Source organism: Cellulomonas cellasea, assembly GCF_006538745.1.
GTDB lineage: Bacteria > Actinomycetota > Actinomycetes > Actinomycetales > Cellulomonadaceae > Cellulomonas_A > Cellulomonas_A cellasea.
In genome coordinates, this window is sequence record NZ_BJLR01000026.1 from 1 (window position 1) to 84,425 (window position 84,425).

At 75.6% G+C, this 84,425-nt stretch carries 77 protein-coding genes and 1 pseudogene; 36 read left to right on the plus strand and 42 right to left on the minus strand.

Annotated features, from left to right (window positions below; all coding sequences use genetic code 11):
• Positions 1-179: 179 nt before the first annotated feature.
• Positions 180-1,460 (minus strand): ABC transporter substrate-binding protein, encoded by a 1,281-nt coding sequence (locus CCE01nite_RS14010; protein WP_034626582.1) that lies wholly within the window; start codon positions 1,458-1,460, stop codon positions 180-182.
• Between the two features lie 279 nt (positions 1,461-1,739).
• Here CCE01nite_RS14010 and CCE01nite_RS14015 point away from each other — a divergent pair, with 279 nt between their 5' ends.
• The 8 genes from CCE01nite_RS14015 (at position 1,740) to CCE01nite_RS14050 (ending at position 10,847) form a co-directional block, all read left to right on the plus strand.
• Positions 1,740-2,072, plus strand: coding sequence for a YnfA family protein (locus CCE01nite_RS14015; RefSeq protein WP_034626584.1), 333 nt, complete (start codon positions 1,740-1,742; stop codon positions 2,070-2,072).
• 61 nt (positions 2,073-2,133) lie between these two features.
• Positions 2,134-2,535, plus strand: a complete 402-nt coding sequence (locus CCE01nite_RS14020) for an ArsR/SmtB family transcription factor (protein ID WP_034626587.1) — start codon at positions 2,134-2,136, stop codon at positions 2,533-2,535.
• A complete protein-coding gene (locus CCE01nite_RS14025; protein ID WP_052103685.1) occupies positions 2,532-3,233 on the plus strand; it encodes a cation efflux transmembrane domain-containing protein in 702 nt (233 codons plus the stop codon). Before CCE01nite_RS14020 ends, CCE01nite_RS14025 begins: the two co-directional genes overlap by 4 nt.
• Positions 3,230-4,147, plus strand: a complete 918-nt coding sequence (locus CCE01nite_RS14030; RefSeq protein WP_034626589.1) for a cation diffusion facilitator family transporter — start codon at positions 3,230-3,232, stop codon at positions 4,145-4,147. The genes CCE01nite_RS14025 and CCE01nite_RS14030 overlap by 4 nt, the downstream gene beginning before the upstream one ends.
• 98 nt (positions 4,148-4,245) lie before the next feature.
• Positions 4,246-4,857 carry a TetR/AcrR family transcriptional regulator gene (locus CCE01nite_RS14035; RefSeq protein WP_034626591.1) on the plus strand — a complete coding sequence of 204 codons (612 nt, stop codon included), beginning with the start codon at positions 4,246-4,248 and terminating at the stop codon, positions 4,855-4,857.
• Between the two features lie 129 nt (positions 4,858-4,986).
• The gene (locus CCE01nite_RS14040; protein WP_034626593.1) at positions 4,987-6,228 is read left to right on the plus strand and encodes an alpha-amylase family protein; all 1,242 of its coding nucleotides are present in this window, start codon (positions 4,987-4,989) and stop codon (positions 6,226-6,228) included.
• Between the two features lie 160 nt (positions 6,229-6,388).
• Entirely contained in the window at positions 6,389-8,689 is a 2,301-nt protein-coding gene (locus CCE01nite_RS14045; RefSeq protein ID WP_034626595.1) for an exo-beta-d-1,3/1,6-glucosidase, read from the plus strand.
• Between the two features lie 79 nt (positions 8,690-8,768).
• A complete protein-coding gene (locus tag CCE01nite_RS14050) occupies positions 8,769-10,847 on the plus strand; it encodes an HD domain-containing phosphohydrolase (protein WP_141372604.1) in 2,079 nt (692 codons plus the stop codon).
• An 86-nt stretch (positions 10,848-10,933) separates the two neighbouring features.
• Here CCE01nite_RS14050 and CCE01nite_RS14055 read toward each other — a convergent pair whose 3' ends face one another.
• The 8 genes from CCE01nite_RS14055 to CCE01nite_RS14090 form a co-directional block, all read right to left on the minus strand.
• Positions 10,934-11,614 (minus strand): LutC/YkgG family protein, encoded by a 681-nt coding sequence (locus CCE01nite_RS14055; RefSeq protein ID WP_141372605.1) that lies wholly within the window; start codon positions 11,612-11,614, stop codon positions 10,934-10,936.
• Positions 11,611-13,095 (minus strand): lactate utilization protein B, encoded by a 1,485-nt coding sequence (locus CCE01nite_RS14060; RefSeq protein WP_141372614.1) that lies wholly within the window; start codon positions 13,093-13,095, stop codon positions 11,611-11,613. Before CCE01nite_RS14060 ends, CCE01nite_RS14055 begins: the two co-directional genes overlap by 4 nt.
• 14 nt (positions 13,096-13,109) lie before the next feature.
• Positions 13,110-13,907 (minus strand): (Fe-S)-binding protein, encoded by a 798-nt coding sequence (locus CCE01nite_RS14065; RefSeq protein WP_141372606.1) that lies wholly within the window; start codon positions 13,905-13,907, stop codon positions 13,110-13,112.
• Between the two features lie 27 nt (positions 13,908-13,934).
• Positions 13,935-14,762 (minus strand): class II aldolase/adducin family protein, encoded by an 828-nt coding sequence (locus CCE01nite_RS14070; protein ID WP_141372607.1) that lies wholly within the window; start codon positions 14,760-14,762, stop codon positions 13,935-13,937.
• A gap of 33 nt (positions 14,763-14,795) precedes the next feature.
• Positions 14,796-16,283, minus strand: coding sequence for a rhamnulokinase (locus CCE01nite_RS14075; RefSeq protein WP_141372608.1), 1,488 nt, complete (start codon positions 16,281-16,283; stop codon positions 14,796-14,798).
• Positions 16,284-16,288: 5 nt separating this feature from the next.
• The gene (locus CCE01nite_RS14080; protein ID WP_034628424.1) at positions 16,289-18,343 is read right to left on the minus strand and encodes a bifunctional rhamnulose-1-phosphate aldolase/short-chain dehydrogenase; all 2,055 of its coding nucleotides are present in this window, start codon (positions 18,341-18,343) and stop codon (positions 16,289-16,291) included.
• A gap of 105 nt (positions 18,344-18,448) precedes the next feature.
• The gene (gene rhaI, locus CCE01nite_RS14085) at positions 18,449-19,609 is read right to left on the minus strand and encodes an L-rhamnose isomerase (RefSeq protein ID WP_034628438.1); all 1,161 of its coding nucleotides are present in this window, start codon (positions 19,607-19,609) and stop codon (positions 18,449-18,451) included.
• Positions 19,610-19,734: 125 nt separating this feature from the next.
• Positions 19,735-20,766, minus strand: coding sequence for a LacI family DNA-binding transcriptional regulator (locus CCE01nite_RS14090; protein WP_034628422.1), 1,032 nt, complete (start codon positions 20,764-20,766; stop codon positions 19,735-19,737).
• Positions 20,767-21,108: 342 nt separating this feature from the next.
• On the opposite strand from CCE01nite_RS14090, the gene CCE01nite_RS14095 reads away from it, so the two are divergent.
• The 3 genes from CCE01nite_RS14095 (at position 21,109) to CCE01nite_RS14105 (ending at position 22,942) form a co-directional block, all read left to right on the plus strand.
• Positions 21,109-21,519: a TIGR03618 family F420-dependent PPOX class oxidoreductase gene (locus CCE01nite_RS14095; protein ID WP_034628420.1), complete on the plus strand. Its 411-nt coding sequence runs from the start codon at positions 21,109-21,111 to the stop codon at positions 21,517-21,519.
• Between the two features lie 122 nt (positions 21,520-21,641).
• Positions 21,642-22,136 carry a pyridoxamine 5'-phosphate oxidase family protein gene (locus CCE01nite_RS14100; protein WP_052103961.1) on the plus strand — a complete coding sequence of 165 codons (495 nt, stop codon included), beginning with the start codon at positions 21,642-21,644 and terminating at the stop codon, positions 22,134-22,136.
• Complete coding sequence (locus CCE01nite_RS14105) at positions 22,133-22,942, plus strand: LLM class flavin-dependent oxidoreductase (RefSeq protein WP_034628418.1); 810 nt, start codon at positions 22,133-22,135, stop codon at positions 22,940-22,942. The genes CCE01nite_RS14100 and CCE01nite_RS14105 overlap by 4 nt, the downstream gene beginning before the upstream one ends.
• 83 nt (positions 22,943-23,025) lie before the next feature.
• Here CCE01nite_RS14105 and CCE01nite_RS14110 read toward each other — a convergent pair whose 3' ends face one another.
• Genes CCE01nite_RS14110 through CCE01nite_RS14120 form a run of 3 tightly spaced genes read right to left on the minus strand, consistent with a single transcriptional unit; the run spans position 23,026 to position 25,660 of the window.
• Positions 23,026-24,210, minus strand: a complete 1,185-nt coding sequence (locus CCE01nite_RS14110; protein ID WP_034628414.1) for an acetyl-CoA C-acetyltransferase — start codon at positions 24,208-24,210, stop codon at positions 23,026-23,028.
• Positions 24,207-24,875 carry a 3-oxoacid CoA-transferase subunit B gene (locus CCE01nite_RS14115; RefSeq protein WP_034628410.1) on the minus strand — a complete coding sequence of 223 codons (669 nt, stop codon included), beginning with the start codon at positions 24,873-24,875 and terminating at the stop codon, positions 24,207-24,209. The genes CCE01nite_RS14110 and CCE01nite_RS14115 overlap by 4 nt, the downstream gene beginning before the upstream one ends.
• On the minus strand, positions 24,872-25,660 hold the full coding sequence (locus CCE01nite_RS14120) for a CoA transferase subunit A (RefSeq protein WP_034628407.1): 789 nt from the start codon (positions 25,658-25,660) through the stop codon (positions 24,872-24,874). The genes CCE01nite_RS14115 and CCE01nite_RS14120 overlap by 4 nt, the downstream gene beginning before the upstream one ends.
• Before the next feature lie 330 nt (positions 25,661-25,990).
• Here CCE01nite_RS14120 and pdhA point away from each other — a divergent pair, with 330 nt between their 5' ends.
• From pdhA to CCE01nite_RS14135, 3 genes are read left to right on the plus strand one after another with little or no spacing between them, the layout of a single operon-like run.
• Positions 25,991-27,142: a pyruvate dehydrogenase (acetyl-transferring) E1 component subunit alpha gene (pdhA, locus tag CCE01nite_RS14125; RefSeq protein WP_246056574.1), complete on the plus strand. Its 1,152-nt coding sequence runs from the start codon at positions 25,991-25,993 to the stop codon at positions 27,140-27,142.
• Positions 27,139-28,146: an alpha-ketoacid dehydrogenase subunit beta gene (locus CCE01nite_RS14130; RefSeq protein ID WP_034628403.1), complete on the plus strand. Its 1,008-nt coding sequence runs from the start codon at positions 27,139-27,141 to the stop codon at positions 28,144-28,146. The genes pdhA and CCE01nite_RS14130 overlap by 4 nt, the downstream gene beginning before the upstream one ends.
• 1 nt (position 28,147) lies before the next feature.
• Positions 28,148-29,674, plus strand: coding sequence for a dihydrolipoamide acetyltransferase family protein (locus CCE01nite_RS14135; RefSeq protein ID WP_034628399.1), 1,527 nt, complete (start codon positions 28,148-28,150; stop codon positions 29,672-29,674).
• Between the two features lie 8 nt (positions 29,675-29,682).
• Here CCE01nite_RS14135 and CCE01nite_RS14140 read toward each other — a convergent pair whose 3' ends face one another.
• Together CCE01nite_RS14140 and CCE01nite_RS14145 are read right to left on the minus strand one after the other, a co-directional pair.
• Positions 29,683-30,183 (minus strand): DUF3592 domain-containing protein, encoded by a 501-nt coding sequence (locus tag CCE01nite_RS14140; RefSeq protein ID WP_141372609.1) that lies wholly within the window; start codon positions 30,181-30,183, stop codon positions 29,683-29,685.
• 54 nt (positions 30,184-30,237) lie between these two features.
• Positions 30,238-30,957: an SACE_7040 family transcriptional regulator gene (locus tag CCE01nite_RS14145; protein ID WP_034628395.1), complete on the minus strand. Its 720-nt coding sequence runs from the start codon at positions 30,955-30,957 to the stop codon at positions 30,238-30,240.
• A 118-nt stretch (positions 30,958-31,075) separates the two neighbouring features.
• Here CCE01nite_RS14145 and CCE01nite_RS21660 point away from each other — a divergent pair, with 118 nt between their 5' ends.
• Genes CCE01nite_RS21660 through CCE01nite_RS14170 form a run of 5 tightly spaced genes read left to right on the plus strand, consistent with a single transcriptional unit; the run spans position 31,076 to position 37,266 of the window.
• Complete coding sequence (locus tag CCE01nite_RS21660; RefSeq protein WP_034628392.1) at positions 31,076-32,683, plus strand: carboxyl transferase domain-containing protein; 1,608 nt, start codon at positions 31,076-31,078, stop codon at positions 32,681-32,683.
• Between the two features lie 5 nt (positions 32,684-32,688).
• Positions 32,689-34,785: an acetyl/propionyl/methylcrotonyl-CoA carboxylase subunit alpha gene (locus tag CCE01nite_RS14155; protein ID WP_052103965.1), complete on the plus strand. Its 2,097-nt coding sequence runs from the start codon at positions 32,689-32,691 to the stop codon at positions 34,783-34,785.
• A complete protein-coding gene (locus tag CCE01nite_RS14160) occupies positions 34,782-35,954 on the plus strand; it encodes an acyl-CoA dehydrogenase family protein (protein ID WP_034628389.1) in 1,173 nt (390 codons plus the stop codon). The genes CCE01nite_RS14155 and CCE01nite_RS14160 overlap by 4 nt, the downstream gene beginning before the upstream one ends.
• Positions 35,954-36,427, plus strand: a complete 474-nt coding sequence (locus CCE01nite_RS14165) for a MaoC family dehydratase (RefSeq protein ID WP_034628383.1) — start codon at positions 35,954-35,956, stop codon at positions 36,425-36,427. The genes CCE01nite_RS14160 and CCE01nite_RS14165 overlap by 1 nt, the downstream gene beginning before the upstream one ends.
• Complete coding sequence (locus tag CCE01nite_RS14170) at positions 36,424-37,266, plus strand: HpcH/HpaI aldolase/citrate lyase family protein (RefSeq protein WP_034628380.1); 843 nt, start codon at positions 36,424-36,426, stop codon at positions 37,264-37,266. The genes CCE01nite_RS14165 and CCE01nite_RS14170 overlap by 4 nt, the downstream gene beginning before the upstream one ends.
• Before the next feature lie 52 nt (positions 37,267-37,318).
• Here CCE01nite_RS14170 and CCE01nite_RS14175 read toward each other — a convergent pair whose 3' ends face one another.
• The 3 genes from CCE01nite_RS14175 to CCE01nite_RS14185 form a co-directional block, all read right to left on the minus strand.
• Positions 37,319-39,118, minus strand: coding sequence for an ATP-binding cassette domain-containing protein (locus CCE01nite_RS14175; protein WP_034628375.1), 1,800 nt, complete (start codon positions 39,116-39,118; stop codon positions 37,319-37,321).
• Positions 39,115-41,016: an ABC transporter ATP-binding protein gene (locus CCE01nite_RS14180; RefSeq protein WP_141372610.1), complete on the minus strand. Its 1,902-nt coding sequence runs from the start codon at positions 41,014-41,016 to the stop codon at positions 39,115-39,117. Before CCE01nite_RS14180 ends, CCE01nite_RS14175 begins: the two co-directional genes overlap by 4 nt.
• Before the next feature lie 557 nt (positions 41,017-41,573).
• Complete coding sequence (locus CCE01nite_RS14185; RefSeq protein ID WP_034628374.1) at positions 41,574-42,962, minus strand: UTP--glucose-1-phosphate uridylyltransferase; 1,389 nt, start codon at positions 42,960-42,962, stop codon at positions 41,574-41,576.
• 197 nt (positions 42,963-43,159) lie between these two features.
• On the opposite strand from CCE01nite_RS14185, the gene CCE01nite_RS14190 reads away from it, so the two are divergent.
• Genes CCE01nite_RS14190 through CCE01nite_RS14210 form a run of 5 tightly spaced genes read left to right on the plus strand, consistent with a single transcriptional unit; the run spans position 43,160 to position 50,841 of the window.
• Positions 43,160-44,491: an SWIM zinc finger family protein gene (locus CCE01nite_RS14190; RefSeq protein WP_034628373.1), complete on the plus strand. Its 1,332-nt coding sequence runs from the start codon at positions 43,160-43,162 to the stop codon at positions 44,489-44,491.
• Positions 44,488-46,044 (plus strand): DUF5691 domain-containing protein, encoded by a 1,557-nt coding sequence (locus CCE01nite_RS14195; RefSeq protein WP_141372611.1) that lies wholly within the window; start codon positions 44,488-44,490, stop codon positions 46,042-46,044. The genes CCE01nite_RS14190 and CCE01nite_RS14195 overlap by 4 nt, the downstream gene beginning before the upstream one ends.
• Positions 46,041-47,168, plus strand: a complete 1,128-nt coding sequence (locus CCE01nite_RS14200; RefSeq protein ID WP_052103514.1) for an ATP-binding protein — start codon at positions 46,041-46,043, stop codon at positions 47,166-47,168. Before CCE01nite_RS14195 ends, CCE01nite_RS14200 begins: the two co-directional genes overlap by 4 nt.
• The gene (locus CCE01nite_RS14205; protein ID WP_211254511.1) at positions 47,165-49,648 is read left to right on the plus strand and encodes a DUF5682 family protein; all 2,484 of its coding nucleotides are present in this window, start codon (positions 47,165-47,167) and stop codon (positions 49,646-49,648) included. Before CCE01nite_RS14200 ends, CCE01nite_RS14205 begins: the two co-directional genes overlap by 4 nt.
• Positions 49,645-50,841 carry a VWA domain-containing protein gene (locus CCE01nite_RS14210; RefSeq protein WP_034625422.1) on the plus strand — a complete coding sequence of 399 codons (1,197 nt, stop codon included), beginning with the start codon at positions 49,645-49,647 and terminating at the stop codon, positions 50,839-50,841. Before CCE01nite_RS14205 ends, CCE01nite_RS14210 begins: the two co-directional genes overlap by 4 nt.
• Before the next feature lie 123 nt (positions 50,842-50,964).
• Here CCE01nite_RS14210 and CCE01nite_RS14215 read toward each other — a convergent pair whose 3' ends face one another.
• Positions 50,965-52,839, minus strand: coding sequence for a S8 family serine peptidase (locus CCE01nite_RS14215; protein ID WP_052103516.1), 1,875 nt, complete (start codon positions 52,837-52,839; stop codon positions 50,965-50,967).
• Positions 52,840-53,236: 397 nt separating this feature from the next.
• On the opposite strand from CCE01nite_RS14215, the gene CCE01nite_RS14220 reads away from it, so the two are divergent.
• Both CCE01nite_RS14220 and CCE01nite_RS14225 read left to right on the plus strand, forming a co-directional pair.
• On the plus strand, positions 53,237-55,039 hold the full coding sequence (locus CCE01nite_RS14220; protein WP_034625426.1) for a thiamine pyrophosphate-requiring protein: 1,803 nt from the start codon (positions 53,237-53,239) through the stop codon (positions 55,037-55,039).
• Between the two features lie 48 nt (positions 55,040-55,087).
• Complete coding sequence (locus CCE01nite_RS14225; protein ID WP_034625430.1) at positions 55,088-55,843, plus strand: ZIP family metal transporter; 756 nt, start codon at positions 55,088-55,090, stop codon at positions 55,841-55,843.
• 93 nt (positions 55,844-55,936) lie between these two features.
• Here the strand turns inward: CCE01nite_RS14225 and CCE01nite_RS14230 are convergent, their stop codons facing one another.
• From CCE01nite_RS14230 to CCE01nite_RS14245, 4 genes are all read right to left on the minus strand, one after another.
• Entirely contained in the window at positions 55,937-56,116 is a 180-nt protein-coding gene (locus tag CCE01nite_RS14230) for an Rv0909 family putative TA system antitoxin (protein ID WP_034625433.1), read from the minus strand.
• Between the two features lie 87 nt (positions 56,117-56,203).
• Positions 56,204-57,079: a DNA/RNA non-specific endonuclease gene (locus CCE01nite_RS14235; protein WP_034625555.1), complete on the minus strand. Its 876-nt coding sequence runs from the start codon at positions 57,077-57,079 to the stop codon at positions 56,204-56,206.
• 53 nt (positions 57,080-57,132) lie between these two features.
• A complete protein-coding gene (locus CCE01nite_RS14240) occupies positions 57,133-57,900 on the minus strand; it encodes a glycosyltransferase family A protein (protein WP_034625435.1) in 768 nt (255 codons plus the stop codon).
• Positions 57,901-57,962: 62 nt separating this feature from the next.
• Positions 57,963-58,820 carry a UbiA family prenyltransferase gene (locus CCE01nite_RS14245; protein ID WP_034625438.1) on the minus strand — a complete coding sequence of 286 codons (858 nt, stop codon included), beginning with the start codon at positions 58,818-58,820 and terminating at the stop codon, positions 57,963-57,965.
• Between the two features lie 76 nt (positions 58,821-58,896).
• Here CCE01nite_RS14245 and CCE01nite_RS14250 point away from each other — a divergent pair, with 76 nt between their 5' ends.
• From CCE01nite_RS14250 to CCE01nite_RS14260, 3 genes and pseudogenes are all read left to right on the plus strand, one after another.
• Positions 58,897-60,003: a type III polyketide synthase gene (locus CCE01nite_RS14250; protein ID WP_034625442.1), complete on the plus strand. Its 1,107-nt coding sequence runs from the start codon at positions 58,897-58,899 to the stop codon at positions 60,001-60,003.
• A pseudogene (locus tag CCE01nite_RS14255) lies at positions 59,994-60,497 on the plus strand (isoprenylcysteine carboxyl methyltransferase family protein); the annotation flags it as partial. The gene CCE01nite_RS14250 and the pseudogene CCE01nite_RS14255, both read left to right, overlap by 10 nt.
• A 113-nt stretch (positions 60,498-60,610) precedes the next feature.
• Entirely contained in the window at positions 60,611-61,654 is a 1,044-nt protein-coding gene (locus CCE01nite_RS14260) for an NAD(P)/FAD-dependent oxidoreductase (RefSeq protein WP_034625449.1), read from the plus strand.
• A gap of 15 nt (positions 61,655-61,669) precedes the next feature.
• Here the strand turns inward: CCE01nite_RS14260 and CCE01nite_RS14265 are convergent, their stop codons facing one another.
• Positions 61,670-62,296 (minus strand): nucleoside/nucleotide kinase family protein, encoded by a 627-nt coding sequence (locus CCE01nite_RS14265; RefSeq protein ID WP_034625453.1) that lies wholly within the window; start codon positions 62,294-62,296, stop codon positions 61,670-61,672.
• A gap of 127 nt (positions 62,297-62,423) precedes the next feature.
• Between CCE01nite_RS14265 and CCE01nite_RS14270 the strand changes: the two genes are divergently transcribed.
• Complete coding sequence (locus CCE01nite_RS14270; protein WP_034625457.1) at positions 62,424-63,014, plus strand: M15 family metallopeptidase; 591 nt, start codon at positions 62,424-62,426, stop codon at positions 63,012-63,014.
• A 68-nt stretch (positions 63,015-63,082) separates the two neighbouring features.
• Here the strand turns inward: CCE01nite_RS14270 and CCE01nite_RS14275 are convergent, their stop codons facing one another.
• Entirely contained in the window at positions 63,083-63,280 is a 198-nt protein-coding gene (locus tag CCE01nite_RS14275) for a hypothetical protein (protein ID WP_034625460.1), read from the minus strand.
• A gap of 53 nt (positions 63,281-63,333) precedes the next feature.
• Complete coding sequence (locus CCE01nite_RS14280) at positions 63,334-64,347, minus strand: DNA-3-methyladenine glycosylase family protein (protein WP_246056565.1); 1,014 nt, start codon at positions 64,345-64,347, stop codon at positions 63,334-63,336.
• A gap of 112 nt (positions 64,348-64,459) precedes the next feature.
• Here CCE01nite_RS14280 and CCE01nite_RS14285 point away from each other — a divergent pair, with 112 nt between their 5' ends.
• Positions 64,460-64,702, plus strand: coding sequence for a hypothetical protein (locus CCE01nite_RS14285; RefSeq protein WP_034625562.1), 243 nt, complete (start codon positions 64,460-64,462; stop codon positions 64,700-64,702).
• A gap of 87 nt (positions 64,703-64,789) precedes the next feature.
• On the plus strand, positions 64,790-65,092 hold the full coding sequence (locus tag CCE01nite_RS14290; protein WP_034625462.1) for a hypothetical protein: 303 nt from the start codon (positions 64,790-64,792) through the stop codon (positions 65,090-65,092).
• A gap of 94 nt (positions 65,093-65,186) precedes the next feature.
• On the opposite strand, the gene CCE01nite_RS14295 is transcribed toward CCE01nite_RS14290, so the two are convergent.
• From CCE01nite_RS14295 to CCE01nite_RS14330, 9 genes are all read right to left on the minus strand, one after another.
• Positions 65,187-65,993 (minus strand): RNA polymerase subunit sigma-70, encoded by an 807-nt coding sequence (locus CCE01nite_RS14295; RefSeq protein ID WP_281282398.1) that lies wholly within the window; start codon positions 65,991-65,993, stop codon positions 65,187-65,189.
• A gap of 9 nt (positions 65,994-66,002) precedes the next feature.
• Positions 66,003-66,215, minus strand: a complete 213-nt coding sequence (locus CCE01nite_RS22180; RefSeq protein ID WP_246056569.1) for a sigma factor — start codon at positions 66,213-66,215, stop codon at positions 66,003-66,005.
• A 139-nt stretch (positions 66,216-66,354) separates the two neighbouring features.
• Positions 66,355-66,750 carry a VOC family protein gene (locus CCE01nite_RS14300; protein ID WP_246056576.1) on the minus strand — a complete coding sequence of 132 codons (396 nt, stop codon included), beginning with the start codon at positions 66,748-66,750 and terminating at the stop codon, positions 66,355-66,357.
• A gap of 92 nt (positions 66,751-66,842) precedes the next feature.
• Positions 66,843-67,247 carry a nitroreductase/quinone reductase family protein gene (locus CCE01nite_RS14305; RefSeq protein WP_034625469.1) on the minus strand — a complete coding sequence of 135 codons (405 nt, stop codon included), beginning with the start codon at positions 67,245-67,247 and terminating at the stop codon, positions 66,843-66,845.
• Positions 67,248-67,461: 214 nt separating this feature from the next.
• The gene (locus tag CCE01nite_RS14310) at positions 67,462-68,022 is read right to left on the minus strand and encodes a DUF2231 domain-containing protein (RefSeq protein ID WP_141372613.1); all 561 of its coding nucleotides are present in this window, start codon (positions 68,020-68,022) and stop codon (positions 67,462-67,464) included.
• Between the two features lie 40 nt (positions 68,023-68,062).
• Positions 68,063-68,491: a DUF4383 domain-containing protein gene (locus tag CCE01nite_RS14315; RefSeq protein ID WP_034625471.1), complete on the minus strand. Its 429-nt coding sequence runs from the start codon at positions 68,489-68,491 to the stop codon at positions 68,063-68,065.
• Between the two features lie 211 nt (positions 68,492-68,702).
• A complete protein-coding gene (locus CCE01nite_RS14320; protein WP_034625473.1) occupies positions 68,703-69,356 on the minus strand; it encodes a DUF3618 domain-containing protein in 654 nt (217 codons plus the stop codon).
• The gene (locus CCE01nite_RS14325; RefSeq protein ID WP_084142467.1) at positions 69,353-69,790 is read right to left on the minus strand and encodes a phage holin family protein; all 438 of its coding nucleotides are present in this window, start codon (positions 69,788-69,790) and stop codon (positions 69,353-69,355) included. The genes CCE01nite_RS14320 and CCE01nite_RS14325 overlap by 4 nt, the downstream gene beginning before the upstream one ends.
• A complete protein-coding gene (locus tag CCE01nite_RS14330; protein WP_052103522.1) occupies positions 69,787-70,608 on the minus strand; it encodes a hypothetical protein in 822 nt (273 codons plus the stop codon). Before CCE01nite_RS14330 ends, CCE01nite_RS14325 begins: the two co-directional genes overlap by 4 nt.
• Positions 70,609-70,930: 322 nt before the next feature.
• On the opposite strand from CCE01nite_RS14330, the gene nhaA reads away from it, so the two are divergent.
• On the plus strand, positions 70,931-72,241 hold the full coding sequence (gene nhaA, locus CCE01nite_RS14335; RefSeq protein WP_034625475.1) for a Na+/H+ antiporter NhaA: 1,311 nt from the start codon (positions 70,931-70,933) through the stop codon (positions 72,239-72,241).
• 40 nt (positions 72,242-72,281) lie between these two features.
• On the opposite strand, the gene CCE01nite_RS14340 is transcribed toward nhaA, so the two are convergent.
• Positions 72,282-73,925, minus strand: coding sequence for an ABC transporter permease (locus CCE01nite_RS14340; protein ID WP_034625479.1), 1,644 nt, complete (start codon positions 73,923-73,925; stop codon positions 72,282-72,284).
• The gene (locus CCE01nite_RS14345; protein ID WP_034625482.1) at positions 73,922-74,881 is read right to left on the minus strand and encodes an ABC transporter ATP-binding protein; all 960 of its coding nucleotides are present in this window, start codon (positions 74,879-74,881) and stop codon (positions 73,922-73,924) included. The genes CCE01nite_RS14340 and CCE01nite_RS14345 overlap by 4 nt, the downstream gene beginning before the upstream one ends.
• 441 nt (positions 74,882-75,322) lie before the next feature.
• Between CCE01nite_RS14345 and CCE01nite_RS22185 the strand changes: the two genes are divergently transcribed.
• Positions 75,323-76,459: a YihY/virulence factor BrkB family protein gene (locus tag CCE01nite_RS22185; RefSeq protein WP_246056570.1), complete on the plus strand. Its 1,137-nt coding sequence runs from the start codon at positions 75,323-75,325 to the stop codon at positions 76,457-76,459.
• 14 nt (positions 76,460-76,473) lie between these two features.
• A complete protein-coding gene (locus CCE01nite_RS22190) occupies positions 76,474-76,983 on the plus strand; it encodes a metallophosphoesterase family protein (RefSeq protein WP_034625485.1) in 510 nt (169 codons plus the stop codon).
• Positions 76,984-77,044: 61 nt separating this feature from the next.
• On the opposite strand, the gene CCE01nite_RS14360 is transcribed toward CCE01nite_RS22190, so the two are convergent.
• Positions 77,045-77,686 (minus strand): TetR/AcrR family transcriptional regulator, encoded by a 642-nt coding sequence (locus tag CCE01nite_RS14360; RefSeq protein ID WP_034625585.1) that lies wholly within the window; start codon positions 77,684-77,686, stop codon positions 77,045-77,047.
• A gap of 97 nt (positions 77,687-77,783) precedes the next feature.
• On the opposite strand from CCE01nite_RS14360, the gene CCE01nite_RS14365 reads away from it, so the two are divergent.
• On the plus strand, positions 77,784-78,239 hold the full coding sequence (locus CCE01nite_RS14365) for a fibronectin type III-like domain-contianing protein (protein ID WP_034625488.1): 456 nt from the start codon (positions 77,784-77,786) through the stop codon (positions 78,237-78,239).
• Between the two features lie 125 nt (positions 78,240-78,364).
• Here the strand turns inward: CCE01nite_RS14365 and CCE01nite_RS14370 are convergent, their stop codons facing one another.
• Genes CCE01nite_RS14370 through CCE01nite_RS14390 form a run of 5 tightly spaced genes read right to left on the minus strand, consistent with a single transcriptional unit; the run spans position 78,365 to position 84,376 of the window.
• Positions 78,365-80,659 carry an exo-beta-d-1,3/1,6-glucosidase gene (locus CCE01nite_RS14370; RefSeq protein ID WP_034625492.1) on the minus strand — a complete coding sequence of 765 codons (2,295 nt, stop codon included), beginning with the start codon at positions 80,657-80,659 and terminating at the stop codon, positions 78,365-78,367.
• Positions 80,656-81,672: an ABC transporter permease gene (locus tag CCE01nite_RS14375; RefSeq protein ID WP_052103524.1), complete on the minus strand. Its 1,017-nt coding sequence runs from the start codon at positions 81,670-81,672 to the stop codon at positions 80,656-80,658. Before CCE01nite_RS14375 ends, CCE01nite_RS14370 begins: the two co-directional genes overlap by 4 nt.
• 3 nt (positions 81,673-81,675) lie before the next feature.
• Positions 81,676-82,749: an ABC transporter permease gene (locus CCE01nite_RS14380; protein ID WP_034625496.1), complete on the minus strand. Its 1,074-nt coding sequence runs from the start codon at positions 82,747-82,749 to the stop codon at positions 81,676-81,678.
• The gene (locus CCE01nite_RS14385; protein WP_034625500.1) at positions 82,746-83,555 is read right to left on the minus strand and encodes an ABC transporter ATP-binding protein; all 810 of its coding nucleotides are present in this window, start codon (positions 83,553-83,555) and stop codon (positions 82,746-82,748) included. The genes CCE01nite_RS14380 and CCE01nite_RS14385 overlap by 4 nt, the downstream gene beginning before the upstream one ends.
• Positions 83,552-84,376: an ABC transporter ATP-binding protein gene (locus CCE01nite_RS14390; protein ID WP_034625591.1), complete on the minus strand. Its 825-nt coding sequence runs from the start codon at positions 84,374-84,376 to the stop codon at positions 83,552-83,554. Before CCE01nite_RS14390 ends, CCE01nite_RS14385 begins: the two co-directional genes overlap by 4 nt.
• Positions 84,377-84,425 lie beyond the last annotated feature (49 nt).

An 84,425-nucleotide genomic window follows, 5' to 3' on the forward strand; every position in this document is an offset into this window, starting at 1 on the left:
GGAGCCGCTCCAGCAGCGAGGTCCTGAGCCGGACGGGCTCGTCGCCTCGCTGACGGCGCGGCTCGGTCCGGTGGGCCGGGGTGAGGGTCGTGGACACGCGCTTCCTCCGTCCGTGGGTGGCCCGGCGCGGGCCGGGCCACCCACCTGGTCGGTGCAGCCGGAGTGGTCGAGCGGTCGGGTCAGCCCCCGATCGCTTCCTCGACGTTCTTCAGGCCGGTCTCCCACGCGTCCTCGGGAGCGGTGTTGCCGGTCTGCATGTCCGCGAGGGCGTTGAGCAGGCCGCCGCCGATCGCGCCCGTGTCGGGCCCGTTGTGAGAAGACCTGGCCTGGAGCACCGACTCGCTCATGACCTTCCCGATGGGCGAGTCGCCAAAGAACTCGTCGGTGTGGCTGAGGACCGCCTCGGTCGTCAGCGCCTCCTTGGCGGCGGGGAACGTGCCGGTCTTCTCGAAGTGCTCGGCCTGGGCCTCGGGCGACATCATCGTCTCGATGTACTGCCAGGCCCCGGCCTTGTTCTCGGCGCGGGCGGGGATCGCGATGACGCTGCCGCCCCAGTTGCCCCCGACGCCGGGCACGGACGTCACGCGCCACTTGCCGGCGGTGTCCGGGGCGGCGTTCTTGATCTGCGAGAGCATCCACGAGGGCGCGATCGAGACCGCGAACGACCCGTTCGCGCGGCCGGGGTCCCAGCCGGAGGACCAGGCGGCGATGTCCGCGCTCAGGCCGGCCTCGTAGGCGTCCACGGCGACCTGGAACGCGTCCTCGACCTCCGGGTTGGTGTCGTAGATCAGCTCGCCGTCGTCGGAGTAGTACTTCTCCTCGACCTGGTTGACGGTGGCGAAGAAGACGGTCGTCTCGACGTTGTCGACGAACGGCTGCCCGGTCTTCTCGGTGTACGCGGTCCCCATCGCGATGAAGTCGTCCCACGTGGACCACGCGGCCGCGACCTCGGCGGGGTCGGTCGGCAGCCCGGCCGCCTCGAACAGGTCCGCCCGGTACGCCAGGCCGAGTCCGCCGACGTCGGTCGGGACCCCGATGAGCGCGCCGTTCTCGGCGGTCGCGAAGCTCGTCGCCCAGTCCAGGTAGTCGTCCCCCAGGTCGTCCCCGCCGAGCGTGCGCAGGTCGACGAAGTTGTCCGGGTTCTCCACGAACTTCGGCAGGTCGTCGTTCTGGATCATCACGAGGTCGGGCACCTCGCCGCCCGCGAGCGCCGCGGTGAGGGCCGTGGCGGTCTCGGTGGTGCTGCCGACCTCGGAGAGCTTGACCTTCGCGTCGGGCTTCTTGGCGAGGTACTCCTCGAGCCCGTCCTGGGCGCCGATCCCCGTGAACGACCAGAACGTCACCTCGGCGTCCGGGTCCTGCGACCCCGCGTCGGCGCCGCCCCCACCGCCCGAGCACGCCGTCAGGACGAGAGCCAGGGTTCCTGCTGCGGCGGCGAGCGCCGACCTACGAGGCTTCACGACAGTTCCCCTTCGTTGGAGTCCCACCCGGTCCCGCATCGTCGCGGGCACGGCCACCGCTCTTGCCCTTCGCCGTCGAAGGGTGGAAACAGTTTCGCAATATGTCCCTGCTCCCGGACAGTAGCCAGCGGCCGACTCGGGCGTCAAGGGTCCGCATGCGCGCGACGGCCCGCGCGCGAGCGCGGACGAACGAGCCACCCGGCGGAACGGCTGGCGTCGAAATTGTTTCGGCGCCCCGCGCGACGGCACGGCGTCACAGCATCCGGCCAGACTGCTCCCATGACCGTCCTGCGCTCCCTGGTCCTGTTCGCCGTCGCGGCCCTCGCCGAGATCGGCGGTGCGTGGCTCGTCTGGCAGGGCGTGCGCGAGCACCGCGGCGCCCTCTGGGTCGGCGCCGGCGTGCTCGCGCTCGGCGCGTACGGGTTCGTCGCGACCCTGCAGCCCGACGCGAGCTTCGGGCGGCTCCTCGCGGCGTACGGCGGCATCTTCGTCGCCGGGTCCCTGGCCTGGGGCATGGTCGTCGACGGGTTCGAGCCGGACCGCTGGGACGCGCTCGGCGCCGGGACCTGCCTGCTCGGCGTCGCGGTGATCATGTACGCGCCGCGCGGCTGACCGTCCCCCACCAGCCGCGCGACGGGCCCCGGACAAAGCGCTGACCGGCTAGCATCGTCACATGGCGATGACACAGGCTCTCAGCGATCCGGTCGACACCGACGAGGGGCCCGCGCTCGAGGCGGCCGCCTGCCTGTTCCGCGGGTTCGGCGACCCGTCGCGGCTGCGGATCCTGCGCCACCTCGCGCTCGGGGAGCACCGCGTCGTCGACCTGACCGAGCACCTCGGGCTCGCGCAGTCCACCGTGTCGCAGCACCTCGCGTGCCTGCGGGACTGCGGCCTCGTGACCTCGCGTCCGCACGGGCGGGCGTCGGTGCACCGGCTGACGCACCCCGAGGCGCTCCTCGACGTCCTGTCGGCGGCCGAGCGGCTGCTCGGGCTCACGGGCGACGCCGTCACGCTGTGCCCCACGTCCGGCACTGGTGCGGCCGCCGGCACGGGACCGGACCGGCTGACCGCATGAGCGCCACGAGGCAGCTCGACGCCGCCGAGGTCGAGCGGCTCACGCGCCGTGGGCTCCGGCTCGCGCAGCTCACCGTCGCCTACAACGTCGTGGAGGGCGCGGCCGCGATCGCCCTCGGACTGCTGGCCGGGCTCGTGTCGGTCGTCGGGTTCGGGATCGACTCCGGGATCGAGTCGATCGCCGCGGTGCTCGTCGGGCTGCGCCTGGCGGCCCGGCTCCGGCACGGCGAGCCGGACGAGCGCAAGGAACGGACCACGCTGAGGCTCGTCGCCGCGACGTTCTTCCTCCTGGCCGGCTACGTCACGTTCGAGGGCGTGCGGAGCCTCGTCACCGCCGAGACGCCCGAGACGTCGGCACCGGTCGTGGTGCTCCTCGTCGCCTCGATCGTCGTCATGCCGGTCCTGGCAGCGGCCAAACGCAGGGTCGGCCTCGCGCTCGGCGACAACCTCGTCCTCGCCGACGCCGCCGAGACCCGCATCTGCGTCCTGCTGAGCATCTCGACGCTCGCCGGGGTCGTGCTCTTCCAGCTCACCGGCGCGGCGTGGCTCGACCCGGTGGCGGCGTTCGTGATCGCGGCGTTCGCCGTGCACGAGGGCCGGGAGGCCTGGGAGGGCGAGCTCGTCCACGACCATCACGACGACCACGACCACCACCACGACGCAGAGGCCCCGGTCGGGGGGTCCGAGGGGCCCGGATGAGCACCGGCCACGACCACGGTCACGGCACCGCGACCGGGCAGCACCGCCGACGGCTCGTCGCGGTGCTGGTCCTCACGCTCGGCGTCGTCGGGATCGAGGTCGTCGGCGGTCTGCTCTCCGGGTCCCTCGCGCTGCTCGCGGACGCCGGGCACATGCTCACCGACGCCACCGGCGTCGCGGTCGCCCTCGTCGCGAGCACCCTGGCCACCCGGCCGGCGACGAACGAGCGCACCTACGGCCTGCAGCGCGCGGAGATCCTCGCGGCCCTGGCCAACGGGCTGCTGCTCGGCGGCCTCGCGGTGTGGGTCGTCGTCGAGGCCGTCGGGCGGTGGGCGGACCCGCCCGAGGTCGCGACCGGCCTCATGATCGCCGTGGCCGCCGTCGGCGCGGTGGCGAACCTGGCGAGCCTGCTCCTGCTGCGCGGCGGTCAGCGCGAGAGCCTGAACGTGCGCGGCGCCTACCTCGAGGTGCTCGGCGACCTCGTCGGGTCCGCCGCGGTGCTCGTCGCCGGCGTCGTCGTCGCGACCACGGGGTACGTCCGGGCCGACGTCATCGCCTCGGTCGCGATCGGGCTGCTGATCGTCCCGCGCGCCTGGTCGCTGCTGCGCGAGGTGGTCGACGTGCTGCTCGAGGCCACCCCGCGGGGGCTCGACCTCGACGAGGTCCGCGACCACATCCGTGCCGTCCCGGGCGTCGTCGACGTGCACGACCTGCATGCCTGGACCATCACGAGCGGCGTCGCGGCGCTGTCCGCGCACGTCGTCGTCGACGAGGCGTGCATCGACCGGCGCCGGCCCGGTGAGGTCCTCGACGCCCTCGACGCGTGCCTGGGCGAGCACTTCGCGATGGAGCACTGCACGTTCCAGCTCGAACCCGTTGGGCACCGTCCGCACGAGGGCGCCCACCACGACTAGGTGCCGGCTCCCGGCGCCCGCTCCTCGCTCCCCTGCTCGCGGACGGGTCGGCCGGGCGTCCGGTGCCGGGTCGTCGGGCCGTGGCTAGGGTGAGCCGCATGCCACGCACGGACCGGGTGCCGCGCCGGCGCCTCGACCCCGACGCCCGCCGCGAGGCGATCCTGACCGCGGCGGCCGAGGCGTTCGCGCGCGAGCCCTACGCCGACGTGACGCTCGCGTCCGTCGCCCGGCTCGCGGGGGCCTCGGAGGCGCTGCTCTACCGGTACTTCGCGGGCAAGGAGCAGCTGTACACCGCCGTCGTCGGCCTCGCGGTCGAGGAGCTGCTCGCGGCGCAGGCCGCCGCGCTGGACGGGCTCCCGGCCGGCACGCCGGTGCGGGAGCGCGTGCTCGCCGCCACGCGCGTGCTGCTGGACCACGTCGCGGACCACCCCCGGGCGTGGGCGCTGCCCCTGAGCGGCGCGGCGAGCGAGCCGGCGGCGACCGCGGAGCTGCGCCTGCGGGCGCGCGCGGACCACGTCGAGCGGCTGCGCGGGCTGCTCGCACCGAGCGGCGCCGCGCGTCACGAGTACGCGCTCTGGGGGTTCTTCGGCTTCCTGGACGCCGCGTGCCTGCGCTGGGTGCGGGACGGCTGCCCCGAGCACGACCGGCAGCCGCTGCTCGACGCCTCCGTCGGGGCGCTCGAGGGGGCGCTGGGCGACTGGGGCGCGTGACGCGGTCCGGACGTGGACCCCGCCGCCTGCCGCCTGCCGACTCGGCAGCGGGCGAGGCGCTTGCGGGTCGATCGCGGCGTCGGGTAGCGTCGCGCTTTAGTGAGTCCGACTCACTAACGGAGGTACGACATGACCTGGTTCGAGCACGCCATCTGGTGGCACGTCTACCCGCTGGGCTTCACGGGGGCGCCGATCCGCACCGCGCACGACGCCCGGCCCCGCCTGGAGCACGTGCGGGCGTGGCTCGACCACGCGGTCGAGCTCGGCGCGTCGGGCCTGCTGCTCGGCCCCGTCTTCACGTCGGAGACGCACGGCTACGACTCCGTCGACCAGTACCGCATCGACCCCCGCCTCGGTGACCTCGCGGACTTCGACCGGCTCGTCGCCGCGTGCCGGGAGCGGGGCCTGCGGGTCGCGCTCGACGGGGTCTTCAACCACGTCGGCGCCGGTCACCCGTGGGTCCGGCGCGCGCTCGCCGAGGGACCCGACGGCGAGTACGCCCGGTTCTTCCGGATCGACTGGTCCGACCCCCGGTCGCCCCGGCCCGCGGACTTCGAGGGGCACTCCTCGCTCGTCGCGCTCGACCACGCGACCCCCGCGGTCGCCGACCACGTCACGGACGTCATGTCGACGTGGCTCGACCGCGGCGTCGACGGGTGGCGGCTCGACGCGGCCTACGCCGTGCCCGCGCCGTTCTGGGCCGAGGTGCTGCCGCGCGTGCGCTCCCGGCACCCCGACGCCTGGTTCCTCGGCGAGGTCATCCACGGCGACCACGCCGCGTACGCCGCCGCGTCCGGGATCGACTCGATCACGCAGTACGAGCTGTGGAAGGCGATCTGGAGCAGCCTCCTGGACCGCAACCTGTTCGAGCTCGACTGGGCCCTCGCGCGCCACGTCGAGCTCGGCCGCGGCCAGCTCCCGGCGACGTTCGTCGGCAACCACGACGTCACCCGCATCGCCACGACCGTCGGCCCCGAGGGGGCGGTCCTCGCCCTCGTCGTGCTCATGACCGTCTCCGGCGTGCCGTCGGTGTACTACGGCGACGAGCAGGCGTTCACCGGCACCAAGGAGGAGCGCGTGGGCGGCGACGACGCGGTCCGGCCCGCGATGCCGGGCACGCCCGCCGACCTCGCGCCGTCGGGCGGGTGGATGTTCCGCGTCCACCAGCAGCTCCTCGGCCTGCGCCGGCGCCACCCGTGGCTCGTGCGCGCGACCACCACCACGACGGAGCTCACGAACACGCGCTACGCGTACACCGCCCGGGGAGCCGGCGCCGCGGACGTGCTGCACGTCGAGCTCGACCTGACGGACGGCCACCGCGCCGTCGTGCGCGACGACGCGGGCGGGGTGCTCTTCTCGTACGACGGCTGAGGCGCCGCGGGCAGGTTTGGACGTGACCCCGACGCAGCGGCACGCCAGACTGGGGGTCGCCGCGGCCGAGCGCGCCGCCCGTAGACTTACGGACGAGTAAGTAACTGCCGCCCGCCCTCTCACCGCGCTGCGGTGTCCCGCCCGACGTGAAGGAGCAGCCGTGACCGGCGCCCCGTACCAGGACCCGCAGCTGCCCGTCGAGCAGCGGGTCAAGGACCTGCTCGAGCGCATGACCCTGCCCGAGAAGGTCGGGCAGATGCTCCAGCTCGACGCCCAGGGGGACGTCCGGCACCTCGTGGAGGACCTGCACGCGGGCTCGATCCTGCACGCCGCGCCCGAGCAGGTCCTGCGCGCCCACGAGCTGACGGCGGGCACGCGCCTGCGCATCCCGCTGCTCGTGGCGGAGGACTGCATCCACGGGCACTCGTTCTGGCGGGGCGCGACGATCTTCCCGACCCAGCTCGCGATGGCGGCGACCTGGGACCCGGCGCTCGTCGAGCGCGTCGCCCGCGTCACGGCCGTCGAGGTCGCCGCGACCGGAATCCACTGGACCTTCTCGCCCGTGCTCTGCATCGCGCGCGACCTGCGCTGGGGCCGCGTCGACGAGACGTTCGGCGAGGACCCCCTGCTCATCGGCGAGCTCGCCTCCGCGATGGTCCGCGGGTACCAGGGCGACGGCCTCGCCGACCCGACCGCCATCCTCGCGACCGCCAAGCACTTCGCCGGGTACTCCGAGACGCAGGGCGGGCGGGACGCGTCCGAGGCCGACATCTCGCGCCGCAAGCTGCGCTCGTGGTTCCTCCCGCCGTTCGAGCGCGTCGCGCGCGAGGGGTGCCGGACGTTCATGCTCGGCTACCAGACGATGGACGGCGTCCCGATCACCGTCAACGACTGGCTCCTGAGCGAGGTCCTGCGGGAGGAGTGGGGCTACACCGGGACGCTCGTGACCGACTGGGACAACGTCGGGCGCATGGTCTGGGAGCAGAAGGTCCAGCCCGACCACGCGCACGCGGCGGCCGCGGCCGTGCGGGCCGGCAACGACATGATCATGACCACGCCGCAGTTCTTCGACGGCGCGCAGGAGGCGATCGGGCGCGGCCTGATCGCCGAGCACGACCTCGACGCGGCCGTCGGGCGGATCCTCACGCTCAAGTTCGAGCTCGGGCTCTTCGAGGACCCGCGCCGCCCCGACCCGGAGCGCATCGCGGCCGTCGTGGGCGCCGACGAGCACACCGAGGTCAACCTCGACGTGACCCGCCGCTCGCTCGTGCTGCTGCGCAACGACGGCGTCCTGCCGCTCGCGGGCGGCCACGCACCGGGGAGCCCGACCGACGCGGCAGGGCGCGCGGCCGTCGCCGGGCCGCGGCGCACGGTGGCGGTCGTCGGCCCGCTCGCCGACGACGCGCAGACCCAGCTCGGCGACTGGGCCGGGTCGTCCGGCCAGGCGGACTGGCTCCGCGACGGGCAGCCGCGCGAGCTCATCACGACCGTCCTCGACGGCCTGCGCGCGCACGTGCCCGAGGGCTGGACGGTCACCCACGCCCCCGGCGCCCAGATCCTCGACATCACCCCGGACCCCGAGGGCCCGTTCTTCCCCGACGGCCAGCCGCGCCCGCCGCTCGTCGCGCCCGCGACCCCCGACGAGCAGCTCCTCGCTGACGCCGTGGCGCGCGCCCACGAGGCCGACTACGTCGTCGCGGTGGTCGGCGACCGCGTCGAGCTCGTCGGCGAGGGCCGCTCGACCGCCACGCTCGAGCTCGTCGGCAGCCAGGTCGCGCTGCTCGACGCGCTCGCCGCGACCGGGACCCCGCTCGTGGTGGTCCTGCTCGCCTCCAAGCCGCTCGTCCTGCCCGAGTCCGCGCTCGCCGCCGCGGCCCTGGTGTGGGTCGCGAACCCGGGGATGCAGGGCGGGCGGGCGATCGCCGAGCTGCTCCTCGGTGTGGTCGAGCCGTCGGGGCGCCTGCCGATCTCGTTCGCGCGGCACGTCGGCCAGCAGCCGACCTACTACAACCAGATCCGCGGGCAGCACGGCACCCGCTACGCCGACCTCACGCAGCGCCCGGCGTTCGTGTTCGGCGAGGGCCTGTCGTACAGCACGGTCGAGTACTCCGGCCTGCGGCTCGACGCCGACGAGGTCGCCGCCGCGGACGTCCTGCGCGGCGGGGTCACCGTCCGCAACACCGGCGCACGTCCGGTGCGCGAGACCGTCCAGGTCTACGTGAGCGACACCGTGACGTCCGCGAGCTGGGCCGACCGCGAGCTCAAGACGTTCACCCAGGTCGACCTCGCACCCGGCGAGACGCGGGTCGTCGCGCTCGAGCTGCCGGTCGCCGCGTGCACGATCGTCGACGCGCACGGCCGCCGGCTCGTCGAGCCCGGCGCGTTCGAGCTGCTCGTCGGACCGTCGTCGCGCTCGGAGGACCTGCTGCGTGCGTCGTTCACCGTCCGCGCAGGCGACTGAGCCGTCGGGAGGCGGGTTCACTCGGACGGGTCGGGCGCCGGGCCTTCACCGGGGCCCGACCCGCACCGATGAACGACCTATGGCCGCGGGACCCACGCAGAACTACGACGACGCGACCCTCGGCAGCTGGAGACCTCACCCTGCGCTCGCGGCGGTCGTGCGCGCGGCTGTCGGGCTCGCGCCCCTGCTGATCGCGCTCGCGACCGGCCTCGCGGCGTACCGGTGGCTCCCACCGGCGCGCGTCGGGCTGCACCCGTGGGTCTGGCTCGCCCTGCAGGTGACCTGCTCGACCGCGGTGCTGCTGCTCGCCGCGTGGGCCGTGCGCCGGTTCCTGCCGCTCGACGTCCTGCTGCGGCTCAGCCTGTTCCTGCCCGACCGTGCCGCGTCGCGGTTCGCCGTCGCGCGCCGCCGGCACTCCCCCGCGGTGCTGCACGCCCGCCTCGAGGAGGGCCGCCCGCTGCTCGGGACGGACGACGAGGCCGCGCACGGCGCCGAGCTCCTCGCCCTCGTCGCGCGGCTGCGGGCGCACGACCGGGGGACGTTCAGCCACAGCGAGCGTGTCCAGGCGCTCGCCGCGCTGATCGGGACCGAGCTCGGGCTCTCCCGCGTCGAGGCGGCGCAGCTCGGGTGGGCGGCGTTCCTGCACGACATCGGCAAGCTCGAGGTCCCGCGCGAGATCCTCACGAAGCCCGGTCGCCCGACGGACGACGAGTGGCGGGTCGTGGCATGCCACCCCGAGCACGGCGAGGCGCTCGCCGCGCCGCTGTCGCCGTGGCTCGGGCCGTGGGTCGACGCGGTCGGGCAGCACCACGAGCGCTGGGACGGCGCCGGGTACCCGCACGGGCTCGCGGGCGAGCAGATCAGCCTCGGCGCCCGGATCATCGCGGTCGCGGACGCGTTCGACGTCATCACCTCGGCGCGGTCCTACAAGAAGCCGCTGTCCGCGAGCGCCGCGCGCACCGAGCTCGCGCGCTGCGCCGGCTCGCAGTTCGACCCCGAGGTCGTCCGCGCGTTCCTCGCGGTCGGGCTGGGCCGGCTGCGCGCCGTCGCTGGCCCGGCGTCGCTCGTCGCGGCGGTCCCCGGCCTGCGCTCGATGCCGTGGCCCGACCTCGCGGGTGCGGCCTCGCGGCTCACCGTGGCGGGACCGGCGGCGGGGGCGGCGTCCCTCGCGACCGGGGTCGCGCTCGTGCTCGCGGTCGTCGCTCCCGGGACGCCGCTGCTCGCGCCGCTCGGCGGCGGCGGGTCGTCGGTCACCGCGTCGGCCCGGGCCGATGCCGAGGCGGCGCAGGCCGGCTCGGGCGGCGGTTCGGGGGGCGCGGGGTCCGGCGGGGCCGGGTCCGACGACGCGGTTCCCGGCGGGCTGGGCACCGACGGTCCCGGCCGGGGCGCCGGCGCGGGGCAGGACGGGACGACCGTCGCCGGCCTCGGGAGCACGGGCCCGGGCTCGGGCGCCGACGACGGCTCGACCACCGGTGTGCCCGGAGCTCGTCCCGGTGCGACCCCGGTACCGTCCGAGTCCGCCGCCGCCGCGTGCCGGCGTGCGCGTGGCGGAGCCACCGACCTCGCGCGTGCGGCGCTCTCCCGCTGCCGGCTCACCGGCGACCTCCGGGGCGCGAACCTCGCCGGCGCCGACCTGAGCGGCGCGACCCTCACGCGCGTCGACCTCACCGGGGCGCGCCTGACCGGGGCGAACCTGCGTGGCGCGGTCGTCTCGGGGAGCACGTTCGACCGCGCCGACCTCACGGGCGCGGACCTCACCGGCGCGCTCGTGACGTCCTCGACCTTCCGGGCGGCGACGCTCGGCCCGACGACGTTCCGGGGCGCGACGCTGCGGGACTGCGTGCTCGACCCCGGTGTCGTGACGAGCCCGGCACCGGCCGGGGGTGTTCCCGCTCCGGCGACCCCCGCGGGACCTGCTGCGCCTGCGCCCGCAGCACCCGCACCGGCACGGCCCGTACCGGCAGCACCGGGGCCGGCCGCTCCGGCGCCCGCTGTCCCGGCCGCACCCGCTCCGGCGGCACCCGCCCCCGCGGGCGGGCAGCCCGCCGGACCCGCGCCCGCCCCGGGCGGCGCCCCGTCCGGCGCGGGAGGACCGGGTGGGGTGGGCGCCACGTCGGGCCCGGCGCCGGCCGCCGAGCGGGCGTCCGGACGGCCCTGACGGCCAGGGACCGACGAGGACGCCGAGGCTCGGGGACCGACGCGGACACGCTGACGGTCACGGACCGACGCGGACGACCCTCACCGTCACGGACCGACGAGGACGACCCGCAGGTCGCGCGGACCGTGCACGCCCTCGACACGCACGAGCTCGATGTCGCTCGTCGCGCTGGGCCCGCTGATCCAGGTGAGCGGCCGATCCGGGTGCGCCTCGAGCAGGCGCACGGCCTCCGGGACCGAGCCGACGACCTGGTCGGCCCGCACGACGCACACGTGCCGGTCCGGGACGAGGGTCAGGACGCGCCGGCCCTGCCCCGGCCCGGCGTCGAGCACGATCGTCCCGGTGTCGGCGACGGCGACCCGGCAGCCCGTGACCACGGCGTCCGTCCGGTCGAGCGCGGCGGCACCGAGCGGCCGCCCGGGCTCGTCGGCCAGCACGCTCGCCCCGCCGACCCTGACCGCGTCGACCCACGCCTCCGGCAGCCCGTGCGGGACGGCCACGGACGCGGCGCCGGCGAGCTCGCGCGCCACGGTCGCCGCGACGTCGTCCGGCCCGCACCGCGTGACCCGCGCCCGGTAGTCGAGGAGCCGGTGCTCGAGCAGGTCGCACGCGGCCACGGAGCCCGGCGCGGTGCCCGTTGCGACCCGGTACGCGCGCGGCACGTGGACGGCGCGGGGCCCGCCGGGCACGGGGGACGCGGGCTCCCCGTCCGGCCCCCGGCCGAGCGCCGCCCGCACCGCGGCGAGCACCTCCTCGCGCGCGGTCACGGCCGTCCCCGCCCGTCGGTGCGCCGGGCCCGCGCCCACGCGTCACGGAACGACCGCACGGGCAGCGCCGGCAGGTCGCGCCCGGCCGTCCACAGCGAGCCCGGCCACGGCAGCCGGCGGACGCGGCGACCGCCGAGCACGCGGCCCGCGAGCGCGGACGCCCGCAGCGCCCAGCGGAACCGCGGTCCGGAGGACAGCACCGCGGCCGCGGCACCCATCGCGGCGCCCGCGGCGGTCGGGCGGCGCGGCGCGCCGTCGTGCAGCGCCCGGTCGCGCAGGTGCACGAGCGCCGTGGGGATGTCGATCTTGACCGGGCAGGCGTCGTAGCACGCGCCGCACAGCGTGCTCGCGAACGGCAGCGACGCGGTGGCCTCGTCGGCGTCGTCGAGCCCGAGGAGCTGTGGGGTCAGGATCGCGCCGATCGGGCCCGGGTACACCGAGCCGTACGCGTGCCCGCCGGTGCGCTCGTAGACCGGGCACACGTTGAGGCACGCCGAGCAGCGGATGCAGTGCAGCGCCTGGCGCCCGATCTCGTCGGCGAGCGCGCGGGTGCGGCCGTTGTCGAGCAGCACGAGGTGGAAGTCCTGCGGGCCGTCGCCGGGGGTCACGCCGGTCCACATCGTCGTGTACGGGTTCATGCGCTCGCCGGTCGAGGAGCGGGGCAGGAGCTGGAGGAAGACCTCGAGGTCACGGAAGTCGGGGAGCACCTTCTCGATGCCCATCACGGTGACGAGGGTCCGGGGCAGCGTGAGGCACATGCGGCCGTTGCCCTCGGACTCCACGACCGCGACGGTGCCGGTCCCGGCGATCGCGAGGTTCGCGCCGCTGATCGCGACGTCGGCCCGCAGGAACAGCGCCCGCAGGTGGGCCCGGGCGGCCATGGCGAGCGCGGCCGGCTCGTTGGTCAGCCCCGCGGGGGCGTCGGGCATCCGGGTGCGGAAGACGTCGCGGATCTCGTCGCGGTTGCGGTGGATCGCGGGCACCAGGATGTGCGACGGCCGGTCCCCCGCGAGCTGCACGATGAGCTCGGCGAGGTCGGTCTCGTGCGCCGCGATGCCCTCCGCCTCGAGGTGCTCGTTGAGGCCGATCTCCTGGGTCGCCATCGACTTGACCTTGACGACCTCGCGCGCGCCGGCCGCCCGCACGAGGTCGGTCACGATGCGGTTCGCCTCCGCGGCGTCGCGGGCCCAGTGCACCGTCCCGCCGCGCGCGGTGACGGTGACCTCGAGCTGCTCGAGCAGCTCGGGGAGCCGCTCCATGGCGTCGGCCTTGATCGCGGCCCCGGCGTCGCGCAGCGCCTCCCAGTCGGGCAGCTCGGCGGTGACCGCGACGCGCTTGTCGCGGATCGTGCGCGTCGCGCGGCGCAGGTTGGTGCGCAGCTGGGCGTCCCCGAGCGTCCCGCGGGCCGCCTCGGGGAACGTCGGGCCCCAGCGGAGCGGGTCGAGCGGCTCGGCCGCGGGCTTCGGCGGCACGCCCGGCATGCCGAGGTAGGTGCTCACGAGGCGCTCCGGGCTGCTGCGGGGCGCGTGCCCGGGGGTCGCCACGGCTCTCCGCGCGTCGCGGCCAGGATCTCCGCGAGGTGGACCGCGCGGACCCCCGCTCCCCGCCGCGAGAGCGCGCCGTCGATGTTCATCAGGCACGACCAGTCCCCCGCCGTCACGACCTCGGCGCCTGAGGCCTGCACGCAGTCGGCCTTGTCGGAGACCATCGCGACCGACGTTGCGGAGTTCTTGAGCGCGAACGTGCCGCCGAACCCGCAGCACTGGTCGGCGTCGGGCAGGTCGACGAGCCGGAGCCCGTCGACCTGCCCCAGGAGCCGCGTGGGCCGGTCGCCGACCCGGAGCATCCGCAGCGAGTGGCACGTGGGGTGGTACGTCACGGTGTGCGGGAACCACGCCCCCACGTCGGTCACGCCGAGCACGTCGACGAGCAGCTCCGACAGCTCGTACGTGCGCGCGGCGACCCGCTCGGCGGCGACGGCCAGCCGCTCGTCGCCCGCCTGCCGCGCGACGCGGGCCTGCTGGTGCCGGGTCGACCCGACGCACGACCCCGAGGGGGCGACGACCGCGTCCCACTCCCCCGCGACGACCGGCCAGAACGCCCGCACGTGGTTGCGCACGACCGGCTCGGCCTGCGCCGGGTAGCCGGAGTTCACGTGCATCTGCCCGCAGCACGCCTGACCGGGCGGCACGACGACCTCGTGGCCCAGGCGCTCGAGCAGGCGCACCGTCGCCGCGGCGGCGTGCGGGAACAGGCCGTCGACGAGGCACGTCGTGAACAGGGCGATGCGCATGCGGTCCCCTTCCGGGCGGACGTCGGCTCAGTGGACCCAGGGCGAGACGATCCCGAACTGGGCGGCGACCTCGGAGATCTCCGCGTCCGTGAGCCCCTCCGCGGCACCGCCCGCGACGATGTTCATGTACTCGTACCGCGCGCCCGTCTCGGCGTACTCGATCCGGTCGACCGCGCGCGTCACAGAGACGTCCGAGCGCGCCATGATGCCGTGCTTGGACCACAGCACGATCTGGTGCTCCCGGAGCCCCTCGACGTTGGCCTTCATCATCCCCTCGGACCCGGGGACCAGGAACGGCAGGACCCCGATCCCCTCGGACAGGGCGACGATACTCTCCGGCTCCCAGCGAAGCACGCGCGCGTTGAACGCCGCGGTGTCGCGGTACGCCGGGATGTGCGAGAGGTACGTCAGGTGCATCGGCTGGGCGTGCACGACGGCGTGGAGGTCGAGCCCGCGGCGGGCGACGTGGTCCTGGTGCACGGCGAGGTGGGAGTTGAGCTCGCTCGTGAGCTGCTCGAAGAGCCGGCGCGGCGAGGTGAACAGCGTCGCCGTCAGGCCGTCCCCGTGCACCCGGAGCGCCCCGACGTTGGCCTCGGGGTCCTGGTGGATCTGGCGCAGCCGCCGGCCCGAGCCGGTGACGAGCAGCGTGCGGCCCGCGAGCGCGGGGACGGGGAGCGGCAGCGCGACGTCCTCCTGCTGCGGGAAGCGGTGGCGCAGCTCGACGTCCCACCCGGCGTACACGGAGATGTTGCCGGCGCCTGCCTCGCTCGCGTCGATGTCGCTGATGCGGCTCCCGGCGGCGCCCATCGAGCGCAGCAGCTCGTCGAGCTCGGGGAACGGTCCTGCGTCGGGCATGTCGGATCCTTCGTCGGTCGGCCGGGGCTGGGCTCAGCCCCGGAGGCTCTTCTCGGCGCGCGCCCAGGCGGCGTGGTCGCCGGACGGCTCGTAGCGGCGGGTGGGCGTCGAGGCGCGCACGACGGCCCGCATCGCCGCGAGGTCGTCCCCGACGTCGCCCGCGGCGGCGGCCTGGACGAGCAGGTTGCCCGTCGCCGTCCCCTCGGCGGGGCCGGCCTCGACGGGCAGCCCGGTCGCGTCCGCGGTGAGCCGGCACAGCAGCGCGTTGCGCGCGCCGCCGCCCACGAGGTGCACGACGGCGACGTCGCGCCCCGCGAGCCCGGCCGCCTGGCGCACCGCGCGGGCGTGGGCCAGCGCGAGCGAGTCGAGGACGACGCGCACGACCTCGGCGGGCCCGCTCGGGGCCGGCTGTCCCGTGGCGCGCGCCACGTCGGCGATCCGCGCGGGGACGTCCCCGGGGGCGGCGAACGCGGGGTCGTCGACGTCGACGACGCACCGCAGCCCCGGCACGTCCGCGGCCTGGCGGAGCAGCGGCTCGAGCTCCTGCGGGCGGCCCTGCGCGGCCCACGTCGCGAGCGCCTGCTCGAGCAGCCAGAGGCCGGTGACGTTGCGCAGGTAGCGCACGGTCCCGTGCACGCCGAGCTCGTTCGTGAAGTTCGCGGCGCGGCTCGCCTCGGTGAGGACGGGCGCGTCGAGCTCGAGGCCGACGAGCGACCACGTGCCCGACGAGATCCAGGCCGCGTCCCGGCCCGCGACGGGGACCGCCGCGACCGCCGACGCGGTGTCGTGCGAGCCGACCGCGACGACGGTGGTGCCGTCGAGGCCGAGCGCACGGCCCACCTCGGGACGCACGGCGCCGACGACGGAGCCGGGCGCGACCAGGCGCGGCAGGAGCGCGGCGACGTCGACGCCCGCGAGCGCCGAGGCGGCGGCCGTGACCTCGGTGCTCCACGTCCGGGTCGTCGCGTCGAGCAGACCGGTCGTCGAGGCGTTGGTCAGCTCCGCGACCTGCTCCCCCGTGAGCCAGGACGCGAGCAGGTCCGGGATCAGCAGCGCTCGCCGTGCGGCGGCGAGCTGCGCCGTGCCGGCGGCGGCGACGAGCTGGAAGACGGTGTTGAACGGCTGGAGCTGGACGCCGGTGAGTGCGTAGTGTCGCTCCGGGGTGATCCGCTCGAACAACCGGCGGGGGGCGTCCGCGGTGCGGGGGTCGCGGTAGTGCACCGGGTTGCCGAGCAGCGCGCCGTCGGCGTCGAGCAGCCCGTGGTCGACCGCCCAGCCGTCGATCCCGACCGACGTCACCGCGCCGAACCGCCGGGCCGCAGCCGCGAGCCCGTCCTGCACGCCCGCCCACAGCCGCAGCACGTCCCAGTGCAGCGTCGCCCGCCCCCCCGGCCCGGGCGCGCTGACCGGGACGTTGGGGAACCGCCCGGTCTCCTCCGTCACGAGCCGGCCCCCCTCGACCCGGCCCGCGATGACCCGCCCGCTCGTGGCGCCGAGGTCGACGGCGACGTAGGTGCGCACGGCGCTCAGCGCAGGAACGCGGCGGCGACGCCGGAGTCGACGGGCACGTGCAGCCCGGTCGTCTGCACGAGGTCGGGCCCGGTCAGCGCGAAGACCGCGGCCGCGACGTGCTCCGGCAGGACCTCCTTCTTGAGGATCGTGCGCTGCGCGTAGTACTGGCCCAGCTCCTCCTCGGGCACCCCGTACGTCGCCGCGCGCTGCGCGCCCCAGCCGCCGGCGAAGATCCCCGAGCCCCGCACGACGCCGTCGGGGTTGACCCCGTTGACCCGGATCCCGTGCGCGCCGAGCTCGGCGGCGAGCAGCCGCACCTGGTGCGCCTGGTCGGCCTTCGTGGCCGAGTACGCGATGTTGTTCGGGCCCGCGAACAGCGAGTTCTTCGACGCGATGTAGACGACGTCGCCGCCCATCCCCTGTGCGACCATCGCCCGGGCGGCCTCGCGCGAGACGAGGAACGAGCCCTTCGCCATGACGTCGTGCTGCAGGTCCCAGTCGCGGGCCGTGGTCTCGAGCAGCGGCTTCGAGATCGACAGCCCGGCGTTGTTCACGACGAGGTCGACCCCGCCGAACGCGAGGACCGCCGCGTCGACCATCGCCCGCACGTCGACCTCGGACGTCACGTCCGCCCGCACGGCGATCGCGACGTCGGTCCCGCCGAGCGAAGCGGCGACCTCCTGCGCGCCGTCGAGGTTCAGGTCCGCGACGACGACGCACGCGCCCTCGGCGGCCAGGCGCTCCGCGATCGCGCGCCCGATGCCGGACCCGGCGCCGGTCACGAGCGCCACGCGCGTCGCGAGCGGCCGGGGCCTCGGCATGCGCCGGAGCTTGGCCTCCTCGAGCGCCCAGTACTCGATCCGGAACTTCTCCGCCTCGTCGATCGGCGCGTACGTGCTGATCGCCTCGGCGCCGCGCATGACGTTGATGGCGTTGACGTAGAACTCCCCCGCGACCCGCGCGGTCTGCTTGTCCTTGCCGAACGAGAACATCCCGACGCCGGGCACGAGCACGATCGCGGGGTCCGCGCCGCGCATCGGCGGGCTGTCGGGCGTCGCGTGGCGCGCGTAGTACGCGGCGTAGCCCTCCCGGTACGCGGCGTGCAGCTCGGCGAGGCGCGCGACGACGCCCTCGAGCGGCGCGTCCGCGGGCAGGTCGACCACGAGCGGCGTGACCTTGGTGCGCAGGAAGTGGTCGGGGCAGGACGTCCCGAGCGCGGCGAGCACCTCGAGCCGCTCGCGCGACAGGAAGTCGAGCACGACGTCCGAGTCGGTGAGGTGGCCGACCTGCGGGCGGTCGGTGCTCGCGAGGCCGCGGACCACCGGGGCCAGCGCCGCCGCACGGGCGCGCCGCTCGGCCCGCGGGAGCGCCTCCCGCCCGGGGACGACGGCGCCGAACGCGTGCCGCCCCTGCGCGGCCAGCCGGCGCTCGCGCTCGACGATGAAGCCCTCCGCCGCCGCGATGATCTCGAGCGAGCGGGCCTCGGCCTCGTCGGACGTGGCGCCCCACGCGGTGATCCCGTGGCCGCCGAGGATGCAGCCGATCGCGCGCGGGTTCGCGTCCGCGATCGCGGCGATGTCGAGCCCGAGCTGGAACCCCGGCCGGCGCCACGGGACCCAGGCGACCCGGTCGCCGAAGATCTCGCGGGTCAGCGCCTCGCCGTCCGCCGCGGTCGCGAGCGCGATCCCGGCGTCCGGGTGCAGGTGGTCCGCGTGCGCGGCGTCGAGCAGCCCGTGCATCGCGGTGTCGATCGACGGCGCCGCACCGCCCTTGCCGTGCAGGCAGTAGTCGAACGCCGCGACCATCTCGTCCTCGCGCTCGACGCCCGGGTAGACGTCCGCGAGCGCGCGCAGCCGGTCGAGGCGCAGCACGGCCAGGTTCTGCTCGGTGAGCGTGCCGAGGTCGCCGCCCGAGCCCTTGACCCAGAGCAGCTCGACGTCCTCGCCGGTCACCGGGTCGGTTGCGGTGCCCTTGGCGGAGGTGTTCCCGCCCGCGTAGTTGGTCGTGCGCGGGTCGGCGCCGAGGCGGTTCGACCGGGCGATGAGGTCGGCCGCAGTGGGGTGCGTCATCCGACGTGTCCTCTCGTCAGGGGTGCGGGCGCGGTGGCCCGACGGTTCGGTGTCCGTGCGGTGCGTGCGGGGAGTTCCGGGCCCGGGGTTCGCGTCGCCGGGGGCTCAGGCGCCCCAGCCGGCCTGCGTGCCGCCGACGCGGTCCTCGGCGATGCGTGCGAGGTAGCCGCTCGCGAGGAACGCGGCCATGGGGTCGGCGGGCAGCCCGCGCTCCTCGCGCCACGCGGCGAGCGCGGGCCGGACATCGGTATAGAACGCGTCCATGAACACCCCGTGGGCGCCCAGCACGTCGTTGGCCGCCTGCGCGGCCGCGAGCGCCTCGCGGTCGAGCAGCAGCGCCCGGGCGGTCATCTCCTGGACGTTGAGCACCGAGCGGATCTGGCCCGGAACCTTGTCCTCGACGTTGTGGCACTGGTCGAGCATCAGCGCGACGTCCGAGCCGGGGCCGAGCCCGCCGCCGCGGACGACCTCGACGAGGATGCGGAAGAGCTGGAACGGGTCCGCGGCGCCGACGATGAGGTCGTCGTCGGCGTAGAAGCGCGAGTTGAAGTCGAACGAGCCGAGCCTCCCGAGCCGCAGCAGCTGGGCCACGATGAACTCGATGTTCGTGCCGGGGGCGTGGTGGCCGGTGTCGAGGCACACGACCGCACGCTCGCCCAGGGCCGTGACCTGCGCATACGCGGTCCCCCAGTCGGGCACGTCGGTGTGGTAGAACGCCGGCTCGAAGAACTTGTACTCGAGCACGAGCCGCTGGTCGTCGCCGACCTGCGCGTAGAGCTCGGCGAGCGACTCCGCGAGGGCGTCCTGACGGGCGCGGATGTCGTCCTGGCCCGGGTAGTTCGTGCCGTCGGCGAGCCAGATCTTGAGGTCGCGCGACCCCGTCTCCGCCATGATCGCGAGGCACTCGAGGTGGTGGTCGACCGCGACCCGGCGCACCGCGGCGTCCCGCGACGCGAGCGAGCCGAACTTGAAGGTCTCGGCCTGGAACGTGTTCGAGTTGACCGTGCCGAGCCCGACCCCGAGGTCGTCCGCGTGGCGGCGAAGCCCGGCGTAGTCCTCCACGGCGTCCCACGGGATGTGCAGCGCGACGGTCGGCGCGAGCCCGGTGTACCGGTGGACCTGCGCGGCGTCGGCGAGCTTCTCCTGCACGGTGCGCGGGGTGCCCGGCGACGGCCAGACCCGGAAGCGCGTGCCGGAGTTGCCGAACGCCCAGGAGGGCAGCTCGATCGCGAGGTCGTCGAGCGTGGCGGGGCGACGGTCGGGCAGCCCGGCGGCGGGCAGGTCGGGGGACGCGGGAGCGGTCACGGTGGTCCTTCGTTCGTCTTTGAATCGATTCATAGCGTAGCGGCCCACGTCCACGCGCAACAAGACCCCGCGAGAAGGAGGCGGGGTCAGCCGGCGTAAGTGCTCGAGTCGCGCACGACGAGCTCGGGCTGGAACACGACGTGCTGCTCGACGGACCGGTCGTCCTCGAGCAGGATCGCCGCCGCGCGGTAGCCCATCTCGAGCGCCGGCTGGCGCACCGACGTGAGCGGCGACGCGAGCTCGCTCGAGATGTCGAGGTCGTCGTAGCCGACCAGCGCCGTCGAGCGCAGCAGCGCCGTGCCGCCCAGGGCCCGCAGCGCGCGCTGCGCGCCGATCGCGACGAGGTCGTTCACGCACACCACGGCCTCGGGCGCCGCCCCGTCCCGGTCCGCGACCAGACGCCGCATCGCGTCGTCGCCGCCGCGTGCGTCCATGCCGGACACCGTGACCTCGCGGACCACCTCGTCGGGGTCGAGGCCCGCCCGCTCGACGGCGTCCCGCACCCCGCGCTGCCGGTCCACGCACTGCCGGATGGTGTGCGGGCCGTTGAGCAGCACGAGCCGGTCGTGGCCCCGCTCGAGCAGGTGCCCGGCGGCGAGCGCACCGCCGGCCCGGTCGTCGACCGCGACCGACGGGATCCCGGGGATCGACGACGGGTGGTCGAGCAGCACGACGCGGGTCCCGCGGGCGTGCACCTCCTCGACGGCGCGCGTGCCGGCCGAGCCGGGGACGACGAGCATCCCCAGCACCCCGTGCTCCTCGAACAGCCGCAGGTAGCGCCGCTCGCGCTCGGGGTCGTCGTCCGAGCTCGCGAGCATGAGCGTGTGGTCGTCGAGGCTCAGCCGGTCCTCGATGCCGCGCGCGACGTCCGTGAAGTACGGGTTGCGGATGTCGAGCACGAGCGCGCCCACCGTCGTCACGGTGCGCGACCGGAGCTGGCGCGCGACGCCGTTCGGCACGAAGCTCAGAGCGGCGATGGCCTGCTCGACGCGCGCCCGGGTCTCGTCCTTGACGACGTCCGGGCGGTTCAGGACGTTCGAGACTGTGCCGACGGACACGCCCGCCTCGCGCGCCACGTCCATCACGGAGGCTCGCCGTCGCGACGTCGGGGCAGCCATGTCCGTCCTCTCCTGCGCGTGCGCGGTCCGGGCACCCCGGCGCGCGACGCGGCGAGGGCGTGCGCCCAGCCTAGGTCCGGCGGTCGGGCGACCCGCGGACCCGCCGATCGCGAGCCCGGCGGCGGGTCGGGGTGACGCGGTCCCGGACGATCCCGGGCGCGCGGACCGCGGTCACGACCGTCCCACAGCGCGAGACGCAACGGGACCGCGTGGGACCGCGGCCGGGCGCCGCGCATGATGGGCGGTGCCCGTGCGGCGCTCACCCGCCGCCCGGTGCCCCTGCGGCGCTCACCCGCCGCCCGGACCGACCCGCCCTGAGACGACCCGACCCGGAGGATCCCCGTGCCCGTCCCCCCGCTGCCCGACGACGTCGCTGCTCTGCTCGCCCGCCCGAACGCGGCGGTCATGGCGACCGTCGCGTCCGACGGCCGCCCCGTGACCGTCGCGACGTGGTACCTCGTCGAGGAGGACGGCACCGTGCTGCTCAACCTCGACGCGTCCCGCGCGCGCCTGACGCACCTGCGCACCGACCCCCGGGTCTCGCTCACCGCGCTCGACGAGAGCAGCTGGTACACGCACGTCAGCGTGCAGGGCACGGTCGTGTCGATCGAGGACGACCCGGAGCTGGTGGACATCGACCGCCTCTCGACGCACTACACGGGACGCCCGTACCCGACGCGCGACCGTCCCCGGGTCAGCGTGCGGGTCCGCATCGACCGCTGGCACGGCTGGGGCGCCGCGAAGCAGGACTGAGCCCGGCGGTCGGCGCCGGCGGCCGTCGCCGCGGAGCGCCCGGCTCCCCGCCCGACCGATAAGTTCCGGCCCGCCGGCGCGTCAGCCCCGCGACGAGATGCTCGAGCCCGGGAGGCGGGACCATGGCGGTCGACGACGGAGCGGACGACGCGACGGTGGCGGACGAGGTGCGGCGCGTGGTGTCGGCGGCCACGTACCTGACCGTCGCCACCGCCGACGCGGAGGGGCGGCCGTGGGCGACCCCCGTGTGGTTCGCCGCCCGCGACTGCGCCGAGCTCGTCTGGGTGTCGCGTCCCGGCGCCCGCCACTCCGTCAACATCGCCGCGCGGCCCGCCGTGGCCGTCGTCGTCTTCGACTCGGCGGCCGCGGTGGGCGAGGCGGCGGCGGTCTACGTGGAGGCCGAGGCCGCCGAGATCGGTCCCGACGGCCGGGCCGCCGCGCTCGCGGTGTACAACCGGCGCACCGCCGAGCAGGGCCTGCGCGCGTGGACCGAGGACGACGTCACCGGCGCGGCGCAGTTCCGGCTCTACCGGGCCCGGACGACGCGCGTCTGGGTCCTCGACGAGCACGACGGGCGGGTCGAGGTCGGCCCTACCGGAGAAGCGGTGCGGGGATGACGGGAGCGCTCAGGCCCTTTCGCTTCGGCGTCGTCGCGCCGGTGACGACCGACATGCGCGCGTGGCGGGAGCAGGTGCGGCGGATCGCGGACCAGGGTTACTGCACGGTCCTCATGCCCGACGTCCCGGGCTGGCAGCCGTCACCGGCGCCGACGCTGGCGGTCGCCGCGAGCATCACTGACCTTCGCGTCGGCACCTGGGTCTACGCGTCTCCGGTGCGTCCCGCATGGGAGATCGCGTGGGAGGCACATTCGCTCACGCAGCTCACGGAGGGCCGCTTCGAGCTCGGGATCGGGACGGGACGGCCCGGCATCGAGGACCTCGTCCGCGACCTCGGCCTGCCGCCGGTCCGTACCCGCGAGCGTCTCGAACGCATCCGTGCGGCGGTCGAGGACCTGCGGAGGCTGGACGGGCCTGACGTGCGTACGCCGGTGGCCATGGCAGTACGCGGACCCCAGGCGCGGGCTCTTGCCGCAGAGGTGGCGGACATCGTCACGATCGCCATGCTGCCCGCCGACCGCCGCGACAAGATCGAGAGGATCGCGCGTGAGTTCCGGGACGTCCGCGACATCGCGCTCGCCTTGCACGTCTCCGTCGTCGGCGAGACCGTCGCTCCGTTCATGACGGGGCCGGACACCGTGCCGGCCGAGCTGCGGGCTGCCGACTCGCTCGCGTACCTCTCCGACGACCCGTCCGCTGCGGTGGACGAGCTTCAGCGCCGGCGTGACGAGACCGGCTTCACCTACGTCGTCATCGGCTCGAACTCCGCCGACACGCTCGCGCCGGTCGTGGCGCAGCTCGTCTAGTGGTGGGGCTGGTGGTCGGGCAGGGTGCGGACACGGGCCCCGCGGCCGACCCCGCGCACGGCCCGGTCCCGTCGTGCGTGCGCCTACCGCCGCAGCAGCAGTGCCTCGCCCTGTCCCCCGCCGCCGCACAGCGCGACGCCCGCGCGTCCCGACCCGCGCCGCGCGAGCTCGAGCGCCGCGTGCCCCGCGAGCCGCGCCCCGGACGCGCCGATGGGGTGGCCGAGGGCGATCGCCCCGCCGTGCACGTTGGTGCGCTCGTGCGGGTAGCCGAGGTCGGCGAGCGACCGGACGAGGACCGACGCGAACGCCTCGTTGATCTCGACGAGGTCGAGGTCGGCGACGTCCCACCCGGCGCGCGCGAGGGCCGCCGTGAGCGCCGCGGACGGCTGGGAGTGCAGCGACGTGTCGGGCCCCGCGACCTGGCCGGACGCGCCGACCTCCGCGAGCCACGGCAGCCCGCGCGCCTCGGCGGCCTCCCTGCTCATGACCACGACGGCCGCCGCGCCGTCCGTGAGCGGCGAGGCGTTCCCGGCGGTGATCGTGCCGTCAGGGGCGAACGCCGGGGCCAGCCGAGCGAGCGTCGCCGCGGTCGTGTCGGGCCGGATGCCCTCGTCCGCCGCCACCCGGACCGGGTCCCCGCGGCGCTGCGGGACGTCGACAGGCACGATCTCCTCGGCGAGCACGCCGTCCTTCGCGGCGAGCGCGGCGCGGCGGTGGCTCTCCGCAGCGACCTCGTCCTGCTCCTCGCGCGTGATCCCGAGCGCCGCGTTGCCCCGCTCGGTCGACGCGCCCATGGACTCGTGGTCGAACGCGTCGGTGAGCCCGTCGTGCGCGAGCGAGTCGACCGCCCGCACGTCGCCGAACGTCCAGCCGCGGCGCGAGCCGGGCAGCAGGTGCGGGGCCTGGCTCATCGACTCCTGACCGCCCGCGACGACGACGTCGGCCTCGCCGAGCCGGATCGTGCGCGCGGCGTCGATGATCGCGCTGAGCCCGCTCAGGCACACCTTGTTGACCGTCGCCGCCGGGACCGACCAGGAGAGGCCGGCGCCGCGGGCCGCCTGGCGTGCGGGATTCTGGCCGGCGCCCGCCTGCACGACCTGGCCCATGAGCACCTGGTCGACCTCCTCGGGCGCGACCCCCGCGCGGTCGAGCGCGCCGCGGATCGCCACGGCCCCGAGCTCGGCCGCGCTGAGCGTCGACAGCCCGCCGCCGAGGCGTCCCATCGGCGTGCGCGCGAACGCCACCAGCACCACGTCCCGCCCGGTCATCGCAGCACCATCTCGGGGACGTCGCCCTCGACCGCGAGCGCCACGTCGGTCGTCGCGTCGAGGACCTCCTGGACGCTGACGCCCGGCGCGCGCTCGCGCAGGACGAGGCCCGCGGGGGTCACGTCGACCACCGCGAGGTCGGTGATGACGCGGTCGACGACCGCGCGCCCGGTGAGCGGCAGCGTGCACGCGCGCACGAGCTTCGCCGAGCCGTCCCGCGCGGTGTGCTCCATGAGCACGACGATGCGCCGGGCTCCGTGCACGAGGTCCATCGCCCCTCCCATGCCCTTGACCATCTTCCCGGGGATCATCCAGTTGGCGATGTCCCCGCCGACCGACACCTGCATCGCGCCGAGGATCGCGACGTCGACCTTCCCGCCGCGGATCATCGCGAAGCTCGTCGCGGAGTCGAAGAAGCTCGCGCCCGGCTCGACCGTGATGGTCTCCTTGCCGGCGTTGATGAGGTCGGGGTCGACGCCGTCCTCCGCGGGGTAGGCGCCGACGCCGAGGACGCCGTTCTCCGACTGCAGCACGAGCTCGACCCCGTCGGGCACGTGGTTCGGCACGAGCGTCGGCAGCCCGATGCCGAGGTTCGCGTACGTGCCGTCGACGAGCTCCTGCGCGGCGCGCGCGGCGAGCTGGTCGCGCGTGAGCCGCCCGGTCACGACGTGCCTCCAGTGGAGCCGGCGCTGACGGTGCGGCGCTCGATGCGCTTGTCGGCGGCCTGCTCGGGCGTGAGCGCGACGACCCGGTCGACGAAGATGCCGGGCAGGTGCACCGCGTCGGGGTCGATCGCCCCCACCGGGACGAGGTGCTCGACCTCGGCGAGCGCGACCCGCCCGGCCGCCGCGGCGAGCGGGTTGAAGTTGCGGGCCGACGCGCGGAACACGAGGTTGCCGGCGCGGTCGCCCTGCCAGGCCCGCACGAGCGAGAAGTCGGCGGTGATCGCCCGCTCCAGGACGTACTCGCGCTCGACGCCGCGGACCGTGAACCGGTCGACCGGCTTGGGCGGCGACGCGACCGCCACGCCCCCGTCGGGGTCGTAGCGCCAGGGCAGCCCGCCCTCGGCGACCTGCGTCCCGACGCCCGTCGCGGTGTAGAACGCCGGGATGCCGCTGCCGCCCGCGCGCAGGCGCTCCGCGAGCGTGCCCTGCGGCGTCAGCTCGACCTCGAGCTCCCCCGCGAGGAACTGGCGGGCGAACTCCTTGTTCTCCCCGACGTAGGACGCGATGACGCGGCGCACCCGGCGGGCCTGGAGCAGCAGCCCGAGGCCCCAGTCGTCGACCCCGCAGTTGTTGCTCACGACCTCGAGGTCGTGCGTGCCGGCGTCGAGCAGCGCCCCGATCAGCACGCTCGGGATGCCGCAGAGCCCGAACCCCCCGACCGCGAGCGTCGCGCCGTCGGGGATGTCGGCGACCGCCTCCTGGGCGGACCGGACGACCTTGTCCATGGGCGTGCCTCCTCGCACCACTGCGTGCCAGCACGTGCACCGCAGCCTCGTGAGCGACGCGCGCACCTCCTCGGAGCACCGTAACCCCGGTCGTCGTACGCTGGCAGCACATCGGGCGATGGAGCCCAGACCTCACGAGGGCGCGGGCTCCGCCGAACAACGGAGCACACCATGTTGCGTTCAGATCTGCGTCCAGACCTCACCCCGCACACCGACCCCCCGACCGCCGAGCAGGCCACCACCACCCCCGGCGACGTCCTCCCCCGGCCGACGGCCGCAGGTCCGGACCACGAGACCGGCCCGCGTCCCGACCCCGGCCCGGCCCCCGCGATGGTCCAGCTGCTCGCCCAGGACGGCACCCGCCGCCCCGACCCCGAGCACGACCCGTGGGTCGCCGACCTCGACGACGAGCGGCTCGTCGCCCTCTACGAGGACATGGTCGTCGTGCGCCGGCTCGACATCGAGGCGACTGCGCTGCAGCGCCAGGGCCAGCTCGGGCTGTGGCCGCCCCTCCTCGGCCAGGAGGCCGCGCAGGTCGGCTCGGCGCGCGCGCTGCGACCTGACGACTTCGTGTTCTCGAGCTACCGCGAGAACGCCGTCGCGTGGTGCCGCGGCGTGTCGACGACCGACCTGGTGCGCGTGTGGAAGGGCACCGCGGCGACGGGCTGGGATCCCCGCGCGGTCGGCATGGCGACCCCGACGATCATCATCGGCGCGCAGACCTTGCACGCGACCGGGTACGCGATCGGCTGCGCCAAGGACGGCGTCGACTCGGTGGCGGTCGCATACTTCGGCGACGGCGCGACGAGCGAGGGCGACGTGCACGAGGCGATGGTCTTCGCGGCGTCGTACCGCGCGCCCGTCGTGTTCTTCTGCCAGAACAACCAGTGGGCGATCTCGGAGCCCGTGGGCCTGCAGTCGCGGCGACCGCTCGCGGACCGCGCGCCGGGGTACGGCATCCCGAGCGTGCGCGTCGACGGCAACGACGTGCTGGCCGTGACCGCGGTGACCCGCGTCGCGCTCGACCGGGCGCGCACCGGCGGCGGGCCGACGTTCGTCGAGGCCGTGACGTACCGGCGCGGTCCGCACACGACGTCGGACGACCCCACGCGCTACGTCGACCCGGCGGTGCACGAGCGGTGGGTCGCGCTCGACCCGATCGCGCGCGTCGAGCGGTACCTCGAGCGCCGCGGCCGGCTGACCGACGAGCTGACGGGCACCGTCACGGCGCGGGCGGACACTGCGGCCGCCGAGATGCGTGCGGGCTGCCACGGGCTCGAGCCCCCGCCGCCGCTCAGCGTGTTCGACCACGTGTACACGACGCCGACGTCGTGGCTCGAGCGCCAGCGCAGCCAGTACGCGGCGTACCTCGCGATGTTCGACGAGCGCACCGGGGACGGCCCGGCGGGCGACGGCTCAGAAGGTGGCGGCACGGCGGGCGACGACGCGGCGGACGAGGGCACGGCGGGGGGCACCCGATGACGGCGCTGACCCTCGGCGGGGCGCTCAACGCGGCGCTGCGGCGCGCGCTCGAGGACGACCCCAAGGTCGTGCTGATGGGCGAGGACATCGGCACGCTCGGCGGGGTCTTCCGTGTCACCGACGGGCTGCAGCGCGACTTCGGCGCCGACCGCGTCATGGACACCCCGCTCGCTGAGGCCGGCATCGTCGGGACGGCCGTCGGGCTCGCGTACCGCGGGTACCGGCCCGTCGTGGAGATCCAGTTCGACGGCTTCGTCTTCCCGGCGTTCGACCAGCTCGTCACGCAGGTCGCACGGCTGTACCACCGCACCGGCGGCGCGATCCGGATGCCGATCACGGTCCGGATCCCGTACGGCGGCGGCATCGGCGCGGTCGAGCACCACTCGGAGTCGCCCGAGGCGTACTTCGCGCACACCCCGGGCCTGCGCGTCGTCACGTGCGCGGACCCGCAGGACGCGCACACGCTGCTGCGCCAGGCGATCGCGTGCGACGACCCGGTGATCTTCTTCGAGCCCAAGCGGCGGTACTGGGTCAAGGGCGAGGTCGACGACGTCATCGACGGCTCGACCGCGCCGATGCACGCCGCCCGCGTCGTCGTGCCCGGGACGGACGTGACGCTCGTCGCCTACGGGCCGCTCGTGATGACCGCGCGCGACGTCGCGCTCGCCGCCGCGGACGACGGCATCTCGGTCGAGGTCATCGACCTGCGCTCGCTGTCGCCGATCGACCTCGCCACGGTCGAGGCGTCCGTGCGGCGGAGCGGCCGGCTCGTGATCACGCACGAGGCGCAGCAGCACGGCGGGCTCGGCGCCGAGATCGCCGCGAGCATCACCGAGCGGTGCTTCTTCCACCTCGAGGCTCCCCCGGTCCGCGTCACCGGGTTCGACGTCCCGTACCCGGCCGCGAAGCTCGAGGAGCACTTCCTGCCCGACCTCGACCGGATCCTCGACGCGGTCGACCGCGTGCTCGGGCGCGAGCACTCGCTGACCGGCTGGAGGGGCTGACATGGCGGTCGAGGAGTTCGCGATGCCGGACCTCGGCGAGGGCCTGACCGAGGCGGAGCTCGTGTCGTGGGAGGTCGCCGAGGGCGACACCGTCGCGCTCAACCAGGTGATCGCGGAGGTCGAGACGGCCAAGGCCGCCGTGCAGCTGCCGTCGCCGTACGCGGGGGTCGTCGCCCGGCTGCTCGTCGAGCCCGGCACGACCGTGCTCGTCGGGTCGCCGATCCTCGCGGTCGACACGGCGCCGGCGGGTGTCGAGGGGACGCTCTCGGCCCACGGGGCCGGGGCGTCGTCCGCGGCGGCGGGTGCCGCGCTTGGCGCCGCAACCGCGTCCGCACCCGCGACCGCCGAGCGTCTGCCCACGACGGCGAACGGCGCGTCGTCGTCCGCGGCAGACGCCGGTGCCCCGTCGCCGGTGGTCGCGCGCACGTCCGTGCTCGTCGGCTACGGGCCGACGGTCGGCACGACGGACCGACCACGACGCCGTCCCCGCACATTGCGACCGGGTGCCCCGGGACCGCACACCGGGCGCGCACCGGCGGACCCGGCGCCGACGGACCACGCGGGCACCGGCGGCCGCACCGCACGGCCCGTGGGCACCCCCGAGCGGCCACGCACGTACCCGCCGGTGCGCAAGCTCGCGCACGAGCTCGGCGTCGACCTCACGGGCGTCGTGGGCACCGGACCCGACGGTGTCATCACGCGCGACGACGTCCTGGCCCGCGCACACCCGGACGGCGGGTCGGCGCAGGCCGGCTCACCGACGGACGCGGCACAGGCACCGGCCGCTTCGGCCACGTTGGTCGCGTCGGTCACGTCGCAGGGATCACCGCGCGAGGAGCGCACGCCGGTGACGGGAGTCCGCCGCCGCACCGCCGCCGCGATGGTCGCGAGCGCGTTCACCGCCCCGCAGGCGACGGTCTTCCTCACGGTCGACGTGACCCCGACGCTCGAGCTGCTCGACGACCTGCGCCGCGACCGCGCGCTGGCAGGCCACCGCCTCACGCTGCTCACGGTGGTCGCCAAGGCCGTGACGATCGCGGTCGCCCGCACGCCCGAGGTCAACTCCCGCTGGGACGAGGCCGCCGGGGAGATCGTGCGGCCGCGCTACGTGAACCTCGGCATCGCCGCGGCGACCCCCCGCGGGCTGCTCGTGCCCAACGTCAAGGACGCCGACGGGCTGCACCTCGACGCGCTCGCGGACGCCCTGGCGCATCTCACCGAGCAGGCGCGTGCGGGCACGACGCCACCGGCCGACCTCGTCGGCGGCACGATCACGATCACCAACGTGGGGGTCTTCGGCATCGATGCGGGAACCCCGATCCTCAACCCGGGCGAGTCCGCGATCCTCGCCGTCGGCGCGGTGCGGCGCCGGCCGTGGGAGCACCGGGACCGGATCGCGCTGCGCAGCGTCGTGACGCTCGCGGTGACGTTCGACCACCGCGTCGTGGACGGCGAGCAGGCGGCCCGGTTCGTCTCGGACGTCGGCGCGGTGCTCGCCAACCCGGGGTCGGTGCTCGCGATGGTGTGACGGGCGGCTCAGCGGTGCCCGCCGCGGCGTCCGGCACGGCGGGCCGGAGTCGGCACACGCCCCGCGCGCGGCTCCAGCATCACGGGCACGCCCCGGCGGCGTGACCGCTGCACGTCACCCCACGCCCGGCGCAGGCATACCAGCCCCGTCACGGCCAGGCCGAGGAGCAGGGCATCGAGCAGACCGAACGGCGTGACGTCGGCGAGCACGGCCGAGCCCGGGTCGGCGGGGTCGACCAGCACGTCGACCCGCTCGTTCGCCCGCAGGTCGGCCCCGCCGCCGTCGAGCGGTATCCGCGCGGTGGTGCCGGTCTCGAGCACCTCCACCACGAGGACGTCGGGGACGCGCCGGCCCTGCTCGATGGTGACGACACGCGCCGCCGCGCGGGTGCCGTGCCGGACGAGATCGGCGTCGTGCACGACCGTGACGACCAGCGCCACGGACGCCGCGACGGACAGCAGCAGCGCGACCACGAGCGACGTCCAGGCGTCGACTGCTCGGCGGCTCACGCGACCGACGCTACGCGTCCGGGCCGCGCCGGCGGCGCCGGGCCGCGTGGGAGCTCAGCGCCCCAGGCCGACCGGGTGCCCGAGGGCCGCGAGCGCCATCTCGGCGAGCAGCGCCTCGACCCGGCCGCGGGGCAGCGCCCGGGCGCTGTGGGGCGTCGAGTTGAGCAGCCCGAAGGTCGCGTGCGCGCGCAGCCGGAGCTCGGACCGCTCGGCGGACGGGTCGAGCCGCGCCAGCACGTCGACCCAGAGCTCGACGTAGCGGCGTTGCAGGGTGCGCACGGACCGGCGGTCGTGCTCGGCGAGCTGCTCGAGGTCACGGTCCTGGACGCGGATGACGTCGGGGTCGGCGAGCGCGAACTCGACGTGGAACGCGACGAGCCCCCGGAGCGCCTCGTCGTCGGCGGCGGCCCGCTCCACGACGGTGCGGCCCCCGTCGAGCAGCTCCGCGCTGACCCCGCCGAGGAGCGAGGCGAGCACGGCGTGCTTGCCCGGGAAGTGCCGGTAGACCGCGGGGCCGCTCACCCCGGCGGCCGCGCCGAGGTCCTCCATCGACACGCCCTCGAAGCCGCGGAGCGCGAACAGGCGGGCCGCCGCCGCGAGCAGAGCAGCACGCCGCTCGGCCTTGGCTCGCCCTCGGGCCGTGCCCGCCGCGCGCGGTCCCTCGCGCCCCGAGGCTCGGTCGCCCGGATCGCCGGTGCGATCGGCGCTGCCCGATCGGCTCGGCGCGACCGGGAGCAGCGTGCTCGCACCGCGCTCGTGACGCTCCCCGCTCATGCCGCTCCTCGCTCGTCCGCCCCCCTGGGGCGCACATCCGGTGAACGAACTCTAGCCGAATCCAGTGAATGGGTGTTCACTCGAACCGGAGACCCGCGGTTCCCGGACAGGAGCGTCGATGACGACGATCACGAGCACGGCCGACCCCGTCGCGCCCCCCGCCGCCGCGCGCGAGACCGCCCAGCGCGCGCTCGTCGACGAGCTGCGCGCGCGCCTGCGGACGGCGGCCCAGGGCGGTCCGGCGGCGTCCCGCGAGCGCCACGTCGCCCGCGGCAAGCTCCTCGCCCGCGAGCGCGTCGACGCGCTGCTCGACGACGGCAGCCCGTTCCTCGAGCTCGCCCCGCTCGCCGCGCACGGGATGTACGGCGACGAGGCGCCCGGCGCAGGCGTCGTCGCCGGCATCGGCCTCGTCGCGGGCCGGCACGTCGTGGTGGTCGCGAACGACGCGACGGTCAAGGGCGGCACCTACTACCCGATGACGGTCAAGAAGCACCTGCGCGCGCAGGAGGTCGCGCTCGAGAACCGGCTGCCGTGCGTCTACCTCGTCGACTCGGGCGGCGCGTACCTGCCCATGCAGGACGAGGTGTTCCCGGACCGTGACCACTTCGGGCGGATCTTCTACCACCAGGCCCGGCTCTCCGCCGCGGGGGTCCCGCAGGTCGCGTGCGTCATGGGCTCGTGCACCGCGGGCGGGGCGTACGTGCCGGCGATGAGCGACGAGACGGTCATCGTCCGCGGCCAGGGCACGATCTTCCTCGGCGGCCCGCCGCTCGTGAAGGCCGCGACCGGCGAGGTCGTCACGGCCGAGGACCTCGGCGGGGGCGAGCTGCACACGCGCGTCTCGGGGGTCGCGGACCACCTCGCCGAGGACGACGCCGACGCGCTGCGGATCGTCCGGCGCATCGTCGCGACGCTCCCCTCCCCGCGCGAGCACGCCTGGGCCGTCACGGAGGTCCGGGAGCCGCTCGCCGACCCGGCGGAGCTGTACGGCGTCGTCCCCGTCGACCTGCAGGAGCCGTACGACGTGCGCGACGTCATCGCGCGCCTGGTCGACGCGAGCGAGCTGCACGAGTTCAAGCGCGAGTACGGCACGACGCTCGTGACGGGCTTCGCGCGCCTGCACGGCCACCCGGTCGGGATCGTGGCGAACAACGGCGTGCTGTTCGGGGAGTCGGCGCTCAAGGGTGCGCACTTCGTCGAGCTGTGCGACCAGCGCGGCATCCCGCTGGTGTTCCTGCAGAACGTCGTCGGCTTCATGGTCGGGCGCGACTACGAGGCGGGCGGCATCGCGAAGCACGGCGCCAAGATGGTCACGGCCGTCGCGACGGCCCGCGTCCCGAAGCTCACGGTCGTGATCGGCGGGTCGTTCGGCGCCGGCAACTACTCGATGTGCGGGCGCGCGTACTCCCCGCGGTTCCTGTGGATGTGGCCCGGTGCGCGGATCTCGGTCATGGGCGGGGCGCAGGCCTCGGCGGTGCTCGCGACGGTGCGCCGCGACCAGCTCGAGGCCCGGGGCGAGACGTGGTCCGCGGAGGACGAGGAGCTGTTCGCGGCCCCGATCCGGGAGCAGTACGAGCGGCAGGGCTCGCCGTACTGGTCGACCGCCCGCCTGTGGGACGACGGCATCCTCGACCCCGCGGACACCCGGCGCGTGCTCGGGCTCGCGCTCGACGTGTGCCGCGGCGTCCCCCTGGAGCCGCGCGCCGCGGCCGTGTACCGGATGTGACCGCCGTGCCCGCCACGACCTCGGCCCCGCCCGCTCCCCCGTTCCGCACCGTGCTCGTCGCGAACCGCGGCGAGATCGCGTGCCGCGTGATCCGCACGCTGCGCCGGCTCGGGATCCGCTCGGTCGCGGTCTTCAGCGACGCCGACTCCGGCGCGCCGCACGTGCGCCTCGCGGACGTCGCGGTCCGGCTGGGACCCGCCGAGCCGCAGGCGAGCTACCTGGATGTCGACGCGGTGCTGCGCGCCGCGAAGGCGACGGGGACCGACGCGGTGCACCCCGGGTACGGGTTCCTGTCGGAGAGCCCCGCACTCGCGCGCGCGTGCGCCGCCGCCGGCATCGCGTTCGTCGGCCCGCCCGTGCACGCGCTCGAGGTCATGGGCGACAAGATCGGCGCGAAGGCGCACGTCGCGCGGTCCGGGGTGCCGGTCGTCCCGGGGACGGCCGAGCCCGGGCTCTCGGACGACGCGCTCGTCGCGCGCGCCGCCGACGTCGGCTACCCGCTGCTGGTCAAGCCGTCCGCGGGCGGCGGCGGCAAGGGCATGACGGTCGTCCGCACGCCCGACGAGCTGCCCGCGGCCCTGGCGGCGGCGCGCCGGGTCGCGGCGTCGGCGTTCGGGGACGACGCGCTGCTGCTCGAGCGCTACCTCGCCGCGCCGCGGCACATCGGGGTGCAGGTGCTCGCGGACGCCCACGGCGCGGTCGTGCACCTCGGCGAGCGGGAGTGCTCGCTCCAGCGGCGCCACCAGAAGGTCGTCGAGGAGTCGCCCTCGCCGGTCGTCGACGCGCGCACGCGCGCCCGGCTGGGTGAGGCCGCGTGCGCGGTCGCACGGTCGGTCGGGTACGTCGGTGCCGGGACCGTCGAGCTGCTCGCCGAGGCCGCCGCACCCGAGGACTTCTTCTTCATCGAGATGAACACGCGCCTGCAGGTCGAGCACCCGGTCACCGAGCTCGTGACCGGCCTCGACCTCGTCGAGCTGCAGCTGCGCGTCGCCGCGGGCGAGCCGCTCGGGCTGACCCAGGACGACGTGCGGCTCACCGGCCACGCGGTCGAGGCCCGCGTCTACGCCGAGGACCCCGCGCGGGCGTTCCTGCCGACCGCGGGCCAGGTCCTCGTGCTCGACGAGCCCGCCGGCGACGGCGTGCGGGTCGACAGCGGGCTCTCCGTCGGGAGCGAGGTGGGGTCCACCTACGACGCGATGCTGTCCAAGGTGGCCGCGTGGGGGCCCGACCGGGCCACGGCGCTCGCGCGGCTCGACGCGGCCCTCGCCTCGACGACCGTGCTCGGCGTGACGACGAACGTCCCGTTCCTGCGCCGCCTCGTCGCGCACCCCGAGGTCCGCGCGGGCCGGCTCGACACCGGCCTGATCGAGCGCCATCTTGACCAGCTGGCCGCACCGGCGCACGTGCCGGACGCGGCGCTCGTCGCGGCGCTCCGGGCCACCGCCGACCGTGCCGCACCGGCCGCGCGCGCCGCGTCCGCCGGCTCGGCGTGGGGCCCCGACGGCTGGCGGCTCGGTGAGCACCTCCCGACGCTGCACGTCGTGACGTCCGCCGACGGCGAGCGGACCGAGGTCGCGGTGCTCGGGCCCGCGCACGACGCGCAGGTCCGCCTCGACGACGCGCCGCCGGTGCGTGCGCGCCTCACGCCGGTCGACGGCACGACCGCGCAGCTCACGGTCGAAAGCGTGGTCCGCACGGTCCGCGTCGCGTCCGACGGCGCGACGACGTGGGTCGGGCACGACGGTTCCGCCGTCGCGCTCCGGGTCATGGGCCGCCTCGACGCCCTGGCCGCGGCGCGCGCGCGCGACGACCGGCCGGCCGGGGCGGCCGACCCCGTGGTGCGCTCCCCGATGCCCGGGACCGTCGTCGCGGTCGACGTCGCGACCGGGGACCACGTGACCGCCGGCCAGCCCCTGCTCACCGTCGAGGCGATGAAGATGGAGCACCGGCTCACGGCGACGACCGACGGCGTCGTCACCCTCCAGGCCCGACCGGCCGACCGGGTGGCGCTCGACCAGGTGCTCGCGACGATCACGCCGCACGGCACCGACCGCACCGGGCAGGACACCACCGCGCCCGCCGAGGAAGGGACCCGACCATGAGCCACGAGCTCACCGACGCCCAGCAGCGCCTCGTCGACGAGGTGCGCGACTTCGCCGACACCGTCGTCGCACCGGCCGCGTACGAGTACGACACGAAGCGCGAGCTGCCCTACGAGATCCTCGCGCAGATGGGCGAGATGGGGCTGTTCGGACTGCCGTTCCCCCGTGAGTACGGCGGGCAGGGCCGGGACTACCTCGACCTGTGCCTCGCCGTCGAGCAGCTCGCGCGCGTCGACCAGTCGATCGCCGTGACCCTCGAGGCGGGCGTCGGGCTCGGCGCCATGCCGGTCTGGCGGAGCGGGACCGACGCGCAGAAGAAGGAGTGGATCCCGATGCTCGCGCGCGGCGAGGCGCTCGCCGCGTTCGGGCTCACCGAGGCCGACGCCGGCTCGGACGCGGCCGGGACCCGCACGACGGCGGTGCTCGACGGCGGCGACTGGGTCATCGACGGCTCGAAGCAGTTCATCACCAACTCCGGGACGCGGATCACACGACTCGTCACCGTCACGGCGGTCACCGGCGAGAGCATGCGACCCGACGGCTCGGTGCGCAAGGAGCTGACCGCGTTCCTCGTGCCGGCCGGGACCCCGGGGCTGCACGTCGGGCCGGCCTACGACAAGGTCGGCTGGCACACCTCCGACACGCACCCGCTCGTGCTCGACCACGTGCGCGTCCCCGAGGAGAACCTGCTCGGCGAGCGCGGCCGCGGGTTCGCGAGCTTCATCCAGACGCTCGACGAGGGCCGCGTCGCGTTCGCCGCGCTCTGCACGGGCGCGGCGCAGGGCTGCCTCGAGGAGGCGATCCGGTACGCGGGGACGCGCCGGGTGTTCGGCCGGACCATCGGGGAGAACCAGCACACCCAGTTCACGATCGCCCGCATGCAGGCCCGCGCGCACGCCGCGCGCCTCGCCTACCTCGACGCCGCGCACCGGATCGTCGCGGGGCGCCCGTTCAAGCTGGAGGCGAGCCTCGCCAAGCTCATCGGCAGCGAGGCGGCGATGGCCAACGCCCGCGACGCCTCCCAGATCTTCGGCGGCTACGGCTTCCTCAACGAGAACCCCGTCGCCCGGCACTACCGCGACTCCAAGGTCCTCGAGGTCGGCGAGGGCACCACGGAGGTCCAGCTCATGGTGATCGCCCGCGAGCTCGGCCTGGCAGGACGCCCCTGATGCGCGACGCCGTGCAGCGCGGTCTCTGGTACGAGGAGCTCGAGACCGACGTGCGCTACCTGCACCGCCCCGGCCGCACGCTCACGGAGGCCGACAACGTCGCGTTCACGACGATGACGATGAACACCCAGCCGCTGCACCTCGACGCGGCGTGGTCGGCCGGGCAGCCGTTCGGTCGCCCGCTCGTGAACTCGATGCTCACGCTCGCGACGCTCGTCGGCAGCTCGGTCGCGCAGCTCACGCAGGGCACGCTCGTGGCGAACCTCGGGCTGACCGACGTGGACTTCCCGCACCCGCTGTTCCCGGGCGACACGCTGTACTCTGAGACGGTCGTGACGGGCAAGCGCCTGTCCGCCTCGCGCGAGGGCCAGGGCGTCGTGACGTTCGCGCACACCGGCCGCAACCAGGACGGCACCGTGGTCGCGACGGCGACGCGGACCGTGCTGGTGTGGCGGGCGGGTGCCCAGCCGTGACGGCCCGCACGCTCGGCCCCGCGCTGCTGTTCTGCCCGGCGGACCGCCCCGACCGCTACGCGAAGGCCGCCGAGCGCTCCGACGCCGTCGTGCTCGACCTCGAGGACGCCGTCGCGCCGTCCGCCAAGGCCGCCGCGCGCGCCGCGCTGGTCGACACCCCGCTCGACCCCGCACGCACGGTCGTGCGGGTCAACGCCGCGGGCACCGCGGACCTCGACGCCGACCTCGACGCGCTGCGCCGGACCGCGTACCGGACCGTCATGCTGCCCAAGACCGCGAGCGCCGCGGACCTCGACGCGCTCGAGGGGTTCGCGACGATCGCGCTCGTCGAGACGGCCGCCGGGGTGCTGCACGCCGCGGAGATCGCCGCAGTGCCGCACGTCGTCGCGCTGCACTGGGGCGCCGACGACCTCGTCGCCTCGCTCGGCGGGACCGCGAGCCGCCACCCCGACGGACGGTGGCGGCACGTCGCGCTGCACGCACGCTCGACCGTCCTCGTCGCCGCCGGCGCGCACGGCAAGCCCGCGTACGACGCGGTGCACATGGACATCGGCGACCTCGACGGCCTGGCCCGCGAGGCCGCGGACGCCGCCGCCTCAGGATTCGTGGGCACCGCGTGCGTCCACCCGAGCCAGGTCGCCGTCGTGCGGGCGGCGTTCCGGCCCGACGACGCGGCCGTGGAGCGGGCCCGGCGGCTGCTCGACGCGGCGTCCCGCGAGCGTGGCGTGTTCCGCTTCGCGGGCCGGATGGTCGACGGGCCGGTTCTCGCGCACGCGCGGGAGGTGCTGCGCCGGGCCGGGTCGACCGAGGACGCCGCACCGCGCCCGGTCCAGCGCTGACTGCGCGGGGCGGCCGGACGTCGCACCGACGTCCGGCCGGCCTATCGTGGGCTCAGCTGTCCGCGTACGCCGTCGCCTGGATGCCGAACAGCTCCGCGTACACACCGCCCCCGGGCCGCGCGAGCAGGTCCGGGTGCGTGCCGTGCTCGACGAGCCGGCCGTGCTCCATGACGAGGATCAGGTCCGCGCCGGCGACCGTGGAGAAGCGGTGCGAGACGATCACCGTGACGGCGCCGCAGTCCCGCGCCAGCCGCCGCGACCGCTCCATGTACCGCGCGAAGATCTCGTGCTCGCTCGGGGCGTCGAGCGACGCGGTGGGCTCGTCGAGCACGAACAGCAGCGGCCGGGTCCGCATGCACGCCCGCGCGAGCGCGACCTTCTGCCACTGCCCCTCGGACAGCTCGGTGCCGTCGAACCGGCTGCCGAGCAGCGACGCCCCAGCGGCTGGCAGCCGCGAGCGCAGCGCACCGGCGTCCGCGGCGGCGACCGCGGCGTCGACGGCCTCCCTCGAGGCCATCCGCGCCGGGTCGCCGAGCCCGACGGCCTCGTCGAACGTCGTCTGGTAGCGGCCGAAGTCCTGGAACGCGGCGCTCGTGACGGCGCGCCACCCCGGCGTCCCGATCTCGGCGAGGTCCGTGCCGTCGACCGTGATCCGGCCCGTGTCCGGCCGGTAGAGCTTCGTGAGGAGCTTGACGAGCGTCGTCTTGCCCGACCCGTACTCCCCGACCACCGCGACGACCGTCCCTGCGGGGATCGTGACGCTGACGTCGTCGACCGCCGGCCGGGCCGCGCCCGGGTAGGTGAACGCGAGGTGCTCGAGCGTGATCGCCTCCGTGAGCGCCGTGGGCGGGGCCGCCGTCGCGACCTGGCCCGCGAGCCGCTCGGCGGCGAACGCCCGCAACCAGAGGTAGGGCTCGACGATCCGCCCGTAGCCGCCGGCGTCCGACGCGCGCCCGACCGCCTGCTGCACCACAGAGCGCAGCTGCGAGCCGACCGCCACGGCGAGCACCACGTCGCCGAGCGAGCCGCCGGGCTGACCCGCGGACCGCACGACGAGCGCGAGCGCGGCCGTGAAGCCTGCCGCGAAGACCGCCCACCCGGCGGTGCTCAGCGCGGCGGCCGTCAGGAGCGCCCGGGCGCGGGCGTGCACCACGCCGAGCGCCGTCGCCTGCTGCCGCGCGACGAGCTCGTCCTCGGCGCCGGCCACGCGGATCTCCTTGCTCGTGGCCGGGCTCGTGCACAGCTCGAACAGGTGGCGCTGGAGCCGCTGGTCCTCCGAGGTCGCGATCTCGGCGGCGGTCGACCGGCGGCGCCCCGCGGCGTCGAGCACGAGCTGCACCCCGGCGCACGGCACGAGCAGCAGGAGCCACGGGCTGACGCTGCCGAGCAGGGCGACCGTGAGCGCGAGCCGCAGCACGAGCGCAGCGGCCTCCACGACCGACCAGGCGGAGTCCACGACGGCCCACGCCCGGCCCCGCACGGCGGTGATGCGGTCGAGGAAGTCGGTGCGCTCGAGGTGGTCGATCTCGTCCACGTCCGTGCACGCGCGCATGACCTCGGGCTCGACGTCCGTCTGGGCGACACGCTCGACGACGTGCATCCGCATCGTGAAGCCGACGTCGTCGACGACCCAGTCGACGACGTACGCGACGGCCGTGACGACGGCGGCGAGCACGAGCAGGCGCAGGTCGCCCTCCACCGCGGCGTCCACCACGGTCTTCGACGCGAGCCCCAGCCCGGCGAACGCGACGGTGCCGACCGCCATGCACGCGAGCACGAGCAGCGTGAGCGCCCGCTCGGCGCGCCAGCACCGCGCCATGAGCTCGCCGGTCAGGCGTGCGCGCACCCTCACGAGAGCACCCCCGTCTCGAGCCGGTCGTCGTAGCCGCGCGCGAACCGCTGCGCCTGCAGCGCGAACATGTGCGCGTACGAGCCGCCGAGCGCCATGAGCTCGTCGTGCGTGCCGCTCTCGGCGATGCGCCCGTCGGCGAGCAGGACGATGCGGTCCGCGAGCCGGACCGTCGACAGCCGGTGCGACACGAGCACGGTCGAGACCCCCTGGGTGATGCCGGCGAGCCGGCGGAACAGCTCGGCCTCGGTGCGGACGTCGAGGTGCGCCGTCGGCTCGTCGAGCACGAGGACGCGCGCCCCCGCACGCGTCGCGTAGAGCGCCCGGGCGAGCGCGACCTGCTGCCACTGCCCGCCGGACAGGTCCACCCCGCCGGTGCGGCTGCGCGCGAGCGGCGTCCGCCAGCCCGCCGGGAGCCCGTCGACGACCGGCCCCAGCCCGGCGTCGGTCGCCGCGCCGCGGACCGCATCCGGGTCGGGCCACGGCCGGTCCCCGCCGACCTGCCCGAGGGCGATGTTGTCCTCGAGCGAGAGCTGGTAGCGCACGAAGTCCTGGTGCACGACCGTGACACGGCGCCGCCACGCGCGCGCCCCGATCGCGCGCACGTCCACGCCGTCGGCGGTGACCCGCCCGGCGCTCGGCTCGTACAGCCCGGCGAGCACCTTCGTGAGCGTCGACTTGCCGGCGCCGTTGAGCCCGACGACCGCGAGCAGCTCCCCCGGCCGGATCTCGAGGTCGAGACCGCGCAGCACCGGCCCGCTCGAGCCCGGGTAGGCGAACGTCACACCCTCGAGGCGGACGTGCGGGGCGGCCGGCTCGGGCGCCGTCGCGGTCCCGGGCACGTGCCGGGTCTCGGTCTCGATCTCCCTCACGGCGCCGGGCACGGTCTCGGTCTCCGGCTCGGTCAGCCGCGCGCGCAGCGCCTCGGCCGCCCGGACGACCGGGCGCGCGCCCTCGACCATGAGCGCGTCGCCCGTCCCGGTGACGGCGCTGAACACGCCCCACCCGGCCGCGAGGAGCCCGGCGAGGGCACCGACGGTGCCGTGCCCGCGCGTCGTCCCGACCGCCGCGACGACGAAGGCGGCGCCGAGGGGCACGACGGCCGCGAGCAGGACCCACCACTTCTCCCGGGCGGCCCGGAGGTCGTCCGCCCAGACGTCGTCGAGCTGCGCGTGCAGGTGCCGCTGGCGCCGGTCGACGACCCAGGCGCCGAGCCCGAACGTGCGCAGCTCCTTGGCCTCCGCGGGCGCGCTCGTGAGCTCCCCCCAGTAGTGCGCACGCCGGTTCTCGGGCAGCCCGTCGACCCAGATGCGGAAGTGCCGCACCCACTGGCCCCGCACGAGGTGGCGGACGACGACCGCCGGGACGACGAGCAGCGGGACGAGCCACCACGACCACGCCGCGACGACGGCCGCGGTCGACACCAGCCCGACCCACCGGACGAGCACGCTGAGCTGCCCGAGCGCACCCTCCGCGGGCGTCTTCTCGACCCACTCGCGGGGGTCAGCGGTTGCGGCCCGCACGAGGGCCTGCACCTCCGCGCTCTCGACGACGTCGAGCGTGGCGGTCCGGGTGAGCAGCCGCATGACGTCGGCCCGGTGGCGCGCGTCGATGCGTCCGCGGACGAGCGTCACGAGCGGGCGCTGGAAGACGCTGCACGTCTGACCGAGCAGCAGCACGGCCCCGACGAGCAGGACCGCGCCGGCGGTCCCCGCGCCGGGCGTCGCGGCGGCGTCGAGCAGCCGGGCGGTCACCAGGGCGGTCGCCGCCGGGAGCAGCGCCTGGAGCACGCGCACCGCGACGAGCACCGCGAGCAGGGGCCGCCCGGCTCCCGGCAGCAGCGCCAGCAGCGCGGTCCGCTCGCGGGTCGCGGCACACAGCCGCCGGACCGTCTTCTGCATGGAGCCTCCTCGTCGAAGCGCTACGACTGTGGGCAGCGAGGAGCGGCGTTCCCGTGCGTCACGCACCCCTGCGGAACCGGCCTGCCACGGCTGCGTCACGGACGCTCGGCACGGGTTCCTCCGCGAGTCTGGTCGCTGACCTGCTGCGATGTCCAGGCATATCGGTCGCGGCGTCGACGTTGCTCGCGCTGCTCGTGGTCACCCACCGAGTGCGACACCAGTCGAACCGCTTCAACGACGTTCGGTGCAGCCGTCGCAGAGACGCTCACGCGCGCACCGCGACCGCTCGTGTGCGTCGCGCTGCGCAGCAGTGATCGCCATCCGCATCTGCGTCAGTATTCCCCGATCAATGACGTTTCTGCGGATCCCGCGGTGAACCGCCCGGCTGTCGGCGCGCCGAAAGCCCGGGGCTCTCGGCGCGCCGACGTGCGCGGAGCCGGCGGAGGCACCGCTCCCCAGGTGTCTGCCGCCCGTAGCCCGGGCACACCACAGGCTGGCGTCGACAGACGCCGGCCTGTGAGCTACCCGGTGTGTGCCCGGTACGCCCGGGCGGACGGTCAGGCGATCCCGTCGGGCCCGATCCGCGCGCCGTCCGGGAGCGTGGACGGCGTACCAGGGTCGGCGAGCGCCGCGTCGCCGGTCACGACGACGTCGCGACCGAACGTCCAGTCGCCCTGCACGCGCAGCGCGGACGCACCGGCGAGCGACGGGGCGACGGGGATGCGGTCGTCGAACTTCCCGATCGTCTTGTAGTGCTTCGGGTCGAGGTCCACGAAGGGCGCGTCGACGACGGCCTCGAGCCGGTGGTCCGCGGTCGAGCGGTACACGTCCGAGCGCAGCACGAGCAGGTCGTTCGTCGTCTTGACCGGCAGGAAGCGCGAGCGGTCCACCTCGAGCACGACGGCGCCGTCGAACACCTCGATCGCCGCGCCCATCGCCGACTCGATCTGCACCACGGGCGTCGACGAGGAGTCGGTCGGGTCGACGGTCTTGTCGTTGCGGATGAGCGGCAGGTCGAGCACGCCCCCCGTGCGCTCGAGCTCGTCGGCCAGGGCGCGCAGGTCGAGCCACAGGTTGTTCGTGTTGAAGAACGGGTGCGTCTCGATGTCCGCGGCCGCCTCGGCGTCCTCGGGCAGCGTCTGCGCCGTCTCGCGCAGCACGATCCGGCCGTCCGCGGCGCGTACCACGAGGTGGCCGCCCTTGCGGTCGGCCGGCGTCCGGCGCGCGACCTCCGCGGCGAACGGCGCACCCGTCGAGGCGAACCAGCCGGCGATGCGCGCGTCGGGCGAGACACCGAGGTTGTCGGAGTTCGACACGGACGCGTACCGGTAGCCGGCGTCGAGCAGGCGCTCGAGCGTGCCCGACGCGTAGAGCGCGGTGTACAGGTCGCCGTGCCCGGGGGGGCACCACTCGAGGCTGGGGTCCGCGGGCCAGTCGACGGGCGTGAGGTCGTCGGCGCGCAGCTTGGGCTCGCGGTTCTGCAGGAAGTCGAGCGGGAGGCCCTCGACGGCGAGCTCCGTGTGCGGCGCGAGAGCCTCGATCGTGTCCTCGCGCGTGCGGAAGCTGTTCATCAGGACGAGCGGGAGCCGCGCACCGGTCGCGGCGCGTGCGGCGAGGACCTGGTGGGCGATCACGTCGAGGAAGGTCTGCTCGCCGCGCACGCGCAGCAGCGACTTGGCGCGGTCCATGCCCATCGAGGTGCCGAGGCCCCCGTTGAGCTTGATGACGGCCGTCACGGCGAGGGCCTCGCGGGCCGCCTCGTCGGGCACGTCGAGGTCGGCCAGGTGGGGCACGTCGGTCAGCGGGCGCACGTCCTTCTCGGCGATCGCGCCGGTCTCCCCCGACTCGAGGAGACCGTAGAAGCGGGCGAAGACGTCGATCGCAGTGGGCGCCACCCCTGCGTCCGTCATCTTCTGGCGGGCCTGGTCCAATCCGTCAGCGCTCATGCTTCGAGACTAGGGGCCGGACATGTCGGTGCACACCCGGCGCCCGACCCGTGGTCCGGGGCACCCGCGCGGTCACGGCGCGGGTCCGCCGGCGCGTCGACGCAGGTTCGCCGGCTCGCCCGCCGGCGTTCGGCTGCACGTCACGCGGCTCGGGCGAGCCGTCGACCCGTGTCGGACGACGTGGCTACCGTGACGCCATGCCCCCGCGCTGGACCGTCGAGCAGGCGCTCGCGCTCGCCCCCGACGCGTCGTCGGCCGCAGCGGGGCGCCGGCTCGCCGCCTCGGGGTCGTGGACCGCGGCCGGTGCGGCGCCGGGCGTCGTGTGGGGGTCGTGCGCGGGCTCCGGGAAGGTGCCGTACCAGACGGTCGTCGACCTCACCGAGCCCGCGTTCAGCTGCTCGTGCCCGAGCCGGAAGTTCCCGTGCAAGCACGCGCTCGCGCTGCTCGTGCGGTGGGCGGGCGGCGAGGTGGCGGAGCACGACGAGCCGGCCGACGCCGCGGCGGCGTGGCTCGAGGCCCGGGCAGCCCGTGCCGCCCGGAGTGCCGAGCGTGCGGAGGCCAGAGCCGAGCGCACGACCACGACGGACCCCCGTCCCGCCGAGCGGCGTGCCGAGCAGCGCGAGCAGCGGGTCTCGGCCGGCGTCGCCGAGCTCGACCGCTGGCTGCGGGACCAGGTCCGCACCGGTGTGGCGTCCGCGGACACCGCGGGGTACGCGCTGACCGACCCGGTCGCCGCCCGGCTCGTCGACGCGCAGGCGCCCGGCCTGGCCGGAGCGGTGCGCCGCCTCGCGTCGGTCGCGGCGTCGGGCGAGGGGTGGCCCGGGCGGCTGCTCGAGGAGCTCGCGCTGGTGCACCTGCTGACGACGGCGCACCGCCGGCTCGCCGAGCTCCCCGCCGACCTCGCGGCCACCGTCCGCACGCGCGTCGGCGCCACCGTGCGCACCGAGGACGTGCTCGCCGGTCCCCCCGTGCGGGACCGCTGGGACGTCCTCGCGCTGCGGGACTCCTCGGACGGGCGGCTCACGACCCGGCGCGTGCACGTGCGCGGCGCCGCGACCGGGCGGGACGCGCTCGTGCTGTCGTTCGCCGGGCCGGGCCACGTGCTCGACGTCTCGCTCGTGCCCGGCACGGCCCTCGACGCCGACCTGCACTTCCACCCCGGTGCGCTCGGGCTGCGCGCGGTGGTCGGCGCCCGGCACGGGGAGCCCTGCCCGCTGTCCGCGGTCACGGGCGTCCCCGTGCGCCACGTGCTCGCGGCGTGGGCGCGCGCCCTCGCGGCCGACCCGTGGACGAGCGACCTGCCCGTGGTGCTCGGGGACGTGCACGTGCTCCCGGCGCCCGACGGCGCACCGGCCGGCTGGCTCGTCGCGGACACCGCCGGTGACGCGCTCCCGCTCGTGGCGGCGCCCGGGCTCTGGACGGTCCTCGCCGTCTCCGGCGGGCGTCCCGTGACCCTCGTCGGGGCGCTGACCCCGGGCGGCGTGCGGGCCGAGGCCGTGCTCCCCGACGGCGCGCTGGTGGTCGTGTGAGCACCGGTGTGCCGGCAGCGCGGCGCGTGCTCGGCTGGGACGACCTCGTCACCGCCGCGCTGCTCGGCGTGGCCCGGCGACCCGTCGACCCCGCGGCGCTCCCCGGGGAGGTGGGGCGCCTCGCGGGGACCCTCCCCGACGCCGACGCCCCCGGCCGGCTGCTCGACGCGGCGGCGCTGCTCACCACGCTCCGCCGGGCCGGCGGCGGCCCGCTCCTCGCACCCCCGCCCGGTCCCGCCGCGCCCCCCGAGGCGGCCTCTCCGGTGTCCGCCGCCGGGGGCGCCCGCCTCGCCGCCCTCCTCGCGCGGACCGACCCGCTCGCCGAGCGCCTGCTCGACGAGTGGCTCGCTCTCGCCGCCGGTCGCGGCCTCCTCGTCCCGCCCGCGCAGCTACCGCGGCTGCTCGACTGGGCGAGCGCGCGCGGCGAGCGGGGCGAGGTCCGCCGGGACCGCGCCGAGCGCGTGGCACCCGTGCTCGGGGAGCGGGGACGTTGGCTCGCGCGCCACCGCACCGACTGGGCGCCGACGGTCGCACCCGCGCCCGAGCCGGGCGACCTCGGGACGTACGGCACGGCCGCCGAGCGGCGCGACCACCTCCTCGCGGTGCGTCGGCGCGACCCTGCCGCGGCGCGCGACCTGCTGCTCGCCGCGGACCCGTCGACGCTGCGGGGCGAGGAGCGCGCGCAGCTCTACGGCGTGCTCGCGGACGGCCTCGGACCCGCCGACGAGGAGCTGCTCGAGCGCGCGCTCGACGACAGCCGCCAGGACGTCCGGACCGCCGCCGCGGCGATGCTCCGGCGGCTGCCCGGGAGCGAGTTCGCGTCCCGCGCTGCGGCACGCGCCGTCCCGCTCGTGCGCGTCGAGCGACGCCGGCTGCGGCGCGTGCTCGTCGTCGACCTCCCCGAGGTGGACCCGGCCCAGCGGGACGACCGGGCGCTGCCGGCCGCACCGTCGGGGACCGGCGCGCGCGTGTGGCTGCTCCTTCACCTCGTCCTGGCCACACCGCTGCGCACGTGGGAGGAGGCGCTCGCCGCGACGCCCGACGAGCTCGTGGCGCTGCCCGTCGCGGACGACCTGCGCGGCCGGCTGCGCGCGCGCTGGCTCGGCGCCGCCCGCGACCAGGCCGACGCGGCGTGGGCCCGGGCGCTCCTGCGTGACGCGGACCCGGGCGAGCGGGTCGCGCTCCTCCCGGTGCTCGACGTCCAGGAGCGGGCCGAGCACGTCGCCGCCGCGGTCGACGCGCTCGCGGAGCAGGGCGGACGCGCGGCGCTCACCCACGTCGACGCGCTGCTCGGCACCTGCCCCCGGCCCTGGCCGCCCGTCCTGGCAGCAGCGGTGCTCCGCTGGCTCGCCCGCGAGCGCTCGACCGACACCTGGCACGCGGACTGGGCGCTGCGGACCGTCGCGATGCGGCTGCCGACCGACGCGGCCACCGAGGAGGCCGTGCGGACCGCCGGGCTCGCCCGCGGCGTCGACGACCCGTGGCGGGCGCGCGTGCTGACCGTCGCCGACACGCTGCACGACCGACGCCACATGACCGAGGAGCTCCGTTGACCACCACCCCTCAGGCCCCGCTCGCCGACGCGTCCGGGAACGCCGACGCGCTCCTGCGCCCGCACGCCGAGCAGGCGTTCGCCCACGAGCTCGCGGCGCTCGCGGCCCTCGACGACCGGCCGCGCCCGCCCGCGTGGCTGCTCTCGCCGGGCGCCGTGGTGACGTACCTGCTCGGCGGCACGCTCGGGGACGGGACCGTCATCACCCCCAAGTACGTGGGGCCGCGCCGGCTCGTCGAGGTCGCGGTCGCGACGCTCGCGACGGACCGGGCGCTGCTGCTCCTGGGCGTGCCCGGAACCGCCAAGACCTGGGTCAGCGAGCACCTCACGGCCGCGGTCAGCGGCCGCTCGACGCTGCTCGTCCAGGGCACGTCCGGCACGGGCGAGGACGCCATCCGGTACGGCTGGAACTACGCGCGGCTGCTCGCCGAGGGCCCCACCCCGGCGGCGCTCGTCCCCTCACCGGTCATGACGGCGATGCGCGAGGCGAAGATCGCGCGCATCGAGGAGCTCACGCGCATCCCGTCCGATGTCCAGGACGCCCTCATCACCGTGCTGTCCGAGAAGTCGCTGCCGGTCCCCGAGCTCGGCACCGAGGTGCAGGCGGCGAAGGGGTTCAACGTCATCGCGACCGCGAACGACCGCGACCGCGGCGTCAACGAGCTGTCCTCGGCTCTGCGGCGGCGCTTCAACACCGTCGTCCTCCCGCTGCCCGCGACCGAGCAGGAGGAGGTCGACATCGTCACCCGACGCGTCGCGCAGCTCGGCGCGGCGCTCGAGCTCCCGCCTGTCCCGGCGGCCGCCGAGGAGATCCGCCGGGTCGTGACGGTGTTCCGCGAGCTGCGCTCGGGCCGGACGCTCGACGGGCGGACCACGCTCAAGCAGCCGTCGGGGACGCTCTCGACGGCCGAGGCGATCTCGGTGGTCACCCAAGGGCTCGCGCTCGCGGCGCACTTCGGCGACGGGACGCTCCAGCCGTCGGACATCGCCGCGGGGATCGTCGGCTCGGTCGTCAAGGACCCCGTCGCCGACCGGGCGGTGTGGTTCGAGTACCTCGAGGCGGTGGCCCGCGAGCGCGAGGGGTGGCACGAGTTCTACGCCGCGTGCCGCGAGGTCAGCGGATGATGGTGGCCACCGCGGCGCACGAGGCGGCGGCGACGCCGTCGGACCCCGCGAACGACGAGGGCGCCCCGGTCGTCGAGGTCATGGGCGTGCGGCACCACGGCCCGGGCTCGGCGCGCGCGGTGCGTGCGGCGCTCGAGCGCCTGCGACCGGACGTCGTGCTCGTCGAGGGCCCCGCCGACGCCGACGCGCTCGCGCCGCTCGCGGGCGACCCGGACCTCGTGCCGCCCGTCGCGATGCTCGCGTACGCGAACGACGACCCGGCGACGGCCGTCTTCTGGCCGTACGCCGTGTTCTCCCCCGAGTGGCAGGCGCTGCGCTGGGCCGCCCAGCACGGCGTGCGGGTCCGGTTCTGCGACCTGCCCTCGGGCGCGGTGCTCGCTCGCGGCGGCGCGGAGGCGGTGTCCGGGCAGCGCCCGGAGACGCTCGAGCCCGCGGGCGTGGCCGGGCAGCAGCCGGCCACGACGGCAGCGCCCCCACCGGCGGCCGGGCCCGGACAGCCGGAGAGCCTGCGACCGGCGCAAGGACACCGGCCCGCCGAGGCACCGGGCGGCGCGCACGCCGCGGAGCGCGAGGACCCGTCCGCGGACGACGACACCGAGCCGGAGGACCCGTCTGCGGACGGCGCCGCGGCGCTGCGGCGCGACCCCGTCGCCGCGCTCGCCGCCGCTGCCGGGTACGACGACCCCGAGCGATGGTGGGACGACGTCGTCGAGCACCGGCTCGACTCCCCCACCCCGTTCCCGGTGCTGACCGAGGCGATGGCCGAGCTGCGCTGGTCGGCGGAGCCGCTGCCGCCCGCGCGCCAGCTGCACGAGGACCGCCGCGAGGCCCACATGCGCCAGGCGCTGCGCGCCGAGCTGCGTGCGGGTGCGCGGCGCGTCGCGGTCGTCTGCGGCGCGTGGCACGCGCCGGCCCTCGACGGCAGGCTCCCCCCGGCCGCGGCCGACGTGCGCGTCCTGCGCGGACTGCCGCGGCGGGCCACGTCGGTCACGTGGGTGCCGTGGACGTCCTCGCGGCTCGCGACGGCGTCGAGCTACGGCGCGGGCATCACGTCTCCCGGCTGGTACCACCACCTGTTCACGGCCCCGGACCACGTCGTCGCGCGGTGGCTCACGCGCGTCGCGGGCGTGCTCCGCGCGCAGGACCTGCCGGTCTCGTCGGCGCACGTCATCGAGGCGGTCCGCCTCGCCGACGCGCTCGCGACCCTGCGCGGGCGCCCCCTCGCGGGGCTCGACGAGGTGACCGAGGCGACGCGCGCGGTGCTGTGCGAGGGCGACGACGCGGTGCTCGCGCTGGTCACGGCCCGCCTCGTCGTCGGCGAGTCGCTCGGCACCGTGCCCGAGTCGGTGCCGACGGTCCCGCTCGCGAGCGACCTGCGCGCGACCGCACGGCGGCTGCGGCTCAAGGTCGAGCCGCTGGCCCGCACGCTCGAGCTCGACGTGCGGAAGGACACCGACCGCGAGCGCTCGCGCCTCCTGCACCGCCTGCGCGTCCTCGACGTCGACTGGGGCGTGCCGGCCGCGGCGACCCGCCGCAGCACCGGGACGTTCCGCGAGCCGTGGACGCTCGTGTGGCGGCCCGAGCTCGCGGTCGCGGTCATCGAGGCGGCGCTGTGGGGCACGACGGTCGAGGCGGCCGCGGCTGCGCGTCTCGGCGCCGCTGCGGGGCCGGCGTCGCTCGCGGGGCTGACCCGGCTCGTCGAGGACGCTCTGCTCGCCGACCTGCCCGCCGCGATGACGCCGCTCCTGGCCGCGCTGGACGCACGCGCCGCGCACGACGTCGACGTGGTGCACCTCATGACGGCGCTGCCCCCGCTGGTCCGCGCGCACCGCTACCCCGGCGTGCGCGGCACCGACGTCGAGCAGGTCGGGCGGGTCGCGGACGCGCTGCTCGTGCGGGTCTGCGCGGCGTTGCCGTCGGCGGTCACGGCGCTCGACGACGAGGCCGCACGCGAGCTGCGCACGGCGCTCGACGCGGTGCACGACGCGGTGCTGCTGCGGGAGGAGCCCGCCGGCGCCGGCCTCTGGTGGGCGGCGCTCGCGTCGCTCGCCGACCGCGGGGACGTCTCGGGGCTGCTCGCGGGGCGCGCGACCCGGCTGCTGCGCGACGGCGGACGCCTCGATGACGCGCCCGTCCGCCTCGCTCGGGCCCTGTCGGTCGGCGCCCCCGCACCGGCGAAGGCGGCCTGGGTCGAGGGGTTCCTCGACGGCGGCGGGCTGCTGCTGGCCCGCGACGACGAGCTCCTCACCGTCCTCGACACGTGGCTCGCGGGCCTGCCGGAGCGGGACTTCACGGACGTGCTCCCGCTGCTGCGCCGCACGTTCGGTGCCCTCTCGGCGCCCGAGCGGCGCGCGGTGAGGCAGGCCGCGGCGCACGGCACCCGGCGTCCCGCCGGCCCCGCGGAACCCACCGGCCTCGACGAGGAACGGGCGCTGCCCGCGCTGCGCACCGTCACGACGATCCTGGGAGGGCACCCGTGAGCGCACCGGGCACACCCGTCGACGAGGCGGGGCGGCTGCGACGGTGGCGCCTCGTGCTCGGCGCCGCGGGCGAGCCCGGGGCGGCGCCGCTGCAGGGCCCCGACGCCGCGATGGACGCCGCCCTCGCGGCGCTCTACGACGCCGACGACCGTGGGGGGCCGCGTCCGGGCGGCCCGCGCGGTGCCGGACTCGGCGCGTCGGCGCCCCGGGTCGCCCGCTGGCTCGGAGACATCCGCACGTACTTCCCGAGCACCGTGGTGCAGGTCATGCAGCGTGACGCCGTGGACCGCCTCCACCTGCGCCAGCTGCTGCTCGAGCCGGAGCTGCTCAGCGCCGTCGAGCCCGACGTGAGCCTCGTGGGGACGCTGCTCTCGCTCAACCGGGTCATGCCCGAGACGACCCGGGCCACGGCACGCCAGGTCGTCGCGACGGTGGTCGCGGAGGTCGAGCGGCGGGTCGCCGACCGGACGCGGTCGGCCGTCGCGGGAGCGCTGGACCGGACGAGCCGCACGCACCGCCCCCACCTGCGGGACGTCGACTGGGACGCGACCATCCGCGCCAACCTGCGGCACTACCTCCCCGAGCACCGCACGGTCGTGCCCGAGCGCCTCGTGGGCCACGGCCGCCGCCGCCAGGTCGTCGCGCGCGACGTCGTGCTCGCGATCGACCAGTCGGGCTCGATGGCGGAGTCGGTCGTGTACGCCTCGGTGTTCGGTGCGGTGCTCGCCTCGATGCGCGCGCTGTCGACGTCGCTCGTGGTCTTCGACACCGAGGTCGTCGACCTCACCCCGCTGCTCGCCGACCCGGTCGACGTGCTGTTCGGGACCCAGCTCGGCGGCGGCACGGACATCAATCGTGCGGTCGCCTACTGCCAGGGGCTCGTCCGCCGGCCGGCCGACACGCTGCTCGTGCTGGTCAGCGACCTGTACGAGGGCGGGGTGCGCGACGAGCTGCTGCGCCGGGTGGCCGACCTCACCGCGGCCGGCGTCCAGGTCGTCGTGCTGCTGGCGCTGTCGGACTCCGGTGCGCCGTCGTTCGACCGGGAGAACGCGGCGGCGCTCGTCGAGCTCGGGGTGCCCGCGTTCGCGTGCACGCCCGACGCGTTCCCCGACCTGCTCGCGGTCGCGCTGGCGAAGGGCGACGTCGGTGCGTGGGCGGACCGGCAGCTCACACCCGGGGTGTCGAGGGGCTGATCCGGGGCCGAGCCGGGGTCCCGCGGCCGGAGCTCGATGACGTGGGCGGTCGGCGCCGCGGTGTGCCCCCGCACGTGACCCCCGGCCGCCCTGGTGCAGGGCGGCCGGGGACCACGGGTCAGGTCACCAGCTCAGCTGGATCGTGTACGCACCGGCGCTCGCGCCGGTCCCACCGCGGTAGTACGTGGTGCGGGCGTAGTACGTCGCCGTCGTCGTGCCGGTGTTGCGCACCGACGCCGTGTCGATCCGGCCCGCACCGAGCGTGCTGCTCGTGAGCGGCTGGCTCGACGAGCCGTACAGGTACAGGTCGTAGTCGGCCGTGCTCGAGCTGGGCGTGAGCCTCGCGGTGAGCGTCGCCCCGGGCGGGACGGCGACGGCGAAGTAGTCCGTGTCGGTGCTCGAGCCGATCGTGGCGGACAGGGTGCGCGCCGACGCGACGGCGTTCGCCGCGCTGCGCGTGTTGTTCGGCTCGACCTCGCTCGTGGCGACCGGCGTCGTCGTCGGGGTCGGCGTAGGCGTCGGGGTCGGCGTCGGGTTCGTCCCGCCGGTGGCGGCCCGGACCGCGGCGTTCGCGTCCACCATGCCCGCGCCGCAGCTCGTGCACGACGCGACGAACGGCCGGGCGGTCGACTTCAGCGTGCTCTCGACCTGGTCGGGCGTCAGCGCCGGGTTGGCGGCGAGCACGAGCGCGGCGGCGGCGGCGACGTGCGGCGTCGCCATCGACGTGCCCTGGTAGTACGCGTAGGTGTCGGCGCCCGGGCCGGTGGCGCCCGAGTTGAGCGTCGAGAGGATGCCGCGCGTCTGGCCCCCGCTCATCTCGCCCCCCGGGGCCGCGATGTCGACGAGCGTCCCGTAGTTCGAGTACGACGCGCGCGCCCCCGTGGGTCCGTACGCGGCGACAGCGATGACGCCCGAGCAGTTGGCGGGGCTCGACGTCGAGACGTTCGTGCGCTCGTTGCCCGCCGCCACGACGACGACCGCGCCGTTCGCGCGGGCGGCCGTGATGGCCCGCTGGCTCGTCGTGTCGCAGGCGCCGCTGCCGCCGAGCGACAGGTTGAGCACGCGTGCGCGGTTCGGGTTCGCCGCGACGCCGCTCACGGTGCCGCCGGACGCCCAGACCATCGCGTCGGCGATGTCGGAGGTGTAGCCGCCGCACGTCCCCAGCACGCGGAGCGGGAGGATCTTCGACTCGGGCGCCCCGCCCGCGACGCCGGCACCGTTGCCCGCGACCGCCGCGATCGTGCCCGCCACGTGCGTGCCGTGCCAGCTCGAGGAGCTCGCCGGCGTCCCCGCGCCGCACTCGCCGGCGGCGGTGTGGTCGCCGGGGTCCCTCGCGTCGGCGTCCCGGCCGTTCCCGTCGTTGGACACCTGGGTGTCGCTGATCATGTCGTACCCGCCGACGACTGCGGACGCGAGGTCGGCGTGCGGGCGGAAGCCGGTGTCGATCACCGCGACGTTGACGCCGGCACCTCGGGTCACGTCCCACGCGCCGAGCACGCCGATGCCGACGTCGCTCGTCTGGAGGCCCCACAGGCTCGACCAGCTGGGGTCGTTCGGGGCGGCGGCGGACGCGGTGAGGATCCGGTCGGGCTCGGCGTACTCGACCCCGGGGTCCTCGGCGGCGACCTGGGCGGCGAGCGCCTCGACGTCGGCGAGCGGGAGCGGCGCGGACAGCGCCCAGACCTGCGCGCCCTGAGCGGTGTCGCGCACGTACTCGACGGCAGCTCCCCGCGCCTGGGCGGCCCGCGCGATGCGGTCCTGCCGGGCGGACTGGACGTCGCTCCCGGCGCTCGCCCCGAGCGGCTGCGTGCGGTAGCGCACGATGATCCGGTCCGTGCCGGTGCTGCCCGCCGGGGCCTGCACGGCGGGTGCCGATGCGTCCGGTGCCGTCCCCTCGGAGGTCGCGGCCACGGCGTGCGGGGCCAGCGCCCAGGACGACGCCAGGAGGACGCCGGCGGCGACGGCGGCCACGGGGCGCCGCGTGAAGGTGTGCTGCATGAAGGATCTGCCTCTCGGCTGCGGGGTGCGGTCGTCGCGTCGGCCGCGCGTCCCGAGGGTCCGGGACGCCGCTCGGGGCGACGTGCGACTCACGGTAAACACGGCTATGACTGCGGTCAAGGGCGTAAGTTACTCTGCGGTACAACGGGCGTTCTCCCGCCTGTCGGCGCACCGACCGAGCCGCTGGCGCGACCCTCGGCGCGCCCGGGGCCGGGTCCGGGCCTCCCGCTCCGACGCGGCCCGGGAGGCGCCTCCGGCGCAGGGCCGCCGTCCTCCCGGAGCCGTGCGCACGCGGCCCGGATGCGCCGCGGCGTGCACCCCCCGACGATGGCCGGGTGCGTCGGGACACGTCGCGCACGCACCGGGGACCCGAGGGTCCCGCGCGGGAGGGGTCGAGATGGCGACGGTGGCGGACGGGATCGTGGCGCGGCTCGCGGAGTGGGGCGTCGGGCGCGTGTTCGGCTTCGCGGGCGACGGGATCGACCCGCTGCTGGCGGCGCTGCACCGCGCGTCGGGGACGGTCGAGCTCGTGACCGCGCGCCACGAGGAGATGGCCGCGTTCATGGCGACGGGTCACGCCAAGTACGGCGGCGGGGTCGGCGTCTGCCTCGCGACGCAGGGCCCGGGGGCGATCCACCTGCTGACCGGGCTCTACGACGCCAAGCTCGACCGCAAGCCGGTCGTCGCGATCGTCGGGCAGGTCGTCTCCACGGCGCTCGGCAGCGGCTACCTGCAGGAGGTCGACCTGCAGACGCTGTTCAAGGACGTGTGCGGCCAGTACGTCCAGACCGTGCACAGCCCCGAGCAGCTCCCGCTGGTGCTCGACAACGCGATCCGCACGGCGCTCGCGACGTCGAGCCCCACGTGCGTGATCGTGCCGCACGACGTGCAGAAGGAGGACCTCCCCGAGGACGCGCAGCACACGCACGGCGTCGTCGCGTCGTCCGCGACGTGGGCGCCCTCGCGCGTGCTGCCCGACGAGGCGTCGCTGGACCGGGCGGTCGAGGTGCTCGACGCCGGCGAGCGGGTCGCGCTCCTCGTCGGGCAGGGGGCCGCCGGTGCGGCGGAGCAGGTCCGGGCCGTCGCGGAGCGGCTCGGCGCGGGGATCACGACGTCGCTGCTGGGCAAGCCGGTCCTCGACGAGGGGCTCCCCTACCACTGCGGGGTCATGGGCCACCTCGGGACGACCGCGTCCGCGGACCTCCTCGCGCGCTGCGACACGCTCCTCATCGTCGGCAGCAGCGACCCGTGGACCGAGTTCTACCCACCGCCGGGAACCGTCCGGACGGTGCAGATCGACGTCGCCGCGCGCAACCTCGGCGCGAAGTACCCCGTGCAGGTCGGGCTCGCCGGCGACGCCGCGGAGACCCTGGACCTGCTGCTCCCGCGCCTGCGTGCGCGCGAGGGTTGGCGCGCCGACGTCGAGCGCAGCGTCGCGGCGTGGCACGAGGTCGCCCGACGGCGCGCGGCCGAGCCCGCCGACCCGCTCAACCCGCAGCTCGTCCTGCGCGCGCTGAGCGACCACCTGCCCGCCGACGCGCAGGTCTCCCTCGACGTCGGCTCGGTCGTCTACTGGTACGCGCGGTTCCTCCGGCTGCCCCGGGGCGTCCCCGCGCACCTGTCGAGCACGCTCGCGTCGATGGGGTCGGCGATGCCGTACGGCATCGCCGCCAAGCTGCTGCACCCGGACCGGCCCGTCGTCGCGCTCGCGGGCGACGGTGCGATGCAGATGAACGGCCTCTCCGAGCTCATCACGGTCGCCGCGCGCTGGCGGGACTGGGCCGACCCGAGGTTCGTGGTGCTCGTGCTGCACAACGGGGACCTCGCCGAGGTGTCCTGGGAGCAGCGCGAGATGGAGGGCGACCCACGCTTCCCGACGTCCCAGACGGTGCCGCCGTTCCCCTACGCGGCCTACGCCGAGATGCTCGGGCTCACCGGGATCCGCGTCGACGACCCGGCGGACGTCCATGCCGCGTGGCGCACCGCGCTCGGCGCCGACCGCCCCTGCCTGATCGAGGCCGTCGTCGACCCGGACACGCCGCTGCTCGCGCCGCGCCAGCCCACCGAGAAGGTCGAGCAGATGCGCCGCGGGCTCGCACAGGAGCCGGGCGCGGGTCGCGCCACGGACCACCTCGACCGGCAGCGCGCGCACGAGGCGGAGCACGACCCGGCGGGCGTGTCGGCGGAGAACGACGCGTGAGCCCGGGGACGGCACCGACGTGCCGCCGCACGCACGGGGCGTAGCGGCGTGCCGGTGTGGCTCGAGGCCGGCCTGTGGGGCCTCGTCGCGGGCGGTGCGCTCGTGCTCGGCGCGCTCGTCGCGTGGCGGGTCCGCGTGCCGCAGCGCGTCGTGGCGGGTGTCATGGCGTTCGGTGCGGGCGTCCTCCTCTCGGCGCTCGCCTTCGAGCTCGTCGCGCCCGCCGAGGAGCAGGGCGGTCTCGGCCCGACCGTCGCCGGGTTCCTCGGCGGGGCGGTCGCGTACGTCGCCGCGAACGAGTGGCTCGCGCGGCGCGGGGCCCGGCACCGCAAGCGCTCGGGCGGTCACCAGCCCTCGGAGCAGGAGGCCGCGGGCAGCGGGGCGGCGATCGCGGTGGGCGCGCTGCTCGACGGCGTCCCCGAGTCGGTCGTCCTCGGGCTGTCGCTGCTCGGCGGCGAGGGCGTCGGGCTCGGCGTGCTCGTCGCGGTGTTCCTCTCGAACGTGCCCGAGGGGCTGTCGAGCGCGGCCGGGATGAAGCGGGCGGGCCGCGGCGCGCGCTACGTGTTCGGCGTGTGGGGTGCGATCGCCGCCGTGAGCGGGCTGGCCGCCGCGCTGGGCGCCGCCGCCCTCGGCGGTGCGTCGCCGACGACCGTCGCGGTCATCACCGCGGTGGCCGCCGGCGCGATCCTCGCGATGGTCGCGGACACGATGATCCCCGAGGCGTTCGAGCGGACCCACGCGCTCACGGGCCTCGTCACCGCGCTGGGCTTCCTCACCGCCTTCGCGGTGCACCACCTCGGGGAGTGAGCGACGCCCCGCGACGCGAGCACGGCGCACCGGGACGCGGCAGGGCCCCGACGCACGCGCCGGGGCCCTGCCTGCGGTCGTGGGTGGGACGTGCTACTGCCCCAGGTGCTGGTCGGCGGCGTCGCCGGCCTTCTCGAGCTGCTCGTCGTGCTTGCCGCCCGTCGCGTTCGAGGCCGCGTCCTGGCCCTTGTCGAGCGCGGCGTCGCTCGCCTTCTCGCCCTTCTCGCTGTCCAGCGCGCCTTCCGCCTTGCCCGCCAGGTCGTCGATGCCCATGTCGGTCTCCTCACTGTCGAGGACGCACGTCGCGCGCGCCCTCGACCATGCTGCGGCCGAGTGCCCGCTCGCGCACGCCGACGCCCGTCAGAGCCGGATGTCCTGCGCGCTCGCGAGCGACACCCACCCGTCCCGCAGTGCCGGGCCGTGGTCCTGCGTCGAGACGGCCGCCAGCCGGTCCGCCGCGACGAGCGGCCCGAGATCGAGCCGGGTCAGGGCCTCGACGTCGCGGACCGGCACCTGGAACGTCCGGAACGGCCCGAGCGGCGGCACGTCCCCCGCGGCGAGCGCCTGCGCCGTCGCGGCCCGCAGGTCGATCTCGTCGAGCTGCGGCGTCTGGTCGAGCACGTAGGCGGTGCTCGCGAGCCGTGCGCCGGGGCCGGGGTCCGCGTCCCCGGGCACGTCGGCCCACGCCGCGACCTTCCAGAACAGCCGCGGGATCCCGACGCCGCGGTACACCGGGTCGCCCGCGTCCAGGACCGTCCCGGTGAGGACCGTGAGCCGCAGCCGGTGGGCGCGCGCGGGCTCGAGCAGGTAGTCCTCGAGCCCGTTCCAGAGCTCTTTCGACTGGTTGAACCGCGCGGCCTGCGGCGCTGCGTTCGGGTACGCGAAGGTGTCGGCGTTGGCCCGGCCTGCGACGGGCGCGGGGCCCCATACCGGGTCGCGGCGCCGCACGAGGTGACCGCGGTCGAGGTCGTTGCGGGCGTACAGCTGGGGGCCGGCCTGCTCGTCGGCACCGACCCGCGGGTCGAGGTGCCAGTCGTCCCCGCGCCCGAGGTCGAGCAGGCCGGCGCCGTCGATGTTCACGCCCGTCGCTGCCGCGAGCCGGCGGCGTGGGTCCAGCAGCACCGTGAAGTGCGTGTACGTCAGCTCCCGGAGCGGGGCGTCCGCCGGGGCGGTGGGCAGCGGGGCGCGCACGCCCAGGAAGTCGGGGTCGAACGCGTGCTCGTACGGCTCGGTCATGCCCCCGACCCCACCACGCGGCACCGACAGGCGCACGCGCTCCTCCGGCGGAGTCAGCCCTCCGCGCCTCGCCCGGGTCCGCCGCCGGCAGAGCCCCGCAACCGCTGCGCCCAGCGCTCCCACGGCGGCTGCACGTCCCACCCGCGCCGCAGCGAGCGCCACGCGCGGTCGAACCGCCGCCGGCCCTGCGCCGCACCGCGCAGCGAGCGGCCCGAGACCCGCACCCGCAGCCCGCGGTCGTACCGCAGCCGGGCCCCCGGGCCGAGCGCGAACGAGAGGTCGACGTCGTCGTGGCTCTCGGCGTCCGTCCGGTTCACCCGGTCGCGCACCGCGAGCCACGCCGTGCGCCGCAGCGCCATGTTCGAGCCCCACAGCGGCGGGTGCGCCATCGCGGCGTGCATCGCGGCGTAGTACGTGCGCAGGTAGAGGCCGCCGACGAGGAGCGCGCGCCAGCGCGGGACGTCGTAGAACACCCCGGTGCCGGTCACGGCGTCGAGCGCGCCGTCGGACTCGAAGTGCCGGGCCACGTCCGCGAGCCAGTCGGGCGGCACGAGCGTGTCGGCGTCGCACCGGACGATGACGTCGCCGCGCGCTGCGTCGTACCCGGCCGCCGCCGCCGCCGGGATCCCGGGGGTCGACTCGGGCACCACCCGAGCGCCGTGGGCGACGGCCACCGCGGCGCTGTCGTCGGTCGAGCCGTTGTCGACGACGACGACCTCCCACGCGGGGCGCGTCTGCCGGTCGAGGTGCGCGAGGCACGCGCGCAGCGCGACCGCGTCGTCCTTGACGGGGATGACGACGGACAGGGTGAGCGCGGGCACGCCCCGACCCTCTCCCGGCGCGCTCGTCCGCGCACGCGGGCCCGTACCCGCCGGTCGGCCCGTCACGTCGCGGGCGCGGCGGCGACGAGGTCGGGGGCCGCCAGGACGAGCAGGGCGACGCACACGCCCGCGACCGCCATGCTCAGCGTGAACGGCAGCCTGCTGCGGCGACGCACGAGCGCGACCCCCCCGGCGACGACCGCGAGCCCGAGCGCCACGGCAGCCCCGACCCACGCCGCCGTCCCCGGTCCGCCGGGCGGCGCGAGGACGACCACCGCGATCGCCGCGAGCAGCGCGCCGAGCGCCACGGCGGTCGCCCGTTTGCGCCCGAGCCGGTGCGGCAGGCCCTGGACGCCCGTCGCGGCGTCGTCCTCGAGGTCCGGCAGCACGTTCGCGACGTGCGCGCCGACGCCGAGCAGCGAGGCGGCGAGCACCCCCCACGCGCTGGGCAGCCCGCGCCCCGGCTGGGCGAGCGCGACGAACATCAGCAGCAGCCCGAACGACACCGCGTAGGGCGCCCACGACCACACGGTCCGCTTGAGCCACGCGTTGTACGACCAGGCGCTCGCGACCGCCACGACGTGCACGGCACCGGGGACGAGCCCGGTCGCGAACGACAGCGGGACGCACGCCGCGAGCGCGCCGAACGCCCAGCGCCGCAGCACGCCCGCGTCGAGGAGACCCGCGACGACGGGCTTGTCGGGCCGGGCGACCGCCAGGTCCCGCCCCGCGTCGATCCAGTCGTTCGACCAGCCCACGGAGAGCTGCCCGGCGAGCACCGCGGCCGTGACCAGCACGGTCGTGCGCACCCCCGAGCCGAGGCCGAGCGCGAGCGACGCGGCGAGCACCGTGACGACCGCCGCGGGGCCCGGATGGCAGGCGAGCGCGAGGCCACGCGCGACCCGTCCCGCTCGCTGCACACCCGCTCCCTCCGCCCGGCGGCCGAGGCTAGCAACCGGACGCGCCGATCCGCCTGCCACGTGCAACGATGCCGCAATGTCCCGACTTGTCGCAGTGGCACCCGTGGTGCCCGACCACGTGTACGCGCAGGCGGACATCACCGCGGAGATCGGCCCGCTGCTCGCCCCGAGCCCGGCGCGGCGCGCGCTCCTCGACCGCTTCCACGGCGCGTCCGGCGTCAGTACCCGGCACTTCGCGCTGCCGCTCGAGAAGTACGCGGCGCTGACCTCGTTCGACCAGGGCAACGACCTGTTCATCAGCATCGGCGCCGAGCTCGCCGAGCGGGCGCTGCGCACGGCCCTCGACTCCGCGGGGCTCGAGCCGTCCGACGTCGACTTCGTGCTCTTCACCTCGGTGACGGGCATCTCGGCCCCGTCGATCGACTCGCTGCTCGTCGAGCGCATAGGCCTGCGCCGGGACGTCAAGCGGCTGCCGTCGTTCGGGCTCGGGTGCGTCGCGGGGGCCGCAGGGCTCGCGCGGGTGCACGACTACCTCGTCGGCCACCCGCACGACGTCGCGGTGCTGCTGTCGGTCGAGCTGTGCTCGCTCACGATCCAGCACGGCGACGACTCGACCGCGAACCTCGTCTCGAGCGGCCTGTTCGGCGACGGCGCCGCCGCGGTGGTCCTCGTCGGCGAGGAGCGCGCCCGGGAGACCGACGCGGCCGCCGGAGGGACGCCGGCCGGCGTCGACGTCGTCGGCAGCCGCAGCGCGGTCTACGCGAACAGCGCCGCGACCCTCGGGTGGGACATCGGGGGCTCCGGATTCCGCATCGTGCTCGGCGCGGGGCTCGCGGACGTCGTCGAGGAGCACCTGGCCGGCGACGTCGCCGCGCTGCTCGACGAGCACGGGCTGACGCACGCCGACGTCGCGTCGTGGGTCGGGCACGCGGGCGGGCCGCGCATCCTCGAGGCGGCCCAGCGCGCGCTCGGGCTCCCGGACGGCGCGCTCGACCGCAGCTGGTCCTCGCTCGCGCGCGTCGGCAACCTGTCGTCCGCGTCGGTGCTGCACGTGCTCGCCGACACCCTCGCCGACGGCGCCCCGAGCCCCGGCGAACCCGCTGTGCTGTTCGCGTTCGGACCCGGGGTGAGCGCCGAGCTCGTCCTGCTCCGCGGCGCGGGGACGGAGAACCGATCGTGCTGACCGTCTACCTGGTCCTGCTGGGGGCGACGGCCCTCGAGCGCCTCGCCGAGCTCGTCGTCTCGACGCGCAACGCGCGCTGGTCGTTCGCGCGCGGCGGCACCGAGCACGGGCGCGGCCACTTCCCGCCGATGGTCGCGCTGCACGCGGGGCTGCTCGTCGCGTGCGCCGTCGAGGTCCTCGTCGCGGACCGGCCGTTCGTGCCGGTGCTCGGCTGGACCGCGCTCGTCCTCACGCTCGCGAGCCAGGCGCTGCGCTGGTGGTGCATCGCGACCCTGGGCCCGCGCTGGAACACGCGGATCATCGTGGTGCCGGGTCTGCCGCTCGTCACGGGAGGTCCGTACCGGTGGCTGCGACACCCCAACTACGTCGTCGTGGCCGTCGAGGGCATCGCGCTCCCGCTGGTGCACACCGCGTGGGTCACCGCACTCGTGTTCACGGTGCTCAACGCCGTGCTGCTGCTGGGCTTCCGCATCCCGAGCGAGGAGCGCGCGCTCGGCCTGCTCGACGCGGACGCCGCCGGCACGGCTGCGCCCGGGGCCGAGGACGGGGCGGGTGCCCCCACCGGACGCGTCGGCACCGACCCGGCCGCGCGCCGGCCCGACCGCGCGTGAGCACGCCGCTCGACGCCGACGTCGTGGTCGTCGGAGGCGGGCCCGTCGGGCTCGCGTGCGCGATCGAGTCGCGGCTCGCCGGCCTGGACGTCGTGGTCGTCGAGCCCCGCACCGGCTCGGTCGACAAGGCCTGTGGTGAGGGCCTCATGCCGGGCGCGCTCGCCGCGCTCGGACGGCTCGGGGTCGACCCGCCCGGGCACGCGCTCGCGGGCATCAGCTACCGGCGCGGCGCCCACCACGCGGACCACCGCTTCCGCGGCACGCCGGGCCGCGGGGTGCGCCGCACGACCCTGCACGACGCGCTGCGCGAGCGGGCCGACGAGCTCGGCGCGCGCCGGGTCACCGCGCGCGTGGACCACGTCGAGCAGGCGGCGGACGGCGTCGAGGTCGCGGGCCTGCGGGCGCGGCGGCTGCTCGCGTGCGACGGCCTGCACTCGACGGTGCGGCGGCTCACCGGGCTCGAGGTCGAGCCGCGCCGGTCGGGCGCCCGCGCCCCGGTCCGCCGGTTCGGCCTGCGCCGGCACTTCCACGTCGCGGCGTGGACCGACCTCGTCGAGGTGCACTGGGGGCGTGCCGTCGAGGCGTACGTGACCCCGGTGAGCGACGACCTGGTGGGCGTCGCGCTGCTCGGGCCCGCCGGGGTGGACTTCGCGACCGCGCTCGCCACGTTCCCCGAGCTCGTCGAGCGGCTCGCGGGTGCCGAGCCCGCCGGGCCGGTGCGCGGCGCGGGCCCGTTGCGCCAGCGCACGCTGCGGCGCACGAGCGGCGCCGTGCGGCTCGTGGGCGACGCGTCCGGCTACGTCGACGCGCTCACGGGCGAGGGGCTGCGCGTCGGCCTCGCCCAGGCCGCCGCGGCGGTGCGCCACCTGGACGACCCTGCGGCCTACGAGCGGTCCTGGGCGCAGGCGACCCGGGGCTACCGCGTGCTCACGACCGGCCTCGTCGCCTGGGCCACCTCCCCGGCGCGCGGAGCGATCGTCCCCGTCGCCCGCTCGTCCCCGCGGCTCTACGGCACCATCGTCGAGGCGCTCGCCCGCTGAGGGCCCGCGCGGTCCTCAGCGGTGCACGAGCGCCGGGTGCCGGGGGTCGTCGACGCGCACGACGACGTCCGCGGTCGCCTCGGGGTCGCACTCGCTCATGTGCCGGGCGTACGCCGGCAGCGTCCACCGCTCCTCGGGCGGCGTCCGGCGCTCGAGCGTCGCGGTGCGCAGCGCGAGGTGCACCGTGACGTCCACGTCGAGCCCGCGCCCCGCGAGCAGGCTCCCGTCGAGCACGAGCACCGTCCCCGCGTCGGCCAGCTCGCGCCGGGCACGCGTGGACCGGTCGCGCACGGGGTCGCGCAGGCTCGGCAGGTACTCCCCCGACCCGTGCGGGCCGAGCGGCCCGAGCACCTCGCGGTCGAGCGCACCGAGGTCGACCCAGTCGTCGTACAGCGCGAGCTCGTCCTCGCGCCCGTGCTCGAGCCGGACCGACGCGGCCCGCAGGAAGTCGCGCGCCCGCACCCGCACGACGGGCCGACCCGCCGCACGCAGCGGGTCGACGAGCGCGTCGGCGAGGACCTCGGCCCGAGCCGGCGGCGGGCCGTCGACCAGGACCCGCACGTGGCGGCTGCGGTCGCGGCCGGCGAGGAGCCCGACGACGTGGGCGACGAGCGCGTCGGGGGTCACCGGCTCGACGCGCACGGACCCAGTCTGCCCGCACGCTGCAGGCCTGCACCCCCGCGCGCCCGCACAGCAGCCGGTCGCCGACCCCTCACATGGGCGCCGGTCCCGCCGATCGGGTCCCCGACCACGCCGGACGAGGAGACGCATGGACGGCATCACCGCGATCACGCAGCGCATGGCGGCCATCCAGGCGACCGTCGCGACGCTCGCCCCGCCCGCGCCGAAACCCGCGGCCAACCCGGCGTCGGCGACCGCGTTCGGCGCGGTGCTCGACCAGGCGGTCGCCCGGAGCGCCCCCGCCCCGGCCCCCGCGGCGCCGATCAAGCCCGCGGCGGTCTTCGTGGACGGCGTCCCGGCCGACCTCGCCCCGTACGGCAACGGCCGCGTCCCCGCCGACGCGCTCGAGCCCGTGGGGTCGACGGGCCACAAGCTGTGGGCCCCCGCCGCCGGGGCGCTCGAGGACGTGCTCGCCGCGGCCGCGCGCGACGGCGTGACGATCGGCATCACCGACTCGTACCGCTCGTTCGACGCGCAGGTCGACGTCGCGCAGCGCAAGGGTCTGTACTCGCAGGGCGGTCTCGCCGCGAAGCCCGGCACCAGCCCGCACGGCTGGGGCCTCGCGGTCGACCTCAAGCTCGACGCCACGGCTCAGGCCTGGATGCGGGCGAACGGCGGGCGCTTCGGGTTCGTCGAGGACACCCCCCGCGAGCCCTGGCACTGGGTCTACCGCGGCTGACCCAGCCAGACGCACGAGAGCCCGGCAGGTCGTCCTGCCGGGCCCTTCGCGTGCGCTCCCGAGGTGCGTCAGACCGTGCCCGGGTCGCGCGGGTTGAGGTTGCTCGGGTCCGCGTCGGGGTCGGCGTACTCCCCGCCCACGTCCGACGTCGTGTCGCGCGGGTTCAGGTTGTCCGGGTCGGTGTCGGTGTCCGTGTCGGGGTCGTACGGCTTCTCCGACTCGTTCACGGGCGTCTGGTCGCGGGTGCTCTCCGTGTTCTCGCTCATGCCCCTCACGGTGCCACCGGCCGGGCGGCCCCGCATCCGATGCGCGGTGGTGGTCAGCCGCGACGGTGGTCCTGCACCGTGAGCCAGGGCCCGCGTCGGGGCGCGAACGCGCGGCCCGTGAGCTCGAGGAGCCGGATTACCCGGTACCGGTGCGGGCGCCACGGCGCGAGGAGCTCGAGCATCGTCGCGTCGTCGACCCGCCGGCCCACGAGCGCCCAGCCCACGCCCTTCGCGAGGTGGTAGTCGCCGACCGACACCGCGTCGGCGTCGCCGAGCGCGCGCTGCGCGACCTCCGCCGCGGTCCACACGCCGACCCCCGGGACGGCCTGGAGGCGCCGCGCCGCGTCGTCGGGCGCCATCGTGGTGGCCTCCTCGAGGCGGCCGGCGACCCGCGCGCACGCCAGGACGGTGCGGGCGCGCCGGGGGTCGACGCCCGCGCGGTGGAAGTCCCACTCGGGCACGCCGAGCCAGCCGTGCGCGTCGGGCACGACCCGCATCCCGACGGGTGCCGGGCCGGGGGCCGGTGACCCGTGCCGGTCAAGCAGCCACCGCCACGCGCTGAACGCGGTGCTCGCGATGACGCGCTGCTCGAGCACCGCCGGGACGAGCGCCTCGAGCACGCGCCCCGTGCGCGGCACGCGCAGGCCCGGGTGCCGGCGGTGGGCGTCGTGCAGGTCGGCGCGCAACGGCGTGAACGACGACGGGTCGTCGCGGTCCCCGAGCAGCTCCGGCACCGACGCCAGGGCCTCCTCCGCGCCCGGGCCCCAGGCGAGCGCGTCGACCTGGTGCGGTCCGCGCTGGGCGAGGCGCAGCGTCGCCGGCCCGGACGGCGGGCGGGTCGTGCGCCACAGCGCGCCGTCCGGCGTGCGCTGCTGCGTCGGGTCGAAGCGCCCGTGCGCGAGCCGCTGGAGCGTCTGGACCAGGTCGACGGGGGCCGCGGGCCGGTAGGTCGCGGCGCGCCCGTCGACCGGGCCGGGGCTCGCGTCGAGGGCCGCACCGACGGCTGCACCGACCCCGGTGCCGGGGACGGCCGCGGTGGTCGGTGCGGGCACCGCGGACGCGCTCATCGGCCCATCGTGCCACCCGCGTCCGCCCGCGAGGCAGAGCGAGGACGGACTCCCGTACGGCAAGCGGGGGGCGGTGGTTCCGCTCAGGGCGGAACAGGAGGATGATCGAGGGGTGGCCCCCCAGCAGACCGGTCCCCGCCGGCACCTCCCCAACAGTCCCTTCAACGCCGCCCGCGAACGCGCGGCAGCGGCAGCGGTCTTCGAGCGCATCCCCGTGGGTGAGCGCGTCTCGCACGAGCGCCACGGCCTCGGCCGCGTGGTTGCGCTCTCAGGCGAGAGCGACGTGATCGTCGACTTCGGCGGTGGTGACCGCCGTCGCGTCTCCCTCGCGAGCTCCAAGCTCGAGCGTCTCTGACCTTCGGCACACGTCGATCGGCGCGCCCCGACCGATGAGTCCGGCGCGGCGGGTCGGTCTCCCCTCCAGACCGACCTGGAGGCGCGCATGCCCGACGAGACCGCACCGACACGACGCGAGCCGGCCGTGTGCTCGCGCGTCCGGTTGATGCTTGCCGTCGCCGCGCGCACCGCCGCGCGCGACGCGAGCGGGCTCCCAGCGAACCTGGCGAGCGTCGACGCCCTCGCGCGCGCGCAGCTCGACGCGCTGCGCGCCGGGCGGTCCACTGTGCTGTGCGGCGCGAGCGACGAGCTGGTCGAGCTCCTGCGCTTCGCGGGGCTCGTCGACGTGCTGCGCGTCGAGACCGTCGTGGCGCCGATCCGCCGGCCGGCCGGTCGCGGGAACGGCTGAACCGGGCGGCTCCCGGGACCGCGGCGTCCGCGCCCAGGCACGCCGGGTCGGCCGGACGCCCCGGCCCCGGGCGGGAACGCGCGCGACGACCGGCTCAGGCCGGAGCGTCCGCCACGTCGAGGTGGTCGGGCAGTCCGAAGGCCGTGAACAGCCGGGGGTCGACGAAGTTCGTGATGCTCGAGATGCGGTCGTCCTGGATCTCGAGGACGTGGATCGCCCAGGGCTCGAGCCGCCCGGCGACGGCGCTCGGCTTGTACTGGGCGAACGCCGGCGACCCGTTCGCGTCGACCCGCACGAGGCGCGACCCACGGCAGCCCCCGCCCGGGCCGAGGTGCCACAGGCCGATGTCGACCGGCCCGCTGAGCCACAGGGCCCACGGCGGCATCGACTGGGTCGCGTCGGCGTGCAGGAGGCGCACGAGCGCCTCGATGTCATAGGCCTCGAACGCCGTGACGTACTGGTCGAGGAGCGCCGCGTGCTCCGGGTCGAGCGGGTCGGGCGCGCTGGCCCCGCGCTCCGCGGCGCCGTTCGCGAGCGTCGCCCGGGCCCGCTGCAGCGCGCTGTTGACCGACGCGACCGTCGAACCGAGCAGCGTCGCGACCTCCTCGGCACGCCAGCGCAGCACCTCGCGCAGGATGAGCACCGCACGCTGGCGCGGCGGGAGCTCCTGCAGCGCGGCCACGAACGCGAGCCGCACGGACTCGCGGGCCACCGCGACGTCGGCGGGGTCGCCCGACTCGGGGAGCACGCGCTCGTCGGGGGCCGGGCCCAGCCACGTGGGGTCGCCGAGCTTCTCGCCGAGGGACGCCTCGACGGGGGGCGAGGCGGCCGGTGACAGGTCCATGGGCAGCGCACGCCGGCGCGTGCCGTCGAGCGAGTCGAAGCACACGTTGGTCGCGATCCGGTAGAGTCACGAGCGCAGGCTCGAGCGGCCGTCGAACCGGTCGAGCGCGCGCCAGGCCCGCACCATGACCTCCTGCACCGCGTCCTCGGCGTCGTAGATCGACCCGAGCATCCGGTAGCAGAACCCGGTGAGCTCGCGGCGGTGCAGCTCGAGCTGGTCGGGCGTCGCGACGGGGGTGCGTGCGGCGGCGGGGGCGTCTGCGGGGACCAGACCGGTCACGACGGGGACCTCTCGACGTCCGGGGTGGGCTCGGCGCCCGCCGTCGGGGCTGCGGCTGCCCACGACCTCTCGATCCTGACAGTGCGTCACGTCCCGGGACAACCCTCCCGGACGCTCGATCAGGTCGGCCTGCACCGGATCAGCCCGCAGCACCGGACGCCCCCATGAACATCGCCTCCCAGACGTGACCGTCCGGGTCCTGGAACGAGCGCGAGTACATCCCGCCCTCCTCGATCGCCGGGGTCGACGGGCTCCCGCCCGCGCTGACCGCCGCCTCGACGACCTCGTCGACGCGCGCGCGGGACTCGACCGAGAACGCGACGATGACCTCGGTCCCCGCGGTGGCGTCCGCGACGGGCTTCGTCGTGAAGGTTGCGAAGAACGGGTCGGCGAGCAGCATCACGAAGCTCTCGGCGCCGAGGACGACGCACGCCGCCTTCTCGTCGCTGTACTGCGGGTCGAGGTCGAGCCCGAGCGCGGTGAAGAACGCGGTCGACCTCGCGAGGTCACGCACGGGAAGGTTGACGAACACCATCGAGCTCACGCGGGGCCTCCGGGACCTGTCGGCTGCTGGTGCAGGGCAGACCGGTCCGGTGCCCGGAACTCATCGGCGGTCGCGCGCCGGCGTCACGCCCGCGTGAGCTCGACGACGGGGATCGTGCGCGCCGTCGCGGCCGCGTGGTCGGCGAAGAAGGGGTACAGCGCGACGAGACGGGACCAGACGCGGTCGCGTTCCTCGCCGGTGAGCGTGGTCGCCACCGCGTCGAACGCCTCGTCCCCGAGCTCGACGCGCACGCGGGGCCGCGCAACGAGGTTGGTGTACCAGTGGGGGTGCGTGGGAGCGCCCATCGCCGAGGCGACGACGAGGAGCCGGTCGCCCTCGCGGTGGAACATCATCGGTGCGGTGTGCGGCCGGCCCGAGCGAGCGCCGGTCGTCGTGAGCAGCAGGAGCCGGTCGCGGTGCATGCCCTCGACCTCGCCACCCGCCCGGAACTGCGCGATCACCCGGCGGTTCGTCTCCCGGACGTCCATCGCCGCCACCTCCCGCCGTGGGGAGGGCCGACCCCGCCACCGGGCACGGTACTCGTGCCACGACGCCCGCAGCGTCCCCGCCGCGCCGGACGGAGCGGCACGCGCGTCGCCGCACCGGCCGTCGCGGCACCTTCCGTCGCCGCACCGGCCGTCGTCGCAACCGCCGCACCGGCCGTCGTCACGCACGGGCTCGAGCGGCCCGCGCGCGGTGGCGTCAGCCGTCCCGGTGCGCCGTGCCGTTGCCCGGCGGGGCGAACGCGCGGTCGCGGGTGCCGGCGTTGCGGGCGATCGCCATGTGGCCCCCGAGGTACCCGCCGACGCCGCTGACGGCGCCCCCGGCGAGCGCGAGCAGCGAGCCCGCGGCGTGGCTCCCGCGGCGGCGCGCGAGCCAGGACGCGCCGTACAGCACGACCGAGACCGTGTTCGCGCCGGCGTGCACGACGCCGACGCGCTGGGTCTCACGGTCGGCGGCCGACCACTCGGCCCACCCGGTGAGGACGGTCGGGACGGCCGCGAGCAGGCCCGTGCCGACGAGGGTCTGCGCCGCGCGCCCGCCGCGGACCCCGGGCGTCAGGTCGAGGATCGACGCCGACATCCACGCGCCGAGCGGGACGTCGGTGAGGAACGGGTGGACGGCGTGCCCGAAACCGCGGCCGTGCAGGACCCAGCGCCGGGCGGGTCCGCCGACGAGCCGCGCGGCGAGCGGCCGCACGGCGTCGACGGCCCCGTCGAGCGCGGTGAGCCGCTCCAGGGCCGCCGTCGCCCGGACGAGCACCGGCCGGCCCTGGAGGGCACCCCTCGTGCCGTGCGGCACGTCAGCGCCGCGCCGTCGCGTCGCGGCGCGGCCACAGGGCGATCGCGAGGCCCGCGAGCGTGCTCGCGATGTGCAGGCCGTTGTCGGCGCCGTTGATGTTGAGGATGTTGGCGTCGGGGTTGTTCGCGACGACCAGGCCGTAGATGCTCGTCGCGCCGTAGCCGATCGCGAGGATCCAGCCGTACGTGCGGGCGCCCGAGTCGGTGCGCCACAGCGCGAGCCCCAGCCCGCCGATCAGCAGGTGCACGATGTTGTGCAGCGGGTTGACCGCGAATCCGAGGAGCGTCTGGCTGTGGTCGTGCTCCGTGAAGCCGTCGAAGCCGGTCACGAAGAAGCCGAGGATGCCGACGAGCAGGTAGACGGCCCCGATGAGGAGCGCGAGGGTCTGGCTGACCGTGCGGGCCCGGCGGGCCGTTGCGGGAGACGACATGGTGGTTCTCCGTCCAGAGCTGTGCCTGAGTGTCGCGCACGTGTCTCGACGCGGTCCGGGCTCGCCGCCCGGGGGGCGCACCTCCGTCGGCCCCGTGCCCACGGGGGCAGGGGGCCGACGGCGGTGCATGTCCTGGTCGCCCGGCGGTCGAGCCGGTCGATCAGTGCTGCTGGTGGATCAGTACCGCTGGTGCATCAGTACCGCTGGTGGATCAGTACTGCTGGCGGGACTCCTGCACGGAGTCCTTGGCGCCCTTGGCCTCGTCCGCGAGGCCCTGGGCCTGCGTGGTGCCCTCGTCCTTGAGCGAGGACGCGGCCTCGGCGGCGCGGTCCTTGACGGCCTGCACCGCCTCCTGCGCCGGCTCGCGCAGGTTCTCCGCGACGTCCTGCGCGGCGAACTTGACCTCGTCGACGAGGCCCGAGGTCGAGTCCTGCACGCGGCGCGCCGCCTGCTGCTCGACGCGCGTCGAGGGCAGCAGCGACGACGCGAGCCAGCCGATGCCGAAGGCGATCAGGCCGGCCGCGAGGGGGTTGCCCTCGGTCTGGCGCCGGACGAGCTGCGGGGTCTCCCCCACGGCGTGCGCGGCGCTCGACGCCGTCGAGGAGACCGACGAGGTCGCGCCGTGCGCGGAACCGCTCACGCGGTCCTTGGCGTCCTGCGCCGAGCCGGCCACCTTGTCCTTGGCGTCCTGCGCCGAGCCCATGATGCGGTCCTTGAGGCCGAGGGCGGAACCCTTGACCTTCTCGACCTGGCGGTGCGCGACGTTGCTGGGACGCACCTGCTCGCCGAACGCGTCGACGTCCTGGCTCAGCTCGGCCCGCGTGCGCTCGATGTCCGCTCGGATCTGGTCCGGGTCGTTGCTCATGCGTTCCTCTCCTCGTGTCCCTGAAGCGCGTTGGGGATCTTCTTGACGGTCTCGGCGGTCTGGGGGGCGCCGTTGATCCTCTGGAACTCCGCCTTGGCACGCGCGGCCAGGACGGCCGCGACGATGCCCCAGATAACCGCCACGATCACGGCGGAGATGCCGTGGCCGATCTGGTCGCCGAGGGCCCACCAGAGGGCGACGGACAGGAAGACGAGAGCCATGTGGCCGGCGACGGCCGCTCCCCCGCCCATCCCGGCGCCCTTGCCGGCCTTCTTGCCCTCCTGCGTCAGCTCCGCCTTGGCGAGGGCGACCTCCTGGCGCATGAGCGTCGAGAGGTCCTTCGTGATCTCACCGAGCATCTCGCCGAGCGACGGTCCGCTGGTCGGGCCGTCGGCGGCCCGCGGGTCGATCCCGGTCCTGGGGTCGACGCTCATCGTCCGTCCTCCACCGTGACCCCGCCGAGCGGGTCACCCGCGGCCGTGCCGCCGAGCCCTGTCGAGGGGGCGCCGGGGGCGCGGTGGGCACCCGTGCTCTCGTCGACCTCCTCGGTCCCGTAGACCGGGCCGGTGCCGTACGTCGAGCCGGTCGTCCCGTAGGTGCCACCGCTCGTCTCGTAGCCCGTCGTCGTCGCCGCCGCGGTGTCGGTCAGGCCGTAGCCCGTGCCCGTCGTGGCGTACTCGGTCGTCGTCGCCGGGTAGGGCGTCGTGGTGTCCGCGTACGAGGCGCTGTCCGTCGTGGTGTCCTTGGCCGCGTCCTTCGCGCCACGCGTCAGGCGCCCGGCGAGGACGCCCGCGCCGACGGCGATCGCGAGGAACGTGCCGGGGCTGCGCCGGGCGAACGTCTTGACCTCGTCGAGCAGGTCCGCCGGCTCACGTGCCTCGAGCCAGGACGCGATCGAGTCGGTCCGGCCCGCGACCTGCCGGGCGATGTCCGAGGCGAGCCCGCCCTGCGAGCTGTCCGCCATCGAGCCGAGGTCGCTCCCGAAGGTGCGGACGCCGCTCGCGACGCGGCTCTGCTGGCTGCGCGCCTGGTCGGCGAGCCCCGCACGCGTCTGGCCGAAGACGTCCTTGACCTGGCTCTTCGCCTCGTGGGCGACCTCGCGGGCCTGACTCTTCGCCTCCTGCGCGAGATGCTGCGTGCTCTCCGCGGCGCTGTGGGCGACGCCCGACGCCTCCTCGCGGACGGCCTGTGCCGTCGATCCCTGCGAGCCGTCTGCCGGCTGAGCAGTTCCGTAGTCGTTCGTCATCGTCATCCCTCCGAGTCGACGGGATCCGTCGTGTGCTGGGGGGTCGGAGACGTCTCCGCGGCATGCGGGACACCCACCCGAACCCTCCCTGGGTGGCGCCGACGACTTGCCTGCGTCGGTGCTTCGTGCTGCCCGTTCGGCGCCGTGGGACGCCGTCCGGGGACGTTGACGACGCTATGCACACCCGCAGGTGTCCGCCACCGGAGAGCCGCCCGGGGACAGCGGCCCGTCACCCGTACGGGGTGCTCGGAGCCCCGTACGATGGGCGTCAGGTGCGCCGGGAAGTCTGGTCGGCAACGTCGTCGTCGACCCTGCCGAGAGGTTTCTCATGACACTGCGCTCCCCCGGTTCACCGCTGCTCACCCGCGGTTCCTGGGCCGAGGCGTCCCGTATCGCCGAGGTCCTGCGCAAGGAGACGGTCGGCGGCGCCCTGCTGCTGGTCGCGACCGTCGCGGCACTCGTCTGGGCGAACTCGCCCGCCGCGGGCTCGTACACCGCGCTGCGCGACCTCGAGGTCGGTCCGGAGGCGCTGCACCTGCACCTCTCGCTCGGCACCTGGGCCGCGGACGGCCTGCTCGCGATCTTCTTCTTCGTCGTCGGGCTCGAGCTCAAGCGCGAGTTCGTGGCGGGCGACCTGCGCGACCCGCGGCGGGCGGCGCTGCCGATCCTCGCGGCCGTCGGCGGGATGGTCGCGCCGGCCCTGGTCTACGTCGCGCTCAACGCCGGCACGGGCGACGGCGCGCTGCGCGGCTGGGCGATCCCGACCGCGACGGACATCGCGTTCGCGCTCGCCGTGCTCGCGGTCGTGAGCACGCACCTGCCCACCGCGCTCCGCACGTTCCTGCTGACGCTCGCCGTCGTCGACGACCTGCTGGCCGTGACGGTCATCGCGATCTTCTACACGAGCGAGCTCGACGTCGTCATGCTCCTCGCGTCGCTCGTGCCGCTCGCGCTGTTCACGGTCGCGGTCCAGCGCCGCATCCGCTCGTGGTGGCTCCTGCTGCCCCTCGCCTTCACGACCTGGGCGCTCATGCACGCCTCGGGCGTGCACGCGACGGTCGCCGGGGTGCTGCTCGGGTTCGCGGTCCCCGTGATCCGCAGCCGCGCGGCGGGTGGGCCGGAGGCGGGCCCGGGCCTCGCCGAGCACTTCGAGCACCGCTTCCGGCCCATCTCCGCGGGAGTCGCGGTCCCCGTGTTCGCCTTCTTCGCGGCGGGCGTGGGCGTCGGCGGGCTCAGCGGGCTCGCCGAGTCGTTGCAGGACCGCGTCGCGCTCGGGATCGTCGCCGGGCTCGTGGTGGGGAAGGCCGTCGGGATCCTCGGCACCACGTGGCTCGTCGCGCGGTTCACGCGCGCACGGCTCGACGAGGGGCTGAGCTGGCTCGACGTGCTCGGCGTCGCGGTGCTCGGCGGCATCGGCTTCACCGTCTCGCTCCTCATCGGCGACCTCGCGTTCGGCGCGGGCAGCGAGCGCGACGAGCACGTGAAGGTCGGGGTGCTCGCCGGCTCGGTGCTCGCGTCGCTGCTCGCCACGGTGCTGCTGCGGGCCCGCAACCGGGCGTACCGACGGATCCACGAGCTCGAGTCCGTGGACGACGACGCCGACGGCATCCCGGACGTCTACCAGCGCCCGGAGCACTGACCGCGGGCGACCCGCGCGCTCGTGGGTCCCCCACCGGCGCCTACGCGACGAGGTCGCGCCGCCGGAAGGCCGCGGCACCCGCCGCCGTCAGCACGAGCGCGACGACCGCCATCGCCACGAGCGGCGCGGCGTCGAGCGGCGCGGCGGGCACGGCGGGGACGAGCCCGAACGGCGCGGCGTCGAGCACGGCCTGCGGGAGGTCCAGCAGGGGCCCGTAGATCCCGACGACGATCGAGGTGACGAGCACGACCCACACGACCCACGTGGGCGCACGCAGCCCGTAGGCGAGCACCGCGAGCCCGGCGAAGCACGCCAGGACCGGCACGTACGCGAGGCTCGCGAGCGTGAGCTCGCCCACGAGGTCCCGGTCGCCGAGCGACGCGGAGGCGCCCGCGCCGAGCGCGAGCCCCGTGAGGAGCAGCAGGAGCACCGAGCCGCCGAGCGAGGCGAGCAGGTGCTGCCCGAGCCAGGCGGTCCGGCTCACGCCGCACGCGAGGACCCCGCCGGCGCGGCCCTCGGCCTCCTCGCGCCGCAGGTGGTGGACGGAGACGACAGCGTGGACCACCACGGCCATCGCGAAGAACGACAGGAACGACGACAGCGCCGCCCGGACGAGGTCGCCGCCGCCGCCCGCGAACATCTCGGCGAGCTCGGGCTGCGCCTCGAAGCTCGCGACCTCGCTCTCCGCGAGCGACCCCGTGAGCAGCGCGAACGCGGCCAGCCCGACCGCCCACCCGAGCACCGCGCCACGCCCCTGGCGCACCGCGAGCCCGAGCGGGGAGACGAGGGCGGCGCGGGCGCGGGTCCGGCCCGGGCGCGTCGCGAGCAGGCCGGCCCCGACGTCGCGGCGGCGCACGAGCGCGTGGGCGAGCGCGGTGAGGGTGAGCGCGAGCACGGCGCAGAGCGCGAGCGGCCACCAGCGCAGGTCGACGAACGCCCGGCTCTGCTGGGCCCAGCCGACCGGCGAGGCCCACGAGAGCGCGCTGCCGCCGACCTCGCGCGCGTCGCCGATCCCCCGCAGCACGTACGCGAGCCCGAGCAGCGCACCGGCCGTGCCGGACGCCGCGCGCGCGTGCTGCGCGAGCTGCGACGTGACCCCGGCGAGCGAGCCGAACACCCACCCGACGAGGGCGACCCCGGCGCCCAGCGCGACCGAGTCGGGCGCGGCGAGCCCGGCCCCGAGCAGCGCGAGCACCACCGCCGTCCCGACGACGAGGTTCGCGACCACGACGTCCGCGAGCGCGGCCGTGAGCGGCGCCCCGCGGCCGACCGCACCCGCTCGCACGAGGTCGGCCCGGCCGGACTCCTCCTCCGCACGCGTGTGCCGGACGACGAGGAAGACCGACATGAGCGCCGCGGCGACCGCGAGCATGCCGAGCATCTCGTTCGCGACCATGGCGCCGAGCGTGTAGTCGTCGAGCCCGTACCCCGGGCCGCCGAGGAAGGCCCCGGCCGGCTCGGCCATGATCGCGGCACGCGTCCGGCGCGACGCGGCGTCGGGGTAGACGCTCGGGAGCGCGACGACGAAGTAGGCGACGAGCCCACCGAGGCTCAGCGCCCAGACCGCGATCCGCACGCGGTCCCGCCGCAGCGCGAACCGCAGCAACCGGGCGGCGCCGGCGTCGGCGCGGGGGGTGGCGGCGTCTCCCGTGCGCGGCGCCGGTCGGGCCAGCGCGGCGGTCACCGAGCACCTGCCGCGGGCGAGCCGGACGCCGCGCGCGCCCCGGAGCGGCTCGGCGCGTCGACGGCGGGCTCGTAGTGGTGCACGAACAGCTCCTCGAGGCTGGGCGGGGCCGCGACGAGGTGGACGATGCCGGACTGCGCGAGCAGCGCCATCACCGCGGACACCGCGCCGTCGTCGACCGCGAGGCGCACCTCGTCCCCCTCGACCCGCACGTCGTGCACGCCCGGCGCACCTGCGAGCCGCGCCACGACCTGCGCCGCGGGTGCCGCACACACGACCCGGACGTCGGTGCGGTGCAGGTGGCGCAGCTGCGCGAGCGTCCCGCTCTCGACGGCACGCCCCGCGCGGACGAGCGTGACCCGGTCGCACAGGCGCTCGGCCTCGGCGAGGATGTGGCTCGAGAGCAGCACCGTCGCGCCGCGCGCGACGACCTCGCCGACGCACTCCTGGAACACGAGCTCCATGAGCGGGTCGAGGCCCGAGGTCGGCTCGTCGAGCACGTAGAGCTCGACGTCGCTCACGAGCGCCGCGACGAGCGCGACCTTCTGGCGGTTCCCCTTGGAGTACGCGCGGGTCTTCTTGCCCGGGTCGAGGTCGAACCGGTCGAGCAGCTCGGCACGCCGGCGTGGGTCGACCGTCCCGCGCAGCCCCGCGAGCACGTCGATCGCCTCGCCGCCCGTGAGCGAGGGCCACAGGCTCACGTCGCCGGGCACGGAGGCGAGGCGCCGGTGGAGCGCGACGGCGTCCGCCCAGGGGTCTGCGCCGAGCACGCGTGCCGACCCGCCGTCGGCCCGCAGCAGGCCGAGCAGCACCCGCAGGGTGGTGGACTTCCCGGCGCCGTTCGGCCCCAGGAACCCGTGCACCTCCCCGCGCTCGACGGTCAGGTCGAGACCGTCGAGCGCGCGCACGCGGCCGAAGGACTTGGTGAGCTCGCGGACGTCGATGACTGCACTCATGTCGGGCCCTCTCCCGGGACGTCGGACGACGGTGCGGAGGCGTCGCGGGGCGTCGTCCCGGGCGGGTCCGCGGTGTACCGCTCGCGGCGTGGCTCAGGAGCACGTGCTGCGGTCGGGGGCGTCCGTGACCGCGGACCTCGGCGCACGCCGCTGCGGTGAGCGCACGTCCTCACCCAAACAGCCGCCCCGATGCGCTGCAAGGTGCTCTCAGGGCCCTCACAGTGCCTCGGGGACGCCCGGGCGCGGCCCGGGAACGGCTGTCACCGGCCGCGTCGTCCACCGCCGCGGTTGCCGACCCCGGGCACCCCCCGCAGGATCGGTGCTACGACACCGCAGGCCCGGGACCGCGGCCGCGCGCCGCGCTCCGCCCGCGGGCGAGAGGAGAGCTCCGATGACCACGCAGCATGAGGGACGAGTCGCACCGGAGCGAGGGGACGCACGATGAGCGAGCGCCGCAGCACCACGAAGGCACAGACGGCCCCCGACCCGGAGGACCCGCGCAAGCCGGACGACCCGACGGACATGAGCAAGCGGGGCTGGAAGTACTCGCTCCGACGCACGGTGCGCGAGTTCGGCCACGACCAGTGCACCGACCTGGCCGCCGCGCTCACCTACTACGCGGTGCTCGCGATCTTCCCCGCGCTCATCGCGCTCATCTCGGTGCTCGGCGTGTTCGGGCAGGGCAAGAGCACGACCGACGCCCTCGTCGAGCTCGCCGGCGGGCTCGGCCCCGCGGAGACGACCGACACGATCAAGGGCGTCATCGACGGGCTGCAGACGAACCAGGGCGCGGGCCTCGGCCTCGTCCTCGGCCTCGCGGGCGCCCTGTGGTCGGCCTCGGGGTACGTCGGGGCGTTCAGCCGCGCGATGAACCGCATGTACGAGATCGACGAGGGCCGCCCGATCTGGAAGCTCCGCCCGGTGATGCTGCTGGTGACTCTGATCAGCGTGATCCTCACGGCGCTCGGCGCGCTCATCCTCGCCGTCAGCGGGCCCGTCGCCCAGGCGATCGGGGACGCCGTCGGCCTCGGGGACCAGGCCGTGACGATCTGGAACATCGCGAAGTGGCCCGTGCTGCTCGCGATCGTCATCGTGGTGGTCGCGATCCTGTACTATGCGACGCCGAACGTGCAGCAGCCGAAGTTCCGCTGGATGAGCACGGGTGCGCTCATCGCGATCGTCGTGTGGGCCCTGGCGTCCGCGGCCTTCGGCTTCTACGTCGCGAACTTCGGCAGCTACGACAAGACCTACGGCTCGCTCGCCACCGTGATCATCTTCCTGCTGTGGCTCTGGATCACGAACCTCGCGCTGCTCTTCGGCGCGGAGTTCGACGCCGAGGTCGAGCGCGGGCGCGAGCTCGAGGCCGGCATCGCGGCCGAGGAGTCGATCCAGCTGCCGCCGCGCGACACGCGCGCGAGCGACAAGAAGGCGAAGAAGGCCGAGAAGGACGTCGAGGACGGCCGCTCGCTGCGCCGCCGCCGGGCCGCCGAGCTCGAGGCCGAGGGCAAGGGGCCGTCGAGCGGGGACGCCGACGGCGAGCAGGGACGCGCGGGCGACACCCGCCGGGAGCGCCGCTGACCCCCGACCCCGGCGTGCGGCTCCTGCTGCTGGCCGACACCCACCTGCCGACGCGGGCGCGGGACCTCCCGGCGGAGGTGTGGGCGGCGGTCGACGCGGCGGACGTCGTGCTGCACGCCGGGGACTGGGTCGACGTCACGCTCCTCGACGCGCTCGAGCAGCGGGCCCGGCGGCTCGTCGGCTGCTGGGGCAACAACGACGGGCCGGCCCTGCGGGCGCGCCTGCCGGAGGTCGCCCGCGTCCAGCTCGGGGGGCTGCACGTCGGGGTCGTGCACGAGACGGGCGCCTCGACCGGGCGCGAGGCCCGCGCCGACGCGGCCTACCCGGACCTCGACGTGCTGGTGTTCGGGCACAGCCACATCCCCTGGGACACCACGACGCCGCGCGGGCTCCGGCTGCTCAACCCCGGCTCGCCGACCGACCGCCGGCGCCAGCCCGCGTGCACCTACCTGACGGCGCGGGCGCAGGACGGCGCGCTGCACGACGTCGAGCTCCACCGGCTGCCGGTGCGCGCCGCGCGCTGACCGGCACCGCGCGGTGCCGCCGGCGCCCCGCTCGCACGAACGGCGCGAGCCGGCCGACCGCTCAGAGCAGCGAGCGCCGGCTCCGGCCCGCGACGGCCGCCGTGAGGATCGCGTCGATCGCGAACGCCGACGCGTGCGCGAGGTCGACCGCCTCGGGGTCGAGCAGCCACTGGACCTGCAGCCCGTCCATCACGGCGAGGACCGCGGCGGCGGCGGCGTCGAGCTCGCGGTCGGCCGGCGGGTCGTCGGGATCGCACACCTCGTGCAGCGCGGCCCCGACGTCGGCGCGCAGCTGGGTGTACCGGTGCCGGAACCAGTCCTTCGCCGGGTGGCCCTCGGTGACCGACTCCGCGGACAGCACCGCGTACGTCTGGACGATCCCGGCACGGTCGGCGTTGAGCCGCGCGGTCGTCACGAGGTGCCGGAAGAGGTCGAGGCCGCCCGGGATGTGCTGGCCCTCGAGGTGCTCGACGTCCGTCTTGTCGCGGAAGTCGAGCATCTCGAGGAGCAGCAGGTCCTTGGACCCGAAGTGGTGGAGGACGCCCGCGTGCGTCATGCCGACCTGGTCGGCGATCTCCGCGAGCGAGCCGTTCTTGTACCCCCGGCTGCCGAACGTGGTGATGGCGGCGCGCAGGATGTCCTCGCGCCGTCGGGCGGTCTCCTCGCGGGGCCGCTGGGCGCGTCGTGGCGCACGTGTCGACATGACCGTCACCATACTGTGACCCAGGTCATTACTGACAGGTTAGTAATGCGTGATTCGATGGCCTCTGTCCGGCGACGACGCCCGCATCGGAGACCCTGTGACGACCACGCACTCCCCCGCCGCGCCCGGTTCGGAGCCGGGCTGGACGACCTGGCGGTACGACGACGCGTACCAGGTGCTCGCCGCCGAGGCCGACGCGGTGCGCCTCGAGGTCGACGTCACCAACACCGGCCCGCGGCGCGGCACGGCGACCGTCGAGGTGTACCTCGAGGCGGAGCCGGTCGACGGGCTGGACCGCCCCGAGCGCTGGCTCGCCGGGCACACGACCGTGACGGCCGAGTCCGGGACCCGCACCGCCGCGACCGTGCGGCTGCCCCGGCGCACGTTCGAGGTCTGGGACGCGTCCCGCCGCCGGTGGACCACGCCGCCCGTGCGGTACCGCGCACGCATCGGTCGCTCCGTGCGCGAGCTGCCGCTGACCGTCGAGGTCGTCCCGCTCGGCGTCCCCACCGCGCGCCTCGGTGGCGCGGGCACCGGACGCGCCCGGCGCTGACCCCCCCGGCACCCCCGCGGGGCCTCGGCGGTCGCACCGCCCCGCGCGGGGCCACCGTCACCGGCGCCCAGCCCTGGCCGCCCGCCTGCACCCGGGCGTCGGCGGCGTCGGGCACCGGAGACCGGTCAGAGCCGCGCCTCGAAGCGCGCGGTCAGCAGCGCCTCCGGCTGCGACGACGGCCCGACGAGCACCTCGAACGCCCCGGCCTCGACGACCCGGTTCCCCGCCGCGTCCACGACGGTGCACGCCGCGACGGGGAGCACGAGCTCGACGGTCTCGGCCGCGCCGGGCGGCACCTCCACCCGCCGGTACGCCTTGAGCTCCCGGTCCGCCCAGCTCACGGACGCCACGGCGTCGCGCACGTAGAGCTGCACCACCTCGTGGGCCGGGCGCTCCCCGACGTTGCGGACGGTGACCCGGGCGCGGACGGTGTCGCGGACCGTGTACTCGTTGGCGTCCAGCCGCAGGTCCTCGTAGACGACCTCGCTGTAGCCGAGGCCGTGACCGAAGGGGAACGCCGGCCGCTGCGTGAGGTCGGCGTACCGGTCGCCGTGCTGGCCGCGGATCTGGTTGTAGTACGTCGGCTGCTGACCGACGTGCCGGACGAACGAGACCGGCAGCCTGCCCGCGGGCTCGACGACGCCGAGCAGCATCTCGGCCAGCGCCTGACCGCCCTGCATACCGGGGTTCGCGGCCCACACGAGGGCGGCGGCGCGGTCGACGGACGGAGGCAGCACCAGCGGCTTCGACGCCAGCAGGACGACCACGGTGGGCGTCCCCGTGGCCACGACGGCGTCGAGCAGCGCGACCTGCGACCCGACGAGCTCCAGGGTGGCGGTCGAGCGCGCCTCACCGACGAGCTCGATCCGGTCACCGACGACGACGACGGCGACGTCCGCCGCGGCCGCGGCCTCGACCGCGGCGGCGAGCTGGTCCTCGTCGACCGGCGCCGGGACGACGACCGGCCAGCGCGGCTGCCCGTCGGGGAACCGGTCCCCCTCGGGGTCGGGCTCGAGCGTGAGGATCTCGGCGCCGCGGGCGTGGTCGACGGACCAGCCCGCCGGGACCGTCGCCCGCAGCCCGTCGAGCACCGTGCGGATCATCGAGCGGGGGTGGCCGTCCGGCATCCAGTCGACCTGGCCCGAGCTGCCTGCCCAGTCGCCGAGCTGCGCCTGCGCGTCGTCGGCGAGCGGCCCGAGGACCGCGACGCGCCGGGCCGGGCCGTGCCCGACCGCGCGGCCCGTGGTGTCCGTGGTGCCCGGGGTGAGCGGCAGCACGCCGTCGTTGCGCAGCAGCACGAGCGACCGGCGGGCGACCTCGAGGTTCAGCGCCGCGTGCTCGGGCGCACCCACGCACGCGCGGATGCGCGCCGCGTCGGGCACGCGCGGGTCCTCGAACAGCCCGAGCTCGAACTTGAGCGTGAGGATGCGGGCGACGGCGCGGTCGAGGTCGGGCTCCGCGAGCAGTCCGCGGTCGACGGCCTCCAGCGCGCCCTCGAAGAACCGGGGCGTGGCCATGATCATGTCGTTGCCGGCCCGCACCGCGGCGGCGGCGGCGTGCGCGAGGTCCGGCTGCACCTTCTGCTCCCACACCATGCGGCCCACGTTGTCCCAGTCGGTGACGAGGATGCCGGTGTAGCCCCACTCGCCGCGCAGCACCTCGGTGAGCAGCCACTCGTTCACCGTGATCGGGACGCCGTCGAGGGTCTGGTAGCCGAGCATGAACGTGCGGCACCCCTCCCGGGCGACCCGCTCGAACGGCGGCAGGAACCACGAGCGCAGCTTGCGGTGGGACAGGTCCGCCTCGCTCGCGTCCCGGCCACCCTGCGTCTCGGAGTAACCGGCGAAGTGCTTCGCCGAGGCGAGCACGGCGGTGGGGTCGTGGAGCCCGCCGCCCTGGTACCCCCGCACCATCGCCGAGGCGAGCTCGCCGATGAGGTGCGGGTCCTCGCCGAACGTCTCGTCGACGCGGCCCCACCGCAGGTCGCGGGCGATGCAGAGCACCGGGGAGAACGTCCAGTGGATGCCGGTCGCGGCCGCCTCGATGGCGGTCGCGCGCGCCACCCGCTCCACGAGCCCGGCGTCCCACGCGGCCGCCATGCCCAGCTGGGTCGGGAAGATCGTCGCGCCCTCGAAGAAGGAGTGGCCGTGGATGCAGTCCTCCGCGACCAGCAGCGGGATGCGCAGCGGCGTGCGGGCGACGAGCTCGTGCTGGCGGGCGAGGTGCTCGGGCGACGCGTGCAGGATCGAGCCGACGTGGCGCTCCAGCACCTGGTCGTCGATGCCCTCGCGCGCGTCGAGCTGCATCATCTGCCCGACCTTCTGCTCCACGCTCATGCGGGAGACCAGGTCGGCGACGCGCTCGTCGACCGGCAGCGCCGGGTCGAGGTACGGGGCGGTGCCGACGTCGGTGGCGGTCACGCGTCCTCCCGGGCGGACGGCGTGGTCCGCACGGCCGTCACGGCGTCGTTGACGTCGAGGCCCCGCTTCTTCATCGCGCGGGCGCGTTCCCCGGCCGACCGCAGGCGCGGGTTGACGTACTCGTCGATGCCGAAGTTGATGAGCGAGAGCGCCACGCCGATCGCGGCGATGCACAGCCCCGGCGGCAGGAACCACCACCACTGGTTCTGCCGGAACGCCCCCTGGGCGCTGGCCCAGTTGAGGATCGTCCCCCAGTTGTAGGTGTTCACCGGGATCACCCCGATGTAGGAGAGCGTCGTCAGCCCGAGGATGGCGGCGGTCACGGTGCCGACGAAGCTCGCGGCGATGAGCGCCATGAGGTTGGGCAGCATCTCGTGGCCGATGATGCGGCGCAGCGGCTCGCCGTTCGCGCGGGCGGCCTGGACGAAGTCCCGGTTGCGCAGCGACATCGTCTGCGCGCGCAGCACCCGGGCCCCCCACGCCCAGCCGGTGAGGCCCAGCACGGCGGCGATCACGACGAGCGGCGGGTCGTCGAACATCGAGGCCACGATGATGATCAGCGGCAGGCCCGGGATGACGAGGAAGACGTTCGTCAGCGCCGAGAGGCTCTCGCTGCGCCAGCCGCGCAGGTAGCCCGCGACGACCCCGACGACGACCGCGATGATCGTCGCCATGATCGCGGCGAGGAAGCCGACGACGATCACCCCGCGGGTGCCGTGCACGACCTGGCTGAGCACGTCCTCGCCGAGGTGGGTGGTGCCGAGCCAGTGCTCCGCCGACGGCGGCTGCAGGCGCGCGGTGTTGTCGACCTTGGTCGGCGAGTACGGCGCGAGGACGTCGGCGAGGACCGCGACGAGCACGAAGAACCCGAGGATCGCCAGGCCGGTGATCGACTTGCGGTTGCGGAACATCGCGAAGGCGGAGCCCAGGCGGGCGCGGGCCGACGCCCTCGGACGCGGTGCGCGCTCGGTCGGGAGGCCGGGCGCCGGTTCCGTGCGGAGGTCGGTGGTCATGGTTCAGGCCTCCGTCTGGCGGGTGCGCGGATCGAGGAACGCGTACGCGACGTCGGCGAGGATGTTGGCGACGAGCACGGACAGCGTGATGACGAGGAACACGCCCTGCATCAGGGCGTAGTCCTTCGCGTTGGTGGCGTCCAGGAGCAGCTTCCCGACGCCGGGGTAGCTGAAGACCATCTCCATGACGATCGTGCCGCCGACGATGAACCCGATCGACAGCGCGAAGCTCTGGATCTGCGGGAGCACGGCGTTGCGTGCGGCGTAGCGCCAGAGCACGCGGCTGTTCGGCAGACCCTTGGCCTGCGCCACCGTGACGTAGTCCTCGTCGAGCACCGTGAGCATCATGTTGCGCATGCCCAGCATCCAGCCGCCGAGCGAGGCGATGACGATGGTCACCGCGGGCAGCGTGCCGTGGTGGATGACCTGGCCGACGAACTCCGCCGACCACTCGGGCCGCATCCCCACGCCGTAGGCCTTGCCGATGGGGAACCAGCGGAGGTTCACCGAGAACAGCGCGATCCCCAGGAGCCCGAGCCAGAAGTACGGGATCGTGGCGAGGAACGTGGTCACGGGGATGAGCGCGTCGAGCCGGCTGCCCCGGCGCCAGCCGACGACCGCCCCGCCGACCGTCCCGACCGCGAACGAGACGACGGTCGCGAAGCCCACGAGGCCGACGGTCCACGGCAGCGCCTGGCTGATCACCTCGGTGACCGGCCGCAGCCCGTGCAGCAGCGAGACGCCGAGGTCGCCCCGCAGCAGCAGGACCCAGTAGTCGACGTACTGCTGCACCAGGGTCTTGTCGGTGTCGAGGCCGAGCAGCGAGCGCAGCGCGTCGGCCGCCTCCGGGCTGACGTTGCGGTTGCGGGACAGGTACTGGCTGACCGCGTCGCCCTTCATCATGCGCGGCAGGACGAAGTTGATCGTGACCGCGGCCCAGAGGGTGAACAGGTAGAACGCGGCGCGTCCCGCGAGGAACCGCCACGGGACGCGCGAGCGGCCCCGGACGGCGGTGGTCGCCGTCGTGCCGGCCTCGACGGCGTCCTCGGTCGGGAGCTGGGGCTGGACGGCGGTCACCGGACGCCCCCGTCCACGCCGGACACCGAGGCGAAGTGCGTCTCGGGGTCGGGCGACGCCGCGCGCAGGGCGCGGGTGTAGGGGTCCTGCGGACGGAGGATGACGTCGTCGGCCGGGCCGCTCTCGACGACCCGTCCTTGGTTGAGCACCATGATCTCGTCGCTGAAGTGCCGCGCGGTCGCCAGGTCGTGCGTGATGTAGAGCACGCCGAGCCCTTCCTCGCGTCGCAGGTCGGCGAGCAGGTTGAGCACCCCGAGGCGGATGGAGACGTCGAGCATCGAGACCGGCTCGTCGGCCACGAGCAGGCGCGGCCGGGAGGCCAGCGCCCGGGCGATCGCGACGCGCTGCCGCTGGCCGCCCGACAGCTCGTGCGGACGGCGGTCGATCACCACGTCGGGGTCGAGGCGCACCCGCTCGAGCAGCCGCCGCACCTCGTCGTCCAGCCCGGCCCGGGGCACCACGTCGTCGAGGCGCAGCGGGCGCTCGAGGTGGTAGCGCACGGAGTGGTACGGGTTGAGCGACGCGAACGGGTCCTGGAAGACCATGCGCAGCTTCTGGCGGTAGGCCCGCAGCCCGGCCCCGCGGCGCGGGATCGGCTCCCCGTCGAGGCGGACCTGCCCGCTCGTCGGCGTCTCGAGCTGCGTGAGGATCTTCGCGATCGTCGACTTGCCGCTGCCGGACTGGCCGACGAGCCCGATCGTCTGGCCGGACGTCAGGGTGAAGCTGACGTCGTCGAGCGCCTTGATGTGGCCTGCGCCGCGGACCGCGTAGGTCTTGGTGACGCGGTCGAACTCCAGGACGGTCATCGCGCGACCACTCCTCTCTCTCCGGTCAGGCGGGGGAAGGACGACAGCAGCGTCTTCGTGTACGCGTCCCGCGGGCTCGTCCAGATGTTCTCCGCGGTGTCGAGCTCGACGATCTCCCCCGCGCGCATGATCGCGATGCGGTCGCTGATCTCCAGCAGCAGCGGCAGGTCGTGCGTGATGAAGACGACGGTGAAGCCGAACCGGTGCCGCAGCTGGGAGATCTGCTGGAGGATCTCGCGCTGCACCAGGACGTCGAGGGCGGTCGTCGGCTCGTCCATCACCATGAGCTGCGGGCGCAGGGCGAGCGCCATCGCGATCATCACGCGCTGGCGCATGCCGCCCGACAGCTCGTGCGGGAACGAGCGCCGGCGCTGCCGGCCGACCTTGACGATCTCGAGCACCTCGTCGACGGCCTCGCGGCGCTCCGCCCGGGACATCGCGGGACGGTGCACCTCGAAGACGTCCTCGAGCTGCGACCCGACGGTGGCCACGGGGTTCAGCGCGTTCATCGCCCCCTGGAAGACCATCGAGATCTTGTCCCAGCGGAACCGGCGCATCTGCTCGGCGTCGAGTCGGTCGATGACGACGTCCTCGCCCGAGCTGTCGTGGAACACCACCGAGCCGCTCGTGATGACCGCGGGCGCCTTGAGCAGGCGCTGCAGGCCGTACGCGAGCGTGGTCTTGCCGCAGCCGCTCTCCCCGGCGAGCCCGAGGATCTCGCCGCGGCGGAGCTCGAGGGTGACGTTCTTGACCGCCTCGACGGGAGGGTCGACGTCGTACACGACGGAGAAGTCGCGGACGCTCAGCAACGAATCGCGCATGGGTGCGTGCTCGCTCTCGTGGTTGTCGAGGACGGGGCGGGTGCGCACG

Excerpts from the sequence above, each read along its gene's own strand:
- CCE01nite_RS22185 (WP_246056570.1), top strand. The coding sequence starts at position 75,323 with ATGAGCGAGCGCCGCAGCACCACGAAGGCACAGACGGCCCCCGACCCG.
- CCE01nite_RS14215 (WP_052103516.1), bottom strand. The coding sequence starts at position 52,839 with ATGCAGCACACCTTCACGCGGCGCCCCGTGGCCGCCGTCGCCGCCGGC.
- CCE01nite_RS14315 (WP_034625471.1), bottom strand. The coding sequence starts at position 68,491 with ATGTCGTCTCCCGCAACGGCCCGCCGGGCCCGCACGGTCAGCCAGACC.
- CCE01nite_RS14305 (WP_034625469.1), bottom strand. The coding sequence starts at position 67,247 with ATGGACGTCCGGGAGACGAACCGCCGGGTGATCGCGCAGTTCCGGGCG.
- CCE01nite_RS14325 (WP_084142467.1), bottom strand. The coding sequence starts at position 69,790 with ATGAGCGTCGACCCCAGGACCGGGATCGACCCGCGGGCCGCCGACGGC.
- CCE01nite_RS14205 (WP_211254511.1), top strand. The coding sequence starts at position 47,165 with ATGATGGTGGCCACCGCGGCGCACGAGGCGGCGGCGACGCCGTCGGAC.
- CCE01nite_RS14130 (WP_034628403.1), top strand. The coding sequence starts at position 27,139 with ATGACGGCGCTGACCCTCGGCGGGGCGCTCAACGCGGCGCTGCGGCGC.
- CCE01nite_RS14330 (WP_052103522.1), bottom strand. The coding sequence starts at position 70,608 with ATGACGATGACGAACGACTACGGAACTGCTCAGCCGGCAGACGGCTCG.
- nhaA (WP_034625475.1), top strand. The coding sequence starts at position 70,931 with ATGACACTGCGCTCCCCCGGTTCACCGCTGCTCACCCGCGGTTCCTGG.
- CCE01nite_RS14030 (WP_034626589.1), top strand. The coding sequence starts at position 3,230 with ATGAGCACCGGCCACGACCACGGTCACGGCACCGCGACCGGGCAGCAC.
- CCE01nite_RS14290 (WP_034625462.1), top strand. The coding sequence starts at position 64,790 with ATGCCCGACGAGACCGCACCGACACGACGCGAGCCGGCCGTGTGCTCG.
- CCE01nite_RS14135 (WP_034628399.1), top strand. The coding sequence starts at position 28,148 with ATGGCGGTCGAGGAGTTCGCGATGCCGGACCTCGGCGAGGGCCTGACC.
- pdhA (WP_246056574.1), top strand. The coding sequence starts at position 25,991 with ATGGTCCAGCTGCTCGCCCAGGACGGCACCCGCCGCCCCGACCCCGAG.
- CCE01nite_RS14120 (WP_034628407.1), bottom strand. The coding sequence starts at position 25,660 with ATGGACAAGGTCGTCCGGTCCGCCCAGGAGGCGGTCGCCGACATCCCC.
- CCE01nite_RS14050 (WP_141372604.1), top strand. The coding sequence starts at position 8,769 with ATGGCCGCGGGACCCACGCAGAACTACGACGACGCGACCCTCGGCAGC.
- CCE01nite_RS14270 (WP_034625457.1), top strand. The coding sequence starts at position 62,424 with ATGGACGGCATCACCGCGATCACGCAGCGCATGGCGGCCATCCAGGCG.
- CCE01nite_RS14065 (WP_141372606.1), bottom strand. The coding sequence starts at position 13,907 with ATGCGCATCGCCCTGTTCACGACGTGCCTCGTCGACGGCCTGTTCCCG.
- CCE01nite_RS14235 (WP_034625555.1), bottom strand. The coding sequence starts at position 57,079 with ATGACCGAGCCGTACGAGCACGCGTTCGACCCCGACTTCCTGGGCGTG.
- CCE01nite_RS14105 (WP_034628418.1), top strand. The coding sequence starts at position 22,133 with ATGACGGGAGCGCTCAGGCCCTTTCGCTTCGGCGTCGTCGCGCCGGTG.
- CCE01nite_RS14185 (WP_034628374.1), bottom strand. The coding sequence starts at position 42,962 with ATGAGCGCTGACGGATTGGACCAGGCCCGCCAGAAGATGACGGACGCA.
- CCE01nite_RS14190 (WP_034628373.1), top strand. The coding sequence starts at position 43,160 with ATGCCCCCGCGCTGGACCGTCGAGCAGGCGCTCGCGCTCGCCCCCGAC.
- CCE01nite_RS14090 (WP_034628422.1), bottom strand. The coding sequence starts at position 20,766 with ATGGCTGCCCCGACGTCGCGACGGCGAGCCTCCGTGATGGACGTGGCG.
- CCE01nite_RS14145 (WP_034628395.1), bottom strand. The coding sequence starts at position 30,957 with ATGAGCGGGGAGCGTCACGAGCGCGGTGCGAGCACGCTGCTCCCGGTC.
- CCE01nite_RS14015 (WP_034626584.1), top strand. The coding sequence starts at position 1,740 with ATGACCGTCCTGCGCTCCCTGGTCCTGTTCGCCGTCGCGGCCCTCGCC.
- CCE01nite_RS14360 (WP_034625585.1), bottom strand. The coding sequence starts at position 77,686 with ATGTCGACACGTGCGCCACGACGCGCCCAGCGGCCCCGCGAGGAGACC.
- CCE01nite_RS14320 (WP_034625473.1), bottom strand. The coding sequence starts at position 69,356 with ATGAGCAACGACCCGGACCAGATCCGAGCGGACATCGAGCGCACGCGG.
- CCE01nite_RS14220 (WP_034625426.1), top strand. The coding sequence starts at position 53,237 with ATGGCGACGGTGGCGGACGGGATCGTGGCGCGGCTCGCGGAGTGGGGC.
- CCE01nite_RS14345 (WP_034625482.1), bottom strand. The coding sequence starts at position 74,881 with ATGAGTGCAGTCATCGACGTCCGCGAGCTCACCAAGTCCTTCGGCCGC.
- CCE01nite_RS14070 (WP_141372607.1), bottom strand. The coding sequence starts at position 14,762 with ATGCCCGACGCAGGACCGTTCCCCGAGCTCGACGAGCTGCTGCGCTCG.
- CCE01nite_RS14040 (WP_034626593.1), top strand. The coding sequence starts at position 4,987 with ATGACCTGGTTCGAGCACGCCATCTGGTGGCACGTCTACCCGCTGGGC.
- CCE01nite_RS14390 (WP_034625591.1), bottom strand. The coding sequence starts at position 84,376 with ATGCGCGATTCGTTGCTGAGCGTCCGCGACTTCTCCGTCGTGTACGAC.
- CCE01nite_RS14165 (WP_034628383.1), top strand. The coding sequence starts at position 35,954 with ATGCGCGACGCCGTGCAGCGCGGTCTCTGGTACGAGGAGCTCGAGACC.
- CCE01nite_RS14060 (WP_141372614.1), bottom strand. The coding sequence starts at position 13,095 with ATGCCGGGCGTGCCGCCGAAGCCCGCGGCCGAGCCGCTCGACCCGCTC.
- CCE01nite_RS14180 (WP_141372610.1), bottom strand. The coding sequence starts at position 41,016 with ATGCAGAAGACGGTCCGGCGGCTGTGTGCCGCGACCCGCGAGCGGACC.
- CCE01nite_RS14280 (WP_246056565.1), bottom strand. The coding sequence starts at position 64,347 with ATGAGCGCGTCCGCGGTGCCCGCACCGACCACCGCGGCCGTCCCCGGC.
- CCE01nite_RS14275 (WP_034625460.1), bottom strand. The coding sequence starts at position 63,280 with ATGAGCGAGAACACGGAGAGCACCCGCGACCAGACGCCCGTGAACGAG.
- CCE01nite_RS14300 (WP_246056576.1), bottom strand. The coding sequence starts at position 66,750 with ATGGTGTTCGTCAACCTTCCCGTGCGTGACCTCGCGAGGTCGACCGCG.
- CCE01nite_RS14250 (WP_034625442.1), top strand. The coding sequence starts at position 58,897 with ATGTCCCGACTTGTCGCAGTGGCACCCGTGGTGCCCGACCACGTGTAC.
- CCE01nite_RS14035 (WP_034626591.1), top strand. The coding sequence starts at position 4,246 with ATGCCACGCACGGACCGGGTGCCGCGCCGGCGCCTCGACCCCGACGCC.
- CCE01nite_RS14160 (WP_034628389.1), top strand. The coding sequence starts at position 34,782 with ATGAGCCACGAGCTCACCGACGCCCAGCAGCGCCTCGTCGACGAGGTG.
- CCE01nite_RS14100 (WP_052103961.1), top strand. The coding sequence starts at position 21,642 with ATGGCGGTCGACGACGGAGCGGACGACGCGACGGTGGCGGACGAGGTG.
- CCE01nite_RS14375 (WP_052103524.1), bottom strand. The coding sequence starts at position 81,672 with ATGACCACCGACCTCCGCACGGAACCGGCGCCCGGCCTCCCGACCGAG.
- CCE01nite_RS14385 (WP_034625500.1), bottom strand. The coding sequence starts at position 83,555 with ATGACCGTCCTGGAGTTCGACCGCGTCACCAAGACCTACGCGGTCCGC.
- CCE01nite_RS21660 (WP_034628392.1), top strand. The coding sequence starts at position 31,076 with ATGACGACGATCACGAGCACGGCCGACCCCGTCGCGCCCCCCGCCGCC.
- CCE01nite_RS14020 (WP_034626587.1), top strand. The coding sequence starts at position 2,134 with ATGGCGATGACACAGGCTCTCAGCGATCCGGTCGACACCGACGAGGGG.
- CCE01nite_RS14080 (WP_034628424.1), bottom strand. The coding sequence starts at position 18,343 with ATGACGCACCCCACTGCGGCCGACCTCATCGCCCGGTCGAACCGCCTC.
- CCE01nite_RS14110 (WP_034628414.1), bottom strand. The coding sequence starts at position 24,210 with ATGACCGGGCGGGACGTGGTGCTGGTGGCGTTCGCGCGCACGCCGATG.
- CCE01nite_RS14025 (WP_052103685.1), top strand. The coding sequence starts at position 2,532 with ATGAGCGCCACGAGGCAGCTCGACGCCGCCGAGGTCGAGCGGCTCACG.
- CCE01nite_RS14230 (WP_034625433.1), bottom strand. The coding sequence starts at position 56,116 with ATGGGCATCGACGACCTGGCGGGCAAGGCGGAAGGCGCGCTGGACAGC.